Below are 94,797 nucleotides of genomic sequence, written 5' to 3' on the forward strand. Positions count from 1 at the left end.
GTTGGTAGAGCACGACCTTGCCAAGGTCGGGGTCGCGAGTTCGAGTCTCGTTTCCCGCTCCAGATTCAAAAGCAGAGCCAATGCCCTGCTTGCCCAAGCCCGATAAGGGTTGAGGGACGCACCGAAAGGTGCAGGCTGTAAAAGTTGCATGCGGGAATAGCTCAGTTGGTAGAGCACGACCTTGCCAAGGTCGGGGTCGCGAGTTCGAGTCTCGTTTCCCGCTCCAAATTATGATCTACAGATGTCCAGTGAGGTCTGTAAGTCATTGAAAAAAGGGCCGTAAGGCCCTTTTTCGTTCCAGCGAATTCTTCTGAAATCTACCCCCTGCCAGGGCTTTTAAGTCCATTTTAAAGTCCATCTTTACGGGGGATGTGGTTTCCGGATTGTTGCTGGAGGAGCGAGGTCGGCGAGACAAGCATCTGGTCCTGACTCCTGTTCAGGAACTCGATCATGGCACTCACAGACGTCGCTGTCCGGCAGGCCCGGACTATTGGCAAAGACTATACCCTTCCTGACTTCGATGGCCTGTCGTTGGCGGTGTCTGCCACGGGCGGTAAGTCCTGGCACTTTAGATACTACTGGGCGGCCAAGCAGAAGCGGATGTCCTTGGGCACCTATCCGGAGGTCAGTCTCCGGGAAGCGCGTGCGCTGCGCGATGAGGCTCGCGCCCAGTTGGCGAAGGGGGTCAACCCCAAGATTGACCGCAAGCAGAAGCTACGGGCTGTCCGTTTGGCGACGGAGAACAACTTCCAGTCGGTGTATCTGCAGTGGCTGGCACACCGCAAGTTGGAGCTCAATGAGGGGCGGCAGAGCACGCTCTCGCAAATCCAGCGTGTCTTCGACAAGGATGTTTTGCCCGTCCTGGGCACCGTAACCATCTTCGATATTCGCCGTGCCCATCTGCTGGACGTACTTGCCAAGGTCGAGCAACGCGGGGCCTTCACAACTGCGGAGAAGGTGCGCACCTGGTTCCGGCAGTTGTTCCGCTTTGCCATGGTGAAAGTCGAAGGGTTGGAAGTTAACCCTGCGTCCGATCTGGACGTGGTTGCAGCCCCCAAGCCACCCGTTGCTCATAACCCGTTCCTGCGCTTGCATGAGTTGCCCGAGCTGTTGCACAAGATGCGCCGTTATAGAGGCAGCATCACCACGCAACTGGGGCTTCGTTTGTTGCTACTAACTGGCGTGCGCACCGGCGAATTGCGCCTGGCGACCCCGGATCAATTCGACCTGGAACGTGGTTTGTGGATCATCCCGCCGGAAGTGGTTAAGCAACTGCAGGACGGCATGCGCAAGCGTGGAAAGAGGCCGCAGGACATTCCACCCTACATCGTGCCGCTATCTGTCCAGGCAATCGAGATCGTTCGCTACTTGCTGGAGCGGGTCAATCCTGCGCAGCGCCATCTGCTGGCTCACCGTGGGGACCTAAAGAGGTGCATCAGCGAGAACACGCTGAATGCAGCGCTCAAACGCATGGGCTATGAGGGGTTGCTCACCGGTCATGGCATTCGTGGCACGCTCTCCACAGCGCTCAACGAAATTGGCTACCCCAGAATTTGGGTGGATGCCCAGCTCTCGCACGCGGACCCCAACAAGGTCAGCGCAACTTACAACCACGCCCTGTATGTGGAGCCGCGTCGGAAGATGATGCAGGACTGGGCGGATCGGCTCGATCTGCTGGAGCAGGGAGAGGCCAAGGCTGCCAGCACACACCTGACTATCCGCATTGATGGCATGCCGGTGCTGTACGAAGGTGCTGTGGATTCAATTGAGTCGGGTGCGTCTCCGATCCTGCTGCCGTCAACGGTGGGCGCGTTGGTCAAGCGCCTGTCAGCGGTGCCCATGCCGCTCGAGCCAGTTTCAGTGGCGGAGGCAGTGGTTTCGGAGGTCCAGCGCGAGCGTATGGAAATGCTCGAAACCTACGAGGCACCTCACAATTTGCCGGTGGTCCAGTTCGCCAAGCTGGCCGGCAAATCTCGGGATCAGATCAACCGCGAGATCAAGGCCGGCAAGTTGCTGACCTTGAGCATGGGCAATCGCGGCCAGCGGATTCCCGACTGGCAGCTTGATCCGCTTAAGCAAAGGCTGGTGCACGCGGTGCTGATGCGTTCGGAGGGTGTCGACTCGTGGCGACTCTATCAACTGCTGTTGCAGCCTCGGGGCTCATTGGGCGGGCGTTCGGCCATTGAGGGTGTCTCGCTTGCGAATCTCCATGAGGTAGTCCAGATGGTCAGCGGTGATCTTGCTCGGGATAGATACCCAGTAGGGGAAGTCGCGTAGTTTTCCTCTGTGTAGGGCAGCGAGATCGGTTGCTCGGAATCAGCAAGCGCGGAGATGGCTGCGATATGCCTGCTGTCGGCCCGCGACCGTTTCGCGCTCCGCCGCGCCGAAGTCTTCCGCCTCCTGGCGTAGCCGGTCCGCAAGACCGGAGATGAAGCTGACTATTTCGTCGCCCAGGCCTGGGCCGTTGGCTACAGGAGGTGTATCAGCGTTGAATGGTGCTTTTCGAGCCGGTATTGCCCAGTTCAATGCGCACGGCGTCAATGCTGGGCGCACCCCGCGTGCCAGGAGTGCGTTTCGGGCCTTCTGCACTAACGCCTTGTTGATGCCGCTACGCGCCATGGCGCTGGTCACTCCGACGATTTCGTGGTGTGACATGGAGTATGAAAGTACAGCTGTGCCAGCCCCCGGATTACGGCGATAGATCCAGACGAACTGGCTCTTGAGAAGCGGGCATTCTCAAACCTCAGCGGTGGTGGACGGGCGGAAGGGCAGTTTTTCCAGTACGCAGGCGGGCGGGACGGTGACGGAGAAGGTCGATCGCTACCGGCAGGCCGCGCGGCGCGAGAGCACCGAGCGCCGCTATCAGCAGGCACTCGCCCATTTCGAGGAAACCTGGGGTGGCTTCCTGCCCGCCAGCAGTGAGGCCATTGCCCGCTATCTGGCGGATTACGCCGAGACCCTGGCCAGCTCGACCTTGCGGGCGAATCTCGCTGCCCTGGCCAGCTCGACCTTGCGGGCGAATCTCGCTGCCCTGGCCAAGTGGCACCTCAGTCAGGGCTTTCCCGATCCGACCAAGGCGCCGCAGGTACGGGAGGTGCTGCGCGGCATCCAGGCCCTGCACCCCCGGCTGGAGCGGCAGGCAGAGCCCCTGCAATTGAGCGAGTTGACATGCTGCATCGACTGGCTAGTGGCGCAGGAACAGCTCGAACCTGGCAACCTATTGCGCTGCCGGCGCGACCGCGCCCTGATTCTGCTCGGCTTCTGGCGGGCCTTCCGCAGCGATGACCTGTGCCGGCTGCGGGTGGAATTCATTGACGCGCGTCCAGGGGAAGGCCTGGAGCTGTTGCTGCCGAGTAGCAAAGGGGACCGTGACAACCAGGGGCAAGTGTTCACGGTGCCCGCATTGAAGCGCTTGTGCCCGGTGGAGGCGTATCTCGATTGGCTGGCGGTCTCTGGGTTACAGCAAGGGCCGGTGTTTCGGGCCTTGGATCGCTGGGGGCATCTGGCCGACACCGGGCTGCATCCCTACAGCGTGTCGCGGATCCTTCGCCGGGTGTTGGTGCGCAGCGGCCTGGAGGGGAGCCGGTTCAGTAGTCACTCCCTGCGCCGCGGGTTTGCGACCTGGGCGAGTCGCAACCAGTGGAGCGCCAAGGCGCTGATGAGTTACGTCGGCTGGCGCGATGCCAAGGCCGCTTTGCGCTATGTTGAGCCGGAGATGCCGTTTGGCGAGCTGCGCCGCTAGTCGTGAATGGCCCCGTCGTCGGTTGTTTGCTCCGACTTGCTCGGTGGGCGAGGGGGCAAGCGGGACTCGCGCGGTGAGCGAGCCTGCCGACAGGAGGGCAGGTGACCGGACCTGACCCCACACGAACAGCCTCGCTAGCGCATCGGCGTCGGAGGGGCATCAAGCTTAGGCTTGGTTAACTGGGGCCGGGTGGGTGCATCGCTCGGCGAGGAGCGACCATAATGAGTGAGAGTTTTGCTGTGCAGTATTCCAAAATGCTGAAGCGCGCCACGCAAGTTCTCGGCAGTCGAAAGGCCGCCGAGCGCTGGATGGAGGCGCCGTCCTTGGGGCTCGAGGGGCGTCGTCCGATCGACATGCTCGCCAGCGCAGAGGACCTGGAAGTGCTCATGACCTTTCTCGGGCGTATCGAGTATGGGGTTTATCACTGACCCTGAGTTGTAAGGCCGCCGTTGCCGGCCTGGCGTGACCTGCTATCCCCTTTGCAAGCCCACTGTGAGGGTACCGGCATGCGTGAACGACCTGTCCCGTTGTCACCGGGGGCGTTAGCTTGCCAGGGCGTCGATCGCGTCCTGCTCGAGGCGGTGATCGCCTTGGTGCTGGAGGCTGGGCATCTGATTGCTGCGGAACTGGTGCGACCCGGGGGACCGAGAGGCGCCGGGGACAAGGCCGAGATTGATGTCGAGGTTGAGGTGATACTGCGCCAGGGACTGACTAAGCTGCTGGCCTGTGACTTTGTCGGTGAGAAACCGGTGTGCAGCTGACGGGGCATCACGATTGCTGGGTTGTGGATCCCAATGATGGCACCCGTGACTTCCTGCAAGGCCACCTGGGCTCGGCGATTTCCGTGGGCTTGCTACGAGAGTGTGTGCCGGTACTGGGCGTCGTCTTTGCCCCGCTGACGGCGCATGGCACCGATTGCATGGCATGGGCCGAGGTTGCTCCGTAATGGCGCGTTGATTGCGCCGAACATCGCGACAGGCGGACTGGCGGAAGGTGCGCAAGTCTTCGTCAGCCTCGCGGCGGGCGCCCGGCCGACCCAGAACGCCGAGCTTTGTGCGCCCGCCACCTTCCACCCTATGCCCAGCATTGCCTATCGGCTTGCGCGGGTGGCCGCGGGGGACGGGATCGCTGCAGTATCCTTGTACGCGGTGTCGACCCACGATGTGGTGGCAGGCCACGCGCTGCTGCGGGCCGGTGGCGGTGGCCTCTGGAACGAACGGGGACAGGCCTTGGGTTACGCGACAGCGGTGACATTCAATCAACCAGTCGGGTATTGCTTCGGCGGCGGGGAAATAGCCTGTCAGGAACTGATGAAGCGCCCGTGGCAGATTGTTCTCGCGGGCGGAGCATAACTGTGTGGCGGGCCTACACGCGGGCAGTCGCCCTACCCTATGTGAAAGCCAACTGCTGAGTTCTGCTGCGGGTCCGGAGCACCGATGGGCCGTATTCGGGGGAGCACGTCATCCCACCGAGCAAAGCGCCTACAGGAGTATCGTGTGCCAGATAAGCAAAGGCGTACATATATCCGGGTAGGAGGTGCTCGATGAAGATAGCTGCTATGGAACAGGCCGAATCGGTCCGTGATGTCCTGTGCGACGTCTGTGGCACTAGCACGCGTATTCAAGGGGATGGATCGCAATTTGGCACGCTTCGCGCCAGTTGGGGCTATGGCTCGGCCCATGATGGCGAACGCTATGAGGTCCATCTGTGCGAACCCTGTTTTTTCAGGACGCTTTCAGGCCTCAGCCGTGACCGCATGGTGAACTTCATGTTCAGTGAGGAGGATCAAGACCTCAGCGATTTTGGGCGCGTTGCTCGCGATGATCTGTCCAATGACGGCGGCAATTCGGTCACCTGATTTCCCTGCTGGAGCAGCATCCTGGGTCTAGCCGGCATTTCACCTGGAATTGCAGATTCAACGTCAGCGGGGCGGTGTATGAAACGCTTTACTCAGGGAGAGCATCTAGGCTAAAGCTCTAGGCATTTAGCTGTCCCGACTGCCTGAAAATTGCTACGGCAGCAGCTTGTTCACGTCATGAGCAGTGGCAGTGACTGAAGGCCGAACGGTGTCGATCTTAAGCTGTGCGGTCTCACTGGACCCAAGATCTTACTGCTGCAGCACCATACTCGACCTTCCAAGCGTTTATCGGCTCGCGCGGGTGGCCGCAGGGGATGGGATTGCAGCGGTGTCGTTGTACGCGGTGTCGCCCCACGATGTGGTGGCTGGTCACGCGCTGCTGCGGGCAGGTGGCGGCGGCCTATGGAATGAGCAGGGGCTAGAGTTGGGTTACGCCACGCCAGCGGAGTTCAATCAATCCGCTAGACATTGTTTCGGAGGGGCTGAAGCGGCTTGCTTCGGGCTGATGCAGCGTCCATGGCGGACTGTTTTACTCGACCGCCATGAATAGCCACGAAGCCGCGCCTCTTCACTGGACCCACGATTTTACTGTCGCGGCTCCATACTCGGCTTTCCAAGCATTCAGCACCTTGTTGTTACCGCCCTTCGTCTCGACCACTTCATTGGTGTGCGGATTCTTGTAGGTCTTGACGGTGCGCTCGCGACGGTGGCCCTTCTGAACCGGCAGGGGCGCGCGGGTGCGACCGGGGTCTAGGATGTTGATTACCGCCTTTAGCCCCAAGCCATATTCATCCAGAAGCGCTCGGAGTTTGGTTTCAAACTCAATTTCGCGCTTGAGCTCTGAGTCGTTTTTGAGGCTGTTCAGCGCGGTGAGTTGTTCCGCCAGTTGTGCTTCCAGGCGTTTAAATTCAGCCAGTTTGCTCATTGCGTTCTCCTTAGCGTGATGCCAATGGACGCCGCAGTTGGCCGGCAATGCCCACATATACTCTGGCGGTTGTCATTGCTCTTGATTGGCTTACAAGAATGGCTCTGTTCCAAACCATCAGTCCAAATTCTCTGCTATGTGCCTGACGAGCTTGAGTGGTTCGGCGCTGTCGATGATAGAGAACATCAGATCTCGTTTGCTGCGGGGAAGCCGTTGGGCGCAGCGTTTCGCAGTAGCCTTGATGGCTCTATCCGAACAGTGAATCTGAGCGGCGAGCAAGAGGGCAATGGTGGCGTCCAATAAAGTCAAACTGCGATGCCTTGTGTCAGTTAGTAAGCCAGTATTCGCCAACTTGTAGGTCACTTCAAGTTAGAGGATGCGCTGTTCGATGACGTCCGCCGGGGCGTTGACGTAGGCCTTGCCGGCGATGAGTTTGGCAGTGGCCTACTTGTTCTCATCGTTGGCGTTGATTATGCGGCTGGCGTCGAGCAGAGCCATTACCAGGGCCCGCGCGGTAACGGGGTTCTGCTCGACGAAGTCGCGCGAGCAACCCAGCACTTTCTCCGGATGGTCCGCCCAGATCTGCTGGGTGGTGGTGGCGGTGAAACCGATCTTGTCGAAGATCGCCGATGCACCACAGGACTTGCCGACGCAGAAGCCGTCCATGTTGCCGACGTGCAGGTAGGCGGCCATCTGCGGCGGCACGGTGATGTCTTCACATCGGCTATCGAGTTGATGCCGTGGCTGGCCAGACAGTAGTAGAGCCACATGGTGTCCTGGGCATGCGCGTCGGCCCCTGGGAAACTGAAATTCCATAGACCTACTGGCCATAGCACGTACCTCTGTGTCCCCCGTCAGGGGGGCAGACACTCATGCCGGCATGCTGGAACCTAACCCAAAGAAGCTTTCGGGCGGCGCTCTGCCAAGGACGTTCAATTCGGCATGCAGCGCCTTCTTTTGTCGCAAATTGCTCTTGGGAGAGATTCGGATGTCGCTTGATCCAGAGGTCACGGCACTGCTGAGTTTGATTGAGGAGCACCTACCTGCGCTTGGCAGTGTGCCAATCGATGTGTATCGCGGCATTAATGGCAGCTTGGTCTCCGCTATGCCCCCGGGGCCTGAGTTACATCAGGTGAAAGACATGGACTTCGCTGGACCTGGTGGCAACCTACGGCTACGCCTGTACGTGCCGCAGGCCGTTAATCCCGAACTAGTGATCTTGTATTTCCATGGTGGTGGTTGGACCGTTGGGGATCTGGACAGCCATGACGCGGCGCTACGAATGCTGGCAAAGGACACTGGAGCAGCATTGGTGTCAGTCGATTATCGATTGGCGCCGGAGCATTCTTTCCCGGCGGCTATTGACGATGCCTACGCCGCGCTGACCTGGGTAAGTGATGCCTTACCGCGCTGGTTTGGCTCCCCGCTCCCGCTGGTGGTAGGTGGTGACAGCGCGGGGGGGAATCTGTCTGCGGTGGTTTCTATTATGGCCCGCGATCGCCAGGGGCCATCGATCACTGCTCAGCTGCTTCTCTATCCCAGCACTGCCGGCTGTGAGTTTATCAATTCACCGCATCTATGTGGTGAAGAGCCACCATTTCTCAGGCTGTCGGACATCAATTGGTTCTTTGATCAATACGTGCCCGACTGTGCCACTCGCCGCGATCCTCGTTTTGCACCACTGCTCATGGACGACCTTCGTGGTCTGCCGCCAGCACTGGTATTGACTGCTCAGTACGACCTATTGACAGCGGAGGGAAAGACTTACTCGAGGCGTCTCAAGGATGCAGGTACTCCATGTGAGTTCTTGTGTTATGACGGCACGGTGCATGGGTTCTTCTCTCTGGCGCCTACTCAGCGTCAGGCTGTTCAAGCGCGTAAGGATATAGGCGCATTTCTGAATAGAGTGGTGAGGAGGGCGCCCATAAAGTCGTAAGAAACTTTTCATCTATATTTGTGGGTGAGAAGAATTGCAAGAAATTCAATTATTGCCAATGGCGTCGAGTGCGCGGCTCGCTGTGAAGTAAGTGTAGTTAAGGGCCGGCTGCATCAGATTCCGATTATAAAAACAAAACTAAAGTCGGGAGTATTGTAACTGTGAACGTTCAGAAAAGTAGTAATGATCACCTGGCCATTCCAGCGCGAATCGGCGCAAAAATATCTGTGGGTTCCAGCGTTCTGTTGCTGGCTGCTTCAGCCCACGGTATTGAGTTGGGATCAAACCCCGATTTACAAATAAAATGGGATAACACTCTTGCGTACACTATCGGTGCCCGCGTAAAGGATGCTGATAGACGCATTGCTACTAACGTCAATTTCGACGAATCTGACAACCTCTTTTCTGACGCTGGTGACGTGGTCACCAACCGAATTTCAGTTCTTAGCGAGTTCGATACCGTCTACAAGGAAAACTACGGTTTCCGAGTGAGTGCTTCTGCCTGGAAGGACTTCGCGTACGACAACTCATCCTCCACCGCCTCGGGTGATTTTATACCAGGGGTGCCTTACCGCGAACTGGCAAGCTATGACAATCGGCGATACTCCTCTTACACGAAGCGTAACTATGTGCAAGGCGCTGAAATATTGGATGCCTTCGTGTTTGGCGGTTTTGATTTGGGCGATCACCGAGTGGACCTTAAGCTCGGCCAGCTAATGCAATACTGGGGTAACTCGATTTTCCAAGGTTTTCACAGTATTTCCTATTCACAATCTCCTCTTGATCTGGGTAAGGCCTTGGCTAACCCGGGTGCTCGATTGAATGAACTGTTCCTGCCTCGGGAGCAGATCGCCGGTCAAATTCAGTTGACCCCGGACCTTAGTCTGGCGGCCCAGTATTTTTTTGGCTGGGATCACGATCGACTACCTGAAGGTGGCACCTACTTGGGCTTTGCCGACTTCTTGTTTAACGGGCCTGACAAGGCATTTTTGGGCCAGTTCGATCCCGTCACGGGAGCGCCGGTATTGGTACGGCGAAGCAGTGCCTTCGAGCCGGACGATAACAACGGGAATTTTGGCTTGGCCCTGCGCTGGTCGCCTGAGTTCCTACGGGGAACTGTTGGGGCTTACTACCGGCATTTTGATGAAACACAGCCTTGGGCTCCTTTGCTGGGAGTGGACCCATCCACCGGTGGTCTGAATTATCACTTGGCATACGCCAAGGGCGTCGACATGTTTGCGCTGAGCCTCGACAAGCAGATTGGCGATTACAGCTTCGGCTTTGAGCTGTCTCACCGCAGAAACACCGCTCTGATGTCCACGACCGGCCCGTTACCCAGCGATCTTTCTGGGAAAGAAGGTGCACGAGGCAACACAGTGCATGCAATCGCCAACGTGGCCATAGGCCTGACACCGACCCGGTTCTACGACACTGGCACTGCGCTTGTTGAGTTGAGTTGGGGTCACCTGCTGAGTGTCACTGAGAATAAGGAGCTCTATAACGGTGAAGGTACTGCTGCGTGCCGTCGCAAGTGGGACGGCTGTTCCACCGATGACGTGGTGAATTTGGCGTTCCAATTTGAACCACAATGGCTGCAGCCTATCGCTGGAGTGGACCTGTCGTTACCGATCAGCGGAACGTACGGGGTATATGGCAATGGCGCGACCCTATCTAGTGGATATCAGGGTTCGATGAACTATTCAGTTGGACTGAGTGCCGATATCCAGCGGCAGTACAAAGTCAAACTGGCCTACAACGGCTACTACTACCGCCCAGGCTCGCAGGCGTCCTATACGCCCGGTGGTCCTGAGCATTACGAGTCCGGCAATGGCTATTACTGGCTCAACGACCGTGACTGGGTGTCGCTGACATTCCAGGCGACTTTCTGACCATCGACCTTCACGCGAGCGAGGATTAACCATGAACCGAGGCCGTATTTACTCATTTCTTTGCATGACTCTGATTTTCAAGGCGAGCACAATTTATGCCGCTGAAGATCTGACACCATGGGGCGCAATAAAGGGTGCAAACGCTGACGGCTCAATTCCTGTCTACAGCGATGCGCCCACTCAGCCACCGGCGGGCTTTTCCGGCGAGGCCGGGCACTATCCAGATCCATTTGCCAACGAAAAGCCGCTGTACTCTGTGAGCAACGGTAACCAGGGCCAGTATGCTGACGTCCTCACTGACGGCGTTAAAGAACTTCTGAAACGATTCCCCAGCTATCGAGTTGATGTTTACCCGACCCATCGTACCCACCGCTATTCGACCTGGGAGCTTCAGCAGATTGCCAAGAACGCCACTTCAGCCAAGTTGGTAGGTGAAGGGGATGGTGTCGAAGGTTCCTACGGCCCCGTGCCGTTTCCTAAACCGAGCAACGGTTATGAAGTGCTGTGGAATCATTACAACCGGTCGGAACCGGCAGCCTTCCAGTTTCGTGCATGGGGTTACTTGGTGGATGCTTCGGGTCGGCCGACCCTCATCGAAGACCTTTCTCTAAAAACCCTCAAGCTGGTTCATGATCAGCGCAAGACTAGTCTGGAGGGCCCTTACAAGCAGAAAACTCGCATGACCTACCAAGGGCCTGCGTCTCAGTCCGGCACGCAGTTGCTGTGGTTCTACTCGCAGAACTACAGCAAGGATAATCAGATCTTTTATTCGTACACGCCTGGTCAGCGACGTGTGCGAATAGCTCCGGAGTTTGCCTATGACACTCCGGTAGCCAGCAAGGGAGGGGCAATTGTCTATGACGAAGTATCTCTTTTCGAGGGGCGTCCGGATCGCTTTGATTTCAAGATTGTAGGCCGCAAAGAAATAATTGTGCCCTATAACAACAACCGCATGAACGAACCATCTGCTACTAAGGAGTCCGTTCTCGGCAAGAATTTTATAAGCCCCGACTGGATGCGTTGGGAGAAGCATCGGGTATGGGTGCTTGAGGCGAACCTAAAACCCGGAAAGCGCCACATTTACAGTAAGCGCCGATTTTACGTGGATGAGGACAGCTGGGCGATCTTGGCTTCTGAATCCTATGATCAAGCTGGAAAGCTTTACCGTGTGGGTATGATGAACCCTGTACTGATGTATGACACCGGTACTCAATGGTGCAATTCGTTCATCATTTATGACTTGATCAAGAACAACTACTCAATCTCGGTTTGGTTGGGCGGCAATGAACGCAATTTCCTCAAGGCTCAAAAAGAGCTGTTTGCAGAGAAGGAGTTTACTCCCGAAGCAGTTCAGGCATCTGGCGTGCGTTGACATTGCACAAAAAAGGCCCGCGTAACATTGCGGGCCTTTCATGGGATCAGGAGAGAGGAATGAAAGCTCTTGTTTATGCCGGGCCTCGGAAAATTACTTATACCGACATGCCTGACCCGATTATTGAAGAAGATCGGGATGTCATTGTGCAAGTCAGTGCCTGCAGTATTTGCGGTAGCGATCTTCATATTTATGCAGGTGAATCCTTTACAGGTGAATCGGGCGGCTTTTGCGTGGGGCACGAAGCTGTCGGCGAGGTGGTGGCAGTTGGCTCAGGGGTGCGTCACCGAAAGGTAGGCGACCGAGTCATGCTGCCAGCGGCGGTTGGTTGCGGCGAATGTCGTAAATGCCTGGCGGGCGATGTCCTGCAGTGCCTGAATTTCCGGCAGCAGTGCTACGGCTTGGGATCGGCTTTACAGGGTTGCCAAGCGCAACTGGTTCGAGTGCCAGTCGGTGACCTCAACAGCAGCATTATTCCCGATGGGCTGAGTGACGAGCAGGCGTTAATGCTGACCGACAGTATGGCCACGGCATGGTATGGCTGTCGCAACGCTGCAATTCGTCCTGGGGCGGATGTGGCTATTGTAGGGCTCGGTCCTATAGGTCTGATGGCTATTGAGGGCGCCTTTGCCATGGGGGCTGCCCGGGTGTTTGCTATTGACCCGGTGAAGGAACGGCGTGCATGGGCTCAGTCTCTGGGTGCCATTGCTCTGGAGCCGTTGACTGCAGCTGAGGTGATCCGCGACGCGACCGCCGGACAGATGCTGGATTGTGTTGTGGAGGCAGCAGGGACTACCCCTGCATTGACGAACGCTTTGAAGTTGGCCGGACGAGAGAAAAATGTATCGGTTATCGGCGTCAACCTTTCACCCAACTTCCCCTTTCCACTTGGTGAAGTGCTCTTGCGTGGCGTGAATCTGGCGATTGGTACCTGCTCGGTCCCGCGTTACTGGCCCGAGCTGATTCCGCTGGTGCGGGAGGGACGGCTTAACCCCCATCGTTTCATCACCCATCGCGCTCCTCTGGCAGAAGGCGCCGCAATCTACACAGCTTTTGCCGAACGTCAGGAAGGCATATTGAAGGCGGTCCTTAGACCCTAAGGGGTCACAACTGAGTCCGCGGGCTCGGTACGAGGATTTGCTTGGTGCTTCGTGTCCCTCTTCAGGGGGGCAGACAGATCATGTGCCTTGCCTGAAGCTGGGGTCACGAGATGATAGCTGTGAATCGTGATTGCAGCAGATTTACCCAACCAAGGGCGCTCAAGTTCGAAGCTTGTGAAGCTGACTGACTTGTCTAGATCCGCTTGAATACGGCGCCACATTACAAGAACAACAGATGGTCCGGAGTGATGGTAGAGTGAAGAGCCTGCCTGGTAATACCTTTTCTTTGCGCCTGTTCCACCGTGGCGCATGTTCGTTCGGGCTGCGCAGCGGCGTTTTTATGGGTTTGCTGCTTAGCACAGCCACCTTGCTTGCGGCCGATTATCAATTTCGCGATCCATTGAGTCAGCCCGCATTATTTTCCCAATCGCCTCAAACACAGCCAGCTTTCGCGGTGGCCGAAGCGGGTACACGGCTAGTTGCTGTGGGGCCGCGTGGAATGATCTTGGTCTCTGAGGATAAGGGTACCAGTTGGCACCAGTCGCCCGTTGGGGTTAGCTCGGATTTGACATCTGTGTACTTCATCAACGGTCAGAAGGGATGGGCCGCAGGCCACGATGGAGTGATCTTACACAGCGAAGACGGCGGCGAGTCCTGGGTCAAGCAACTTGACGGGCGTCAGGCCGAATACGAGTTCATCCAGCATTACAAGCGCCGCGTGGACGCCGGCCAGCTGGGTTACCAAAGATACTTGGACGAACTGGCGGCAAACTTCCGCAGCGGTCCTAGCCTTCCATACCTTGGCATTTGGTTCGAGAACGAGATGGTGGGCTATGCATTGGGTTCCTTCGGCATGCTCGTGGCCACGTTTGACGGCGGCAAGAGTTGGAAACCCTGGCTGGACCGCATTGATAACCCTCAGGCTCTGAACCTCAATGCCGTACGCGCTATCGATGGTGAACTCTACCTGGTCGGTGAGCGTGGCGCAGTGTTTCGTCTGGACCGCAGCCAGGGGCGCTTTGTTTCACTGCCCACTGGATATCAAGGAAGTTTCTTCGGCATCACTGGCGGCAGCGGGGTGCTGTTGGCTTTTGGTTTGCGAGGTTCTGTCTGGCGCAGTGCCGACAGCGGGCGGAGCTGGAACCGGGTAGAAAGTGGAGTCACTGGCTCCATTAGCGACGGTGACAGCAGCGCCGACGGAAGAAAAGTGCTGCTGGTCAGCGCCACCGGCGACGTGGTGGAAAGCCTTGATGCCGGACTTTCATTTCATTCGCTGACGGTACCGCCCAAGGCCTACACCGGAGCTCGGCTACTGCCTGGCAGCGCGGTGCTTGCCACCCTGCAGGGCATCTACCTCCTGCCGCTGAACCCTTGAACCATTGGCACCGAACTGAGTGGGACTTTCTTATGCGACCTGACAAACAGCAACCTGATGCTATGCCAACGGTGCCTCGTTTTGAGGATTTCAACCGGCATTCGGGAAATGTGATCGAGCGTATCGTGTTCAACAATCGACGGTCGATCATCTCGGTCTGTCTGTTGATCAGTTTGCTGCTGGGTTGGAACGCACTGCAACTGCGGATGAATGCTAGCTTCGAGAGAATGATTCCGCAGTCCCATCCCTACATCCAAAATTATTTGAACAATCAGGACGCCTTACGTGGTCTGGGCGACTCGGTTCGCATCGCAGTAGAGAATACCCAAGGCGATATTTACGATCCTGCGTACCTGGAAGTTTTGCGCACCATCAACGACCGGATCTTCCTGTTACCCGGTGTCGACCGTGCCTTCATGCGTTCGCTGTGGACGCCGCTGGTACGCTGGACTGAGGTCACCGAAGAGGGTTTTACCGGTGGTCCGGTTATGCCCGAGAGCTACGACGGTTCTGTAGCGAGTCTGGCCCAGCTGCGTGGAAATGTGCAGCGCGCAGGTATCGTCGGATCCTTGGTTGCCAACGATGGCCGCTCCAGCTTGGTCCTGGTGCCGTTAATGGAGCGCGATCCGCATACAGGGGAGCCACTAGACTACGCGGCGTTTTCCCGAGCGTTGGAGCATGAGGTCCGCAGTCTTGAGAACGCTCAGATCAAGATCCACATCATTGGTTTCGCGAAGCTGGCGGGGGATCTGATCGACGGCCTGGTTCAGGTGACGCTGTTCTTTGCTGGTGCGGCATTGATCGCACTGCTGATTATTTACCTCTACACCCGCTGCGTGCGTAGCACCTTGATTGTGGTGCTGTGCTCGGTGGTGGCAGTGGTCTGGCAGTTAGGCGTCATGCAAATCCTGGGGTTTGTCGCTGATCCCTATTCGATATTGGTGCCGTTCTTAGTGTTCGCCATTGGCGTATCTCATGGTGCGCAGAAAATGAACGGGATTATGGAGGACATCGGCCGTGGCACCCATAAGTACGTGGCTGCCCGATACACCTTCCGCCGTCTGTTCATTGCTGGCGTCACCGCATTGATAGCCGATGTCGTGGGTTTTGCGGTTCTGACCCTGATCGACATACCCGTGATCCGTGATTTGGCGCTCAGCGCCAGTATCGGCATCGGCATTCTGGTATTCACCAACTTGCTACTGTTACCGATACTGCTCTCGTACACGAGCGTCAGCCCTAAGGCTGCGGCGCGGAGTCTCAAGGCACAGGCGAAGCAGGGCGGAGTCTACGCCGTCCTGGAAGGCTTTTGCGGGCGGCGGGGTGCGCTGCTAGCGGTAACGGCAGCGGCTTCGCTGTTACTGGTGGCTTTAGTCATCCGCACTGATTTGCAAATTGGTGATTTGGACGCCGGTGCGCCGGAGTTGCGCCCGGACTCACGATACAACCGCGATAACCAGTTCATTACCCAGAATTTTGGCCTGTCGAGTGATCAGTTCGCAGTTATCGTCAAATCTTCAGATGGTGGCCTTGGCCAGTTCCCCACGCTGATCGAGGAGGATCGCCTTGAGCAGTTACTGCTTGCTACGCCTGGCGTCCAGACCACAATGGCGGCGGCGAGCTTAGTGCGGCGCACCACGCCTGGCTTCTTCGAAGGCAACTTGAAATGGTTCACCCTGAATCGCGACCCAGCGGTAATCTCCGACGCTCTGAATCAAGTCAGTCTGGCCAATCCGGAGGTGATCAGCGAGGACCGCAGCGTCGGAACGGTAATTGCCTATCTTTCTGATCATAAGGCCGAAACTCTTCAGCGGGTGGTCAAGGCTACCGAGGCCTTCGCTGCTGCTAGTGAGGGCGGGCCGGCGCAGTTCTTGCTGGCCGCAGGCTCTTCCGGTATCGAGGCGGCGACCAATATTGTTGTTGCCGAGGCCAATCACCGTATGCTGTTGCTTGTATACCTGGCTGTGATGCTGTTGTGTTTTATCACTTTCCGGAGTTGGCGCGCAGTGATAGTGGCGGTGCTTCCGCTGATCGTGACCTCGATTCTATGTGAGGCGCTAATGGTGCTTCTGGATATTGGCATCAAGGTTGCTACCTTGCCGGTAATCGCCTTGGGTGTAGGGATCGGCGTGGACTACGCGCTGTACCTGCTTAGCGTGCAGTTGGCGCACCAGCGTAACGGCGTACCGCTGCGTGAGGCCTATAGCCGCGCCTTGCGCTTCACAGGCAAGGTCGTGGCGCTCGTGGGACTTACTCTGGCTGCGGGCGTGGTGCTCTGGGCCGTGTCACCAATAAAGTTCCAGGCAGATATGGGCATCCTGCTGACTTTCATGTTCCTTTGGAACATGGTTGGGGCCTTGGTCTTGATTCCGGCGTTGTCACATTTTCTGCTGCGTACCGAGCATGTATTCAAGCCGGGCTCTGTGAGCTTGACGGCCGCTTCCGCGACCTGAGCAGGCTTTCTGAGGGCTCGGGCTCTGTCCGAGCCGTGCCAGCTCAGCACACGTTCAGTGGTGGTTTTTCCACCAGTACCATAGTAGGGTGATTGCTAGGACGTATCAGCGCGATGGATACAGGCAAAAATAAGAATTACAAGCAATCGCTTGGGAGAATCCTATGCGAAGTTCTCACTTGGAGTCTCGCCAGAAATCAGGCCCGGTTGTCAGGATATTGGATCTGTTCCCGAACTCCTCTCAGCGTGCTACTCCTGGTGGACCGATAATCAACCGCGGCCGTCAGCCAACCCCTGCCAATCCTTTTGCCTTTAACGGATTCCTCGATCTAGTCAGCGCGATCGGCACGTCACGTATGCCTGAGAAGCTGCTGACTGTGCTGCAGGATGTTTGCGGTGCAGACCATTGCGCGGTGTTTGAGCAGCGTGCCGACCATCTAATACAACATGACTCTGCTGGCTTTGACGGAGGAAATCGCATCCTAGAAATGGGCATCACCTACGTCGAGGAGCAGTATTGGCGAGGCGATCCTGTCTACCAGCAGCTGCTGCATAGCCCCCAAGCGCAGGCGGCGGTTGTCTCAAGAATCAACACTGAGGCACTCGAAGACCAAAAATTGCGCACTCTGTACAGTCAAATCAATGCTGAACGCTTTGTCATTAGCGGTCTTCAGTCCGGAAGCGTGTATGGTCTGCATGTCCTGCGTGAGCGTAGTCGTGAAAGCATCAGCGACCTTGAAATCAGTTCCCTCAGTGGGATTGGTTCTTCGCTGATCAGCATTCTGGCCAAACACATCGAAGTGCTAGGGCAGAGACAGCGTATAGGTCGGGTTTGGCAGCTGTCGGAAATCGAGCTGCTGATCAACCAGCAGCCCTCCGATTTGAGCCTGCGAGAGCGCAGCGTATGCGCCAGGATTATCTACGGGATGTCGTCGGCAGGTATTGCGTTGGATTTGGGGATTGGCGAGGAAAGTGTGAAGACCTACCGTAAGCGCGCGTACCAGCGTCTGGGTATCGGTAGCTCTTATGAATTGGGTAAGTGGTTCACCACCTTGCAAGGCATTGCAATGGTCGAATGAGTACCGAAGATTGACGCAACGAGTCATCACTCCTCTCTGATTCCCCTAGGGCGCCGCGACAAACGCGCGCGGCGTTCTTGTTTTTTGCTCAAGAATCTCGCGATCGTAACCCGGTTCGTAAGCGTCTGCCCAACTCACCTTGCGTGAGTTAGGCGGGCTCCCACTGATGCGGCAGCAATTGCTCGATCTCACTCGGCCGCTGCGTCGGCAGCTTTGTGTGCACATCCTTGAGATAGGCATACGGATCGTGCCCGTTGAGGCGTGCTGACTGGATCAAGCTCATGATCGCCGCCGCCCACTTGAGCTGGCTGGTGCCTTTCGCAGAACGCCTGGTTCCTCTAATACTCCCCCCCGCTTTAGCACCCTTCTTGACGTCCCTAGCTAGGGGGACAGACAAGTTCTGTCCGCCAGCCGACCATTAACCCAACGAAAACGCCCTCGGGTGTCTCTCCGAAAAACAACAACATCGTTGGGTATTGATTATGGCTATTGCAACGCACAAAAGGCTTGTGGAACTGTCCAGCGCAGAACTCGGCTTTGATCCAGATTCGCTTCGCGAAAAATATCGCCAAGAGCGCGAGAAGCGACTCAAGCCTGAAGGCAATGAGCAATACATCGAGACTGGCGGGGAGTTTAGTCACTACGTTGATGATCCCTATGCCTCACCGGGCTTCACTCGTGAAGCATTGGATGAGGAAGTTGACGTGCTCATCGTCGGCGGTGGATTTGGAGGCTTGATTGCTGCGGCGCGTCTTCGCGAGGCAGGGCTGCACAACTTCCGAATTGTCGAGAAGGCTTCTGACTTCGGTGGTGCTTGGTACTGGAATCGCTATCCAGGCGTGCAGTGTGATATCGATGCTTACATTTACCTCCCCTTGCTTGAGGAAACCGGGTACATCCCCAAGGAGAAGTATTCCTATGGCCCCGAGATTTTCCAGCACGCGCAGCGTATTGGCAGGCATTTTGAGTTGTACCCAGTGGCGCTGTTTCAAACTCAGGTTTCTGGCGCTCAGTGGGATGAGAGCGCTGGTCGCTGGATCGTCACAACTGACCGCAATGACCGAATCCGGGCGCGCCATGTCGTAATGTCTGGTGGCCCGCTGAATCGGCCAAAGTTGCCAGGCATTTCTGGTATTCAGAAGTTCAAGGGGCACACCTTCCATACCAGCCGCTGGGACTACGAATACACCGGCGGCAATACAGAAGGCGGATTGCACAAGCTTTCGGATAAGCGGGTAGCTGTGATCGGTACAGGGGCTACGGCGATTCAGGCGGTTCCGCATCTGGGGCAGTATGCCCAGCATCTCTATGTGGTCCAGCGTACGCCCTCCTCTGTGGATGCCCGGGGCAATCGGCCGACCGATCCGGAATGGGTGAAAACCCTTACACCAGGTTGGCAGCGGCGCCGAATGGACAACTTCAACACCATTGCATGCGGTGCCCAGGCCTCGGAAGACCTGGTGCAGGATGGCTGGACAGATCTGTTTCTCAACCTGACCCAGGAAGATTTCGCCGGGTCGCCGCACGAGCTGATGCAGGCCATTGAGCTGGCGGACTTCAAGAAGATGAACCAGATCCGCGAGCGCACAGCATCTATCGTGAGCAAACCTGACACTGCGGACGCGCTGAAACCCTGGTATCGCCAGACCTGCAAGCGTCCAGCGTTCAATGATGGTTACCTCCCGACCTTCAATCGACCAAATGTCACGCTAGTAGACACGGACGGAAAGGGGGTCGAACGCCTCACCGAAAACGCGCTGGTGGTGAATGGGGTCGAGTACGAAGTTGATTGCATTGTGTTCGCCACGGGCTTCGAGGTAGGCACCAGCCAATCGCGTAAGGCCGGTTTCGAAATCGTTGGCAGTGGCGGCAAGACTCTCAGCGAGCATTTCTCCGAAGGGCCGCGCACGCTTCATGGCTACTACAGTCATGGTTTCCCGAACTTCTTCCATCTAGGCATTAGTCAGAACGGATACAAGGTCAACTTCATCGACATGCTCGAAGAGCAAGTTGGCCATGTAGTGAAGGTGCTGTCGCACCTTAAGCAACACAACGCAACTCGCATTGAGCCCACCGCCAAGGCCGAGGCCGCATGGGTCAAAACCATCCGTGATAAGTCCGAAGTCTTTGCAGCTTTCGTCGCCGAATGTACACCAGGGTACTACAACGGTGAGGGGGGCGACGTCCGCAAGGGCTTGCTGGTGGAGTGTTATGGCGGTGGCGCCGGTTCGTTGGAGTTCACTGAACTAATGGCCAGTTGGTATGCCGATGGTCGAATGAAAGGTCTCGATATCCGTTAGGTGCGTGCTGCAAGGCTGTCGTTGAAACAGTGACTACAGCCTTTTGTTTAACTCACCTATTCGGCTATCACATGAGGTCTAACGATGTCTTCGATTAATTATTCAGGTAAGTCCATCGTAGTTACCGGTGCGTATTCGGGGATTGGTGCGGCTCTGGTACCTCTGTTGCAGGAGTTTGGTGCTGAGCAGATCACTGTACTAGATGTGCGGCGCCCCACATATGAGGTGGCGCAGTTTATCGAAGTTGACTTGGGTGATCCTGACAGTATTGACGCGGCATTGCCGCTTCTGCCGTCCAGAATTGACGTTCTGTTTAACAACGCAGGTATCCCGGGAACCAGGCCAGTAGAGCAGGTTATGGGGGTCAACCTATTCGCCGTGCAGCGTCTGTCTCGAGCGTTGCTCCCACGGATCCCTCAAGGCGGTTCCATCGTTAATACCGCCTCCATTGCGGGAATAGGCTGGCCGGCAAACCTTTCGGAAATTCTATCGCTACTTCAGTTGGATGACTGGCAGGAGCAATTGGCCTGGCTGCGGGAAAAATCTGAGTTGGTTGGAAATGGCTACAACTTCTCAAAGGAGTGCCTGCAGGTTTACACGATGCTACTTGGGCGAAGTGCATGGTGTACTCGTGGTGTCCGGGTCAACTCAGTGTGTCCGTCCCCGGTAGATACGCCGATTCTCGCAGACTTCCGCGCCACCATGACCGACGCGGCTATTGATCAGGCGATCAGGGAAGGGGGTGGGCAACTCTGCACTCCCCGCCAACAAGCGCAGGTACTGGCGTTTCTCGGTTCTGAGCTCGCCTCTTACGTGAATGCCATCAATATCAATGTTGATGGTGGATACGGTGCTGGATTGATGCTCGGTGAAGTGCGGATTCCACCGTTGTCGGATTGAGTCGCCAGCACAGTCGCTTTACATTACAAGAGGCTCTCCATGTCTGAAATTTACAATCCGATACTCACCATCGGAGGCGAGTCTGTAAGTACTGCTCGCGCGCTAGAGGTAATAAATCCGGCCACTGGCGAAGTGGTTGGTCGGGTACCTGATGCTGGCCTGAAAGAACTGGAACAAGCGGTGCAAGCTGCACAGCAAGCGTTCCTTGTCTGGCGAGCGGCGTCCCTCGATGAGCGAAAAGTAGCGCTCAATGCCTTCGCCAAAGTGCTTGAGGATAACGTTGATGAACTGTCTCGCCTCCTGACACTTGAACAAGGACGTCCGTTAACCCTGGCAAGGGATGAAATTCTTGGTGCTGCATTTTGGATCAGAGGAATTACTCTCCTAGAACTTCCAGTCGAAGTTCAGTTGGAGACTCCGCTCAATCGAGTTGAGGTGCACCAGGAGCCACTGGGTGTGGTCTGCGGAATCGTACCGTGGAACTATCCGGTGATGCTGGGGGCTTGGAAGATCGCCCACGCGCTCTTTACTGGCAACACGTTGGTGCTAAAACCGTCCCCATTCACACCACTGACTACCCTACGGATCGGTGAACTTACCCGAGAGATATTGCCGCCGGGTGTGCTGAACATTATCAGTGGTGGAGATGCCTTGGGCCCAATGATGACCGGACATAAGGCCTTCGCCAAGATTGCATTTACCGGCTCGACCGCCACCGGTAAACGCATCATGGCTTCTGCTGCACAAGACTTAAAACGTCTGACGCTGGAGTTGGGGGGCAATGATGCAGCGATCGTGCTCGCCGATGTCAATGTTGACGATGTAGCTCAGGCGCTTTTCGACGGTGCATTCACCAACAGCGGACAGATCTGTGTTGCCTGCAAGCGTTTGTATATACACGACAGCATATACGACGTACTTCGCGACAAGCTTCATTCTCTGGTGAAGGCTGCCAAGGTCGGGAATGGATTGAATCCGGATGTGCGCTTCGGCCCAGTCCAGAACCTATCGCAATACCGCCGAGTACGACAGCTACGTGACGAGGCCCGCGAGAGTGGCCTGATCTTACTTGAAGGTTCTCCAGTTCCTGACAGTGGCTACTTCCTTCCCCTGACCCTGGTTGATAACCCGCCGGACACTGCGCCTGTGGTCACAGAAGAAGCCTTTGGTCCAATTCTCCCTTTGTTGCGCTTCCACGAAGTTGATGAAGTGATCGAACGGGTCAACCAAAGCGACTTCGGGCTGGCGGCCGCTGTCTGGAGCAGCGATATAGAGCAGGCAAAAGCAATCGCTATGCGCTTGGAGGTGGGCACGGTGTGGATCAACCAGAACCTTGTGTTGCAGCCGGATGTGCCAATGGCTGGATACAAACAGTCCGGCTTCGGCGTAGAGAACAGTGTATCGGGGCTCTTGGCTTTCACTCAGCCTAAAGCAGTTTTCGTTCCCAAGGTTGGGTGACTACATCACCCGAAGGAGAGAGACCATGAAGAAGTCTTACACACGCGGAACGCAGGATCAGCCCCTCCTCTGCCAGACCATTGGAGAAGCTTTTGACGAGGCCATCGTGCGCTATGGTAATCGCCCTGCTCTGGTTTCGGCGCGCCAAGGGCTGCGCTACAGCTGGAAGGAGTTGGGAGAGGCTGTGGAGATATGTGCCCGGGCCTTTCTTGCATTGGGAATTGGCCGTGGTGAGCGCATTGGCATTTGGTCGACAAATTGTGCTGAGTGGACTGTTGTACAGCTGGCCAGCGCAAAGGTCGGTGCCGTCCTAGTCAACATCAATCCGGCTTACCGACGTTCAGAGTTGGAGTACGTGCTGGCGCAATCGGGCTGTTGCTGGGTGATCTGCTCCGACTCATTCAAGTCGACCAATTATCACGAAATAGTCCGCGCTGTGGTTCCGTCGATTGTCTCCTCGAGTCCAGGCAATCTGAACGTAGGCGAGTTTCCCCAATTGCGTGGCGTCATCACGTTAGCCGACGAGGCGCCTGAGGGCTTTTTGCCATGGGCGGCTCTCGCTGGCTTGGCCGAGCACATCGGCTCAGACCTGTTGCGTCAACGTGAGCTCACCTTGCAGTTCGATGACCCAATCAATATCCAGTACACGTCCGGGACTACGGGGTTTCCGAAGGGGGCCACGCTCAGCCACTACAACATTCTGAACAACGGTTACATGGTTGGCGCCCGGTTGGGGTTGACCCAGCAGGACAAGTTAATAATCCCAGTTCCGCTGTATCACTGCTTCGGCATGGTTATGGGTAACCTGGCTTGCCTGACTCATGGCGCAACAATGCTTTACCCCGGTCCGTCATTTGAGCCTGATGCCACTTTGCGCATGGTCGCTGAAGAGCGTGCCACCGTGTTGTATGGCGTGCCGACTATGTTCATTGCGTTGCTGGATCACCCGGCGCGGGCCCAGGTTGATCTAAGCAGCCTGCGTACAGGCATCATGGCCGGTGCCACTTGCCCTATAGACGTGATGCGTAGGGTAATCGGCGAATTGCATATGACCCAGGTGCAGATCGCTTACGGAATGACCGAAACCAGCCCTGTGTCGTTGCAGACCCATTCCGATGATGATCTGGAACTACGGGTCACCACTGTTGGCACCACGCAGCCACACCTGGAAACCAAGATCGTTGACACCGAAGGTCGCATCTTGCCTCGTGGCATTGTGGGTGAGCTGTGTACCAGGGGCTACAGCGTAATGCTCGGCTACTGGAATAACCCCCAGGCAACACAAGAGGCCATAGATAGCGCCGGCTGGATGCATACAGGTGATCTCGCCGAGATGGACGACGCTGGCTACGTACGCATCGTAGGGCGCAGCAAGGACATGATCATCCGCGGTGGCGAGAACATTTACCCGCGCGAGATCGAGGAGTTGCTTTATCGCCATCCGGCAATCGCTGACGCTCAAGTGATTGGCATTCCCGACTCGCGCTACGGGGAAGAGGTTGTGGCCTGGATCAAGTTGCGCTCAGGGCAAACTTTAAACGAAGAGTTACTGCGCACCTACTGCAAGGAAAATATCTCGCATTTCAAGGTTCCGCGCCATTTTACCTTTGTCGATGAATTCCCAATGACTGTGACCGGCAAAGTGCAGAAATTTCGCATGCGTGAAATCAGTTTTGCGGAGATAAACAAAATCTCTGATTCTCAGTAATAACGTCTTGCTAATTATTGTTGTGTTTGGCAAGTGCTGTTTAAAACAATAAAGGACCTAGACTCATGCAAATACATGAAACATCTGCAGTTGTAACCGGCGGAGCTTCTGGCCTAGGCGAAGCGGTCGTACGTCGACTTTCCGCCGCTGGCGCAAAAGTGGCGATTATTGACCTGAACCGTGAACTGGGCCAACGACTTGCTGAGTCCATTGGTGGGGTATTTATTGAGACTGATGTCACCGACGAACTAGCGGTAGAGCGCGCCCTTGACGCCGCTGAGGAAGTAAATGGACTGCCTCGTATACTGGTAAATTGCGCTGGTATCGGAGCCCCGGCAAAGGCGATCAATCGCGACGGTACTGCTTTGCCGCTCCAGAAATTTAATCAGATTATCAACGTCAATCTCACGGGCAGCTTTAACGTTCTGTCGAAGTTTGCTGCGCGCTTACATGTGGCTGATGCACTGGGCGAAGAGCGTGGGGTGATAATCAATACTGCCAGTGTTGCTGCCTTTGACGGCCAAGTTGGACAGCCGGCCTACGCGGCGTCTAAAGCAGGCATCGTTGGTATGACGTTGCCACTGGCGCGAGAGTTCGCCCGCTACGGCATTCGTGTGATGACTGTCGCTCCAGGTATTTTCCTTACGCCGCTACTCGCCACTCTGCCAGAAGAGGCTCAAGTTTCTTTGGGGCAGCAGGTCCCGTTCCCGAGCCGACTCGGGCAACCGGATGAATTCGCGCAGCTAGTCGAAGCGATTGTCGTGAATCCCATGCTTAACGGTGAAGTCATCCGCCTGGACGGTGCAATTCGGATGGCCCCGCGATGAACGACGATCTGCAACAGGCTGCGGTGATCGCTGATCGGGTGGAGCGGTTTGTGCGAGACGTGGTTGTGCCCTATGAACAGGACTCTCGTCGTGATCACCACAATTGCCCTACGGACGCGCTCGTCATCGAACTGCGGGAGCTGGCTCGGGAAGCTGGCGTTTTAACACCTCATATCCTGGCTGACGGACGTCACCTGAGCCAACGTGGCACTGCGTTGGTTTTGGCAAAAACTGGTCTTTCCCCTCTTGGGCCGCTGGCTTGCAATACTGCCGCGCCTGACGAAGGAAACATGTATCTGTTGGGCAAGGTTGGTAGCCCCACGATCCAAGAGCGCTTTTTGCGGCCGTTGATCGAAGGGCAAATGAGGTCGGCGTTCTTCATGACCGAACCGGCTGAAGAAGGTGGTGCCGGTTCTGATCCGTCGATGATGAAGACCACCTGTCACCGTGAAGGCAACGATTGGATCATCAACGGCCGCAAGGCATTTATCACCGGCGCTGAGGGAGCTGGCGTCGGGATTGTAATGGCCAAAGCTGAGGAAGGTGCTTGCCTGTTCCTGATTGAGCTGCCTAACCCGGCTATTCGGATTGAACGCATCCCGCGAACCATCGATAACTCAATGCCAGGTGGACACGCAGTAGTCCGCCTAGAAAACCTTCGAGTACCTGCGGAACAGATGTTGGGTGAGGCTGGTGAAGGTTTTCACTATGCGCAAGTTCGTCTCGCTCCAGCGCGTCTGTCCCATTGTATGCGCTGGTACGGCGCCTGCGTGCGAGCCCAGGAAATCGCTACTAACTACGCCAACAGACGCATGGCTTTTGGCAAGGTGCTTATCGAACACGAAGGCTGCGGCTTCATGCTCGCCGAGAATCTGATCGACCTGAAGCAAGCCGAATTGATGATCGACTGGTGCGCTGGGGTACTCGACAGTGGGGCTCAGGGCGGTACCGAAAGTTCGATGACCAAAGTTGCCGTTAGTGAGGCTCTCATGCGAGTGGCCGATCGTTGCGTACAGGTCATGGGTGGAAGCGGCCTCACCGAAGACACTGTTGTTGAGCAGGTATTCCGCGAGATTCGTGCCTTCCGTGTGTATGACGGTCCGACCGAAGTTCACAAGTGGTCACTGGCTAAGAAAATTAAGCGTGACTGGATCCGGAGGTAAACATGAGCTCGCACGAAGCAGTAGTAATCGCCGGTGCCGACAGCCTCGACGAACCGCTGAATTTCGACAGCGCTTCACTTGAACGTTGGATGATCGAACATGTCGACGGATTTATCGGCCCCCTGAATATCATGCGGCTTAAGGGCGGGCAGTCGATCCCCACGTATCGACTTGATTCATCGTCGGGGAGCTACATTCTGCGTCGTAAACCGTCTGGTCCTGTGCTCAAAGGAGCGCACAGCGTCGAACGCGAGGCACGGGTTCAGCTAGCTCTTTCCACTAAGGGCTTTGCGGTACCTCAGATCATGGGTGTCTGTGAAACCACTGATGTAATCGGCAGTGCGTTCTATGTGATGGAGCGGGTTGAGGGACGAATCTTCTGGGATGCGACCTTCCCAGGTGTGGAGCGGCGCGAAGCCTACTTCGATGCGATGAATACCACCCTTGCACAGTTGCATAGCATCGATCCTGTCACTGTTGGCTTGGCCGACTATGGCCGCCCAGGAAATTACTTCTCTCGACAGATCGAACGCTGGACGCGGCAATACCTGGATGACCCAGCTGCCGGGCGCGATGCAAACATGGACGCCCTGGTTGAATGGTTGCCGGCACACATCCCGGTCGGTGATGAATCGAGCATCGTGCACGGTGATTTTCGGTGCGACAACATGATCTTCCACCCCAGCGAGCCACGCATTGTGGCGGTGCTGGATTGGGAACTGTCGACTCTGGGAAACCCCCTGGCCGATTTCGCCTATCACGCCATGATGTACCGCATGCCTCCACACATCGTCGCCGGCCTCGCCGGGGCAGATTTGCATGCATTGGGCATTCCTTCCGAAGACGAATATGTCGCGGAATATTGTCGTCGAACCGGGCGCAACAACATTCCCGACTGGCCGTTCTACATCGCTTTCAATTTTTTCCGGCTGGCCGCGATTTTCCACGGTATCCAAGGACGCGTACTGCGTGGCACGGCAGCATCGACCAATGCCCGCGAGCGCGCCAGAAGCTTCCCGATGTTGGCTGAACTGGCGCGACGCGCCATGGAGGAGTGCAAATGAGCGCGCCTGTGCAGATGCGGATCGAAGGGGACATAGCCTATCTAACCCTGAACCGCCCTGAAGCTGGTAATGCCATCGACCTCGCGCTTGCTCATGCACTGCTGCAGGCAGTGATTCGCTGTGATCAAGACGCAGGAATTCGTTGCGTAGTTCTTAGTGGCTCTGGTCGATTTTTCTGCACGGGAGGTGACCTTGGTGCCTTCAAGGCTGCAGGGGATGAAATCTCGGGGTTCCTCAGCGAGATTGCCGGTGTGTTGCACATGTCCATTTCACGCCTTATGCGGATGAACAAGCCCATGTTGGTGCTGGTGAATGGCCCGGCAGCCGGGGCTGGATTCAGTTTGGCGCTTGCAGGAGACATTGTGGTGGCCACTCGTGGGGCCAGTTTTGCTCCTGCATATGGCTCGGTAGGCCTGAGCCCTGACGGCGGGTTGACTTGGCATCTGCCTCGCCTCTTGGGTATGCGCAGAGCGCAGGAGGTGATTCTTCTGAACCAGCGCCTGAGCGCCGTGGATGCTGCTCAGCAGGGGCTGATAACCCTAGTGGTGGACGACGACGCTCTCCATTCAGAGGGCGCACGACTTGCACGCGCTCTGGCCGATTCAGCTACTGCCGCTATCGGCCGCACCCGCCGACTTTTGTTGGAAACCTACGGTGGCGGCCTCGAATCGCACCTGGAAAAAGAAGCCCGCTGTGTCGCTGAGTCTGGCGCCGGTCCTGAGGCCCGTGAGGGCGTCACGGCCTTTAGCGAAAAACGTCAACCGAATTTCCAAGTAGGAGTCTAATAATGGCTGAAGCCTATATTGTCGGGGCTGTACGTACTGCCGGTGCTCGGCGCAATGGTCAACTCGCATGCTGGCATCCGGCGGATATGGGGGGGGAGGTGATCAATGCGCTTCTGGAGCGAAGTGGCATTGATCCGGCGGCCGTTGATGATGTGATCATCGGTTGCGTCACGCAAGCCGGCGAGCAGTCTTTCGCCTTTGCTCGAAATGTGGTGTTGGCTTCGTCCCTTCCACAAAGTGTGCCGGCTGTAACCATCGATCGCCAGTGCGGTAGCTCTCAACAGGCGGTCCATTTTGCTGCTCAGGCAGTGATGTCTGGTGTGCAAGATGTGGTAATCGCTGGCGGCGTCGAAAGCATGAGCCGAGTCCCAATGTTCTCCAACCTGTCGTTCCATGAGCGTGAAGGTTTGGGGGTGGGCCCATTCAGTGAACGGATCAAGAAGCGGTTCGGCGTCGAGACCTTTAGCCAGTTTGAGGGCGCGGAGATGCTCGCGCAAAAATATGGCTTTGATCGAGAAACCCTGGATCGCTATGCGCTCCAAAGTCACCAGCGTGCGTCGCACGCAACCACATCTGGCGTATTCCAGGACGAGATAGTTCCCCTGGCTACCGATACTGGGTTGCATTGTCGGGATGAGGGTATTCGACATGATGCGACTTTGGAGGGGATTTCTTCGGTTCGTCTAATCAGGGAGGGCGGTGTGATCAGCGCCGCCAACGCCAGCCAGATCTGCGACGGTGCATCCGCGCTCTTGATAGTGAGTGAGCGGGCGTTGAAGGAGCACAACCTGATTCCGTTGGCGCGGATTGTGTCGATGGCCGTCACCGCCGGTGATCCGGTGATCATGTTGGAAGAACCTATCCAAGCGTCCCGACGTGCACTGCAACGAGCTGGCTTGAGCATTGCTGATATTGATCTTTATGAGATCAACGAAGCTTTTGCTCCGGTGCCCCTGGCCTGGCTGCAGGCACTGGAAGCCAATCCGGACCAGCTCAATGTCAATGGCGGGGCTATTGCTCTCGGGCATCCATTGGGCGCCACCGGTACCAAGCTTATGACCACTCTGTTGCACTCGCTCAAAGCTCGCGGCTTGCGCTATGGCCTGCAGGCCATCTGCGAGGGTGGTGGCGTCGCAAACGCGACTATCGTGGAGGTGCTTTGATATGGCGCTCCACACCCGAGTCACAGAATTACTCGGCATCGACCACCCAATCGTTCAGGGCGGCATGATGTGGGTTGGCCGCGCCGAATTGGCCAGCGCCGTTTCGAATGCCGGAGGGCTCGGCATGCTTACTGCGTTGACTCAGCCGACACCGGATGATCTGCGGCGAGAAATCGAGCGCTGCCGGAAGATGACGGACAAGCCATTCGGCGTGAACCTGACCATCTTACCCTCGGTGAGCCCTCCGCCTTATGCAGAGTACCGCAAGGCCATCATCGACAGCGGCGTACGGGTCGTCGAGACGGCGGGAAACAAACCGCACGAGCATGTCGAGGACTTCAAGGCGCATGGGCTGACGGTGATTCATAAGTGCACTTCTGTGCGCCATGCACTTTCAGCGCAGAAGATGGGCGTCGACATCGTCTCTATTGACGGTTTCGAATGTGCCGGACACCCAGGGGAAGATGATATTCCCGGTTTGGTGCTCATTCCCGCTGCCGCTGACAAGATCCGGGTGCCGATGATCGCCAGCGGTGGATTTGGTGATGGTCGCGGCCTTGCTGCAGCGCTTGCGCTAGGCGCGGAGGGTATCAACATGGGTACGCGCTTCTGCGCAACTGTCGAGGCGCCAATTCATGATGCGATCAAGCTGTTCCTGGTGAACAACGATGAGCGTGACACGCGGCTGATATTTCGGCAGTTCCACAATACCGGACGCGTGGCGCGCAACAGCATCTCTGATCGCGTGGTAGCTATGTCGCAGCAACCGGGGGTGACTTTCGAGGATATTCGCCCGCTGGTAAGTGGAGCTTGTGGGCGTGAGGCCTTGGAGACAGGAAATCTCGATGCTGGTCTTGTCTGGGCAGGCCAGGTCCAAGGGCTGATTCATGACATTCCGACTTGCGCAGAACTGTTGACCAGAATCGTTGATGACGCAGGTGAAATCATTAACCGACGCTTACCCGGATTCTTTCGTGCCCACCAGGAGGTAACTGCATGAGCTACCAGTTTATCCGTGTAGAACGTGAAGGCCGTCTGACGACAATTATCCTCAACCGACCTGAGGCTCATAACGCACTCAACGCTGCGGCGCATCTCGAGCTGCAACAAGCGTTCGACGACTTTGGGGCCGATGAGGAACAGTGGGTCGCGATCGTTACGGGCTCGGGCAGCAAGGCATTCTGTGCTGGCCACGACCTCAAGCAGCAGGCAAGTGGTGGCGGCTTGGTTACTCCGGAGAAAGGTTTTGCCGGGCTGACCGCGCGCTTCGATTTGAGTAAGCCGGTAATTGCTGCTGTGAATGGAGTGGCCATGGGCGGCGGCTTCGAACTGGCGTTGGCTTGCGACATCATCGTTGCATCTGAGAACGCAGTGTTTGCTCTGCCTGAACCTCGCGTCGGCCTGGCAGCGCTGGCGGGTGGGCTACAGCGCTTGCCTCAGGTTATTGGTCTCAAGCGCAGCATGGGCATGCTGCTTACTGGGCGCCGGGTTAGTGCCCGTGAGGGAGTGGACCTTGGCTTCGTCAACGAGGTTTGCTCCGACGATGTGCTTTCCCTGGCCCGCTGTTGGGCTGCGGAGATGTTGGCGTGTAGTCCTCTATCCCTGCGAGCCACCAAAGAGGCAGTGCTTCGTGGACTTGATGTGCCCATCGAAACAGCCCTTGTCGAGGAATGGCAGTATCCGCAGGTAGTTTCGATGCTCGAGTCGATGGATGCCATTGAAGGGCCGCGTGCTTTCGCTGAAAAGCGGCCGCCACAGTGGTCAGGTCGCTGATAAGCGACTTGCTCCCCTAGTTCCCGATCAACGCTATGGATGACCTCCAGAATTGCTCAGGCGAGATGGTTTTCTCTGCCTTGAGTTCCATTAGTTGACAAACCCGGGAACCAAATCTGGGCACAAAAATAAGGATAACCATCATGCATCCATCCATTCACGCACTTTCCGCGCCTGACAAGGCAGCCTGCATCCTTGCTTCGTCTGGCCAAATCCTAAGTTACGCAGAACTTGAGCGCTTCGCTAACCAGGGAGCACATCTGTTTCGTGCCCTTGGTCTGCAACGCGGAGACACCGTCGCGGTGCTTCTCGAAAACGGCCTTGATGTATTCACCATCTCCTGGGCGGCTCAGCGCTGTGGGCTTTATCTGACAGCTATTTCTAACCGCGCCTCTTCAAACGATGTCGCCTACATAGTCAGCGATTCTGGGGCACGGGTCTTGATAGCCTCAGACACGTTTTTTGAACTCGGTCTGAGTGCTATCCAGCGTCTGGAGGACAATGCACCACGGTTCTTCAGCACGACAGCCTTCGCTAAGGAGCGTGCAGCCAAGGCCGTAACTCGCATTGACGACGAAAGCCCGGGCGCTGACATGCTGTACTCGTCTGGAATGACTGGGCGCCCAAAAGGTGTGAAGCCGTCACTCCCCGAGGGGCCTGTCGCCAACGAAAGTCCATTGATGTCAATGGGACGTCAGTTTTATGGCATGGGATCGGATAGCATCTATCTGTCTACTTCGCCGCTCTACCATGCTGCGCCATTGCGCTGGGCGCTTGCGATCCAGGGGCTTGGTGGCACCGTGGTAGTCATGGAAAAGTTCGATGCCGAGCAGACGCTTCAGCTAATTGAACGCTACTCCGTTACACAAGCGACCTTCGTGCCGACGCACTTCGTTCGCATCCTCAAACTGCCAGCTGAGGTCCGCGACGCCTATGACTACTCATCGTTGCGTGCCGTGGTACATGCTGCGGGTCCGTGCCCTATTGAAGTTAAACACGCCATGATCCAGTGGTGGGGACCGATCATTCACGAGTATTACTCGGGCACAGAGTGTTGCGGGCTTACCGCCCTTAATGCAGAGGAATGGCTTCGCAAACCGGGTTCAGTTGGACGTGCTGTGTTGGGGACAGTCAAGATCCTCGATGAGGAGGGCCAAGAGGTACCGGCCAGAACTGTGGGGGATATCTACTTTGCCGATGGTCCTCGCTTTGAGTACCACAACGACCCGGAGAAGACACGGAAGGCTTACGACCATCGAGGGTGGGCAACATTAGGTGATATAGGCTGGGTTGATGAGGACGGCTACCTTTTTCTCACTGACCGAAAGAGCTTCATGATCATCTCCGGGGGTGTAAACATCTACCCGCAAGAAATCGAAAATGTGCTCATGACACACCCCGATGTGGATGATGTGGCAGTGTTCGGTATAGCTGATGAGGAGATGGGTGAAAAGGTAGTGGCCGTTGTGAAGCCTCGCGATCAGCAAACAGCTGGACCAACCTTGGCAGAGCTCCTTCGTGCATTTGTGCGTGAGTCGCTGGGCGGAGTGAAATGTCCGCAGCGCGTCGATTTTCGCGATGAATTGCCGCGTGAACCCAACGGCAAGCTGATGAAGCGTCTGCTACGCGAGGAGTATGAGAAAAGAATGGACACCTCCTCTCCCGATTGAGCAGTGTCTGCGCCTGCAGGTAGGGCATCAGCGGCTTTGTATTGAAGTGGGGTTGTTTGGGCATCGCTTTCCTCGATTTGTTGAACTGTTAACGACTGCATCCGCCAGGGATGGCATATGTCGGTCGTCGGCGGTGATCTGGACAGCGCAGAAAGCCCTAAACAACCAATTGCCCATGCCGAAGGCTATCCAATGATCGATGGCCCTGCACCTTCAGGGGGCGTTTCTCACCGCACTCCATTCGCCTGTGCAATAAGGCACGTCAGACCTCTCATGGCATAACGGAGCTGGATCATGCCCGGACTGCGCCAAGTTCCCATCAGCCACCGCCTCTGGCTGATTCTGTTGACTTCCCAGGTAATACTTCTCGCCCTAGCCGGTTTGTTGCTCATCCAGAACTTTGGAGACCTGCATGCCGCGAAAGCGCTGAAAACCCAGCATGTGGTTGAAACCGCGAGCAGCATCCTGCGCTACTACCGAGAACAGGAAAGCGCTGGGAAGCTCGACCGTGCGCAGGCGCAGAACCAAGCCATCGAACTGATGCGCAGCCTGCGCTACAACGGTAATGATTACTTCTGGCTAGAGGACCTCGAGACACGCATGGTCATGCACCCTAGCCCAAAAATCGAAGGCAAAGTGATGACGGGTACCCTTGATCCTGATGGCAGACCATTTTTCGACGAAATGGTGAGGGTCGCCAAGCACGATGGGGCTGGACTCGTTCACTACAGTTGGCCTCGTCCGGGCTCGGAAGCGCCGGTGAAGAAGGTGTCCTACGTGGAGCTATTCAAGCCTTGGGGTTGGGTAGTTGGTTCAGGAATATACGTCGACGATGTACAGGATGAATTTCGCGCACACGTACTGAATACCTTGGGAATAGTGTTGGTGACGGGCCTTCTGCTCACTGTCCTCATCGTCCTGATCGCCCGCAGCATCGCTTCGCCGTTATGCGAAGCGGTCAATGCTATGGCCAATATTGCCAGCGGGGAAGCTGACCTTACCCGTAGGCTGGACGACTATTGGCACGATGAACTCACAGATTTGGGCAACCATTTCAATACGTTCACCCTCAAGTTACAGGGGGTCATCGGCCATTCACTGGAAACTGCCGGCTCGCTCGACCATGCGTCACGATCCCTTGGCGTAATTGCAAGCGATGCCCAGTACCAGAGCCTACAGCAGTCGCGGCAGATGGAGTTGGTCGCCACCGCGGTGCAAGAACTCTCCTACTCCGTGCAGGAAGTGGCGGCAAACGCTGAGCACGCCGCCAGCGAAGTACGCGATGCCGAAGAACAGGCACGCAGGGGGCAGAACAACATCGGCAGCAGCTTGGAACAGATCGACCAGCTCTCCAGTACCATTGGCAAGGCAGTGGAAGTGATTCAGTCACTGGCCCAGGAGAGTACCCAGATCAACTCTGTGCTCGAAGTGATCCGTTCCATCGCCGAGCAGACCAACTTGCTGGCCTTGAATGCCGCAATCGAGGCAGCTCGTGCCGGTGAACAAGGGCGGGGGTTCGCCGTCGTTGCCGACGAGGTTCGCTTACTGGCGCAACGCACGCAGAAATCCACTGCCGAAATCCAGACAATGATTGAGCGTCTCCAGGCCAATTCCGAGGCTGCCGTTCAGGTCATCGACGAGAGCAGCCATGCGTCCACCCAGACCGTCGATAAGGCGCGCCTGGCAGGCATTAGTTTGGAACAGATCGCACAGTCACTGCGCAATCTGACAGACCTGAATGCATCTATAGCCAGTGCTACCTTGCAGCAGTCCCAAGTGGTAGAGGGAATCAACCAGAACGTGACGCAGGCGGCCTCACTGGCTGAAGCGAATGCCGTGGCCGCTAGCCAATCGAAAGAGGCAAGCTGCCACCTTGACGCTCTAGCTAGCCAGTTGAATCAGACCCTACGGCAGTTCCGCGTATAGGCTCGTACTGGATTCCTGGTACATGACGAAACGGCGTACCGGCAAGCACCTGGTTTAGCGCCTTGCGTTTGAAGGATTCGGGAAAAACGGAGCTGCCCTACTAGTAAACAGGGCCAGCGAGCAATGCTCGCCGGCCCTGTTGTTTACTCTTTGATGCCCTCTATTCCTTCGGGGCCAATGGTCTCGACCTAACTGCGAAAGCCAGTTTTGGATGGCTGGCGCCGCTGCCTCCCCAGGCAGCGGCCATGCACCGTCTCGGTGCATCCGTTTCAACATTCAGTGAAAAAGTTTCAGTGTTTGTTGAAAAACTACGTTTGGACAGCTACCAGCCTGGTTTCTTTGCGCGGCTGTTTGGCATGCAGCAGCGTCAGCTCCAGTCTCTGCAGAAGTCTGTTGAGAAGGGGCGTTCGGAGGATTCCAGCCGTTTCACGAAAGAGAGGGCAGCTTGGCAAGCTGAACACTCGGAGTGGCAAACGGATCATGCGTTGGCTCAGCGCCTACTAAGAGGAGAGGGGCAGGCCAAGTTGGATGCGATCAAGCTGTTGAACCCTTTCGAAGACATCTCGATGCTGGGCACGTCCGTCAGATTCGTTGTCGGTGAAAGCGGGGTGGTCGAGGCGTTCCTCGGCGTACACGGTGAGCGTGTCATCCCCGCCGAGAGTAAAAGTCTGCTCCAGAGCGGCAAGCTGTCTACCAAGAAACTGGCCGCCGGTAAGTACAACGAGCTGCTGCAGGATTACGTCTGCAGCTGCGTGTTGCGGGTAGGTCGAGAGCTTCTAGCAATTCTGCCCGACGACCTGGTGATCGTGACTGCTACAGACAGGCTGCTCAATCCAGCGTCGGGGCACCTTGAGGAATCCCCATTGCTCAGTGTTGCGATTTCCCGGCGGACGCTCGCACTGCTCAACCTCGATGCCATCGACCCGTCTGAATCAATGAAGAACTTCGTTCACCACATGTCCTTCAAGAAAACCTCGGGATTTTCGCCGGTCGAGCCCCTGCTGGCAGAGAACTTTCTGTCTGCTGCGTACTGAAGAGAGCAACTGGAGATTGCACGCTCTTGTGCAAGCGGTCTCTGCCCGCCACGTAGCTGATCTTCAAACGTGCGGATCGGTTTTCCGAAGGAGCGCAGCAGCAAAGACGGCGGAGTGACCTCCGCCGTCCGCGCCTCTAGGGGGCATCCGTCCGGTGAACGCTTGCGATGACCTGCTCGAGTCTTAGCTTGCTCTGTGCAGAGACTTTCTGCAGCCCCAGATCACGTGCCATGGCATAGAGCAGATTGTCGCGCACTTCCCCGCGGGCCAATGCTTCGCGCGCGAGAGCCTCCAGTTCCTTCTGACTGATTTCATCTACGCCGCGCAGGTTGTCGGCATCGGCAGCTTTTCGGAAGGTGACTGCATTGTCGTCATCAAGGTGCGAGGGCCAATAGAAATCACCGAGATCTTCCACCGTCTTGCGATGGGACTGTTCGGCCAGGAAGCTGACTCGTTCACGAATCCGATTGCCGGTGCGCACCCAGCCATGCGCCCTTGCAATACGCTGCGCCAGGATGAGGTCGAGTACCGGACCCTCATGGGCAACGATATGGGCAATCATTGAAGCCAAGGTTCCGTCGTAATGGTCTTCGAAGAAGGCCTCCGGATCGACGGTTTCAACTGCCACAAGCGGGTCGACCTTGCGGTACAGCGCAGTTGTGGGCGCAGAGACGGCACCGACCGCAATTCCAATCGCTCGTGCATATTGGCTGCTGGCCCGGGGCTCTTCAGCGGGGTTATCAACCGGCAAGGCGATGGCCTCTGTGGGCGGTGCCTCCTCACTGATACTTTCTACTACCTCTTCCACCGTTGCAGCATGATTGGCCAAATCGGCTTGCTCGCTGACCTTGCGGGTACGACTTTCCGCCAGCAGGGCCTCCAGGTGTTCGTGAAGCTTTTCGGCTGTGCCGGCGGGGTTGATCCACCAATCGGTCGACCAGACCCGCAAGATCTCCCAGCCGAGGCCACGTAGGACCTGCTCACGGAGCTTGTCGCGGTCACGGGCTGTGGCGCTGCGATGGTAGGTGGCTCCGTCGCATTCAACCCCTGCGAGGTAACGGCCAGAAGCGTCCGGATGGACCACCGCAAGGTCTATGCGGAACGCCGAGACGCCGACCTGAGTAACGACATGCCAGCCCTTGCGACCCAGAGCCTTGGCGACCTGCTCTTCGAACGGACTGTCGAAACTGCCAAGGCTATCGGCCGTTGCTTCGATGATTGCGCGCGGGCCACGCTCAGCGAATTCAAGGAAATGCTTCATGTCACGCACGCCAATCGACTGGGTACGCGCCAGGTCGATGACTTCGGGGCTGATGGTGGAGAACACCAGCAACTCGTGACGGGCGCGGGTGACGGCCACATTCAAGCGACGTTCGCCACCGGGGCGGTTCATCGGCCCAAAACTCATCGTCATGTGGCCTGCGGCATCACGACCATAGGTGATGGAGAAGTAGATGATGTCCCGCTCATCGCCCTGCACACTCTCCAGGTTCTTGACGAACACCGGTTCCAACTGAGTATCAGCGAAATAGCCTTCCAGTAACGGATCGTTGCGGCGCTCAGCATCCAGCAAATCCTCAATGAGCCGTTGCTGCTCGCTGTTGAAGGTAACGACGCCAAAGGTCAGTCGGTTTTCCTTCACCTCTCGCGTGCGTAGGCGTGCCACCAAATGTGCGACGAGCGCTTTGGCCTCGCCTAGGTTCGTACGTGAGCCGCCCCTGTCGTAGACACCTTGAACAAGGTTGAGGCTCACTGCCCGGTCTGTGGTAACCGGTGACGGGAAGGTGACTAGGTTGCCCTTGTAGTAGCGGTGGTTGGAGAAGGTGATCAGGCTCTCGTGCCGGCTACGGTAGTGCCAGTTCAGGTCGAGGGTTGGCAGGTTTGCGCTCAAGCATTCGTCCAGAATGCTCTCCAGGTCCGGTTCCACATCGTCGTCTTCGTTCGTCGTTTCTGCACGGTCGAAGAACGAGGTCGGCGGCATCTGTTTCGGATCCCCCACCATGATCACCTGCCGTCCCCTCGCGATGGCGCCGATGGCATCCCACACTGGGATCTGAGAGGACTCGTCGAAAATCACTACGTCGAATACGGTCGATGTCGTCGAGAGGTACTGCGCGATGGACAGCGGGCTCATCAGCATGCACGGCGTGAGTTTGGCCAGTGCGGCGGGGATGGTCGAGATCAGTTCGCGAAGCGGTTTGTGTCGTGTCTTCTTCGAGATTTCATGGCGTAGCACACCCCACTCAGAGGCTTGCGTCACGCTGTCGGGTGTTGGCAGTTCTGCGCACAGACGGGCCCGCAGCAGGTCGCGTGTCAGGGCAGTGAACTTCTCATCCAGGGCGCGGAAGTCTCGGATGCGCTGCTCGTGCTCGACGCTGACGAAATTGCGAATAGTCGGTTCCTGATCAACCGTCGCGTTCAACCACCAGCGGGCATAGTTGGCCTGGAAGACTTTCTTGATTGTTCCTTGGACAACCAGGCCCGTTTCCAGTGCTTGAATGAGTGGTCGCAGTCCCACGCTGGCGGCTTCATCGCGGACTTTGCACCAGGCACTCCAGGCGTGCAGGTTGTGCTCCGCCTGAATGATGCCTTCACATTGTTGGAGTTGTGCTTGAAGGGGGAGGGCGTCGAGGTGCTCTGTTCCCTCGTTGCTGAAGTGGGCGTCAGTGACCAGCCGGCAAAGACTGTTCGCGAGCGTTGCGGTGGACTTCAAGTATTGCTGGCCGTGGCGGGAGACTAACCCCTGTGGCTCAAGAAGTGCGTTGCCGTCGCCCAGCAACTGCAGCAGGGACGACTTCACCGCGGTTATTGCATCCGGGTTCTGTGCCAATTGAGCAATGGCTGTCGCGATGTGTCCTTGGAACTCCACCGCGGCGCGCGCCACGTCGACCTTGGTATGCAGGCCAGCCCAGATGCCGGTAGCAAGCTCACGTAGATCCGCGAATTCCTTGAGATTCCGCTCGGCTTCCGACCGCTGCTTAAGCAGGGCGTACTGTCCGCGCAGCGCAGGCCCACATTTCCCGGTGGCTATCAGCTCATGGTCTTGCTCAAGATGCCCCTCATCGACGAGCCCACGGCGTTCCTGCTGAAAGGCAACTGCGGCGACAAGGTTGGTTCTGCAGGTGTTGAGGTCCTGCCAAATACCCTCGGAAACCGGATTCAGGCTCTCGCCCAGTGTGGTGATCTTCTGGTGAAGCGCACGTAGTTCACGCATCCTCAGGAGCGCGCTCTTCAGCGTGGGGCCGGCTACCTCTTGAGTGATCAGGTCAAACCCATCGTCTTCCCAGGCGCGATTCTCTTTGGCTGCGAGGATGGCGCCTTGAAGCGTTTTTACTTGGCGAATTGCGGCAAAATCGGAACGAGCGCCGCGCCAGAATTCGACGGTGTCGGCACCAAGGCCCAGGTCATCGATCTGCCTGCGCAGCTCGCGTAGAGAGATCCAGTTCTGCAAATCAACCGGGATGTTAGGTGCATGCTCGCCGTCAATGACTTGGCTGAGTTGCTGCTTGATCCGCCGTTTGCTTAACCAGGACATGGGCCAGAACGCCCCCTCGGCCCGCTCCCACTCTCCCAGCAAGGCAGTGACATCCAGGTCTTCGATGCCAGGGGTGTACGGCACCGAGAGGCACTGACGCAACGCGCTGATTTCGTCAAACAGCTGGATGGCCCGTGACAGCAGAACCATGGTCGGAACTGGCAATGGTTCCGGTAGCGCTTGCGTTAGTTGAGAGTGCTGTTCGAGCAGATCCAGACCGCCTTGGCAGGCAGCAATCGTGGATTGCGACCAAGGCGCAGGAAGCTTGCTGTTTATCTCGCGATGCAGCTTAACCAGCTCACAGCCTTGTTGGAGCCGCTGTGCGATGAGGCGAGCATCGGGGCGAAGGCTGAATCGCCAGTCCTGTCCTGCTGCTTTGGGGAGGACATTGGCAAGAATGGAAAGGCCGTTTCGCGAGGCACGCGTGAGTTCAACGTCAGGTAGGTTGGCTGATTTGATGAAGCTTGCGGCAGCCGCTTCAGTCGATCTAATCGCAGGGATCGCCTCACGAGCAGCCTGGATTACCAATTGCTGCCAGGACGGCGACCAGTCGTGCTGGCGGATGGCGCCCAAGGGATGGGCGGTTAGCTTTTGGTAACCAATCGCCTGGGCGTTTACCTCTAGGCGATCGGCCAGCTCCAACAGCCGATGCAAGGCTTCGCGGTCGTGCATCAGCGGCGTTGGCCATGTCAGCGCAACGGCAGGTAGATCTTTTCCGGCGATGGTGGCGCCGATGGCATCGTAGATGCTCAGCCCATTCGGGTATCGGTAATGCAGGCGGTCGACATAGACGTTCAGGCTTTTGCGCAACGATTCAAGTCGTTCGGCCTCAAGCTTCCAGGTCTCGACGTCAGCATCACCGCGAGCTTGCCAAGCGGCATTGAGTTGCGACAGAACGTCCGTCTTACTCGCCTTGTTGGAGTGGACCTCCAGGCAGAACTCGCCCAAGCCCACCTCGCGCAGGCGACGGTACACGACATTGAGCGCCGCAATTTTTTCCGAGACGAAAAGCACACGCTTATCCTCGGCGATGAACTGGGCAATCATGTTGACGATGGTCTGGCTCTTGCCCGTACCCGGGGGGCCAATCAGGACGAAGTCCTTTTGCTGCGAGGCGGCAAGGACGGCAGACAGTTGCGAAGAGTCGTACGCGAGAGGGCAGAAAACCTGCTTCGGACTGTACTCGGCATCGAGCTTGTTGTTGGCCGGAAACGGCGTGTTGGTGGTCGAGTTGTACGCGTCGCGTGGCGTATCCAGCAGGTGGCGTACGACAGGGTTGTCCCGCAGCGCGTCGGTGCGTTCAGCGAGGTCTTTCCACATCAGGTACTTGGCGAACGAGAACATAGAGAGGACGACGTCCTCACTAACCTCCCAGCCTTTGATGTCCTTCACCGCAGAGGCAACATTGCGCCAGATCGCGTCGATGTCCAGCCCCGACTCGTCGCGCGGCAATTCCCCCTCGGCAACGCCCAGATTCAGCTCGAAGTCTTGGCGCAGCATTTCGATCAGTGTCGGGTTAAAGCGTGGTTCATCATCATGCAACGTGATGGTGAAACCCGAGCGTGCGCTCTTACGTTCAAGGGTCACCGGCACCAGGATGAGTGGCGCACGATAACGCTGATCTGCCCTGTCCTCGCGTGTCCAGGAGAGGAAACCCAACGCGAGGAAGAGGGTGTTGGCACCGCCTTCTTGCAGGTTCGTTCTCGCGCCGCGGTACAACTCGATCAGGCGGCTATCGAGCTCTGCCTGCGGCAACGCGATGAACACCTCGTTGCGTTTCAACGCATCCAACGCGTGCTGTTGCCGGACATTCTCGCGCTCGCGGGATTCGTACAGCTCCTTATCTCGTGGGTCAGCCCCATCCATGAGATCCGGCCGCGTCATCAGCTTGATTTGCTTCCCAGAGGCCAGCAAATCCTCAAGCTGGCTCGGCTTAGGCGCCTCGAACCTCAGTGCTTTCTTGCCCGTCTTGAAGTTCAGCAGGTTGTTGCGTAGCGACAGATCCAGCAGCTTGCGTTGCCAACGTCCAAGGCGATCCTTGGGATCAAGGCTCGCGACGTCGATGTTGTCCGTGACTTCACTGGGCAAGGCCAAGGGCGCTTCAATTTCTGGAGCTACGACCTGTGTGGCGTCATCTTGCGTGGCGTTGCCACTGGGAGTCTGGGCTTCGCCGCTGGCCATCGGCTTAATTCGCTGCAGGCGTGCCCGGCGAATATCCAATGCCATTTCAAAGGTGGCTTCCTTACCCTCGGCAAGGTGATCTGCTCCCCGCTCGATGGCGTAACGCAGTCCAACGGACGGACGTTGGGTCGCCAGGGTCGTTTCGAACAGGACGAGCTCGTTGAGCTTGATGCGCTTACGCAGTGCCGTAATGTCGTCGACGACCGTTGTCGTGAACTCCTCATTCTTCAGCCATACGCCAGCAAAGGCGTGGCCATGAGTGAAGATAATCAGTGGGTTAAGGCCTGCCTGCTCCAGCAACGCACAAAACAGCATGGTGAGATCGAAACAGGTTGCAAGACCGTGCTCAGCCAGGTGACTGGGGCTCCGTACCTTCTGCCCATCCCGTTCGAAACTCGCTGGTGGTAACGCATAGTCGAGCCCCATGGCGACCACGGTGCTCCAGACGGCGGAGAGAATCTCCCAAGCATGTGCTGGGCCGCTGGCGTAGCCATCCAGAGCAGCGCTCTTGCCATGCTTGCGCAGCAGCTCGGCGGCTTTCTTAAGCAAGGTTTCCACTGCCAGGTCATTGGGCTGCACGAAGGCTGCCGTTAACTCCGGTAGGTGAGCGAGACCACCCCACTGGTTGCGGGGTAGCACTTCCAGCGGATGTTCCGTTTGCGCGACTACCGCACGAAGCTCGTCGGAGGAAGTACCTTTGCAGGTCAGCACGAAGTTGAGGGTCGAGTATTCGGCTTCGGTCAGCTTGGCAAGCATGCTCGCATCGATGGCCAGATCGAGCCCCGGAATTTGCCGAAATACTTCAGCGCCAAGCTCTGAAATGTGCCAGGTTTTCGGCTTGAAGACAGCCGGATCAGAAGTGAGTGTCAACTCCAGATCGCTGTACTTTTGCTCCGTCTCATTGACCACGCGCAACTCGCGAATGAGCGGTACGGCGTTCTGATAGTCAGCGAGGTTGAGCTTGGTGACGACAGTAGTCTGGATCCTGACCGCTTTGACTGGTGACGGCTCCGCCGACTCGATCGGTGTAGTGTCTTCGGCCATCGCAGTCTCAGTGCTGGACTCAGCAATCTCAATGTTGAGCAGACCGTTGCTGCCGTTCTCAACCATATCATTGCTCATCTGTGCCTCCCTGCCGTCTATTTCGTATTTGGATCAGCTCTAACCCGAGCAGAGTTCCGAATTCTGGATCTCAACCAGTACTACCCACTTCGCTTGCTCGACAGCCCACCCGCATAGCACAACACGACATCCAGCGAGCCAAAGGTCTAGCAGACTGATCGCGTAGCGCTTGACGTGAGATAACCTCCAACACTGCTGAATGTATTAGCAGTCGATGCGTGTGAGCATAGGATTCTCGTGCCTTGCTCTGACGAACGAGCTTCTGTGAGGAATAACTTATTCCCAGTGGTGGGATGGTACCCGTAGTAGATGAGGGGTAGCCATGTGCCATGGGTGGTGTGCGTCAGCTTAATGCAACCGCGCATCATATTGCTCCAGCAGACCTTTGCGCAGAACCCTTTAAACCTCGGTTCGACAGATACCATTTCTAGCACTGGAGAGCGGGGTAGGGTGGGCGAGCCCCTTGAAACACAGGACACCGTTTCCCCCTTACCATAAGGGATAGGCAAACGACTGTGTTTATGACTACCAGCAAAGACAAAACCATCGAAGTGCTCGGCCAGGAGCGGCGCCGCCGTTGGAGTGCCGAGGAGAAGCTGGCCATGGTGCGCGAAAGTTTCGAACCCGGGCAAAGCGTCTCGGTGGTGGCCCGGCGCAATGGCATCAATCCCAACCAATTGTTCCACTGGCGCAAGCTCTATCAGGACGGCAGCCTGTCGGCGGTCAGTGCCGGTGAGGCCGTGGTGCCGGCCTCTGAGTTGGCCGACGCGCTGAAACAGATCCGCGAGCTGCAACGGATGCTGGGCAAGAAGACCATGGAGGCCGAGATCCTCAAGGAAGCGGTGGAGATCGCTCGCTCGCGAAAATGGCTTGCGCACTCACCCTTGTTGCCGGGGGACGACCAGTGAAAGCGGTCAGTGAAAGTCTCGGTGTAGCGCGCTCGCAATTGACGGCTCGACTCAAACAGCCCGCTCCAGGGCCGCAGCCGCGTCGGCGCCGGGCGCTCAACGATGGAGTCCTGGTCGAACAGATCAAGCAGGCAGTCGGCACGTTGCCCAGCTATGGCTATCGGCGGGTGTGGGGGCTGTTGCGTCGACAGCATGAGCAACAGGCCCTGCCACCGGTCAACGTGAAGCGGATTTACCGGGTCATGCGTGACCACGATCTGTTGCTGGAGCGCCGGCGCAAACAGCCGGGCGTGGCACGGCGTCACGAAGGTCGTGTCGCGGTGGACACGAGCAACACCCGCTGGTGTTCGGATGGCTTCGAGTTCCGCTGCGAGGATGGTGACAAACTGCGTGTGACCTTCGCCCTGGACTGCTGTGATCGCGAAGCCATCAGCTGGGTGGCCAGCCCAAACGGCTACAGCGGCGACGATGTCCGCGACGTGATGCTGGAAGCTGTTGAACAACGCTTCGGTGGCGAACTGCCCGCATCGCCGGTGCAATGGCTGAGCGATAACGGCTCGGCTTATACCGCCGAACAGACCCGAGCCTTTGCCCGACAGATCGGCCTGCTGCCCCTGACCACCCCAGTGTGCAGCCCGCAGAGCAATGGCATGGCGGAGAGCTTCGTGAAGACCATGAAGCGTGACTACATCCACCACATGCCCAAGCCTGATCGAGCGACGGCCCTGCATAATCTGGCCATCGCCTTTGAGCATTACAACGAGGAACATCCGCACAGCGCATTGAACTACCGCTCACCACGAGAGTTCAGGCGCTTGGCTGAGGCATCAACTTAACGGGGTGCCGGTGTCCGGTTTGATAGGGGCAAGTCCATAGGGTTCCGTTCACCCAGTAGGCACAATTCAGGTAATAGCAACTGTCGCTGAGCTTTAAGGCGCGTACTGCCCCATATCGGCAGAGTCCAGGTTTTCAGCAATGTACCTGACCAGCTTGAGCGGCTCGGTGCTGTCAATGATAGAGAGCATCAAGTCCCGTTTGTTGTGGGGAAGGCAATTGGCGCAGCGCTTGGCTGTGGCCTTGATGGCTGCATTGGTGCCATGAATGTGAGCGGTGAGGAAGAGGGCCAAGGTGGCATCTTGAAGGTTCAAACGGATGTGCTCGCTGTGTGTCCCAAGTGAGTGGGCCGTGTGCCGTAAACTCTGCTCAATCCTACTCACTCCAACGATTGGGCGTGCCCTGTGGTTGTGATAGGGATGGGCAGTCAGCGGGGACCGGATGCTCACTCGTTAATTGATTGTGGGAAAAAAGAGGAGCCCGAAGGCTCCTTAAGGTTGACGCCGCAGGCACAGATCGCGGCGTCGACGGTAGAATCGATTCAGGCTGCGCTGAAGGTCTTGTGCGGGTCGATGACGAATTTCTTCGGCACACCGGCATCGAACTCGCCGTAGCCACGCGGTGCGTCGTCCAGGCTGATGACCTGCACACCCACCACTTCAGCGATGTTGATGCGGTCCCACATGATCGCCTGCATGAGCGCGCGGTTGTACTTCATCACCGGAGTCTGGCCGGTGTGGAAGCTGTGGGATTTCGCCCAGCCGAGGCCGAAGCGGATGCTCAGGCTGCCGATCTTCGCTGCGGCATCGGTAGCGCCCGGGTCCTCGGTGACGTAGAGGCCGGGGATACCGATCTTGCCGGCCACGCGGGTGACCTGCATCAGCGAGTTGAGCACGGTGGCCGGCGCTTCGTGTTGCGCACCGGAATGGCCATGGCCACGCGCTTCGAAGCCTACAGCGTCGATGGCGCAATCCACTTCCGGCTCGCCCAGCAGAGCAGCAATCTGCTCGTGCAGCGGGGTGTCTTGGGACAGGTCGGCGACCTCGAAGCCCTGCGCTTTGGCATGCACCAGACGCACCGGGTTCACATCACCAACGATGACCACGGCGGCGCCCAGCAGGCGGGCGGAAGCGGCGGCGGCGAGGCCCACGGGGCCGGCACCGGCGACATACACGGTGCTGCCCGGGCCGACGCCGGCGGTGACCGCGCCGTGGTAGCCGGTGGGCAGGATGTCGGAGAGGCAGGTCAGGTCACGGATCTTCTCCATGGCCTTGTCGCGGTCCGGCAGCTTGAGCAGGTTGAAGTCGGCGTAGGGCACCAGCACGTACTCGGCCTGGCCGCCGGTCCAGTCGCCCATGTCGACATAGCCGTAGGCACCGCCGGCGCGGGCCGGGTTGACTGTGAGGCAGACACCGGTGTGCATTTCCTTGCAGGAGCGGCAGCGGCCGCAAGCTACGTTGAACGGCACGGAAACCAGGTCGCCGATCTTCAGGCTTTCCACGTCACTGCCTTTCTCGATCACCTCACCGGTGATCTCGTGGCCGAGCACCAGGCCGACCTGGGCGGTGGTACGGCCGCGCACCATGTGCTGGTCCGAGCCGCAGATGTTGGTGGAGACCACCTTCAGAATCACCCCGTGCTCGATCTTCTTGCCGCGGGGATCCTGCATTTTCGGGTAGTCGATCTTCTGCACTTCGACCTTGCCCGCACCGAGATAAACGACACCACGATTACCAGACATGCCAACTCCTTCCACTCATGCGAGTGTTTCGGGATTCGGTGGTTTCCAGAGGAACCACTGAAAGTTCGTGATTATTGGTTTCGGAGGAGGGCGCACATGCATGCAACGGCAGTGCGCCTTCGATAGCGCCTTAGGTTCGGCGCCTGATGTGCTTACTCAGCTTTAAAGCAGTAAACCGCCAGCTTGTTCCCATCGAGGTCGCGAGCATATGCGGCGTATGCGTTCGGAGCCCAACCACGCGGGCCGGGAGCACCTTCGTCTTTACCGCCGGCAGCAAGGGCAGCGGCATGGAACGCATCAATGGCGGCGCGATTGGGTGCTTCGAAGCTAACAGTGACACCGTTACCTACGCTGGCAGGTTCGCCGTTTGCAGGTTTCAGTACGAAGAAGGACGGAGCGTCTACGCCCCAGATAGAGCCATTTTCGCCAAGATCTGCAATGCGCTTATTACCCAGCGCACCCAAAACGTTGTCGTAGAAGCTACGGGCTTTGGCCAGGTCGTTGGTGCCAACAGTTACGTGCGTGAAGATGGACATCTTGTGATTTCTCTTTGTGGGTCTAAAGATGGCTGGAGAGCATTGCTCTCGGCCTTGGATAACTGGGTCGTTAGACTCAGTCTTGAAACTGGATAACCGTTCGGATGCTCTTGCCTTCGTGCATCAGGTCGAAGGCCTTGTTGATGTCATCCAGGGTCATGGTGTGGGTGATGAAGGTGTCCAACGGGATCGCGCCCTGCTGTGCCTTGTCCACGTAGCTCGACAGTTCGGTGCGGCCCTTCACGCCGCCGAAGGCCGAACCGCGCCAGACGCGGCCAGTCACCAGTTGGAACGGACGGGTGCTGATCTCGGCACCGGAGGGCGCCACGCCGATGATCACGGACTCGCCCCAACCCTTGTGGCAGCACTCGAGCGCGGCGCGCATCAGGTTGACGTTGCCGACACACTCGAAGCTGTAGTCGACGCCGCCGTCGGTGAGCTCGACGATGACGTCCTGGATCGGCTTGCTGTGTTCCTTCGGATTGACGAAATCGGTAGCGCCCAGCTCGCGGGCCACCTCGAATTTGTCCGGGTTGATGTCGATGGCGATGATCCGTGAGGCCTTCGCCATCTTGGCGCCGATGATCGCTGCCAGGCCGATACCGCCCAGGCCGAAGATGGCTACGGTGGCGCCTTCTTCTACCTTGGCGGTGTTGAGCACGGCACCGATGCCGGTGGTCACTCCGCAGCCGAGCAGGCAGACCTTCTCCAGCGGGGCGTCCTTGGGAATCTTCGCCAGGGAGATTTCCGGCAGCACGGTGTATTCGGAGAAAGTCGAGCAGCCCATGTAGTGGTAGACCGGCTCGCCGTTGTAGCTGAAACGGCTGGTACCGTCGGGCATCAGGCCCTTGCCCTGGGTAGCGCGCACTTTCTGGCAGAGGTTGGTCTTGCCGGATTTGCAGAACTTGCACTCACGGCACTCGGCCGTATAGAGCGGGATCACGTGGTCGCCCACCGCCAGCGAGGTGACGCCCTCACCTACGGCCTCGACGATGCCACCACCCTCGTGACCGAGGATGCAGGGGAACACGCCTTCGGAGTCAGCACCGGACAGGGTGTAGGCGTCGGTGTGGCAGACGCCGGTCGCCACGATGCGCACCAGGACTTCGCCCGCCTTGGGCGGCGCTACGTCGACTACAACGATCTGCAGTGGCTGATTGGGGGCGAAGGCCACCGCAGCGCGAGACTTGATCATTCCAGATGTTCCTCGTTACTTGGATTTTTTGTTGGTTGCGGTCGTGCTTGTGCCGCGCAGCAACGAACCGTGCACTCGGGCTCGTATAACAATTGCAGTGGTAATGCCTCAGAACACCTATCGAACGATTGCCCCAGGGGTAGGGCGTGACAGGCTAGGAAGGAGAGTCGTCACGCAACTGATGAGGACTCATGGTCTTGAACTCGCAACTGTCGTTTTGATGCACGAGGTTTGGATCAGAACCCGCTCCATTGCAGAGCGGGTTCTTTGATGACTCAGGCGTGTTCAGCATCCCAAGCCTTGATTGCCTCGCTGGCTACTCGGAAAGCAGCAAGAGCAGCCGGCACGCCGCAGTAAATTGCAGCCTGCATTAGCACAGCACGGATTTCTTCCCGAGTGACACCGTTGGTCAAGGCACCTTTCACGTGGACGCCCAGTTCGTGGTGTTGGTTCATCGCTGTCAGTGCAGCAAGGTTGATGATGCTCCGCGTTTTGAACGGGAGGGTTTCATCACCCCATACCGCGCCCCAGCAGTACTCAGTAACCAGCTCCTGCATCGGCTTATTGAAGCTATCCGCTGCAGCGTAAGAACGCTCGACGTGTTCTGCACCCAGTACGGCTTTACGATTGGCAAAGCCCTTTTCAAAAAGCTCTCGGTTCATTCTCTATTCCTATGCGTTGTCTTGGACTTGAATCGCAGGCATTTCGATGCCCGCCCACTGTTCGATGAGGCAGGCAATTCGAGTGAAGTCAGCTCCCTCGCCGTAAGTTGCGCGGGTCATGTTCAGAACCTGCCGCACGGCACTCCCGACGGGCATCGGCACACCCATGGCCTCGGCTTCTTCCAGGCAGATGCGGGTGTCCTTCAGTGACAGGCCGGTGGTGAACCCGAAGTCGAACGTGCGAGGGAGGATCGCTCGAGGGAGCTTGTCGGTGGTTGCACTGTTACGGCCACTTCCAGCATTGAAGACGTCGAGCATGACCTTCGCATCCAGCCCGGCTTTAACGCCCATTACCAAGGCTTCGCAGGAAACTGCCAAAGCCGTGACCGAGACCAGGTTGTTCACTAACTTCATCGTCTGACCCAGACCTGGTTCGTTGCCGCAGGAAATGACTTTCCCGAGGTTTTTCAGGATCGGGGTCGTCTCCGCTTGCTCGCGCTCAGGACCCGACACCATCAAGGCGAGCGTCCCTTTGCGGGCTCCTGCCGCTCCGCCACTCACAGGACAATCGAGCGCTGTGATGTCATGTGCTGCCAGTCCGCTGGCAAGCTGCTTGGCTGCCCGCGGGCCAGATGTGGACAGGTCGATGAACACTCGGACCTTGCCACCGTTGCAGACGCCGTTTTCACCCAGAGCGACCTTGAGCATGATGTCGGGGGTCGGCAAGCTGGCGAGTACGATTTCGGCTTGAGCTGCAACTTCGGCCGGACTGTGGGCGGAGGTTGCGCCCATCGCTACGAGGCGGCTCACCGAACTAGTGTTGAGATCAAAAACCGTCAGCGAATAACCTGCTTCTACCAGCCTGGTAGCCATTGGTTCGCCCATGGTCCCCAAGCCGATGAAGCCAATGCTTGGCAAGCTCATTCGTTACTTCCTCTGCTGTCTACTTGTGCTGAAACGGATTGCTTGAGCAACTGGATGATTGCTCGGCCGTGGGCGATTTCGTCGTCACAGACGGCGTGTTCGCGCCCTGGATAAGTCTCAAGCTCCACGTCGCCGCCCATGCGGCCAAAGACGGTTGCGGTCTGGTCGGTCCTGGCTAGAGGAACCCACGGATCGGCATCTCCATTTCCCAGGAAGATAGGGGTCCGCTGCAGCTTCCGATCAAGTAGCCAGGTCATTTGCTCCGGCCCGATCAGTCCACCTGTGTAGGCGACCAATCCGCCCCAACGAGTTGGATTGCGGTAAACGAATTCGCAGGCCAAGCATGCGCCTTGGGAGAAACCGAGTAGGACGATCCGGGATCGGGGAATGCCGCGATCTTCAAGGCGTCCGACTGCTACTTCCACGCGCGCGAGAGCGTGGTCGAGATGCGGCCGATTGTTCTCCAGCGGTGCCATGAACTTGTCGGGATACCAGCTGTTGTCGCTCGCCTGCAGCGCTACGTAGGAAACGTCTTGCACGTTGAGGCGATCGGCAATCGCGACCATGTCCTGCGGTCCTTGCGTTCGGCCGTGGATCAGAATTACCGCCATGCCGGTAGCTTCTGGTGCCGGGCCGAACTCGTGAGCAGGTTGGTCCAGATGTGGGGTAGGGGACATGCCTCTGTCCTCAGTACTTGAGTGGTTCGAGGTATGCCGCGATTTCCTGAGCATTGGCGCCCAGCTGTGGCGGAATCTGGATTGTTCCGCCGAGATTCTCGTACGACTCGTCGACGAGGAAACCCTGAGGCTTGGACACCGAGGCTTCGAACAGGGCACCACCAGGCGTGCGAACGTAGATCGAGTCGAAGTAGCCGCGATCTTTGCGGTCGGAAACGTCGGTATAACCAAGGCCTTCGAGATGCAGCTTGACGCTGCGTTGGATCTCCAGGTCGGAGACTTCGAAGGCGCAATGGTGAACGGTGCCCTCGCCATAGGCCCAGGAACCCTGCGGCAGATTGGGTGCGAGCTCGAAGTCGATGATGGTGCCGGTACCACCATTGCCCACCTCGAAGCGGGTGAATGCACCATCGACTTCTCGCTGCTTCCCGCTCCAGCCGTAATGCATGAACTCGGAGGAGTTCTCCAGATCGCGAACCGTGACCGTAATGCCGTGGGTTCCACGAATACCAAATTCGCTTGGGATAGCCCCATTGGAGTACGGCTTGCGGTTGTCGTCAGCAATGCCGACTAGCTCATAGACGATGCCGCATGGATGGGCAAACTGCAGGAGCTTCTCGCCAAATCGTTCCATGAAGGCCGGCTTGAACCCGAAACTGGAAAGATGCTTCTCCCAGAAGCTAAGCGAGGAGACTGGTACCGAAAGGGCGAGAGTCTTGACCTGGCCAGAGCCACGGCGGGCCTTACGACCGGACTGACGCATCGGGAAGCAGGTGACCAGCGTGCTTTCTTCGCCGAGGTCGTTCCCGTAGTAGAGATGGTAAATCGGCTCGTTTCCGTCGTAGAGACCGGTCTTTTTGACGCTCTTCAGTCCGAGCACCTTGGTGTGGAAGTCGTAGTCTTCCTGGGCACCGCCGACGTTCAGGGTAATGTGGTGATGGCGGAGGATATGCGGATTGATTTCCATGAGGTTCTCCAGGCGCGTTTTAGTTGGAGTTAGGACGGATGCCGAGGAAAGCGTTTTCGAGGAGCTCGCCGATGCTTGCTCGTTCGATCGTTCGGGGGTTCCAGTAAGGGGAGGCACAGGCGATGTCAGCCGCGCGCGCCACGTCTTCTCTACGAAGGCCGATGTCAGCGAGGCTTTTCGGAGCACCGTGCTTGGTGGCCAAGTCGTACAGCCCCTTGGCTGCGTCATCGACTCCGAGCGCTCGGGCAACACGCGCTATGGCTTCCGGAGCAGCCGACGCGTTGTAGGCAACCGCATGAGGAAGCACCACGGTATGGGTCTCCGCGTGCGGTAGATCGAAGCTGCCGCCGAGCGTGTGGCACAGCTTGTGGTGCAGGGACATGCCTACCGCGCCTAAACAGGTACCGCACGCCCAAGCGCCAAAGAGGGCATCGGAGCGTGCTTCGCGATCATTTGGGTTGGCATGGATGCGAGGAATGGCGCGGGCAATTGCGGCAATGCCTTGCTCGGCAAGCATCGAAATCAGTGGGTTGGCATCTTTCGAATACAGCGCCTCGACAGCGTGAGCAATTGCGTTCAGACCGGACGTGACAGTCAGCTGCGCCGGGAGGGTAAGGGTAAGCTCCACGTCATAGATGATGACTTCCGGCAGGACCTTTAGGGTCCGCTGTGTGGTCTTGATACCCTTTTCGGTCTGGCCGAGGATCGGGGTGGCTTCCGACCCGGCATAAGTGGTCGGAATGGCGATCTGGGGAAGGTCGGTGTTAAGTGCGATGGCTTTGCCAAGGCCGATTGTCGATCCTCCCCCAAGAGCAATGACGCAGTCAGCGTCTAGGCGCTTGACGTGCTCCACCGCCCGCGCCGTAACTTCGACGGGAGTGTGCATGGTGGCCTCAGTGAACGTACCGACTGACAGCTCCCCGAGGGAATTCGATAAATGCTGCGCTTCTGCCTTTTGATGCGGCGTTGATAGAACAAGCGCGCGTTTGCATCCAAGTAGCTGAACTTCTTCAGCAACCTGGCGAAGCGTATCGAAGCCAAATATCACACGCGCAGGAAGTGCGTTGTAGGAAAATGGTTGCATCGGATCTCCTCACTGACCTCTTATTAATATTGCTGCAGCACATCAGTAAAAATACTTGTAGGACCGCACAGGTCATCTATCGAAAGATAGATTTGAAGTTTTATTTCGCTTTCATGGATGCATCGACGATGCTGTGCACTACTGCTGTTAGATATCCAGTTCAAGAACAGGTGTTTTAGAGCGCGAAACGCAAACCAGCATGGTTTTTCCTGCTGCTTTTGCTTCGTCCGAAAGCACAGTGTCTCGATGGTCCGGTGTTCCGCATACAACTGTTGCCTCGCAACTGCCGCAGATGCCTTCGCGGCAGGAGTAAGGGATCATGTAGTCATTTTCTTCGAGGACATCCAGAATGGTTTTGTCCGCGGGAACTAGGTATTCCTGTCCGGTACTCTTGATAATAAGTTTGAACCCATCGTTGACTTCTGATTCGTCCTTTGGTCGAGCACTAAACCATTCAAAGTGAACGTGATCAGAAGGGCGAGTTGAAGCGGCCTGCTCAACGCGTTGCATGAGCGGCATAGGTCCGCAGCAATAGATGTGGCTATCGGAGCGCATCTGTGAGATTGCCGATTCGACATCAAATTGGGTTCCGTTACTATCGTCTAAGAAATGGAATGTGACTTTCTCTCTGTCGAAGCCCAGAAGCTCTTCGTAAAATGCGGCTCTCAATTTCGTGCGGGCGAGATAGTGCAAGTGCCAATTCTTACCTTGACGTTCACACCAGCGAACCATGGAAAGCATCGGGGTGATCCCGATCCCGCCGGCAATGAAGTTGTAGTGTTCAGCGTCAGCGACTAGCGGGAAATTGTTGCGCGGAGGCCGGACTCGCAGGGTTTGCCCAACCTTGAGGCCGCCGTGAAGGAAGCTAGAGCCGCCCCGGCTCTCGGGGGCAAGGCTCACCGCTACTTGATATCGCTTGCGCTCAGTCGAGTCGTTGAACAACGAATAGTGACGAATCAGGCTATTAGAGAGGTGAACTTCGAGATGGGCACCTGGTGAGAATTCGGGAAGTTCTTTTCCGTCCGCGCACTTAAGTTCAAACGAAAGAGTGTCTTTAGCTTCCGATCTAATGGCGGAAATTATCAGATCTAGAAATTCGGCAGACATGGGGTACTCCTAGCAAGCAGGCTTACTGCTCGTTCTTGTTCGGTGTGGCTGAAAGAAACTTCGCAACTGCTTCCCTGGCAACGACGGACTCGTCCAGAACTAGATGCCCTGCATCTGCAAAGAATTGGATTTGTGCATTAGGTAGGTGTTTATGCCAGTGCACAGCGAGGGGGGCTGGAAGAAGCCGATCTTCCTGTCCCCATGCAATTAGGGAGGGCATGCTCAGCTTCTGGAGTAGCTCAGGCATTGATAAGTTGTTGAACCCATCCGAAAGCAGTCGCATTGTCGACGACGTCTCTCTTTCTCTCATCTTTATGAACTGCGGATCGAAGCCGTCAGGAAGGTAACGCTTGAGCGTGGAGAGATCGTTCACCATGTAGGCAGGGAATTCTTCCGGCTTTACTTCGCGAAGGTCCGGAAGCGAGATGTTTTGCACTTCGAGACCAGCTGGAGCAATTAGAGCCAGTTTCGTAATTTGCTCAGTGTTTTCGGCTGCGTACTCAGCGGCCAGTCGGCCGCCGAGGGAAAAGCCGACGAGATGAAATCGACTTAGATTCATCAGGGAGAATAAGTTTCGGTAGTGATCTATGTAGCCATGGAAGTTACTGGCTGACTCACTATCATCTGACTCACCGAAACCGGGGTGATAGGGCAGGATAACGCGAAAACGATCGATCCATGCGCGGGCAAAGTCGATGCCGTGCCAGGTGCCGGCACCATGAAAGAACACGAGCGGTTCTCCCTGACCAGCGCTGTAGACAATAGTCCGAGTTCCTTCGACAACGAACTCGTCTCGTTGGAAACCGGAATGGTCCACACGGGCATCGCCCCACGTCATCGAATTCATCGAAGCACTCCTGCACTATTGTTATTGGCAGATACACGATGAAGGGAGCTGTGTGTTAGGACACCTATCCTTGGATAGCCTGATCTCGACTAACTACTCGGAGAGGGTAAGGGGATGGGCTCAAACCGGCCCAATGAAGCCGGTTTGAGCATGGGCAGAGAGGATCAAAGATCTAGGATGAGGCGGGAGCTTTTGGCTCGAGAGCAGCAAGGCATGAACTGGTCGTTCGCTGCCTTCTCCTCCGCGGAGAGGAACATATCGCGATGATCCGGCTCGCCACCTAGTACGCGTGTAGTGCAGGTACCGCAGATGCCTTGTTCGCAAGAATAGGGGATATCGATTCCATGCTCTGCCAGGGCTTGGACAACATTCATTTCTGCCGGAACGGTATACACCTCACCGGTGCTGCTGACCTGGACTTCGAATGCCTGATCCGCACCTGGCGCGGACGCTGGTTGGGCAGCAAAGTATTCCCGATGGAGGTGGTCTTCGCTCCATTCGCTGTCCCGCGCGGTGTTGAGAATGAAGTCCATGAATCCGCCAGGGCCGCAGACGTATAGATGAACGCCATCTCCTGGCTCGCCGAGGACGACGCTGGCCTGCAGCTTCTGCTCTTCGGGGCCGGTGTCGAAATGAAAATGCACGCGACTTGCAAAGGACGATGACTTGATGCGGTCGACAAACGCCGCTCGGTCGTCAGAGCGTGAGCAATAGTGCAGCTCAAAGTCGGCGCCAATTGTTGCTAGGCGCTCCGCCATACAGAGGATCGGGGTTATGCCGATGCCGCCGGCGAACAGCAGACTCCGCTTGGTCGCGTTGTGGAGTGGAAACAGGTTCTTCGGCTCGCTAATTTCGACCCGGGCGCCGACCTCCAATTGCTCATGCATCGACTTGGAGCCACCCCGTGAGTTCGGTTCCTTCAGCACCCCGACGAGGTAGCGGTCTCGCTCATCCTGTGAGTTGCAGAGCGAGTACTGGCGTTGGTGACCATCGGGGGTGCGCACGTCGATGTGAGATCCGGCGCTGAATGCGGGTAAATGCGCACCATCGGCCCTGCGGAATTCGAAGCTTTTGATGCCTTCCGCTTCGACTGCGATTGCAGTGACGACTACTTCCATCACATGACCTCCGTGGTGCTTTCACGAGCAATGAGTCGATCAAGGATGCGACGGGATTGGACGCCACCTGCGTCGATGTTCAGCTTGAGCAGCTTGCGTTCGGGGTAAGCCAGCAGGTTGCGTTGCTGTTGCTCAAGAATCTCGAGGTCTTCGGCGAAGATCTTCCCTTGGCCCTCCTGGATGCGTTCCGTGAGTGCTTGGTCCTGGGCTTGGAAGTTCCGGGCCATTCCCCAGAAGTACCAGATCGACGTTTCTGTCTCCGGTGTAATGAAATCGACCACGATGCTGTTGGCCTTGAGATTCGCGGGCGCATTGATTCCACCATTGCCTGCCAGCGCCACGCCAACATCGATCAGCACATGGCTGGGAGGGGTGAAACGGCAAATTTGCCAGCGGTCAACGAGCTGATCGTCCGGAAGGTTGTTGCCGCGGAGCGCCGCCTGCCAGAAGGGTGGGGCCATGATGTTGCTCATGTACCGCGAAGTGATGACGGTGTCGCCTTCGGAATGAGTGGCAACCGGAGCTTCGTCGATCTCCTTCTGGCCAATGCTTGACGCGTGCACGTACGTTTCGTGCGTCAGGTCCATCAGGTTGTCAATCATCAGTCGATAGTCGCATTGGATGTGGTACAGGCCACCGCCGTAAGCCCAGTCGGGGCTTTCAGCCCATTCGAGGTGGTGGATCTCATTGGCATCGGCAAGGGTGGCGTCGCCTGGCCAGATCCAGATGAAGCCGTACCGCTCGACTACCGGGAAGGAGCGGATGCAAGGGAAGCCTTGCACTCGTTGGCCGGGCATCGAGACGGTCTTTCCATCGCAGCCCATTACCAGGCCGTGATAACCGCAAACGAGCTGTCCGTCCCTTACGAAACCAAGCGAAAGCGGGGCGCCGCGGTGGGGACAGAAATCCTCTACGGCGTGGACCTTTCCTTCGGCACCACGGTAAAAGGCGATCTTCTCGCCACAAATCTGCCGCCCCAGTGGCTTGTCGGCGATCTCATCGGGTGTGCACGCAACGTACCAGGCGTTCTTCAGGAACATGATTGACTCCTCCCAGACGGGATTGTTGTTATTGGATCCAATTTAGTTTGCTCACACGCCGAGGTAAGATGTCAATCGGGATTTTTGAATCCAATACGCAGGTGCGTAGTCCTTTTTTGGGAGTTGAAGATGAGCAAGCCCGGGCAGCATGTCCTCGTGACCCTTCGAAAAATGATCGCTTCTGGCGAACTCGCGGCTGGCGAAAGGCTGGCTGAAATACCCACTGCTGAGGCGCTTGGGGTCTCAAGGACGCCGGTTCGTATTGCTTTTCGCACGTTGGAGCAGGAGGGCCTGTTGAGTCGGGCCGGCGCCCGGGGCTATCTGGTCAGGGGGGTTAGTCCCGAGGAAATTGCGGGGGCGGTTGAGGTCAGGGGGGTGCTGGAAGGTTTGGCGGCCAGGCAGGCCGCTGAGCGAGGCTTGTCCGAGGAGTGCCTGCGGGGTCTTCAGCAATGCCTGGAAGAAGGGGATCTGTTATTTGCGAAGGGATTCGTCACTGACGATGACCTGGAGGCTTATCAGGATCTGAATATGCGCTTCCACAGTCTGATCATTGAGGCCAGCGGGAATCCCGCCATCGAGATGGCCCTGATGCGCAACAACCACCTTCCGTTCGCGTCCGTCACCGCGCTAGCTGTGGACCGTAATGACATGGCGCGGGAATACCGCCGATTTAATTTTGCCCATATGCAGCATCACGCCGTGTACGACGCGTTGATCCATGGCGCAGGCGCTAGGGCGGAGGGAATCATGAAGGAGCACGCCAATGCTACTTTGGGCTATGCAGAGCTATTTGCCACCAAGCAGTCGTCAAGACCAGGGCTGCGCGTCATACAGGGCTAAGCGGTATAGTGGATCCAATATTGCGCTGATGCCGCTTCGCTATCGGATCCAAAGCTTCTCAGGGCCTGTGCGGGAGGAGTGGCCAGCGTGCATTCAGGTTACCCGAGCACCAGGCTTCCCGTGAGATGTTCCCCTTCCCCTTCCCCTTCCGCTGTCAGCGCTCGGCTCCGTCCCGATCCCCTCGCTATCTTTTGATAGGTGTATCGCACTCTCTTGCGCTTCTAACTGACAACCTCCCGCCCGACACGACCGTATTTCATGGTTCTGCGGGCAATAACAAAAAGATCTCAGGAGGTTGAGATGGCTGCCGGTAACAAGGTCGTCGTGGTTGGTGCTGGTCCTACTGGATTGTTGATTGCATTGGGGCTAGCGCAGGCCGGAGCCGAAGTCACCGTAATCGACAAAGGGGAGGGGGTTCTTCGATCTCCACGGGCAATGGTCTATTTGCCCTCCACGCTGAAGGTTCTCGATGACGTCGGGGTATTGGAAGACGCGAAGCGCATTGGCGCCTTTGGCTACCGATTCACTCAACACTTCCTGTTGTCTGGGCAAAAGGGTGGGCTTGATTTTCACGATCTGGAGGGAATCACCCCCTACTCGTACATCCTTCATTTCGGCCAGGATGAGCTCGCGGACTTGCTCCTTGAGCGGCTGAAAGCTCTGCCGAATGCGACGATCCAGTGGGCGACAGCTTTTCAGGGATACACCCAATCCGACGACAAAGTGCAATTGCAGCTGGAGCGCGATGGTTGCGAAGAATACCTGGACGCTGATTGGCTGATCGGATGCGACGGCGCCGGTTCCGCTGTCCGCAAGGCCATGGGGGTTCAGTTCGAGGGCTTCACTTGGGATGAGGTCTTCATGGCGACGAACCTCATCTACGACTTCGAGAAGTTCGACTATGCCGACAACAACATGGTGGCCGATCCCGATGATTGGCGCGTTGTCGCAAAGATCAATAATGACGGTTTGTGGCGTGTTGCCTACGGCGAAAGCACGGAGCTGACTGAAGAGCAGCGTGTTGCTCGTATCACTGAGCGCTTCAAGCGAATCCTGCCTGATCCCAGTGAGCCATACGAGTTGGTGCTGGCTAACTCATATCGGGTGCATCAGCGTTCAGCTGAAACCTATCGAAGCGGAAGGGTGCTGCTAGCCGGTGATGCGGCTCACGCGACCAACCCAATTGGTGGCCTGGGACTCACTTCCGGGGTGCAGGATGCGTCGTTGCTTATCAAATCCCTGTCCGCTCAGTTCAATAACCAGGCTGCGGACGACGCGCTGGATTGGTATGCATACGAACGTCGCCGCTGCTTCGTTGAGATCGCCAGTCCTACTGCCATTGAGCTGAAGCGCCGAATGCAGGAGCGCGAGCCGGCCAAGCGCCAGGCGGACGAGGCAGGCTTCTTCGCGATGCTCGGAAATTTGGAATACAAGCGCAAAGCGATGCTTTCCACCTTTGATCTCGCTGGCCGTCCGTACCGTGAAGATTGGCGGCAATCCTATGTAGCAGAGGATCTGCGCAACAACGGTGGGATCGTGAGCGGTCACGGAGGCGTGACCATCGAGAGGGCTGGTTAGTGGCGGCCTGTCACAGAAAAAGACAGGCGACCACTATCTCTATCTTTCGATAGGAGAGAAAAGATAGGGAATGCAGAAAGGTGTAGTTATTCGGCGTTACGTCTCTCCTGATGGAGCGCCGGATGACTAGCTACGAAGCAACAACGAAATAAATTGCTTTGCTATTACGTACTTTATGTTGCGAGCGGATTTCTGGGCTAATTACGCGCGGGCGGATCTCTCCCTGTCTCTTACTACAAGGCAGTCCTAGTCACTTGCTGTGCTGCGATGGTTCAAGGGGTAATGTGTAAATAGATTCAGTCGACGTGCTGACTCTTCCCGATCGTAGCTAGCGTCCTGCTTAAACCTGGAAATGCAGGCGATGGAATTTATGTCCTGTTCGGTCATCCTCGTCAATCCGCGGAAACCAGCGCCTGGGACCGAGTCGCTATTTTAAAAATATACCGCGATGCTGCGCTCCATCATACAGGTGAGGCGCGTATTGCCAAAACGTGGCGCACGCGCTCATTCGGCATGACCCGAGCTTGGCGATCAAGTACGTCACACCGGGCTTTCTAAAGATAGGTTTTTGAGTTAGGCAATTACCACACAATAAAGGTGGATAAGGCATTTCTCGCATCTGGGTGCGACCCTTAGGGGCCTTTCTCAAGACTTCAGAATAAGAAGAGGAAAACAGTATGTTCGTGAAGAACTGTTGGTACATCGCAGCATGGGATTACGAGGTTCCTGGTGATACCCCTGTAAGTCGAACCATCATTAACGAACCGATCGTGCTCTACCGTGATAGCAAAGGGGATGTTGTCGCACTTCAGGATCGTTGCTGCCACCGCGCCGCGCCGCTATCACTGGGCTCGGTAGAAGGTGATGCACTGCGCTGCATGTACCACGGCCTCAAGTTCGCTCCGAATGGAAAGTGTGTTGAAGTTCCGGGCCAAGAAACGATTCCTGCGAAAGCCTGTGTACGAAGCTTCCCTGTTGTAGAGCAGCATAGTTGGGTCTGGATCTGGATGGGTGATCCTGAATCGGCTGATCCTTCGCTAATCCCGCTCTCGGCCAAGCTTGACGATCCAAAATGGATATTCCGATCTGGCCAAATCGACTACCTCGCGCATTATCAGTACATCAACGACAACTTGCTGGACTTCTCGCATCTTTCGTATGTGCACCCGAATAGCTTCGGTTCGAGTCTCGACTGGGCTCGTACACGTCCGAAAGTAACCCGGCTTGAACGAGCTGTTCGAGTTGAGCGCTGGGTGGTAAGTCAGCCGGCGCCGCCGACTATTAGTGGTGTTACAGGTGACACTGTTGATATGTGGAATGCTTACACATTCTATGTCCCTGGCGTGATGATCATGCACAACGCTGTCTATCCGCCAGGTACCGCCGCACTTTTGGGCGATCAACCTCCTACCGACAAACCGCTGTTTGAATCCTTGACGTGTCAAGGCGTCACCGCCATTACCGAGACTACCTCCAGATACTTCTTCTCTTGGGGGCCAGATTCGATCCGCGGTAATGACGAAATGGCTGACGAGATGTTCAAAGCTGCCAGGATGGCCTTTGAAGAGGATCGCGTCATGATTGAGGCTCAGCAGCGCGTTCTGAATCTGAAACCGGACGCCGATATGGTGCCAACTTCTTCGGATCAAGCTCTCGGTCAGTTTCGCTGGATCGTTGACCGTTTGCGCAAGGCCGAAACTGTACAAGGCTCCTGAAAGAGCTCTTTTACTGGAGTTGGTATAGAAAAGCGGGAGGCCGGAATTGAGTTTACTTCCAACTTATGAAGTCTTTGCGGTGCGTTACGCACGCGTGGACCGCAGTCGTCACGAGAATTTTATTGACTGCCATCACAGCCACGATCATGCAATGCCAATGGACTACTTCGTTTGGTTAATCAAGGGGGAGGTAGATTCAATTCTGGTCGATACTGGCTTCAATCAGCAGGCGGCAGATAAACGCGGTCGTGCGTTGTTGCGTTGCCCTATCGACTCCTTGAGAAATCTTGGAGTTAATCCTGATGAGCTCCACGACGTAATCATCACGCATCTCCACTACGACCATGCTGGGAATATTGATCTACTGCCCAAGGCAAGATTTCATATTCAAGATGATGAAGTGAGCTTCGCAACTGGGCGTTACATGCTGCATCGACCACTACGTCATTCATACAACGTTGAAGATGTGGTCAACCTTATTCGGGGTGTCTACCAAAATAGGGTCGTGTTCCATGATGGCGATTATGAGTTGGTTCCTGGGGTCGAGGTATACAAGGTTGGTGGACATACCGCTGGCCTGCAGGTAGTGCGTGTTCATACCTCGCGCGGATGGGTGGTGCTGGCTTCGGATGCTAGTCATTTTTATTCAAATATTCTCGAAGACTCTCCGTTCCCCATCGTATTTAACGTGGGTGACATGCTGGATGGTTATAGGCTTATTTCTCGGCTGGCGGACTCTCCAGATCATTTGATACCCGGTCATGACCCTTTGGTCCGGCGCCGCTTTCCGGCTTTTGAGTGTGAGTCCGCGGATATTGTCTGCCTACATGTGCCGCCCACGACCAATCAGGATAACGAGGATCTCGAAAATGGAATCGCCTAGCTGTTATGTCGAGTTTATCCAGGCATTAGTTTCTAGGTTTGGTTGTCTCTATCCTTAGATAGGTGCTCGTCCTTCTAGGTGTTGATAGTTTCGGAATCTATGTAGTGCTAAGTCGCGGGTTTGAGTAGGCAGTCCAGTTGCTGGAGCTGCAAAAAAAATAAGAGGAGATAATTATGGCTGGCCTGTTTAGGGATTCCATCCCGTCTACTGATATTGATCTCTGGACTGAGGAGTCGATTCGTAACTCTGAAGAGATTAATGTCAGTAAGATTGGTCCTGTTGTTCGGCTTAATAAACATGACTGCTTCTTCGTCGGTAGCCACAAGGCCGCCCAGGCAGTCCTGAGTAACTGGAAGATCTTCTCTTCGACCGGCCGTCCCTTTGGTGTCGATGATCAATCGCTGGTCCCACGGATCTTGGTTACTGAGGATCCGCCGGAGCATAAGCGCGCACGTGACGCAATTATGAAAATCCTCGGGCCTGAAGGAATCAAGGGACTGGAATCGGAGTTTACTCGCCAAGCGGAAGTAATAGTCGATGAAATGTTGCGACGGCAAGTCGTGGACGGCGTTCAGGAACTCGCAGCTAATTATATTCTTAAGATTTTCCCGGACATTATTGGCCTGCCATCCGAAGGGCGAGAAAAGATTCTTAAGTTTGGTCTTGCTGCGTTCAATGGTGCTGGCCCCCGCAACGAGATTCTTACTAAATCCATCGTCGAGGCCGAAGACGCGTTCGCCTGGATGGACAAGAATGCAACTCGTGAAACTGTGTCTTCGGGGGGGATGGCTAGCAAGATCTACCAGCTTGAGAAAGATGGTGTCATCAACAAGGAAGAGGCCGATTTGCTTGTCCTCACCCTGCTGGGGGCAGGATTCGACACCACGATGACTGGTATCGGTAACACCCTTCACGCCCTAAGCCAGGATCCGGAGCAATGGGATGCCCTGCGCGAGGATCCCAGTCTTGTGAAGGCGGCCTTCGAAGAGTCGCTGCGATTCGACCCGCCACCTAGGATGCTGGGGCGATTGGTCATGTCCGATACCGAACTTGAAGGAATGCCGCTGAAGCAAGGCGATGTGGTCGGCGTTTTCCTCAAAGCAGCCGGACGGGATGAAAGCCGTTGGGATCAACCAGGAAAGTTTGATGTGCGGCGCCGGGGACCCCACCTCGGATTCGGTGTCGGTGTGCACAGCTGCGCCGGCCAGCTACTCGCCCGCGTCGAATTTGAATGCCTCTTCAGAGTTCTTCTGCAGAAAGTAAAGCGAATTGAGTTGGCAGGTAATCCTGTTCGCTTGATCAATAACAATATTCAGGGCTGGGTCAATGTCCCGCTCAAGCTCCACGCTGTTTAAACTTGGAGGGCATTGAAAATGGCTAATAATGCTGGTGTTAATATTGATCATGTTGATGTGGTCATGAATTTTGGTGACCCTACACAAAAACTTTCTGTGATGGATGATGCCGTAAAGGCAAACGCAAGTATCAGGTTGATTCCCCATGATGTCAGGATCCACAACGCGAGAAACATCAACGCGTCCCTTGAGGCGAATGCGTTTACCCTCGGGCGAATTGATAGTTCGGTAACCAATTTCTTCGATGTGGATCAGGTCCGCTCGGTGTATTTTGCCGAGGTTGCTGAGCTCATTAAAGAAAAAACCGGTGCTGAATATGTGAAGGTTTTTGGTGAGCAAGTCCGTGGTGCTACGGAGGGTGGTCAGACGAATGCCCGTACCCCGGCCATGAACACCCATGTCGACTATGACATACCTACCGCGCACGCAATTGCTCAACTCTATGCACCCGAGGAGCACAAGGCTCGTTATCTCTCCGGTCGGTGGATGATCATCAACGTTTGGCGGCCTCTCAAGACTATTGACCGTAACCCGCTGGCGGTAGTGGACGGTTCTACCATTTCTCGAGAGGATCAGCACCTTTGCAAACTGCTAGCAACTCGATCGGGTGTTAGTCCTGCGTTCGGATTCAACATCTCCTACAGCGATGAGCAACGCTGGTATTTCTATCCAGCCATGACCCCAGAAGAAGTGTTGATGTTCAAGATGGTCGACTCTGATGCTGAAGCCGTGCAGTGGGCCGCCCATAGTTCATTCAACGATCCGCACACCAGCCCCGATGCTCCTGCACGAGAGAGTATTGAAGTTCGTACTATTGCCTACATCCCGTAGCGCCTGGATTGTAATCTGAAGTCTGGAGGTGGCGGTGCATACGCTAATTACCGGGGCGGCTGGATTTGTGGGCAGCGCCCTTGCTTGGGAGCTGTTAAGTCGAGCGGCCCCTGATGATACGTTCGTACTGACAGATATTGCTTTTGATCACGCTATATCTGACGCGCGTGTCAATCAAATTGAAGGTCGATTGGACGATGGCGTTACTCTGAGTCGTATCTTGGACGGAAAGCCGGACCGCATCTTTCACCTTGCGACTGTTGCGGGCCGACAATCTGTCGAGAACTTCGAGATCGGAAAGTCAACCAATCTTGACGCTACGATAGAGCTTCTTGAACGGTTACGCCTTCAAGGGAACTGCCCGCGGGTCGTTTATGCGAGCTCTGTTGCGGTGTTTTCTCCGCCGTGGGGTTCACATGTCGATGATGAGACGCTTCCAAATCCAGGGATTAGTTATGCCACTCATAAGCTAATCGGTGAGCTTCTCATCAATGACTATACGAGGGCGTGCTTTATTGATGGTGTGGCATTGCGACTGTCGGGGATTGTTGCGCGCCCTGCAGGCTCCATGACCATGCTCTCCGCCTTTTTGAGCGACGTGTTCTTTTCGGTGGCTGCAGGCCGCCCATTCACCCTTCCGATGGAGCTGGAATCGGGAACGTGGGTGATGTCCTTGAAACGCTGCATTGAGAATCTTCTTCATGCTGGGGAAGTAGCTGCTGGTGATTTACCCGCTAGACGAAACTGGACTCTGCCTGCGCTTTATCTGCAGATGAAGGACTTTGTATCTGCACTTGCCGACTACTACGGTCCTCAGGTTTATGAACTTGTCACTTGTGAGTCCGTCCCCCAAGTTGAGGCGCTTTTTAAGCAGTGTCCGCTTAAAGCTCCAGGTGCACTTCAACTGGGATTTGTTGGCGATGGTTCAGTTGACGAGTTTGTTCGGAACGTAATTCTGACTAATCCTCAATTGGCCAAGCGCTGATACTTGACGAATAAATTACAAGAAGAGGTATGTATGAGTAAGCTTGAAAACTTGAAAGGAAAGGTTGCTGTCGTGACCGGTGGCGCCTCCGGTATTGGCAGAGGCATCGCCGAACAGCTCATAGCTGAGGGAATGACGGTCGTCATTGCTGATATCGAAGAGGGAACACTTCAAGCCACTGCCTCGGAAATCGGTGCGGTAGGTATTCGCACTGATGTAAGTAATTACGAAAGCGTCGAGGCATTGGCTCGCGCCACGGTCGAACGCTTCGGTACAGTCCATGTTGTTTGCAATAATGCTGGTGTCGGGCCCATGGGAGCGATCGCCGATTTGTCCATCTCCGATTGGCGCTGGATTATTAATGTGAATCTCTGGGGCGTCATTCATGGCGTCCAAGCGTTTCTCCCCATTCTGAAAAGCAATGCCGACGGCGGCCATATCGTGAATACGTCGTCGATGTCTGGCCTTGCTACTACTCCGGAGCTTGGTTCCTATTGCGTCACCAAGTTTGGTGTGAATGCCCTTTCTGAGGTATTGAGCCAGGAGCTCGAAGGCACCAATGTAGGCGTAAGTGTGCTTTGCCCTGGACCGGTGCGGACCAATATTGGCAAGAGCTCGCGTAATCGTCCGAATGAGCTGAATGACGGCAAGCTCCATGACGTAATGCTTGAGGAAACTGAGCATTTCGGCAACGTCCAGATTCCATGGCTGACGCCTGAATACACGGGTAAGCAGGTCGTTCATGCGATCAAAGAGGGTGAGCTTTTCATCTTCCCGCACCCTGAACTATTCGGCTTTATTTCCGATCGCCATGCATTGATCGATGCGGCTGTGCAAAAGGCTCTCGATTGGAAAGAGAAGAATCCGGCCTGAATCGTACGCATTGCATAATTTGCGGAGATATTGATGAACATCTCGAATTCAAAGAGCCAATGGTCAGAAGAGCGCCTTGACCTAGTGAGATCGGTCATTCGCGCTGATGTTGAGAAGGGTCTCTACCACGGTGCCGTGATCCGCGTATCACGTGCAGGCGTAGTTGGTCTGGATGAGGCCATAGGCTTTGAGGATGCTGATCACACCAGAAGTCTGAGCAGGAACTCGGTGTTCAGCATTTTCTCGCTGACCAAGGCATTTACCAACGTGCTTGCTCTGCGAGCTGTGGAGTTGGGGCAATTTGCCCTGACCACTAAGGTCAAAGACATCATTCCCGAGTTCATGGGGGCGCCCAGGGATAAGACCACACTTTTCCATCTGCTGACCCACACTACCGGTATGCCAGGGGTATGGACCCCGAAGCCCGATATGTATCAGGACCGCCTCGATGAGCTCCTGGCTGCAGTCTGTGAGAACGTACACGGTGTTATCGATCCAGGTCTGCGCTGCGACTACGCCCCCGCATGCAACCAGATACTGATAGCCGAGATGCTGAGGCGAACTGACCCCAAAGGTCGAGATTTCCGCAGCATTCTCCATGAAGACTTGTTTGCACCGCTGGGCATGGTCGATTCATGGCTGGGCGTGCGGCCGGATCTCCGTGCCCGAAAAGTCGTCCCGGACATGCGCGGCGTGGTTCCGATTGCTGTCCTGGGACGTACCCAGCCCGGGAAGTACAGCTTGTTCGAGGAAGAGGTGAACGAAGCCCCCCATGTTGGTGCAGTTTCTACTGCATCGGATATGTGGCGCTTTGCCGAGATGCTAAGGCTGAACGGCGAGTTGGATGGCGCTCGTATTCTTTCACCGCGGATGATAGAGCTCGCTCGTCAAAATTGGACTGGCGATCTCTACAACGAGCTTTACCGTGGTGTGGCCCTTCGCGCTGGTTGGGATAACCCGCCACCGGCCTACATCGGGCTAGGCTTCAGCGTGCGTGGCGAGAAGCTCGTGCATCATCAATTTGGCACGCTCACGTCTCGCGAGACCTTCGGAAATTATGGGGCTGGCACGACGATGTTCTGGATTGATCCTCAACTCGATATCAGCTTCTCTTGCCTAACTGCGGGCGTGCTGCCGCAGGCCGTCAACATCGAGCGATTCCAGCGCATGTCCGACATCATCGTTGGCGCTGCGGTCTGACTTAGTAGTTCACCCTTTGCGCGGTTATCTTGCTGGGGATTTCCGCGTTTCTTTTATCTCCGAACGCCCGAGTTTTCGCGAAAGCGACCATCTTCGTATTCCTAGAGCATCACGCTCATTCTGACGCCGAACAAAAGACCTTGCACTGGCTCGCTCCCAGTGCAGGGCATGCGCTGTGCTCTTTTGGGCGGGGGCAGACAAGCCGACATTTCGCTCGCATCTGTTCCGCGACGGCAAAGGAGGAACCTGCCACTCGAGGTGGGCGAGGGTTCTCCCTCGCGGTTCTAAAAAGCCGTGTGTTGCCTGTGAAGCAGAGCTGCAGGTGCAGATTGTTGGACCAGGCACCGCGTTCAAAAAACGCTGGTTACCTGCATCCTGTTCCGCGGTTGTGGAAATAGGTTAATCGGCGTCAGAGTGGCTGTTTCGTGCGTTCTGACGCCTTCGTAGTTCGGACGCTTGGTCGAGCTTCGATCTACTGAATGATCCCCAACTGCCTGGCGCGTTCCACCGCTTGAGAGCGGCGCCGGATTCCGAGCTTGTCATAGATCTGCTGCAGGTACCATTTCACCGATCCCTCGGTCATACCAAGCCTGTTGCCTATCTCGCGGTTCAGCATGCCGGCAGAGACCATTAACAGGATTTCCATTTCCCTAGTATTAAAGGCGCCGATAACTGGAACGTCCTCGGCCGTGAGCTTCGCCGCTTGGCTCGGGCTGCCGCCCATGTGTTCAAGAACTGTCAGAGCAAATGCGTCTCCTGTTTTCTCGCTAGTAGGAGTGCTCTCCAGTTGTTCTTTAAGCAAGCCTTCGAGCCAGGCACCTTCATCGAGGAACAAGCGAATAAAGCCACCAGGTTCAGCTGTTGATAACGCCTCTCTCAGCGTGCGCTGTGCGGCCCGTTTGTCTCCGGAGAGGAGTAGCAAGTGGGCTATCACCAACTCCCAACGGAGGCAGCTCCTCACGGCATCTCTGCCGTTAAGGTAGCGGTGCCACTGCTTGGCCAAGCCTATTGCCTCGGGAATTCGATCTTCTGCCTGGGCAACACGTGTCCATGCTAAGGCTCTGGCTTCGTCGCGGCTCCTAGAGGTTGCGTGCGGTGCTACTGTTGCGGCTGGCTCTCCGCGCAAGCCATGCTTCTTACCGAGGCGAATTACGTCATCGATCTCACCTCGACGCAACAGAAGCTTCAAGCGCTCAGCAAGACTGAAGAACTTCAAGCGATCAAACTGGTGTTTCGCAGCAAAGGCGTCAGCTTCATCGAGTAGGCTAAAGGCTTTAGTGGGCTTTCCATCGATCATCGCCAGTCGTGCGGCGGTTAGCCAACCAGCGATTGCCTGATCTACAAAGCCCCTTTGGCTCGCAGAGGGTAGGTATTGGGAGAGCAGCTCGCGTGATTGTTCCAGATCGTCCAACTCGTAGTGGATTTTGGCGAGATGCATGGCAATCAGCGCGGCTAATGGTGAGCCTTTCCCGTCAATCTTTTCAGCCAGTTGTAAAGCCACATTTAATTCATCGATAGCACGACGCGTCTGACCCGCTACGAATCGGGAGGGGCCGATCATCGCTTGGTGGTATATATCGGTAAGCCCGCGTTCAAAGTTACTGAAATACTCGAGGGCGAGAGAGTTAAGGCGCTCCATATCATCGAACTTGAAGCGCTCCCGTCGAGCGTACATCAGTGAACTATAAAGGCTGCCTTTAAGAAGAGGGTGTGCGTCATGATAGTTATCAATTAAATACTGTGCACTTTCTTCAACGTTTTCCAGGTTGTCGGAGAGTAGTGATAGCATCATTTCGCGATGATGGAAAATGAGGCGTAGCTCGCGAGACTCTTCATTAATACCATTCTTTCTCTCTTTCTCGTCCAAGCGCTGTCGGAGTGTAGAGAGCAGCCTTTTGCAAGTCTCGAACTGCCAAAGTGTCAGAAGCTTCCATACATGGGCCATGACAATCTTTGGATACTCCATCATAGTATCCATAGGGATTTTCTTGACCAGTGCTAAGGCTTCTTCCTTGGCGTCAAAAATTTCCTCCAAATGAGAGTTCATTATCTCGGCGGCCCGCAGATCATCTTGCGCCTGGATCGCATGACTAAATGCTTCGTTAAAATTGCCGGTGTTTTCAAGAACTCGACTTGCGCTGATGTGAAGTTCTGACACTCGATCTGAATATCGCTCCAGTAGTGTGCGATAGAGGAATTCAGAGAATAATGGATGTAGTCGGAAGTCCCGATTTTCGCCATCCAATGGGAGTAGAAAAAGCCCTTGGGAAAGACACTGAAGAAGTTTTTGCTGGGCGTCAGTGCGTTTTGTCAGGAAGTTACAGGTGGAAGCATTCAAGGTGGAAAGTATCGACGTCAAAATAAGGAACTCTTGAACGTCGTTAGGTTGATCTGCCAAGACATCTTGAAGGAAGAAGTCGGCAAATTGGCGCCGTTCGCCGCTAAAGTTCTTTAGGTCTTGAATAAGCTCGGGAGTGCGCTTAAGTAGCAGCGCAGCCAGCTTCAGACCTCCTGCCCACCCTTCAAGGCGCTGTACCAAGGACCGAATGTCTTCGGGGGTGATTGCTGTCACTGCGTCTGCCGCCAGCAAAGCGGTCGTTTCGTTTTCTTCGAAACGTAGGTCCTGGCTGGTAAAGTCAGTCACTTTGCCATGCATTCGGTGTCTTGCGACTGACAGACATGGCTCGCCACGAAAGGAGAGTACAAATCGTACTCCTTGCGGAGTGTGGTCGATGAGCATGGAGAGGAGACGCACCGAGTCGGTGCCTGCCAAATGGTGAACATCATCCAGAAAGAGGTACAGCGGGGATTCTTCGCTCGCCTCAATCAGGGCCATGGTTCGATTGAAGGCTTCACTTAGTGTGTTGGAGCCAACCCGACTAATCGGGCCATGGATTTGATCCACATTGGATGCCAGCTCGATGGCTGCTCGGAGATAGGCACTGAAGACCGGCAGGCTCTGGTCTAGTGGGGTTATCGAGAGCCAAGCAGTCTGCATCCCTGACTTTTGCAGCTCCTGCTGGAGCTCGGCTAGCAAGCAGGTTTTGCCGTAGCCTGCCGGCGAACTCACAAGCGTCAGCGTTTTATGCGCACCCGATAGTACCAAGCTGCTTAGCTTCGCTCGGGCTACAAGGTTGCGAGCGTCAACCGGTGGCTGCAGTCTGGATGCGATCAGATATATCTGGTTCGGTTCAAGGGCGTCACGGTTGTGCGGCCCTTGGTCCTTAGTAGAGGCAGGAATCATGGCCATAGCTCTTCTTATTGGTATTGGTACCCTCAGCGGAATATGCCGAAGTAACTCTGCAGCAGCAAGGTGGCCTGGCGGGTAGCTCAACCCTAGCGTATTGCTGCCGCGCTAGCCATCCCATGGCCGCGTTGCAGACGTTGAGGCAACATCGTGCCTTCGAGTCGAAAGCCCCGTGAGCAGGCTTCCCAATTGCTCAAGCGCTGGTGTCTCGTGCGGTCGTCAATCGCGGGTTTAGCGACCTAATCCGAAGAAAGAACTCTATCCAGTGGCGAGTCGAGCTGTGCGTCAAGGGCACGAACAGCTTCAACCAGTTCTCTGGTGGCTTGAGGGCCAAAGCGAACCTGTAGTGTGCGCCGCTGATTGCCTGGATGTGGATTTGTGTAGACGATCTGCAGCTCTCGCTCGTTGACGTCGAACCGAATATCCGACGTTGCTTGTATGTTTGCGACGGTGAAAATCATTCCAATATCCATTGGTTTGGGGGCTGAGCGGGCACCATGTGATGACGCGCGCCCAACCAATAGTCGTTGCCCTGACTACAGAGGCGCGGTTGATCAAACTCTCCAATCTCTTGGTGGCGAGCCCTGTTCGTCCAAGATGGCAGAAGGGTGTGCTGCCTCAGGATCGAAATGATCCTATCTTTGGATGGCCGTAGCAGATGGATGCCCGGCGGTTTGCTGGCCTGTCTCGGACCGCGAAAGCTAAATCCGAAATTGCTGAACCAATTGTTGGAGCTCCGTGCCCAAGCGAGTCAGCTCAGTGCTGGCTAGCGCGACACGTTGGGTGGCATCGGCGCCTTGGTTAGCAACACTGCGAACATTCTCGACGTTCAGGCTTATCTCCACCGCAACGGTACTCTGCTCTCCGGCAGCGGCGGCAATCTGTCCGTTAAGTAGCTCGATGCTGCTTACCGCCGAGGTGATTCGGTTGAGTGACTGCCGTGCCTGTTCACCGTACGCCACTGCCTGGTTGCTTAGCTCGGAGCTCTCGGTCATTTGCTGTAGAGCACGCAAGGAAATACCTTGCAGCTCTGCGACAAGAGCTTCGATCTCGTGTGTCGACTCTTGAGTTCGCCGTGCTAGGGCCCTGACTTCGTCGGCCACTACCGCGAAGCCACGCCCCTGCTCGCCGGCACGAGCCGCCTCAATCGCCGCATTGAGTGCCAACAGATTGGTCTGCTCAGCCACCATTTTGATGACGTCCAACACGCCACCTATGCGCTCACTGCTTTGGTGAAGGTCCCTAATTACATCAGTGGATGACTTCACGTCGTTGGCAAGGCGGCCGATTTGCTCCGCGCTTTTACGCACTACATGCTCGCCAGCTTTGGCGTGCTTGTTTGCATCTGCGGCTGCTCCGGAAGCATTCTCTGCATAGTTGGCGACCGCCTCGGCAGAGGTTGCCATCTGGCGCGTGGCGTTAGCCGCGAGCGCTGTCTGGCGTTGCTGGTCAAGCGCACCGCCACTACTTTGTTGACTGGCTTCCTGTAACGCACCCGCTGCACCACGCAGTTGATCCACGCCATCCAGGATCCGACGTATGAGCTCGCGCAGGTTGGAGGTCATGCCTCCCATCGCTCGGTAAAGCTGACCGAGTTCGTCGCGCCGCGCTGTTGTGATGTTCTGGCTGAGGTCTCCAGCGGCTATGCGTTTGGCGAGGTCCAGCGTCTGATGGAGTGGTGGCAGGATCAATTGGCGGATCCCCCATCCTGCCAGCAGTGCAAGCGTGAGAATGACGCCGGCGCTGACAACCAGCAGATGCAGAATGGTATCAGCATAGTTTTCCAACCAGTCTCGATGGCTATTCAAGGCCTCATTGGCACCCTGCAATACGCGGTCGGCCAGCTCTTGCATTTGCATCGCGCTGTGCTGGTTGGCTGCGCGGCTTTCACTGTATCGCTTGAAGGCCGAGTGGTAATTGGTAAGGGCTTCTTGTGCTGCCTGGAGGATGTCCTGGTGTTCCTCGCCAATCCGACCCCGAAGCCGCGACACATCTGCCTCGGCATCGCTCATTATCTCCTTCCAAGCGGAGAGTTCTTGCTTATCGTCCCGCTGAACATATCCAAATTCATAGCCCCGCATTTGCAGGAGTAGGCGCAATAGCGTCGAGGAGTTTTCTGCAAATGTTAGGGTGTTTGGATCTAGTTCGCCTTGACCGTTCACCGATTCCCGTAAAGCACTGAACATGTCTAGCTCTACGAACTCAAGTTGAATTCGAGCGTTGTCGGCTTGTTTCTGCATTTCGGCTAACGCTAAGTCTGATTGAGTCTTAGTGGCGTGGAAATGGTCAAACTGCTCTCGATAGGCACGAGCATTGAGTCTAATTTTTTTCAATTGCTCATGGTTAACTGTACTTCTATCTTCCAGGATTTCGTTGACTCGAATGTCTAGCTTGGAGAGCTTGAGCTCTAGGAGGTCAGCGTTCTCTTGTTTGCCCGTCAGAGAGAAGTCTTTCTCGGCTCCACGAGCTTCCTGCAGAAGAAGGTTTAGTTCACCGATTGCTTGGCTCTGTCTATTGCCATCCAGTAGAAGCTCGGCTGTCTTTAAGGCCATGGCAATTGCCGCGATGGACAGCAATGAGACCAAACCAAAGGCCAGCATCATTTTTTTGCCAACGTTTAGGTCTGCGAGAAAAAATATGGTGCGTTGCAGCATCTTATTATCCTTCTGGCTGCTTTAAGAGAGAGCTTTTAATGGGCCAGGAGTCGAATACAAAAGCTCGTTAAAAGGCACTGGTTTGTGGTGGGTGGATCGCAATATATTTATTGAATTAAGCGATACATGATTCGGCTTAATCTCCTGCAGTGGCTTATCTAAATTTATTGTGCGCGCAGGTTCTGCTTGTCTAACAGGCGGATCACCTGCCGAAAGATAGTGCTTCCCGGCGTTGGCCTTCCTCTCCGGCATATCGAGGATCTTTGCAGCGTGAAAGCCTCGCACTTAGCTAGGTCGCCGTACCTGCCGGTTCAGGAAGGGTCTACTGCTGTTTCGCCCCGGGCAGGGGAGAGGGGGGCAGTTTCATTGTGGGCGGCTTCGGCTGTGGTGACTGGGGGTGAACCTGCTTGGTTAGGTGGCGCCGTGTACGACGCTGCTCCTACTTCCATAGATGGGGCGATCTACACCACCGAAATACGAGCGAGCGAGGCGCTCGGTCAGGTGATCGCGGGCAGGACAGATGGAGCAATGAGCTCGCCATTAACGACAGGGCGACCGCTCTGGCGTCGAATCGCCTCACTCCAATGCCGGCCCATACCATCGCTGTGCGAGCGGTCGTGGCTGCTGCGCGACATTACCCATCGGGAGCTTTTAACGCCGCTGGGTATGACCTGGGGGTATCCCGATCTGCGTGCTCGGAGGGCGCTGAGTTGCGTGGCGCAATATCCATTTAAGGCCTGGGGCAGACCTGCTGTGGCGCTTCACTCTGTTCGAGGCCGGCGGCGCTGCACACTTCGCCGCTTTGCGGTAGCTGCGACGATTTCAGTCCCCGATTGCTGCCTTCCCGCTTGTGGCTCGGCCTATCCATCGATAGGTGGATGCATGAAGTGCCTTGGGTACCGTCGAGACGCGTGCTTGATTGCTCACCGGTTCGGCTCCGACGGAACCACTCAGAAGGAGAGGCCGCAGGGATAGGTGAAGCGATGCCAGCTGGTTGGTCCTTCAGAAAGCTCAACTTTTCTGGGGGGCCGGCGAAAGGCACCCAACCAAGCATCCTCAAGGCGTGAAAATAAGAAAGACCGAAAGGTCGGAGGATTACATGCAAAATCTGCTTTCAAACAAGCGTTGGCAGCTCTCGTTGGTCTTCGCTATTGCTCAGGTTTCCTGCGGTATGGCCGCTGCCGCCGTTTCTTCGCAAGAGGCTCAGCAGCTGGGCACGACGCTCACCCCGATGGGGGCTGTCAAAGCGGGCAATGCGGAGGGAACCATTCCTGCGTGGAGCGGGGATAATTCGCAATGTCCTGCAAATCTCCCGAAGGGAAGTCTGGCATGGGAACCTTTCGCGGACGAGAAGCCAACGCTGACCATCACGTCGAAGAACATGGCTGAGTACGAGGGGCGACTGTCTCTCAGTGTTCAGACCCTGCTGAAGAACAATCCTGATTACCGAATTGACGTTTACCCGACTCACCGGACCGCGACTGCGCCGCAGTGGGTGTATGACGACACCAAAAAGAACGCAACCAACGCTACGATTAGCGATAGCGATAAAGCGGTGCACGGTGCCTATGGCGGCGTCCCATTCCCGATCGCCAAAACCGGCGGTGAAGCGCTGTGGAACCACTACCTTTCGTGGAAAGGTGAGGCGGTGGACACCCTCGCGGACCTCATAGTCGTTGACACCAATGGTTCCAAGTCTCTGACCGCTCGGATAGACGCCAGTCGCGTCTTCCCGTACTACGTCCAGAATGGCGAGGCGCAGTTCGACGGCAAGCATTGGCAGCTTTCCCGCGCAGAGATTAAGGCTCCCGCACGTCGAGTAGGGGAGGCTACAGTCGGGACCTTGCCGATGGATTACCAGAACGTGCCCTTCGGCTCCTGGCAGTACATGCCAGGCCAGCGCCGCGTACGCAAGCTGCCGAACGTGCAATTTGACACTCCGAACTTCTTCGTCTCTGGCGTTGCCAACTTTGACGAAGCCTACGGTTTCTTCGGTTCGCCAGAGCAGTACGAGTGGAAGCTGGTTGGGTCGAAGGAGATGTACATCCCCTACAACACCAACAAGCTGCTCAAGGCCGGCCAGGATGCGGCGATTGGCGAGCGCTTCTTCAACCCTGACCATGTCCGTTGGGAGCTGCATCGCGTCTGGCAGGTAGAAGGCAAAGTGCGAAGCGGTGTGCGGAACGCCGTGGCGAGCCGTACCCTGTACCTGGATGAAGACACGTGGAACATCGTGTTGAGTGACCTGTGGGACACTCAAGGCAAGCACTGGCGCGGCGGCATCATGTACTCGAGCATTTCCTGTGATCTGCCGGGTATCGTGGCATTGCCTTTCCAGAACATCGACTTCCAGCAGAATGCGTATGTAGTCGGTGAGTGGAGTGACCATTACACCCCACGACAGGCTCGACCACGCTCCTTCTATTCCGCGGAGTCCTTGGTGCAGAGCGCGCAGCGCTGACGAAAAGAAAGGGGGGCAGACTGCCTGTGCCCCCCTCGATTCGCGCATTCAATGATACGGGCCGCGCCGCCCGCGCTGACCTGATAAGAAGAAGCTAGCTAGCGAGACTTTCACTGGCTGAAGCGTCACTACAAGAGGCTACCTACCGCCCTGACGGAGGTTCGAGATGCACCGTGACACCTATGCCGTTGCCCCCGTCGTCGCGATAAAGCCAGAAAGTCGCACGCCGCTGTCGGCCACCAGGAGTCCAGCCTTTAATACCCAGGGATTGATCGTACGTCCTCGGTTGATGAAACAGCTCCGAGCTGCTCAGGGCCAGAGAGTGATCTCTCTACGCGCTCCCGCGGGGTATGGTCGATCCACACTACTGTCGCAGTATTTCATCGAGCTACAAGCGTCGGGAGTTGCATGCTTCTGGGTCGGGTGTCGCAATGATGCTGACGCCACGGAGATGCTCATTGCTTTGCGCGATGTGTTTTGTCGTCGAGCCGATCTGGCATCTTTGCATGCTGACCCGGGCTCCTGTCTGCGTAGTGCGACGCAGCTAAGGGACATCAGGACGCCCTTGTTTGTCTTTATCGACGATCTGCAGTGCGTAGAGGGCGCAGCCCTTGAGGCAATTGACGAGCTGTTGGAGCGGGCGCCTGCCAACCTCCATTTTCTGCTTTCCGGGCGCGGCCAGCCTTCGCTTCGGCTGGCTCGCTTTCGCATGCGAGGTGAGTTGTTGGACCTGGATGTCCACGATATGGCTTTCGATGAAGACGAAGTCGCCTGTCACTTTGGGAATCAGGGCTTGGAGTCCTCCTTGGTTTCAGATGTACCAACTCCTTTTCAGCGTATTGAGGGATGGGTTGGTGGTCTGAATCTCTTGAGCCGCGCGATCAGATCGGACGGTGGTCAAGTCAGCAATCTCACCAGTATTGAGGAAAGAGCGCTCTTTCAGGAGTTTTTCTTCGAAGAGGTTTTTGAGCCGCTGGAATCTGATCTCCAGGATTTCCTAGTGTCCTGTGCCATTCTGGAGCGTTTGGAGCCCGAAGCCTGCGCGATAGTCAGCAAGCGAATAGACGGTCTGAGCCTGCTTAAGGAGTGCCAGTCCAGAGACCTGTTTGTTTTTACTGATCACCCCAAATCGCAGTCTTATCGGTTGCATACCCTGTTTCGTGAGTTCCTGCTCACGTATCTATCGGAAAATGATGGGGCCAAGCTGAGCTATTTGCACCGGGAGGCAAGCGACTTCTACGTGCTCAAAGAGGAATTCTTCAAGGCGTTCAATCATGCGTTGAGCTCCGGAGACCAAGAGCTGGCCGCGAGCATTATTGAAGATAACCATGTGGCTTTCTTTGAGCGAAGCGATGACATCGCTTGGCGAATGGTTGAGCAGCTTCCTTCCTCACTAATAAGTCGTTACCCCCGGATTCTGATCTCGCAAGCTTGGTCCATGCTTCATCTATGGAAGTTTGAGACGGCCAAGGAGTTGCTCGCCCAGGCTAGGCGTTGTCTCGGTGATCCGGAATACATAGCAAAGTACTCGCCGGAATTTATTGAGGTAATGCGGAGCGAGCTTCTTCATCGAGAGGCCATGTTGTCAATGATGATTGACGATACGCCACTGTTGGAGACGCAGGCTCGTAGCCTTGTTGAGAAGTACAGTGACGCGCATCCCATCATTCGCGGTAGCATCTACAACGCGTTGCTGTATGCGCAGAGGGAGCGCTTCAAACTCGATGAGATTGAAAGGTTGAGTAACCTGACGCGTGAATATCTCAGTCGGGGTGAAAGCAAGCTCTCCATTATTGTGCATGAGGCGGTAATTGGTCCTTCCCGATTTATGGGCGGACAAACCGAGGCCGTTATCACTGGACTCACTAAAGCGCTCACTGCAGCGGAGTCGATCGCTGGCATAGGGTCGCCCTATGCAACTATCCTTGCTCTGCCGCTGGCGGAAGTGCATTACGAGCGCAACGAACTGGATCAGGCGCGTCGGCTGCTAGAAATATACTTGCCGCACGTGGAGGCCGAGGGCTTCGTAGATCAAGCGATCGCAGGATGGCTCACCGCAGCGCGTCTCGCGTTCAATGATGGTGATCCAGAAACCGCATTCGATTTGCTCGACAAAGCTGAAGTAGCCGCCGCCAAGCATGGTTTTGACCGTCTGCATTATTCGGCCCTGGCTGAACGCCTGCGCTGCCTGTTACGCATGGGGGAAGTGAATGAAATGATCCGTCAGGGCCGGAAGCATGGCTTGATTGGGCAATTCAGTCATTTGAAGCCGTCGCTGGGCGTGACCACCAAGGATGAGGTAAAGGCACTTTGTAGCGTACGTGTGGCCATTGCGCAGAATCGGCTCAACGAAGCGATGGATCTGGCCAAGCATTGGCAGCGTTATTTGGCTAAAGCTGACGCTACCCGCAACTTCCTCCGTTGGGATGTGGTGCACACTCATTTGCTAGTCCTAACTGGCGATGAGCGCGGGGCTCAGCGAAACCTTAAGCGCTCTCTAGAGCTTGCGGCTCGGGGGCGTTTCATTCGCACCTTCTCGGACGAGGGAGCTTGGCTCAGTGGTCTGCTAATGGGAGCGGAGTCAGCAAGTGGAGAAGAAGGAAAGTCCGCCGAGGAGTTTATTGAGGAAGTCCTAATTTCATTCCGTGATACGAAAAACTCCGTTGCAAAGAGGGCAGAGCCAGCAGTCGTTGAAAACGTCCTGGGAGCTTTGAATGGACGTGAAATCGAGATACTTCAACTGGTTGATGAAGGCCTCAGAAACAAAGAAATAGGTCGAAAGCTGAGTATCACGGAGGGATGTGTGAAGTGGTACCTGCAACAGGTATTTGACAAGATTGGAACGCGTCGCCGTGCGCAGGCGGCCAGCAGAGCTCGACAGCTGGGGCTCATGCGTTGAGTACACGCCGAAATTTATGGATATCAACTGGATATCGGGCGGTTACTATCTTTTGATAGGTTTTTTAGTTGGTGGAATGCCTCTATCTTAAATTTGCCAGCCTTCGAGTTGGTACGTTTAAATACATTGGGAAAGCAAGTGCTGCTTTTCTCTCGCGTGAGTGTGGAGGCAAAACAATGATAATAAATCGCGTCTGCAAAAGTGCCTGCGCTGATTTTCTTGAAAATGCCGTTCGTGGAAGCGAAGCGAAGCTGATTAAAGCTGCTTCGCGAGGGGCAATAATTGTTGCGGGCGTCGGGTTTAGTGCGGTAAGTCAGGGCATGGCGTTCGATCTTGGTCCTGAGATTACGGCAGACTGGACAAATACAGTTAAATATACCGCTGGGGTTAGAACTGGGAGTGGAAACTCTAATAACCTGAATGATCCGAACTCTGATGAGATTGAGCGAAATTTTGATGAGGGCGATCTGGTGATGAACCGGGTGGATCTGCTCACAGAGCTCAACCTGAAATACCAGAATTTTACGTTCAACTTGAGCGGCGCTGGCTGGTATGACGATGTCTATAATTCCAGCAACAGTAACGACTCCCCTGAAACGTTCAACCCGTTCAGTGTTGAAAATGATCAATTTACTTCTGCTACCAAGCGCTGGGCGGGACAAAGCTTTGAGTTGATGAATGCCTTTATCGGCGCGCAATTCGAGCCAGGTGGAATGCCTTTGAGTTTCCGTTTGGGGCGGCACACGTTGCTCTGGGGCGAAAGCTTGTTCTTTACGGACAACGGCATTGCATCCGCTATGGCGCCGGTCGATGTCTACAAGGCCCTCAGCGTACCTAACATCAAGGCTCAGGAAGTGTTCCTTCCGGTAAACCAGTTGTCTGCGAGTGCGCTGCTGAGCGATGAGTGGACGGTGGAGGCCTTCTATCAGTTTGAATGGGAAAAGTCGCGCCTCCCGCCTGTAGGTACGTTCTTTGCGTCGACGGACGTCCTGGACGAAGGTGGCGAACGTATCATCGTGGGGCCCGGTGCGTTCCTTTACCGGGGCTCGGATGATGAAGCGGATGCTCCTCAATTTGGGGTATCACTTCGCTGGCGGCCGGCTCAATACAATTTTGACCTAGGGCTATACGCTATTCGCTACAACTACAAAGAACCCCGTGTAATGACGGAGTTGTCTGGTGGATTTGATCCGGCAACAGGTTCTGTTGGTACTTATCATCTGGAGTATAAAGAGAATATCGAACTGTATGGAGTTAGCGTTAACTCCAGTATTGATAATCTCAATTTGGGTGCCGAGCTCAGTTACCGCCATAATATCCCGCTGCGCGTATCGACCAGTGTCCTTCAGCCGGACTCCTTGGGGGATACAGTGAATGCTCAGGTTTCCGCCATTTATGTCGGCAATGCAGGCATGCTCTGGGACAATATAACTTTTGCTGGTGAGATTGCTGGTCATAAATTGGCGAAGGTTACTCGGAATGGCGATCAGCGCGATACCACTTTGAATAGTTTTGCCTATGGTGCGCGTGGTGTGGTTACCTTGGATTACTACCAAGTTGCTCCAAGTCTTGATCTGTCCGTGCCTATCGGTATTGGTTATGTGTTCAAAGGTAGGTCCCCGACCTCGGGGGCATTCGGCAACTATGGGGAAAACCAAGGCGGGGACGTCACCGTCGGTCTGGCTACTACCTATAAGCAAACTTGGCAAGCGGCTATTAACTACACCAAATTCTTTGGTAATGATGATGATAACCGTTATGTCGGTCGTGACTTTGTAGCGCTTACGCTAAGCACAAGCTTCTAGTTTACAGCTTAGGCTGGTCTTGCCCTCGCTTTGCGAGGGCTTTTTTATATTGTGGGCAGTTGCGGTGGTTGTGTGTTTTTAGGGATTGAATAGCGTCTATCTTAAGATAGGTTATGCGCTCTTCAGGTCGGTGTAGATTTTAGCCTAGACGCTAGGATTCTTCGGGATCCGCGTGAAGGTGGCTAGTTCATTCGCTGAGTAATGGGCTCGTAAAGATAATAACAAATAGGGGTTTAATCGCCCCGTGGACAAAGCTATGCGTGCAAATAAAAAGGCCTTGCTGCTGACCTTGCTATTGTCGATTACCTGGTGCACTAGTCATGCGCATGCAGGTGAGCGTACTCGGCCCGTGGTCCTAGATCGACCGGCGGTCACTATCAAGCATCCAGATAAAGGGTTTTTGTTGGCAGCGGCACGGGCCGGCAATAGGTTGGTGGCCGTTGGTGAGAAAGGTTTGATCGTTCTTTCCGATGATCAGGGAGCTACCTGGAGACAGGCTCGTGAAGTACCAGCGAGCGTCCTGCTGACCGATGTTGCCTTCGCAAATGATACTTCCGGTTGGGCCGTTGGGCATCTGGGGGTGGTTTTGCACACAGAGGACGGTGGGGAGACCTGGAGCCGTCAGCTCGATGGAATCCAGGCGGCGCAGTTGGTACTCGCGGAAGCCGTCCACCACAGCACTGCTGGCACCGCTTCTTCCGTAGATCAGCCATTGGATGCGCTGACTAGTGCCCAGAATCTTGTTGCGGACGGACCTGACAAGCCATTTCTATCGTTAAGCATTCGCGGCGCAAGAGAGGTCTTGGTTGCTGGTGCCTATGGATTGATGTACCGCACCGTAAATGGGGGGCTTTCATGGACTTCCGAAAACAGTGCGCAAGTTAACCCGGGAAGTCTTCATTTCTACGCTCTTACACAGTCCCAGGGGCCTCTGTACGTGGCCGGTGAGCAGGGCTTGCTGCTGAGTAGTGAAGATGGGAAACGATTCCGGGCGCTTCAACAACCTTACGAGGGCACATTGTTTGGTGCTGTGGTTACCAAGAACAGTGATGTTCTAGCGTTTGGTCTCAGAGGTAACTTGGTGCGCTCAAGTGACCATGGGCAGAGCTGGAGCAGAATTGAAAGCGGTGTCTCTGCCTCATTGCAGGCCAGTGAGATATTGGATGATGGTGCGGTAGTTCTCGGTAGCGATAACGGCCAGATCATTGTAAGCCGAGATGGGGGAGAAAAGTTCTCTCCTCTTGCGCAGTCCAATCAGCCTGTCGCTGACATCCTTCAACTTTCAAGGGAGAAGTTGTTGGTTGTGGGACCTCTTGGTGTAGAAATTGTTCAGCTGGAGGCAAAGTAAAATGCAATTCCAAACCGGGGCATCCTCTAGTTCGTTTCAAGTTGGTGATAGTTCGTTCCTCGAGCGACTGTTGTTTGAGAATCGCGGAGTCATCCTTCTCCTTTGCCTGCTGATAACGGTGTTTCTAGGGTATCAGGCACGCTACCTTGGATTGAATGCTAGTTATAAATCGGTAATTCCCCATGATCATCCATATATCCAGAACTATCTTACCCACGAAAAGGATTTGAAGGGGTTGGGGAATACTCTTCGTGTGGTTGTGGAAAATAAATCTGGGAGCATTTTGGACCCCCACTACCTGGATACTCTGCGCAAAGTCAACGACGAGATTTTTGCGCTGCCAGGGGTCGAACGGCCGTATTTGCAATCACTCTGGACGCGCAGCACGCGCTGGCTTGCAGTAACCGAGCAGGGTATTGACGGTGGGCCCGTCATGCCGGACGCCTATGATGGTTCAAAGGCCAGCTTGGAAGAGTTGCGACTCAATATTATGCGGTCCGGGGAAGTCGGTCGTTTGGTCGCCAGTGACTTTCAATCCAGCGCAATTATTGTGCCCCTCCTTGAGTACGATGCCCAGGTTGGCCAGAGCCTCGACTACGGACAGCTATCCAAGCAGTTGGAGGTGATCCGGGCAAAGTACGAAAGCGATAACGTCGGCATTTACATCATCGGATTCGCTAAGGTAATGGGGGATTTGATCGATGGCTTGGTAGAGATTCTGATCTTCTTCGGTGTGGCAATCGCCATTGCCACTGTCATGGTGTACTGGTTTACCCGCTGCCTGCGCAGCACGATGCTGGTAGTGCTGTGTTCCCTTGTGGCCGTACTGTGGCTGCTCGGCATGCTGCCGCTTATGGGCTTCCACCTTGATCCATATTCGATCCTTGTGCCGTTCTTGATTTTTGCCATTGGCATGAGCCATGGCGCACAGAAGATGAACGGCGTGATGCAGGATGTCGGGCGCGGGCTATCAAAAGTGGACGCTGCGCGTAACACATTCCGACGTCTGTTCATGGCTGGATTTACTGCCCTGGTATGCGATGCCGTAGGCTTTGCTGTTCTGTTTATGGTCAATATTCAGGCAATCAGGGAGCTGGCACTAGCCGCAAGCCTTGGCGTCGCTATCCTTATCTTTACCAACTTGATCCTGTTGCCGATTCTGCTCACTTATACGGGCGTCAACCGTCATGCCGCTGAGCGTGCCCTTCGTAGCGAAGAACGCGCTTTAAATGGCAATAGCGGGCCGTGGGGACTGCTTGTCCGGTTCACTCAGCGCCGTTGGGCATTTGGTGCAGTCTGCGTTGCATCATGCCTGGCTATCGGGGGGGCCATATTGGCCTCACAGCTGAAGATTGGTGATCTTGATGCTGGCGCCCCGGAGCTCAATCCGGACTCACGATACAACCGGGACAATGCGTACATCACCACAAACTACTCAACCAGTAGTGACGTGATGGCAATCATGGTGACTACTGCTGATGAACAGTGCGCTGATTACGATACGGTGGTTGCTGTGCGCGATCTGCAGGGGCGCCTGCAGCAGCTTCCTGGAGTAGAGGCTACCAATTCATTTGCCGACCTAGTGCGTCAGATGGGGGCGGCTTTCAATGAAGGTAGCTTTAAATGGGCTGAGATCGTCCCTAATCAGGTAGTGCTCAACACTGTTATGACTCAGGCCACGCGTGGGTTGTTCAATGGTGATTGCAACATGCTCACGGTCTACGCTTACCTGCGCGATCACAAAGCTGAGACTTTACAGCAAGCTGTAGAGGTGGTTGAGCGCTTCGCTGCAGAGTCAAACACTAAGGAAGTAAAGTTTTTGCTGGCGGCAGGTAACGCTGGGATTGAGGCAGCCACTAATCAGGTGGTTAAAAAAAATAACTACCTGATGCTTTTGGGGGTGTATGTCGCGGTTATAGTTCTGAGTCTAATAACGTTCAAATCGTGGCGGGCGGTATTGGTAGCGATATTGCCGCTTGCGCTGACTAGTATATTGGCTGAAGCTCTGATGGTGCTCGTAGGGGTAGGGCTTAAGGTTTCCACATTGCCAGTTACTGCGTTGGGCGTGGGGATCGGTATCGACTACGCACTATATATTCTTAGCATAATGCTGCTCTGGTTGAGGATGGGGTATAGCTTAGAAGAAGCGTATGCACGTTCACTGATGTTTGTTGGCAGGGTGGTGTTGCTGACTGGTATGACGCTAGCCGCTGGCGTGGCCACGTGGATGTTCTCGCCAATTAAGTTCCAAGCTGATATGGGTTTGTTGCTGGCGTTTATGTTCCTCGTTAATATGTTTGGTGCATTGATCCTACTTCCGAGTCTAGCGGCTTTCCTCCTGAAACCGAGCAAGGTAGCTAAGGAGAAAGTTGAGGCGGACGTTCGGCTTAAGGAAAAGTGCGAAGCTGTATGATTGGCTCCTAAAAGTGTCACCCTTTGAACCCACTCCGGTGGGTTCTTTTTTATACAGGGGACCATGTGGGGCGTAGTTAAAGTCTCCACGGTTCAGAGCTGGGATATGAGCTAAACAGCGGTGTGACCAGGTCTAAGAGCACGCGCCTGCATTGGCCCTTGGCACCACTCCCATGAAAGTCTCCTCTGGCTCCGCATTACTATCTTGCGATAGGTACTGCGTTGGCTGTCTCTTCCTATTCTCCAGATTGCAGCATCTCTCTGTGAGCCGGAACCTCTTATTACGAGTGTTTCTCTCCAGCACCGTAAGCGTACGCCGAACTCACCTTGCGTGATTCAGGCAGGCACCCACTGATGCGGCAGCAGTTGGCCGATATCACTTGCTCGCTGCGTCGGCAGTCGTGTCAGCACGTCCTTGAGATAGGCATACGGATCATGTCCGTTCATGCGGGCCGACTGGATCAGGCTCATGATTGCCGCCGCCCGTTTGCCGCTGCGTAGCGACCCGGCAAACAGCCAATTGGAGCGACCTAGAGCCCACGGGCGGATCTGGTTCTCGACTTGGTTATTGTCGATGGGCACAGCACCATCCTCGACATAGCGAGTCAGTGCCTGCCAGCGTTTGAGGCTGTAATCCAAGGCTTTCGCCGTGGCTGATCCGTTGGGCACCCGATCACGTTGGGCCAGCATCCAGTCATGCAGCGCGGCGAGGATCGGTGAGGCCTTTTCCTGCCGTATTCGCCCGCGTTCTTCATCGCTCATGTCGCGCACTTGGCGTTCGACTTCGTACAGCCCAGCGATCGAGTGCAGCGCTTGTTCAGCCAGTTGGCTTTTGTTCGCCGCGTGCAGATCGAAGAACTTGCGGCGGGCGTGGGCCATGCAGCCGATTTCGGTGATGCCTTGCTCGAAACCGGCCTTGTAGCCAGCAAAGTCGTCGCAGACCAGCTTGCCATTCCACTGGCCAAGAAAATTGCGCGCATGCTCGCCGGCACGGCTGGGGCTGAAGTCGTAGACCACGGCCTTCAGATCGGCGAAGGGCGTGGTGCTGTAGGCCCAGACGTAAGCCCGATGGGTTTTCTTTTCGCCCGGCGCGAGCATTTGCACCGGGGTTTCGTCAGCGTGGATCACGCGTTGGCCCAGCACCGCTTCGCGCAGCGCATCGACCAGCGGCTGGAGCTGCACGCCGGTTTGCCCGACCCACTGCGCCAGCGTCGAACGAGCGATAGCCAGGCCGGCACGGCCGAAGATCTTTTCCTGCCGGTACAGCGGCAGGTGGTCGGCGAATTTGGCCACCATCACGTGCGCCAACAGGCCAGCGGTGGGGATACCCTTGTCGATCACCTGCGCCGGCACCGGCGCCTGGATCAGCGTTTCGCACTGGCGGCAGGCCCATTTCCCACGCACATGCTGCTCGACGGTGAACACGCCCGGCGTGTAATCCAGCTTTTCGCTGACGTCTTCACCCACGCGTTGCAGCTGGCAGCCGCAGACGCACTGGGTGTTCTCCGGTTCGTGATGGATCACGGTGCGCGGGAGTTGCGGTGGCAGCGGTGCACGCTTGGGCTGCTGGCGTGCTTCGGCCGGCGCAGCCGGCGGATTGACCGCTTTCAGCTCCGCCTCGATGGCCACGATGTCGGTGTCGAGCAGGTCATCCAGCAGGCGGCCCTGGTCAGGGCTCAGTTGCTCGCTGCGCTTGGCAAACTTGTGCCGCTTGAGGATGGCGATTTCGTGGGTGAGGTTCTCGATCACCGTTTGGTCGCGGTGGATCTTCTTGCCCATCACGTCGACCTGCGTGAGCAACTGCGCAGCCAGGGCGCGCAGCTGGTCAGGAGTCAGTTGGTCGAGATTGGGCGAAGCAGTCATGCCGCTGATTGTGCCAGAGCCGGCGGTCAGCGGAGATAAACCGATGGGCTAATGGCAGGTGCTACAGCACTGTGATCGCGCCGGCGGCGCCGACACGCTGCCAGGGTAGGCCAAGAACCAAAGCCTGAAGTTGCTCGGTGTCGAGCTCGACCTCCGAGCCATGCCGGATGCCTGGCCAGTGAAACTTGCCCTGGTTTAATCTCCGCGCGGCCAGCCAGATACCCACGCCGTCATGCACCAGGACTTTCATGCGGTTGGCGCGGCGATTCGCGAACAGATAGGCACAGTGCGGCTTCGCCGCACCGAACACGGCCACCACACGGGCCAACGCGGTGTCGGTGCCGGCGCGCATGTCCATCGGCTCGGTGGCGAGCCAGATGGTATCGATGCGGATCACGGGGTGAGCCCACGCACAAAGCGGGCGCAACCTTCAGGATCGGAGGCTGGCCATTTCACCGTGACCGCTTGCTCGCCAAGGGACAACTCAATGATTGCGAACGCCTCAGTGGTTCGTTTGGGCGTGGCCCTCAATGGAACGAACGCCGGCAACGCCGCTGGTGGCTGATCTCGGTAAAGCGGTAGCCACTTGCGGATGACGTTGGCGTTGATGCCGTGGCTGATGGCAACGCTGGAGAGGGTCGCACCGGGTTGCAGGCATTCCTGAACAACCTGGGCCTTGAATAATTTGGGGTAAGAGCTTCGTTGGCGCATGGAAATCCCGGCGATAAGGGCTATCGCGTCCGCTTAAAAATACGCGGACACCATCGCCCTTAATGCTGGAGTTCGGAAGGTGACTTGGCTGGACGCTTACCCAGCACCTCCATCAATTGAGTCACAACTAGCCGCCATGACCCAGCCTCGACCTCCAGCACTCGCTCAGCATTTTCCTGATACCCATATGCGGAATTTCAGCTCTCTGGAGTTGGCGCGGTTCAGTTTTGATACCCGTTGTAAACAGTTGCAGCCCCCGGCAGATATGCAGGTGGAGCGGGTTAACCTGAACGGTGTAAGTGCGATGTGGGCCATCCCAGAGGACTACGTCGGGTCCAGGACACTCGTATACGTGCATGGTGGAGGGTTTGTGTTGGGATCTGCCGAGGCCTTCGTGGGGCTGGCCGGCAATCTGGCTCTGCAGGCGGGTGCACGGGCGTTGATCCTTGACTATCGTTTGGCACCCGAACACCCATTCCCGTCTGCACGCGAAGACATTCTTGCTGCTTACCATGCGCTTCTTGGCAATGGTATTGCTGCGGAAGAAATAGTGTTCGCAGGAGATTCGTCAGGGGCGAATCTGATTCTTTCGTTGCTGGAAGATGCTAAGTGCCAATGTCTACCTTTGCCCGCAGCGGCACTTCTTATATCGCCTTGGGTCGACCTCAGTTTGCAGCACGAGAGCTTCACGACCAAAGCAGCTAGCGACATTTGCCTTACCCCAGAGTGGCTGGCGAACTGCGCCTCTCTTTACTTGGGAGAGATTTCCGCGGTAGATCCAAGAGTGTCAGTGCTGCAGAACAGCATGATCGGATTGCCCCCCATGATGATACAGGTGGGCTCAAACGAATTGCTTCTCGATGACTCGCTTAGGCTGGCAAGGCACGCAGGTGGGATGGGAGTGCGGGTGAGATTGGACGTGTGGCCGAATATGTTCCATCTCTGGCACAACCATGCGTCAGAGTTGGAGGAGGGTGATGCTGCCTTGCTCCAGGGGGCGGAGTTCCTAGCCGCGAATCTGCCTTAGCCTTCCGGTGGCATTGTACGAGCATCGGGAAAGAGTCAAAGACAGAGGATAAGGACACGGCCAGTATGAAGACCGTGCCCTTTCTCCATCGTGCGGGCTTGCAAGGCGAACTAGAAGCTCAATGTGGCAACGTCTGCACCAATTCTACCGCTTGCCGTCATGCCAGGGGCCAAGTGGAAGTCGTACGAGATAGCTGGTACTTCAGGGTGGGGAGCGTTGTTGTCCAGGGTTGGGGTCACGATCAGCGTGGTTGAACTCACTCCGAAGACTGCGTCGTCATCGATGTAGCAATCCCCAGCTATGTAGAGGGCGGTTACGAGCTCTTTGTGCTCGGGGGCGCTGATCAGGTAGTGGATATGAGCTGGTCGGTACCCATGGCGACTTTGGGCATCTAGCATGCGTCTTACCGGCCCGTCGTCAGGTAGCGGGTAGCTTTTCGGCATGACCGTGAAGGCATGGTAACAACCGTTCTCGTCAGTGCTGTAGACGCCCCGCGTATCCATTTCCTGTCCGCGCTGAATGTCATAAACCCCTTCTGAATCGGTCTGCCAGATCTGCACTGTGGCATTGGGGATCGGATTTCCATCCGTATTCAGGATTCGGCCATAGAGCTGAAGCTGGGGGCCATTGCAGCGGCGTGCCATTGATTCACTGGCCTGGTAGTTCGGTGCATTCTCCCGATAGAACGGACCGAGCAGACTGCTTTCGGTGGCTTGGTTTACCCCACTCCCATCCTGAAGCAGATTAACGATAGTGCTCAGACCGAGGGCATCCGAGAGGAGGATGAACTCTTGTCGATCGCTATTACACATTTGACCGGTCGCTGTGAGAAATGCAATTCCAGTCAACCATTCTTCAGGTGTCAGGTTTGCTTCAATGGCAAATGCATGCAAATGTCGAACTGCGCATTCCATCAACGTGCGTAGGCGTGTGGAGGGTGTTGTAGACATTTGTGCAATGACTGAGTTTGTCAGTTGAGATAATCGTTCATCACCGAGAGTGGTAGTCATCTTGTTATGGTCCTCTTGTGATACTGATCTTGGAGAGCTCTTAATAAAAACTTCTCGGATTTATCAAATGTTCCGCAGGTTTCATCTGTGATCTATCAGAATGAATTGTTTGCGCCTTGGCTGACGATGGAAGATTCGAGGCGAGCGGCGTACGAGACCTGCCGAGGAATGAATGCCGGGAGAGACCCCGGCATAAATGGCGTTAATTTCAGACGGTTTGCGCTGAAGGAAGGCCGGTGACGTCGATTCGACGATTGTCCTTCTTGTAGGGGGCAGGCGCGACGCGGGCGCGGATGTGCTTCTGACGGGTGCCGGGATGGCCCCAAACCACTACAACCTCCGTACCTGGGGTCGCGTACTCTTGGTCGATAACACACAACGACAGCATTTCGCGGAAGGTGTAGCTGTAGCATCGCGAGCTCGAAACGCCGATTTCGTGGCCATCCACTAGCACTTTGTCCATCCAGGTCAAACCCAGCAGGTTTCGGGGCATTTCCATATAGGTGTATGGCTCTGCGTCCTTGCTCAGAAACGAGGCTGAAACGTCGGATACATCTTCGCCATTCCAGACGAGAGTGACCATTGTCCGACGTGGATTGGCCGCTTCTTCTAGAGCGGCGCGACCGATGAATTCGTGGTCGAACTTCACGTTCTTACCCCAGCCGAGCTCGAACGGCGTGCGGGCATAAGTTGTGAAGTCCCTGCTTTGAGCACTACCGGCGACAGCAAGCCACTCCATGAAGTAAGGCATGCTCTGCAGGATCACACCGAGAAAGTCGCGTTGATCGTCACCGAACATTGCCGGTAAATAGTCCACGGTCGGTGTGGGGAAGCAGGCTTCGACGTGATTCACCATCTTGCTGCGTCCGCCAAGACGGCGGATGCCATATCGCTCTCCCACCTTAAGAATCGTGTTGTAGATTTCGACACCGTTGTGGCTCTCGCCGTGAAGTTCGTATCCGAGTTCACCGGCCATGCCTTGGCGGAGCACGTTGAAGGTCATGCCATTGATGCTGGACTTGCGGAATCGCATGAAGCCGATGTCGCGCAAACTTTCGCCCGTGAGCTCCTCCAGGAGAAGCAAGGAGTTGGGGCCTTGGACCTGGAATGCGAAATAGTCTTCGGTAACGACTTCGGCCTTGGCGTTGTAATTACCCTTTGCAAATTGATACATCGCCCAGGCGACTCCGGGCCCACTGGTGTAAATGAAGCTTTCTTCGGAGAGGCGCATCAGGACGCCATCTCCCATTATCTTGCCGGATACATTACAAAGAACCGCATGTTTGGCTTGACCGATGTCGAATTTTGCAAAGCTGTTTACGGAAATTGAGGAGAAGAAAGACAGAGCGTCCGGCCCAGTAATTTTCAGTTTCATTAGCGGGGACCAGTCGCCGATGAAGCAAGTTTTCTTCCAAGACTCGCACTCATCGATCCAGTTGGTGTATTCCGTGGGCTCAAGCTCGAAGAAGAAACGTGTGTAAGAGGTGGTGCGAGGGTCGTCCGGTACTTGCGCTACGTGGTATAGAGGCTGCGGATTTGCTTTGCTCATGGTATTTCCTTAACTTTCTTGTATTGAAGTGTCGAACAAAAGGTTAACGGCTATCATCCAGTTCCAAGCTTCGGACATAAAAACTGAGATTGCCGCCGCGGCGCGTAACACTTGCGTTATTGCGGTTAACTTGGACAGATTTGAATCGATGAGCAGCGTGTTCTTACGGTGTTTGGACACTAAGAGACGGTGATGTAAGCCCTAGTCCCTACGCCGCCAATGTCACGATCGGTATTTTCTAGTGAGGCCGATTCGATGCAGTAAAAGCTCCGGATGTGCATAGGCTCAAGATAAGCGTGTGTGAGTGCTTAATCCCCTATCCTCAGATAGGGGGAATTACTTGGAATGTTTGTCTAGCCTGCATAGGCATGATAAATCGGCCGTCCCCGGCTGAAACGCTTATGTACATGCGTTCTAAGTAGTAGTCTCATAAAAGGAAATAAATAAGATGATGAGCTTCGAAAATGAAACTGTCCTGATTACCGGCGCAGCCAGCGGCATGGGGGAGTCTCATGCGCGCGCGTTCCATCGTCTGGGCGCGAATGTTGTCATTGGCGATATCGCAAAGGACAAAGGCCAGGCGCTTGCAGACGAGTTGGGCGAACGTGCGATGTTCGTTACTCTGGATGTAACTGATGAAGAGTCTTGGGATGCTGCTCTGGAGCAGGCTCGCACCTTTGGTCTGGTCTCTGTATTAGTTAATAACGCCGGTATTATTGGCTTTGACCCGCTTGATGGCCGCGAGAAGGCCATTTTTCAACGGACGCTCGATATCAACCTTACGGGCGTATATCTTGGAATCTGCTCTGTTGTCGCTGGAATGAAGGAACTGGGTCGCGGCAGTATCATCAACATTGGTTCCACTGCCGCCGTCCAGGGATATCCTTTGGCTTCTGCTTATTGCGCCAGCAAGTGGGGCGTGCGTGGTCTGACTAAGGCGGCGGCGTTGGAGCTCGCTCACGACAATATTCGAGTAAATGCGGTGTTCCCTGGGGCAGTTCACACGCCGATGACTGCGCCACATGATCTCAGTGGAATGCTTTCTATTCAGGCTATCCCGCGGGCGGCACAGCCGGAAGAAATCAGCCGTATGGTGTTGTTTATTGCGCACCAGGATTCGGGCTTTATTACTGGCGGTGAGTATTTGGTAGATGGCGGCACTACGCTTGGACCGTTACCGAAAAACTGGCGTGAGAACCATCAGTAATCGTCTTGTTGCCTAGTGCCTCTTGTACAGGATGCATTCGGTGTTCTGTACAAGCGCTTGTCGCTACCCCTAGCCGCCAAAGTAGAGGTCGGAGGCCGAACTGCCCGCCAATGAAAAAGCGCCGGTGAGCGCTGCCCGCCGGCGCTTTCTCTTGCTCCTTCCCCCCCCCCAATTCCTTCACAGCAAGCGAAGCCACCTTTTGGGCCAGGCCTTATGCCCCGGGAAGTCGATTTTCTGCCCGGGGCAACACCTGTCCATGCTAAGTGCGTGGCTTCGTCGCGCGCCTCGTGGAGGTTGTATGCATTACTATGGTCGCGGTTGGCTCACGGAATCGAAGGCCAGCCTCGAAAGCCCGGCGGCAATGTGCAATTGACGCTGGAATGCATGCAAGCTTCAGGGATGTCTGCGGTGTAGCGTTGTGGGGTGGTTTGGGCGGCAGCGACGATCAGCAGGATGGCGATGGTAACTGCGAGGCCGATGGAAATTATTTTTGTTCTCATGGCTATGCCTCTGGTTGGAGCAGGACAGCCATAGCGTCTCTATTTGCGTTTCAAAAAGGTCCTATCTTTCGATAGCTGTGCTGGCCATCTCGGAATAGGGGTGACCTAGTGCGAAGCGGCAGCATGAAAGTAGGACCGGCATGCAACACTCACCGACCTTTTCTACTGCTCCTCCTCCTTCGGCGTCGGCATTCCACCAGCGTCCTCACCAGGCATTCCCAGATTCCGGTAGGAAGTCATCGTAGATTTCCTTCATCAACTGCCTGAGCCAGCGATTCGCCTCATCGTGGTGAAAGCGGGGATGCCAGTACTGACAAATTGGGAATGGCGCGAGATCCACTGGGGGTTTCAGGCGTCGAACCCAGCCGTACTCATCGAAGATACGGCCGATCTCTCCTGGAACGGTCGCAATCAGCTCAGGGTCATTCTTGATCAGCATGGGAATGACCAGGTAGTGGGGGGTCAGCAGGAACACACCACGCTTGATACCGTGCTCGTCCAGCGCTCGATCGTAGTGCGTGGTCTTGCCCCCGAGATTGATCACGATGTGCTTCATACGGGTGAATTGCTCAAGGCTGATCGAGTCCCCAACCTGTCGGTTTTCCCGACTGACGATCGTGACAAACTTGTGGAAGAACAGATTCTGCTGGAAGAGTTCGTCGTTTACGGCAAGCTGCGATCCCATCGCAAGGTCAGCCTCGCCCGACTCTAGCGTCGCAGCTATGTTTTCGGGCCTGACCTGCAGCGTTTGAATGGTGCAGTGTGGTGCTCTGCGCTTTAGCTCCTGGATCATCCTGGGTAGAAACACGAGTTCGCCCATGTCGGTCATGCAGAACTTGAACGTACGGATCGCCGTGCTCGGGTCGAAGCGAGTTTGGGTGAGTAGCGAGTTTTGTACCGTGCTGATGACCCCCAGTATCGAGACTGCTAACTGCTCGGCCTTGGGCGTCGGCCTCATGCCGTCACCGACCTTGATAAACAGCGGATCGTTGAAGAAGTCCCGCAATCGTTTCAGCGCGTGACTGACCGCGCTTTGCGAGAGATCCAGGCTGTCAGCGGCCCGGGTCACGCTGCCCTCCCGAATCAGAGCATCGAAGACCGGCAGGAGGTTTAGGTCGAGCTTCTTTTCGCTATGAATGCTGTGCATGGGGTCGAGTATTTTTGTGATCGTGATGCATTAAGGTATTCCAAGAGGTTCGTTACTTGAAACGCCGGATGGGATTCGGCATCGCTGAACCAGTGGGCAACTCACCGCGACTGCGATATTCCCGCCACCAGGAGAGTGGGGCGGGTAGGCGCTGTGCTCGATCCCTACCTGGCGAGCGTGCTGATCGACATAGGATGGAGTCTCGAACAGCGCGTTCTCGCTTGGCCTTTTTTGGTGTAGCTGGTGCCGTTGCTACGACGCGCTGAGCAATTCGCACATGAGCGAGAAAACTGGCTGGATCATTATGCACGGCGTGCATTCTGTGCATCTATGGCATGCGTGGATCTCATTTTATCTAGTTTTTATAGTGACTCAGACGTCAGTGCGGCTGCGCTGATGCCCACTCCAATAAAAACGATGATCGGAGACCGCTGTGTCCAATCCAAAATTCATTCTGCTGTTGTCGTGCCGTAATACCGCCGGAATCGTGAAGGATGTTTCCAGCTACCTCTTTGACCAGGGATGCAACATCCTCGATGCGCAGCAATTCGATGATCTGGATACTCAGCAGTTCTTCATGCGGGTGGTGTTCGACGCGATAGACAGCGCGACGCAACTGGTACTCGAGGACATCAAGGCTGGATTCGCCGATGTTGCCCATCGGTACGGCATGGAGTGGTCGCTGCGTCCGCAGGACCAGCGCAAGCGCGTAATGCTGCTCGTGTCCGGCTATGACCATTGCCTGCGCGACCTGCTTTACCGCAGCCGAATCGGCGAGCTGCCGATGGAGATATCGGCCGTTGTCGCCAACCATCCCCAGGAGCGATACGCCGCGGTTGATCTGCAGGGCATAGCGTTTCACTACCTGCCAGTGACCCGGGATAACAAGTCCCAGCAGGAAGAGAAACTGCTTGCCTTGATCGAGTCCACCAGGACCGACCTAGTTGTGCTCGCTCGCTACATGCAGATCCTCTCCGATGACCTCTCGCGCAAGCTGGATGGGCGCTGCATCAACATCCATCACAGCTTCCTGCCGGGATTCAAGGGCGCGCGTCCCTATCACCAGGCCCATGAGCGTGGCGTGAAGCTGATTGGCGCGACCTCGCACTTCGTCACCGCCGACCTGGACGAGGGCCCGATCATCGAGCAAGACGTCGAGCGCATTTCCCACCGCGATAGCGCGGAAGATCTCGTACGTAAGGGGCGTGACATCGAACGACGCGTCCTGGCCAGGGCAGTGCGCGCCTATCTGGAAGACCGCGTCATTCCGAACGGTCGCAAAACCATCGTGTTCGAAGGCTGACGCCTGGCCACGCATAACAACAATTCGTTGAAGTAACCGAGGTAAAGACATGCTCCCCAAGAATTTCAGAAAGACTCCAGAGGGCTATTTCACGTCCCGTTGGGGGCAGCCTGAGTACACGGACTGGCTCGACGAGAGCATGTCCTGGAAGGACCACTGCTACATCGGTGATTGGTCGTTCCTTTGGCAGCGGCGTTACCGTGGACCGGACGTGTTGAAGCTTTTCTCCGATACCTCCATCAACAGCTTCGCCAAGTTCGACATCATGCAGTCCAAGCATGTCACCCACTGCAATCGTGATGGCAAGGTGATCCATGAGGGTATCCTCAGCCGCTGGGGGGAGGATGACTTCATGCTCTTCGGTCGCGGCGGCTTCCTCATGGACTTCCACCTACGCAAGGGTGATTACAACGTCAGCTCGGAGGTTGTCGAAGGGTTCAAATTCCAGGTTGCTGGGCCCAAGGCTGCCGCATTGATCGAGAAGCTGACAGGCGTGGCCCTGGCGGACATCAAGTTCATGCACTCGCAAGTGGTGAAGATTGCCGGGCATGAGGTCTACGCGCTGCGACAGGGCATGTCCGGGGAGCCTGGTGTGGAGCTGCAAGGTCCTGCCGAACATGCTGCCGAGGTGTATGAGGCAGTGGTGCGAGCCGGCGAAGCGTTCGGGATTCGCAAGCTGGGTGGTCGAGCTGCCTTCATCAACCACCTGGAAGCCTGTTTCCCCACTATCGTGACCGACTACCTGCCGGCGATCTTCAGCGAGGACATGGCTGAGTATCGCGCCGAATTCGAAGCGTCTCTGCCGGCGTTCGCCTCGACCTTCAACGTTGCCGGCAGCTTCGAGGCTGATGATGTCAGCGCCTGGTACCGCAGCCCTGTCGAGCTCGGTTGGGGGCGCAACATCAAGTTCGATCACGACTTCATCGGCCGCGAGGCCCTGGAAAAGGAAGTGGCCAACCCACGCCGGGTGATTCGCACCCTGGTGTGGAATCCCGATGATGTGCTCAAGGTATTCGCATCCCTGTTCCAGAAGGGCGAGCACTACGCCTTCATGGAGATGCCCCGGGATCAGCGCGGTTTCATGTATGCCGACAAGGTGCTGGTGAACGGCCGTGAGGTCGGCGTTTCCACCTCTCGTGGCTACAGCTACTTCTTCCGCGAGATGCTCTCGCTGTGCACCCTGGACATCGCCCAGGCAGAAGTAGGTACTGAAGTCACGGTTATCTGGGGCAATCCGGGCGAGCCGCAACTGCCCATCCGCGCCACTGTCCAGCCCGCACCGTACAAAACCGACAACCGCCGCAGCTGAGTCGGCAAGGCCCTGGGTCTCAGGGCCTGCTTCATCTGTAAGACCCGGAGAAACAATGTCCGCATTCCTGATCGACGGAAAAGCCGAAGCCCGGCAACTGCGTGAACG

General features: G+C 56.1%; 71 protein-coding genes, 1 tRNA gene and 3 pseudogenes. 48 read left to right on the top strand and 27 right to left on the bottom strand.

Annotated elements, in window-relative coordinates; all coding sequences use genetic code 11:
• Positions 1–150 precede the first annotated feature (150 nt).
• Positions 151–226 (top strand) — tRNA-Gly (locus E8E75_RS28990).
• A gap of 224 nt (positions 227–450) precedes the next feature.
• Positions 451–2,277 (top strand): integrase arm-type DNA-binding domain-containing protein, encoded by a 1,827-nt coding sequence (locus E8E75_RS28995; RefSeq protein ID WP_280360092.1) that lies wholly within the window; start codon positions 451–453, stop codon positions 2,275–2,277.
• A 208-nt stretch (positions 2,278–2,485) separates the two neighbouring features.
• On the opposite strand, the pseudogene E8E75_RS29000 reads toward E8E75_RS28995, so the two are convergent.
• Positions 2,486–2,619 (bottom strand): annotated as a pseudogene (locus tag E8E75_RS29000) (DNA-binding protein); the annotation flags it as partial.
• A 181-nt stretch (positions 2,620–2,800) separates the two neighbouring features.
• Here E8E75_RS29000 and E8E75_RS29005 point away from each other — a divergent pair.
• The 6 genes from E8E75_RS29005 (at position 2,801) to E8E75_RS29020 (ending at position 5,600) form a co-directional block, all read left to right on the top strand.
• Positions 2,801–3,742, top strand: a complete 942-nt coding sequence (locus tag E8E75_RS29005) for a site-specific integrase (RefSeq protein WP_280360093.1) — start codon at positions 2,801–2,803, stop codon at positions 3,740–3,742.
• A 221-nt stretch (positions 3,743–3,963) separates the two neighbouring features.
• Positions 3,964–4,170, top strand: a complete 207-nt coding sequence (locus E8E75_RS29010) for an MbcA/ParS/Xre antitoxin family protein (RefSeq protein ID WP_280360094.1) — start codon at positions 3,964–3,966, stop codon at positions 4,168–4,170.
• A gap of 78 nt (positions 4,171–4,248) precedes the next feature.
• Positions 4,249–4,503 (top strand): hypothetical protein, encoded by a 255-nt coding sequence (locus tag E8E75_RS29385; protein WP_348530033.1) that lies wholly within the window; start codon positions 4,249–4,251, stop codon positions 4,501–4,503.
• 23 nt (positions 4,504–4,526) lie between these two features.
• On the top strand, positions 4,527–4,688 hold the full coding sequence (locus E8E75_RS29390; protein ID WP_348530034.1) for an inositol monophosphatase family protein: 162 nt from the start codon (positions 4,527–4,529) through the stop codon (positions 4,686–4,688).
• Positions 4,648–5,094 carry a hypothetical protein gene (locus E8E75_RS29395; RefSeq protein WP_348530036.1) on the top strand — a complete coding sequence of 149 codons (447 nt, stop codon included), beginning with the start codon at positions 4,648–4,650 and terminating at the stop codon, positions 5,092–5,094. Before E8E75_RS29390 ends, E8E75_RS29395 begins: the two co-directional genes overlap by 41 nt.
• Positions 5,095–5,285: 191 nt before the next feature.
• Positions 5,286–5,600, top strand: a complete 315-nt coding sequence (locus E8E75_RS29020; RefSeq protein WP_280360095.1) for a hypothetical protein — start codon at positions 5,286–5,288, stop codon at positions 5,598–5,600.
• Positions 5,601–6,168: 568 nt separating this feature from the next.
• Here the strand turns inward: E8E75_RS29020 and E8E75_RS29030 are convergent.
• Positions 6,169–6,525, bottom strand: a complete 357-nt coding sequence (locus tag E8E75_RS29030) for a histone-like nucleoid-structuring protein, MvaT/MvaU family (RefSeq protein ID WP_280360096.1) — start codon at positions 6,523–6,525, stop codon at positions 6,169–6,171.
• Positions 6,526–6,897: 372 nt separating this feature from the next.
• A pseudogene (locus tag E8E75_RS29040) lies at positions 6,898–7,295 on the bottom strand (CmpA/NrtA family ABC transporter substrate-binding protein); the annotation flags it as partial.
• 218 nt (positions 7,296–7,513) lie between these two features.
• Here E8E75_RS29040 and E8E75_RS29045 point away from each other — a divergent pair.
• The 7 genes from E8E75_RS29045 to E8E75_RS29075 all read left to right on the top strand — a co-directional run bounded on the left by E8E75_RS29045 (position 7,514) and on the right by E8E75_RS29075 (position 17,728).
• On the top strand, positions 7,514–8,461 hold the full coding sequence (locus E8E75_RS29045) for an alpha/beta hydrolase (RefSeq protein ID WP_280360100.1): 948 nt from the start codon (positions 7,514–7,516) through the stop codon (positions 8,459–8,461).
• A gap of 161 nt (positions 8,462–8,622) precedes the next feature.
• A complete protein-coding gene (locus E8E75_RS29050) occupies positions 8,623–10,350 on the top strand; it encodes a DUF1302 family protein (RefSeq protein WP_280347768.1) in 1,728 nt (575 codons plus the stop codon).
• Positions 10,351–10,381: 31 nt separating this feature from the next.
• Positions 10,382–11,722, top strand: a complete 1,341-nt coding sequence (locus E8E75_RS29055) for a DUF1329 domain-containing protein (RefSeq protein ID WP_280347770.1) — start codon at positions 10,382–10,384, stop codon at positions 11,720–11,722.
• A 59-nt stretch (positions 11,723–11,781) separates the two neighbouring features.
• Complete coding sequence (locus E8E75_RS29060; protein WP_280347771.1) at positions 11,782–12,822, top strand: alcohol dehydrogenase catalytic domain-containing protein; 1,041 nt, start codon at positions 11,782–11,784, stop codon at positions 12,820–12,822.
• A 256-nt stretch (positions 12,823–13,078) separates the two neighbouring features.
• Entirely contained in the window at positions 13,079–14,197 is a 1,119-nt protein-coding gene (locus E8E75_RS29065; protein ID WP_280347772.1) for a YCF48-related protein, read from the top strand.
• Positions 14,198–14,229: 32 nt separating this feature from the next.
• Positions 14,230–16,650 carry an MMPL family transporter gene (locus E8E75_RS29070; protein ID WP_280360101.1) on the top strand — a complete coding sequence of 807 codons (2,421 nt, stop codon included), beginning with the start codon at positions 14,230–14,232 and terminating at the stop codon, positions 16,648–16,650.
• A 163-nt stretch (positions 16,651–16,813) separates the two neighbouring features.
• Positions 16,814–17,728, top strand: a complete 915-nt coding sequence (locus E8E75_RS29075; protein ID WP_280360102.1) for a helix-turn-helix transcriptional regulator — start codon at positions 16,814–16,816, stop codon at positions 17,726–17,728.
• 148 nt (positions 17,729–17,876) lie between these two features.
• Here E8E75_RS29075 and E8E75_RS29080 read toward each other — a convergent pair.
• A pseudogene (locus E8E75_RS29080) lies at positions 17,877–18,023 on the bottom strand (transposase domain-containing protein); the annotation flags it as partial.
• A gap of 187 nt (positions 18,024–18,210) precedes the next feature.
• On the opposite strand from E8E75_RS29080, the gene E8E75_RS29085 reads away from it, so the two are divergent.
• The 14 genes from E8E75_RS29085 (at position 18,211) to E8E75_RS29150 (ending at position 35,499) form a co-directional block, all read left to right on the top strand.
• A complete protein-coding gene (locus E8E75_RS29085; RefSeq protein ID WP_280360103.1) occupies positions 18,211–20,028 on the top strand; it encodes an NAD(P)/FAD-dependent oxidoreductase in 1,818 nt (605 codons plus the stop codon).
• Positions 20,029–20,112: 84 nt separating this feature from the next.
• Positions 20,113–20,928: a coniferyl-alcohol dehydrogenase gene (locus tag E8E75_RS29090; protein ID WP_280360104.1), complete on the top strand. Its 816-nt coding sequence runs from the start codon at positions 20,113–20,115 to the stop codon at positions 20,926–20,928.
• A gap of 39 nt (positions 20,929–20,967) precedes the next feature.
• Positions 20,968–22,386 (top strand): aldehyde dehydrogenase family protein, encoded by a 1,419-nt coding sequence (locus E8E75_RS29095; protein ID WP_280360105.1) that lies wholly within the window; start codon positions 20,968–20,970, stop codon positions 22,384–22,386.
• Positions 22,387–22,411: 25 nt separating this feature from the next.
• Complete coding sequence (locus E8E75_RS29100; RefSeq protein ID WP_280360106.1) at positions 22,412–24,094, top strand: AMP-binding protein; 1,683 nt, start codon at positions 22,412–22,414, stop codon at positions 24,092–24,094.
• A 65-nt stretch (positions 24,095–24,159) separates the two neighbouring features.
• Positions 24,160–24,921, top strand: coding sequence for an SDR family NAD(P)-dependent oxidoreductase (locus tag E8E75_RS29105; RefSeq protein ID WP_280347781.1), 762 nt, complete (start codon positions 24,160–24,162; stop codon positions 24,919–24,921).
• Positions 24,918–26,084, top strand: coding sequence for an acyl-CoA dehydrogenase (locus E8E75_RS29110; protein ID WP_280360107.1), 1,167 nt, complete (start codon positions 24,918–24,920; stop codon positions 26,082–26,084). The genes E8E75_RS29105 and E8E75_RS29110 overlap by 4 nt, the downstream gene beginning before the upstream one ends.
• A gap of 2 nt (positions 26,085–26,086) precedes the next feature.
• Positions 26,087–27,148, top strand: coding sequence for a phosphotransferase (locus E8E75_RS29115; RefSeq protein ID WP_280360108.1), 1,062 nt, complete (start codon positions 26,087–26,089; stop codon positions 27,146–27,148).
• The gene (locus tag E8E75_RS29120) at positions 27,145–27,933 is read left to right on the top strand and encodes an enoyl-CoA hydratase-related protein (protein WP_280360109.1); all 789 of its coding nucleotides are present in this window, start codon (positions 27,145–27,147) and stop codon (positions 27,931–27,933) included. The genes E8E75_RS29115 and E8E75_RS29120 overlap by 4 nt, the downstream gene beginning before the upstream one ends.
• Before the next feature lie 2 nt (positions 27,934–27,935).
• Positions 27,936–29,096, top strand: a complete 1,161-nt coding sequence (locus E8E75_RS29125) for an acetyl-CoA C-acetyltransferase (RefSeq protein ID WP_280360110.1) — start codon at positions 27,936–27,938, stop codon at positions 29,094–29,096.
• A gap of 1 nt (position 29,097) precedes the next feature.
• On the top strand, positions 29,098–30,096 hold the full coding sequence (locus E8E75_RS29130; RefSeq protein WP_280347791.1) for a nitronate monooxygenase family protein: 999 nt from the start codon (positions 29,098–29,100) through the stop codon (positions 30,094–30,096).
• Positions 30,093–30,869: an enoyl-CoA hydratase-related protein gene (locus E8E75_RS29135; RefSeq protein WP_280347793.1), complete on the top strand. Its 777-nt coding sequence runs from the start codon at positions 30,093–30,095 to the stop codon at positions 30,867–30,869. The genes E8E75_RS29130 and E8E75_RS29135 overlap by 4 nt, the downstream gene beginning before the upstream one ends.
• A gap of 143 nt (positions 30,870–31,012) precedes the next feature.
• Entirely contained in the window at positions 31,013–32,539 is a 1,527-nt protein-coding gene (locus tag E8E75_RS29140; RefSeq protein ID WP_280360111.1) for an acyl-CoA synthetase, read from the top strand.
• 294 nt (positions 32,540–32,833) lie between these two features.
• Complete coding sequence (locus E8E75_RS29145; RefSeq protein WP_280360112.1) at positions 32,834–34,465, top strand: methyl-accepting chemotaxis protein; 1,632 nt, start codon at positions 32,834–32,836, stop codon at positions 34,463–34,465.
• A 245-nt stretch (positions 34,466–34,710) separates the two neighbouring features.
• A complete protein-coding gene (locus E8E75_RS29150) occupies positions 34,711–35,499 on the top strand; it encodes a hypothetical protein (RefSeq protein WP_280360113.1) in 789 nt (262 codons plus the stop codon).
• A 136-nt stretch (positions 35,500–35,635) separates the two neighbouring features.
• Here the strand turns inward: E8E75_RS29150 and E8E75_RS29155 are convergent, their stop codons facing one another.
• Positions 35,636–42,337 (bottom strand): DUF3320 domain-containing protein, encoded by a 6,702-nt coding sequence (locus tag E8E75_RS29155; protein WP_280360115.1) that lies wholly within the window; start codon positions 42,335–42,337, stop codon positions 35,636–35,638.
• Between the two features lie 521 nt (positions 42,338–42,858).
• Between E8E75_RS29155 and E8E75_RS29160 the strand changes: the two genes are divergently transcribed.
• Positions 42,859–44,081 (top strand): IS3 family transposase gene (locus E8E75_RS29160; RefSeq protein ID WP_280360116.1). Its coding sequence is split into 2 segments (ribosomal slippage): positions 42,859–43,204 and positions 43,204–44,081, totalling 1,224 coding nucleotides; the frame shifts between segments, so codons are not numbered across the junction.
• A 93-nt stretch (positions 44,082–44,174) separates the two neighbouring features.
• On the opposite strand, the gene E8E75_RS29165 is transcribed toward E8E75_RS29160, so the two are convergent.
• The 13 genes from E8E75_RS29165 to E8E75_RS29225 form a co-directional block, all read right to left on the bottom strand.
• Positions 44,175–44,372, bottom strand: a complete 198-nt coding sequence (locus E8E75_RS29165) for a hypothetical protein (RefSeq protein WP_348530035.1) — start codon at positions 44,370–44,372, stop codon at positions 44,175–44,177.
• A 248-nt stretch (positions 44,373–44,620) separates the two neighbouring features.
• Positions 44,621–45,820, bottom strand: coding sequence for a formaldehyde dehydrogenase, glutathione-independent (fdhA, locus tag E8E75_RS29170; RefSeq protein WP_280360119.1), 1,200 nt, complete (start codon positions 45,818–45,820; stop codon positions 44,621–44,623).
• Between the two features lie 152 nt (positions 45,821–45,972).
• Positions 45,973–46,356 carry a VOC family protein gene (locus tag E8E75_RS29175; RefSeq protein WP_179060091.1) on the bottom strand — a complete coding sequence of 128 codons (384 nt, stop codon included), beginning with the start codon at positions 46,354–46,356 and terminating at the stop codon, positions 45,973–45,975.
• 76 nt (positions 46,357–46,432) lie between these two features.
• A complete protein-coding gene (locus E8E75_RS29180) occupies positions 46,433–47,551 on the bottom strand; it encodes an S-(hydroxymethyl)glutathione dehydrogenase/class III alcohol dehydrogenase (RefSeq protein WP_280360120.1) in 1,119 nt (372 codons plus the stop codon).
• Between the two features lie 275 nt (positions 47,552–47,826).
• A complete protein-coding gene (locus tag E8E75_RS29185) occupies positions 47,827–48,213 on the bottom strand; it encodes a carboxymuconolactone decarboxylase family protein (protein WP_179060089.1) in 387 nt (128 codons plus the stop codon).
• Positions 48,214–48,222: 9 nt separating this feature from the next.
• A complete protein-coding gene (locus E8E75_RS29190; protein WP_179060088.1) occupies positions 48,223–49,137 on the bottom strand; it encodes an NAD(P)-dependent oxidoreductase in 915 nt (304 codons plus the stop codon).
• Complete coding sequence (locus E8E75_RS29195; protein ID WP_179060087.1) at positions 49,134–49,814, bottom strand: dienelactone hydrolase family protein; 681 nt, start codon at positions 49,812–49,814, stop codon at positions 49,134–49,136. Before E8E75_RS29195 ends, E8E75_RS29190 begins: the two co-directional genes overlap by 4 nt.
• A gap of 10 nt (positions 49,815–49,824) precedes the next feature.
• The gene (locus tag E8E75_RS29200) at positions 49,825–50,781 is read right to left on the bottom strand and encodes a VOC family protein (RefSeq protein ID WP_179060086.1); all 957 of its coding nucleotides are present in this window, start codon (positions 50,779–50,781) and stop codon (positions 49,825–49,827) included.
• A gap of 19 nt (positions 50,782–50,800) precedes the next feature.
• Positions 50,801–51,865, bottom strand: coding sequence for a maleylacetate reductase (locus E8E75_RS29205; protein WP_280360122.1), 1,065 nt, complete (start codon positions 51,863–51,865; stop codon positions 50,801–50,803).
• Between the two features lie 147 nt (positions 51,866–52,012).
• Positions 52,013–52,972, bottom strand: a complete 960-nt coding sequence (locus E8E75_RS29210; RefSeq protein WP_280360123.1) for a PDR/VanB family oxidoreductase — start codon at positions 52,970–52,972, stop codon at positions 52,013–52,015.
• A gap of 22 nt (positions 52,973–52,994) precedes the next feature.
• On the bottom strand, positions 52,995–53,819 hold the full coding sequence (locus E8E75_RS29215) for an alpha/beta hydrolase (RefSeq protein ID WP_280360124.1): 825 nt from the start codon (positions 53,817–53,819) through the stop codon (positions 52,995–52,997).
• Positions 53,820–53,983: 164 nt separating this feature from the next.
• A complete protein-coding gene (locus E8E75_RS29220; protein ID WP_280360125.1) occupies positions 53,984–54,940 on the bottom strand; it encodes a PDR/VanB family oxidoreductase in 957 nt (318 codons plus the stop codon).
• Positions 54,937–55,977 carry an aromatic ring-hydroxylating dioxygenase subunit alpha gene (locus E8E75_RS29225; protein ID WP_280360126.1) on the bottom strand — a complete coding sequence of 347 codons (1,041 nt, stop codon included), beginning with the start codon at positions 55,975–55,977 and terminating at the stop codon, positions 54,937–54,939. The genes E8E75_RS29220 and E8E75_RS29225 overlap by 4 nt, the downstream gene beginning before the upstream one ends.
• A 129-nt stretch (positions 55,978–56,106) precedes the next feature.
• Here E8E75_RS29225 and E8E75_RS29230 point away from each other — a divergent pair, with 129 nt between their 5' ends.
• From E8E75_RS29230 to E8E75_RS29270, 9 genes are all read left to right on the top strand, one after another.
• Positions 56,107–56,817, top strand: coding sequence for a GntR family transcriptional regulator (locus tag E8E75_RS29230; RefSeq protein ID WP_179060080.1), 711 nt, complete (start codon positions 56,107–56,109; stop codon positions 56,815–56,817).
• 300 nt (positions 56,818–57,117) lie between these two features.
• Positions 57,118–58,395 carry an FAD-dependent monooxygenase gene (locus E8E75_RS29235; RefSeq protein WP_280360127.1) on the top strand — a complete coding sequence of 426 codons (1,278 nt, stop codon included), beginning with the start codon at positions 57,118–57,120 and terminating at the stop codon, positions 58,393–58,395.
• Positions 58,396–59,072: 677 nt separating this feature from the next.
• The gene (locus E8E75_RS29240) at positions 59,073–60,110 is read left to right on the top strand and encodes an aromatic ring-hydroxylating dioxygenase subunit alpha (protein WP_280360128.1); all 1,038 of its coding nucleotides are present in this window, start codon (positions 59,073–59,075) and stop codon (positions 60,108–60,110) included.
• Positions 60,111–60,156: 46 nt separating this feature from the next.
• Positions 60,157–60,993: an N-acyl homoserine lactonase family protein gene (locus E8E75_RS29245; RefSeq protein ID WP_280360130.1), complete on the top strand. Its 837-nt coding sequence runs from the start codon at positions 60,157–60,159 to the stop codon at positions 60,991–60,993.
• 173 nt (positions 60,994–61,166) lie between these two features.
• Positions 61,167–62,348, top strand: coding sequence for a cytochrome P450 (locus tag E8E75_RS29250; RefSeq protein WP_280360132.1), 1,182 nt, complete (start codon positions 61,167–61,169; stop codon positions 62,346–62,348).
• 18 nt (positions 62,349–62,366) lie between these two features.
• Positions 62,367–63,179 carry a CmcJ/NvfI family oxidoreductase gene (locus tag E8E75_RS29255; RefSeq protein ID WP_280360133.1) on the top strand — a complete coding sequence of 271 codons (813 nt, stop codon included), beginning with the start codon at positions 62,367–62,369 and terminating at the stop codon, positions 63,177–63,179.
• 34 nt (positions 63,180–63,213) lie between these two features.
• Positions 63,214–64,164: an NAD-dependent epimerase/dehydratase family protein gene (locus tag E8E75_RS29260; protein WP_280360134.1), complete on the top strand. Its 951-nt coding sequence runs from the start codon at positions 63,214–63,216 to the stop codon at positions 64,162–64,164.
• Positions 64,165–64,197: 33 nt separating this feature from the next.
• Positions 64,198–65,037 (top strand): SDR family NAD(P)-dependent oxidoreductase, encoded by an 840-nt coding sequence (locus tag E8E75_RS29265; protein ID WP_280360136.1) that lies wholly within the window; start codon positions 64,198–64,200, stop codon positions 65,035–65,037.
• Positions 65,038–65,070: 33 nt separating this feature from the next.
• Positions 65,071–66,237, top strand: coding sequence for a serine hydrolase domain-containing protein (locus tag E8E75_RS29270; RefSeq protein ID WP_280360138.1), 1,167 nt, complete (start codon positions 65,071–65,073; stop codon positions 66,235–66,237).
• 472 nt (positions 66,238–66,709) lie between these two features.
• On the opposite strand, the gene E8E75_RS29275 is transcribed toward E8E75_RS29270, so the two are convergent.
• The 3 genes from E8E75_RS29275 to E8E75_RS29285 form a co-directional block, all read right to left on the bottom strand.
• Positions 66,710–69,481: a LuxR C-terminal-related transcriptional regulator gene (locus E8E75_RS29275; protein ID WP_280360140.1), complete on the bottom strand. Its 2,772-nt coding sequence runs from the start codon at positions 69,479–69,481 to the stop codon at positions 66,710–66,712.
• Between the two features lie 242 nt (positions 69,482–69,723).
• Positions 69,724–69,945 (bottom strand): hypothetical protein, encoded by a 222-nt coding sequence (locus tag E8E75_RS29280; RefSeq protein ID WP_280351895.1) that lies wholly within the window; start codon positions 69,943–69,945, stop codon positions 69,724–69,726.
• A 240-nt stretch (positions 69,946–70,185) separates the two neighbouring features.
• A complete protein-coding gene (locus tag E8E75_RS29285) occupies positions 70,186–72,138 on the bottom strand; it encodes a methyl-accepting chemotaxis protein (RefSeq protein ID WP_280360141.1) in 1,953 nt (650 codons plus the stop codon).
• A gap of 1,099 nt (positions 72,139–73,237) precedes the next feature.
• Between E8E75_RS29285 and E8E75_RS29290 the strand changes: the two genes are divergently transcribed.
• From E8E75_RS29290 to E8E75_RS29310, 5 genes are all read left to right on the top strand, one after another.
• Positions 73,238–74,599, top strand: a complete 1,362-nt coding sequence (locus E8E75_RS29290; protein ID WP_280360143.1) for a DUF1329 domain-containing protein — start codon at positions 73,238–73,240, stop codon at positions 74,597–74,599.
• 166 nt (positions 74,600–74,765) lie between these two features.
• Positions 74,766–77,498: a LuxR C-terminal-related transcriptional regulator gene (locus E8E75_RS29295; protein ID WP_280360145.1), complete on the top strand. Its 2,733-nt coding sequence runs from the start codon at positions 74,766–74,768 to the stop codon at positions 77,496–77,498.
• Positions 77,499–77,674: 176 nt separating this feature from the next.
• Positions 77,675–79,303, top strand: a complete 1,629-nt coding sequence (locus E8E75_RS29300; protein WP_280360146.1) for a DUF1302 domain-containing protein — start codon at positions 77,675–77,677, stop codon at positions 79,301–79,303.
• 256 nt (positions 79,304–79,559) lie between these two features.
• A complete protein-coding gene (locus E8E75_RS29305) occupies positions 79,560–80,651 on the top strand; it encodes a glycosyl hydrolase (RefSeq protein WP_179060065.1) in 1,092 nt (363 codons plus the stop codon).
• Position 80,652: 1 nt separating this feature from the next.
• Positions 80,653–83,064 (top strand): MMPL family transporter, encoded by a 2,412-nt coding sequence (locus tag E8E75_RS29310; RefSeq protein ID WP_280360148.1) that lies wholly within the window; start codon positions 80,653–80,655, stop codon positions 83,062–83,064.
• Between the two features lie 335 nt (positions 83,065–83,399).
• On the opposite strand, the gene E8E75_RS29315 is transcribed toward E8E75_RS29310, so the two are convergent.
• The 3 genes from E8E75_RS29315 to E8E75_RS29325 form a co-directional block, all read right to left on the bottom strand.
• Positions 83,400–84,926, bottom strand: coding sequence for an IS66 family transposase (locus tag E8E75_RS29315; protein WP_280360150.1), 1,527 nt, complete (start codon positions 84,924–84,926; stop codon positions 83,400–83,402).
• A 61-nt stretch (positions 84,927–84,987) separates the two neighbouring features.
• On the bottom strand, positions 84,988–85,323 hold the full coding sequence (gene tnpB, locus E8E75_RS29320) for an IS66 family insertion sequence element accessory protein TnpB (RefSeq protein WP_165671676.1): 336 nt from the start codon (positions 85,321–85,323) through the stop codon (positions 84,988–84,990).
• Complete coding sequence (locus E8E75_RS29325) at positions 85,320–85,637, bottom strand: transposase (protein ID WP_280360154.1); 318 nt, start codon at positions 85,635–85,637, stop codon at positions 85,320–85,322. The genes tnpB and E8E75_RS29325 overlap by 4 nt, the downstream gene beginning before the upstream one ends.
• Positions 85,638–85,716: 79 nt before the next feature.
• Here E8E75_RS29325 and E8E75_RS29330 point away from each other — a divergent pair, with 79 nt between their 5' ends.
• Positions 85,717–86,664, top strand: coding sequence for an alpha/beta hydrolase (locus tag E8E75_RS29330; RefSeq protein ID WP_280360156.1), 948 nt, complete (start codon positions 85,717–85,719; stop codon positions 86,662–86,664).
• 110 nt (positions 86,665–86,774) lie between these two features.
• Here the strand turns inward: E8E75_RS29330 and E8E75_RS29335 are convergent, their stop codons facing one another.
• Together E8E75_RS29335 and E8E75_RS29340 are read right to left on the bottom strand one after the other, a co-directional pair.
• The gene (locus tag E8E75_RS29335; protein ID WP_280360158.1) at positions 86,775–87,674 is read right to left on the bottom strand and encodes a dioxygenase; all 900 of its coding nucleotides are present in this window, start codon (positions 87,672–87,674) and stop codon (positions 86,775–86,777) included.
• 208 nt (positions 87,675–87,882) lie between these two features.
• Positions 87,883–89,223, bottom strand: a complete 1,341-nt coding sequence (locus E8E75_RS29340) for an aminomethyl transferase family protein (protein WP_280360159.1) — start codon at positions 89,221–89,223, stop codon at positions 87,883–87,885.
• A gap of 448 nt (positions 89,224–89,671) precedes the next feature.
• Here E8E75_RS29340 and E8E75_RS29345 point away from each other — a divergent pair, with 448 nt between their 5' ends.
• A complete protein-coding gene (locus tag E8E75_RS29345) occupies positions 89,672–90,430 on the top strand; it encodes an SDR family NAD(P)-dependent oxidoreductase (protein ID WP_280360161.1) in 759 nt (252 codons plus the stop codon).
• Positions 90,431–91,135: 705 nt separating this feature from the next.
• Here E8E75_RS29345 and E8E75_RS29350 read toward each other — a convergent pair.
• Positions 91,136–92,077, bottom strand: a complete 942-nt coding sequence (locus tag E8E75_RS29350) for a LysR family transcriptional regulator (RefSeq protein WP_280360162.1) — start codon at positions 92,075–92,077, stop codon at positions 91,136–91,138.
• 433 nt (positions 92,078–92,510) lie between these two features.
• Between E8E75_RS29350 and purU the strand changes: the two genes are divergently transcribed.
• Together purU and E8E75_RS29360 are read left to right on the top strand one after the other, a co-directional pair.
• Entirely contained in the window at positions 92,511–93,380 is an 870-nt protein-coding gene (gene purU / locus E8E75_RS29355; protein WP_280360163.1) for a formyltetrahydrofolate deformylase, read from the top strand.
• Positions 93,381–93,429: 49 nt separating this feature from the next.
• Positions 93,430–94,689 (top strand): aminomethyl transferase family protein, encoded by a 1,260-nt coding sequence (locus E8E75_RS29360; RefSeq protein ID WP_179057973.1) that lies wholly within the window; start codon positions 93,430–93,432, stop codon positions 94,687–94,689.
• The last annotated feature ends 108 nt before the right edge of the window (positions 94,690–94,797 follow it).

Source organism: Pseudomonas sp. BN606, assembly GCF_029873115.1.
In the GTDB taxonomy this organism is placed as follows: domain Bacteria; phylum Pseudomonadota; class Gammaproteobacteria; order Pseudomonadales; family Pseudomonadaceae; genus Metapseudomonas.

Coding starts and splice junctions, on each gene's coding strand:
- E8E75_RS29275 (WP_280360140.1), bottom strand. CDS start 69,481: ATGATTCCTGCCTCTACTAAGGACCAAGGGCCGCACAACCGTGACGCC.
- E8E75_RS29180 (WP_280360120.1), bottom strand. CDS start 47,551: ATGATCAAGTCTCGCGCTGCGGTGGCCTTCGCCCCCAATCAGCCACTG.
- E8E75_RS29230 (WP_179060080.1), top strand. CDS start 56,107: ATGAGCAAGCCCGGGCAGCATGTCCTCGTGACCCTTCGAAAAATGATC.
- E8E75_RS29075 (WP_280360102.1), top strand. CDS start 16,814: ATGCGAAGTTCTCACTTGGAGTCTCGCCAGAAATCAGGCCCGGTTGTC.
- E8E75_RS29295 (WP_280360145.1), top strand. CDS start 74,766: ATGCACCGTGACACCTATGCCGTTGCCCCCGTCGTCGCGATAAAGCCA.
- E8E75_RS29020 (WP_280360095.1), top strand. CDS start 5,286: ATGAAGATAGCTGCTATGGAACAGGCCGAATCGGTCCGTGATGTCCTG.
- E8E75_RS29190 (WP_179060088.1), bottom strand. CDS start 49,137: ATGAGCTTGCCAAGCATTGGCTTCATCGGCTTGGGGACCATGGGCGAA.
- E8E75_RS29085 (WP_280360103.1), top strand. CDS start 18,211: ATGGCTATTGCAACGCACAAAAGGCTTGTGGAACTGTCCAGCGCAGAA.
- E8E75_RS29130 (WP_280347791.1), top strand. CDS start 29,098: ATGGCGCTCCACACCCGAGTCACAGAATTACTCGGCATCGACCACCCA.
- E8E75_RS29290 (WP_280360143.1), top strand. CDS start 73,238: ATGCAAAATCTGCTTTCAAACAAGCGTTGGCAGCTCTCGTTGGTCTTC.
- E8E75_RS29310 (WP_280360148.1), top strand. CDS start 80,653: ATGCAATTCCAAACCGGGGCATCCTCTAGTTCGTTTCAAGTTGGTGAT.
- E8E75_RS29145 (WP_280360112.1), top strand. CDS start 32,834: ATGCCCGGACTGCGCCAAGTTCCCATCAGCCACCGCCTCTGGCTGATT.
- E8E75_RS29105 (WP_280347781.1), top strand. CDS start 24,160: ATGCAAATACATGAAACATCTGCAGTTGTAACCGGCGGAGCTTCTGGC.
- E8E75_RS29205 (WP_280360122.1), bottom strand. CDS start 51,865: ATGCAACCATTTTCCTACAACGCACTTCCTGCGCGTGTGATATTTGGC.
- E8E75_RS29090 (WP_280360104.1), top strand. CDS start 20,113: ATGTCTTCGATTAATTATTCAGGTAAGTCCATCGTAGTTACCGGTGCG.
- E8E75_RS29325 (WP_280360154.1), bottom strand. CDS start 85,637: ATGCGCCAACGAAGCTCTTACCCCAAATTATTCAAGGCCCAGGTTGTT.
- E8E75_RS29395 (WP_348530036.1), top strand. CDS start 4,648: ATGGCACCGATTGCATGGCATGGGCCGAGGTTGCTCCGTAATGGCGCG.
- E8E75_RS29360 (WP_179057973.1), top strand. CDS start 93,430: ATGCTCCCCAAGAATTTCAGAAAGACTCCAGAGGGCTATTTCACGTCC.
- E8E75_RS29110 (WP_280360107.1), top strand. CDS start 24,918: ATGAACGACGATCTGCAACAGGCTGCGGTGATCGCTGATCGGGTGGAG.
- E8E75_RS29270 (WP_280360138.1), top strand. CDS start 65,071: ATGAACATCTCGAATTCAAAGAGCCAATGGTCAGAAGAGCGCCTTGAC.
- E8E75_RS29030 (WP_280360096.1), bottom strand. CDS start 6,525: ATGAGCAAACTGGCTGAATTTAAACGCCTGGAAGCACAACTGGCGGAA.
- E8E75_RS29385 (WP_348530033.1), top strand. CDS start 4,249: ATGCGTGAACGACCTGTCCCGTTGTCACCGGGGGCGTTAGCTTGCCAG.
- E8E75_RS29150 (WP_280360113.1), top strand. CDS start 34,711: ATGCACCGTCTCGGTGCATCCGTTTCAACATTCAGTGAAAAAGTTTCA.
- E8E75_RS28995 (WP_280360092.1), top strand. CDS start 451: ATGGCACTCACAGACGTCGCTGTCCGGCAGGCCCGGACTATTGGCAAA.
- E8E75_RS29155 (WP_280360115.1), bottom strand. CDS start 42,337: ATGAGCAATGATATGGTTGAGAACGGCAGCAACGGTCTGCTCAACATT.
- E8E75_RS29010 (WP_280360094.1), top strand. CDS start 3,964: ATGAGTGAGAGTTTTGCTGTGCAGTATTCCAAAATGCTGAAGCGCGCC.
- E8E75_RS29100 (WP_280360106.1), top strand. CDS start 22,412: ATGAAGAAGTCTTACACACGCGGAACGCAGGATCAGCCCCTCCTCTGC.
- E8E75_RS29250 (WP_280360132.1), top strand. CDS start 61,167: ATGGCTGGCCTGTTTAGGGATTCCATCCCGTCTACTGATATTGATCTC.
- E8E75_RS29240 (WP_280360128.1), top strand. CDS start 59,073: ATGTTCGTGAAGAACTGTTGGTACATCGCAGCATGGGATTACGAGGTT.
- E8E75_RS29095 (WP_280360105.1), top strand. CDS start 20,968: ATGTCTGAAATTTACAATCCGATACTCACCATCGGAGGCGAGTCTGTA.
- E8E75_RS29125 (WP_280360110.1), top strand. CDS start 27,936: ATGGCTGAAGCCTATATTGTCGGGGCTGTACGTACTGCCGGTGCTCGG.
- E8E75_RS29195 (WP_179060087.1), bottom strand. CDS start 49,814: ATGTCCCCTACCCCACATCTGGACCAACCTGCTCACGAGTTCGGCCCG.
- E8E75_RS29225 (WP_280360126.1), bottom strand. CDS start 55,977: ATGTTCCTGAAGAACGCCTGGTACGTTGCGTGCACACCCGATGAGATC.
- fdhA (WP_280360119.1), bottom strand. CDS start 45,820: ATGTCTGGTAATCGTGGTGTCGTTTATCTCGGTGCGGGCAAGGTCGAA.
- E8E75_RS29280 (WP_280351895.1), bottom strand. CDS start 69,945: ATGATTTTCACCGTCGCAAACATACAAGCAACGTCGGATATTCGGTTC.
- E8E75_RS29060 (WP_280347771.1), top strand. CDS start 11,782: ATGAAAGCTCTTGTTTATGCCGGGCCTCGGAAAATTACTTATACCGAC.
- E8E75_RS29045 (WP_280360100.1), top strand. CDS start 7,514: ATGTCGCTTGATCCAGAGGTCACGGCACTGCTGAGTTTGATTGAGGAG.
- E8E75_RS29215 (WP_280360124.1), bottom strand. CDS start 53,819: ATGAATTCGATGACGTGGGGCGATGCCCGTGTGGACCATTCCGGTTTC.
- E8E75_RS29200 (WP_179060086.1), bottom strand. CDS start 50,781: ATGGAAATCAATCCGCATATCCTCCGCCATCACCACATTACCCTGAAC.
- E8E75_RS29265 (WP_280360136.1), top strand. CDS start 64,198: ATGAGTAAGCTTGAAAACTTGAAAGGAAAGGTTGCTGTCGTGACCGGT.
- E8E75_RS29335 (WP_280360158.1), bottom strand. CDS start 87,674: ATGACTACCACTCTCGGTGATGAACGATTATCTCAACTGACAAACTCA.
- E8E75_RS29140 (WP_280360111.1), top strand. CDS start 31,013: ATGCATCCATCCATTCACGCACTTTCCGCGCCTGACAAGGCAGCCTGC.
- E8E75_RS29070 (WP_280360101.1), top strand. CDS start 14,230: ATGCGACCTGACAAACAGCAACCTGATGCTATGCCAACGGTGCCTCGT.
- E8E75_RS29300 (WP_280360146.1), top strand. CDS start 77,675: ATGATAATAAATCGCGTCTGCAAAAGTGCCTGCGCTGATTTTCTTGAA.
- E8E75_RS29350 (WP_280360162.1), bottom strand. CDS start 92,077: ATGCACAGCATTCATAGCGAAAAGAAGCTCGACCTAAACCTCCTGCCG.
- E8E75_RS29120 (WP_280360109.1), top strand. CDS start 27,145: ATGAGCGCGCCTGTGCAGATGCGGATCGAAGGGGACATAGCCTATCTA.
- E8E75_RS29185 (WP_179060089.1), bottom strand. CDS start 48,213: ATGAACCGAGAGCTTTTTGAAAAGGGCTTTGCCAATCGTAAAGCCGTA.
- E8E75_RS29315 (WP_280360150.1), bottom strand. CDS start 84,926: ATGACTGCTTCGCCCAATCTCGACCAACTGACTCCTGACCAGCTGCGC.
- E8E75_RS29115 (WP_280360108.1), top strand. CDS start 26,087: ATGAGCTCGCACGAAGCAGTAGTAATCGCCGGTGCCGACAGCCTCGAC.
- E8E75_RS29135 (WP_280347793.1), top strand. CDS start 30,093: ATGAGCTACCAGTTTATCCGTGTAGAACGTGAAGGCCGTCTGACGACA.
- E8E75_RS29255 (WP_280360133.1), top strand. CDS start 62,367: ATGGCTAATAATGCTGGTGTTAATATTGATCATGTTGATGTGGTCATG.
- E8E75_RS29055 (WP_280347770.1), top strand. CDS start 10,382: ATGAACCGAGGCCGTATTTACTCATTTCTTTGCATGACTCTGATTTTC.
- E8E75_RS29345 (WP_280360161.1), top strand. CDS start 89,672: ATGATGAGCTTCGAAAATGAAACTGTCCTGATTACCGGCGCAGCCAGC.
- E8E75_RS29210 (WP_280360123.1), bottom strand. CDS start 52,972: ATGTCTGCCGAATTTCTAGATCTGATAATTTCCGCCATTAGATCGGAA.
- E8E75_RS29175 (WP_179060091.1), bottom strand. CDS start 46,356: ATGTCCATCTTCACGCACGTAACTGTTGGCACCAACGACCTGGCCAAA.
- E8E75_RS29235 (WP_280360127.1), top strand. CDS start 57,118: ATGGCTGCCGGTAACAAGGTCGTCGTGGTTGGTGCTGGTCCTACTGGA.
- E8E75_RS29340 (WP_280360159.1), bottom strand. CDS start 89,223: ATGAGCAAAGCAAATCCGCAGCCTCTATACCACGTAGCGCAAGTACCG.
- E8E75_RS29285 (WP_280360141.1), bottom strand. CDS start 72,138: ATGCTGCAACGCACCATATTTTTTCTCGCAGACCTAAACGTTGGCAAA.
- E8E75_RS29305 (WP_179060065.1), top strand. CDS start 79,560: ATGCGTGCAAATAAAAAGGCCTTGCTGCTGACCTTGCTATTGTCGATT.